At 31.9% G+C, this 115,343-nt stretch carries 95 protein-coding genes, 1 other RNA gene and 1 pseudogene (2 of these 97 running past the window's edge); 55 read left to right on the top strand and 42 right to left on the bottom strand.

The genetic code is table 11. The features are described 5' to 3' along the window. The 4 genes in view from ABGB03_RS03485 to ABGB03_RS03470 are tightly spaced (at most 38 nt apart) and all read left to right on the top strand, a layout consistent with a single transcriptional unit that may run on beyond the window. Positions 1-820 carry the 3' portion of an HD domain-containing protein gene (locus tag ABGB03_RS03485; protein ID WP_347924862.1) on the top strand. 617 nt of this gene lie to the left of the window's left edge, so only the last 820 of its 1,437 coding nucleotides appear in the window; its start codon lies beyond the left edge, outside the window; the stop codon is at positions 818-820. Positions 821-825: 5 nt separating this feature from the next. Next, positions 826-1,212 (top strand): four helix bundle protein, encoded by a 387-nt coding sequence (locus ABGB03_RS03480; protein ID WP_347924860.1) that lies wholly within the window; start codon positions 826-828, stop codon positions 1,210-1,212. A 13-nt stretch (positions 1,213-1,225) separates the two neighbouring features. Continuing rightward, positions 1,226-2,248 (top strand): COX15/CtaA family protein, encoded by a 1,023-nt coding sequence (locus ABGB03_RS03475; protein WP_347924858.1) that lies wholly within the window; start codon positions 1,226-1,228, stop codon positions 2,246-2,248. 38 nt (positions 2,249-2,286) lie between these two features. Then, positions 2,287-2,802 carry a hypothetical protein gene (locus ABGB03_RS03470; protein ID WP_347924857.1) on the top strand — a complete coding sequence of 172 codons (516 nt, stop codon included), beginning with the start codon at positions 2,287-2,289 and terminating at the stop codon, positions 2,800-2,802. Between the two features lie 4 nt (positions 2,803-2,806). Here the strand turns inward: ABGB03_RS03470 and ABGB03_RS03465 are convergent, their stop codons facing one another. Further along, on the bottom strand, positions 2,807-3,865 hold the full coding sequence (locus ABGB03_RS03465; RefSeq protein ID WP_347924855.1) for a hypothetical protein: 1,059 nt from the start codon (positions 3,863-3,865) through the stop codon (positions 2,807-2,809). A 115-nt stretch (positions 3,866-3,980) separates the two neighbouring features. Between ABGB03_RS03465 and ABGB03_RS03460 the strand changes: the two genes are divergently transcribed. The 5 genes from ABGB03_RS03460 to uvrB all read left to right on the top strand — a co-directional run bounded on the left by ABGB03_RS03460 (position 3,981) and on the right by uvrB (position 15,487). Next, complete coding sequence (locus ABGB03_RS03460) at positions 3,981-4,877, top strand: ABC transporter ATP-binding protein (protein ID WP_347924853.1); 897 nt, start codon at positions 3,981-3,983, stop codon at positions 4,875-4,877. Between the two features lie 16 nt (positions 4,878-4,893). Then, positions 4,894-5,718 carry an ABC transporter permease subunit gene (locus ABGB03_RS03455; protein WP_347924851.1) on the top strand — a complete coding sequence of 275 codons (825 nt, stop codon included), beginning with the start codon at positions 4,894-4,896 and terminating at the stop codon, positions 5,716-5,718. A gap of 26 nt (positions 5,719-5,744) precedes the next feature. Further along, a complete protein-coding gene (locus ABGB03_RS03450) occupies positions 5,745-8,444 on the top strand; it encodes a T9SS type B sorting domain-containing protein (RefSeq protein ID WP_347924849.1) in 2,700 nt (899 codons plus the stop codon). A 186-nt stretch (positions 8,445-8,630) separates the two neighbouring features. After that, entirely contained in the window at positions 8,631-13,460 is a 4,830-nt protein-coding gene (locus tag ABGB03_RS03445) for a choice-of-anchor L domain-containing protein (protein ID WP_347924847.1), read from the top strand. A gap of 23 nt (positions 13,461-13,483) precedes the next feature. Next, positions 13,484-15,487 carry an excinuclease ABC subunit UvrB gene (gene uvrB, locus ABGB03_RS03440; RefSeq protein WP_347924845.1) on the top strand — a complete coding sequence of 668 codons (2,004 nt, stop codon included), beginning with the start codon at positions 13,484-13,486 and terminating at the stop codon, positions 15,485-15,487. Between the two features lie 19 nt (positions 15,488-15,506). On the opposite strand, the gene ABGB03_RS03435 is transcribed toward uvrB, so the two are convergent. From ABGB03_RS03435 to sucC, 3 genes are all read right to left on the bottom strand, one after another. Beyond that, complete coding sequence (locus tag ABGB03_RS03435; RefSeq protein WP_347924843.1) at positions 15,507-15,908, bottom strand: TerB family tellurite resistance protein; 402 nt, start codon at positions 15,906-15,908, stop codon at positions 15,507-15,509. A 309-nt stretch (positions 15,909-16,217) separates the two neighbouring features. Further along, the gene (locus ABGB03_RS03430; RefSeq protein WP_347924841.1) at positions 16,218-16,562 is read right to left on the bottom strand and encodes a hypothetical protein; all 345 of its coding nucleotides are present in this window, start codon (positions 16,560-16,562) and stop codon (positions 16,218-16,220) included. Positions 16,563-16,775: 213 nt separating this feature from the next. Next, on the bottom strand, positions 16,776-17,966 hold the full coding sequence (sucC, locus tag ABGB03_RS03425; RefSeq protein ID WP_347924839.1) for an ADP-forming succinate--CoA ligase subunit beta: 1,191 nt from the start codon (positions 17,964-17,966) through the stop codon (positions 16,776-16,778). A gap of 208 nt (positions 17,967-18,174) precedes the next feature. On the opposite strand from sucC, the gene lysA reads away from it, so the two are divergent. Further along, positions 18,175-19,407 (top strand): diaminopimelate decarboxylase, encoded by a 1,233-nt coding sequence (gene lysA, locus ABGB03_RS03420; protein ID WP_347924838.1) that lies wholly within the window; start codon positions 18,175-18,177, stop codon positions 19,405-19,407. A 45-nt stretch (positions 19,408-19,452) separates the two neighbouring features. Here the strand turns inward: lysA and ABGB03_RS03415 are convergent, their stop codons facing one another. Then, positions 19,453-23,223 (bottom strand): carboxypeptidase-like regulatory domain-containing protein, encoded by a 3,771-nt coding sequence (locus ABGB03_RS03415; protein ID WP_347924836.1) that lies wholly within the window; start codon positions 23,221-23,223, stop codon positions 19,453-19,455. A 170-nt stretch (positions 23,224-23,393) separates the two neighbouring features. On the opposite strand from ABGB03_RS03415, the gene ABGB03_RS03410 reads away from it, so the two are divergent. The 7 genes from ABGB03_RS03410 (at position 23,394) to ABGB03_RS03380 (ending at position 31,585) form a co-directional block, all read left to right on the top strand. Continuing rightward, complete coding sequence (locus tag ABGB03_RS03410; protein ID WP_347924835.1) at positions 23,394-23,987, top strand: peptidylprolyl isomerase; 594 nt, start codon at positions 23,394-23,396, stop codon at positions 23,985-23,987. A gap of 11 nt (positions 23,988-23,998) precedes the next feature. Beyond that, positions 23,999-27,235 carry a PDZ domain-containing protein gene (locus tag ABGB03_RS03405; protein ID WP_347924833.1) on the top strand — a complete coding sequence of 1,079 codons (3,237 nt, stop codon included), beginning with the start codon at positions 23,999-24,001 and terminating at the stop codon, positions 27,233-27,235. Positions 27,236-27,248: 13 nt separating this feature from the next. Then, entirely contained in the window at positions 27,249-29,951 is a 2,703-nt protein-coding gene (locus ABGB03_RS03400) for a prolyl oligopeptidase family serine peptidase (RefSeq protein WP_347924831.1), read from the top strand. A gap of 4 nt (positions 29,952-29,955) precedes the next feature. Beyond that, positions 29,956-30,084, top strand: coding sequence for a hypothetical protein (locus ABGB03_RS03395; RefSeq protein WP_347924829.1), 129 nt, complete (start codon positions 29,956-29,958; stop codon positions 30,082-30,084). Between the two features lie 25 nt (positions 30,085-30,109). Further along, positions 30,110-30,802, top strand: a complete 693-nt coding sequence (locus ABGB03_RS03390) for a hypothetical protein (RefSeq protein WP_347924828.1) — start codon at positions 30,110-30,112, stop codon at positions 30,800-30,802. 151 nt (positions 30,803-30,953) lie between these two features. Beyond that, the gene (locus tag ABGB03_RS03385; protein ID WP_347924827.1) at positions 30,954-31,145 is read left to right on the top strand and encodes a cold shock domain-containing protein; all 192 of its coding nucleotides are present in this window, start codon (positions 30,954-30,956) and stop codon (positions 31,143-31,145) included. Between the two features lie 74 nt (positions 31,146-31,219). Next, positions 31,220-31,585: a VOC family protein gene (locus ABGB03_RS03380; protein WP_347924825.1), complete on the top strand. Its 366-nt coding sequence runs from the start codon at positions 31,220-31,222 to the stop codon at positions 31,583-31,585. Here the strand turns inward: ABGB03_RS03380 and ABGB03_RS03375 are convergent, their stop codons facing one another. Beyond that, positions 31,586-32,791: an NAD(P)-dependent oxidoreductase gene (locus ABGB03_RS03375; RefSeq protein ID WP_347924823.1), complete on the bottom strand. Its 1,206-nt coding sequence runs from the start codon at positions 32,789-32,791 to the stop codon at positions 31,586-31,588. A 111-nt stretch (positions 32,792-32,902) separates the two neighbouring features. Here ABGB03_RS03375 and ssrA point away from each other — a divergent pair. The 4 genes from ssrA to ABGB03_RS03355 all read left to right on the top strand — a co-directional run bounded on the left by ssrA (position 32,903) and on the right by ABGB03_RS03355 (position 36,759). Next, positions 32,903-33,296: a transfer-messenger RNA gene (gene ssrA / locus ABGB03_RS03370) on the top strand. A 458-nt stretch (positions 33,297-33,754) separates the two neighbouring features. Further along, positions 33,755-34,237, top strand: a complete 483-nt coding sequence (locus ABGB03_RS03365; RefSeq protein ID WP_347924822.1) for a T9SS type A sorting domain-containing protein — start codon at positions 33,755-33,757, stop codon at positions 34,235-34,237. 6 nt (positions 34,238-34,243) lie between these two features. Next, positions 34,244-35,740 carry a hypothetical protein gene (locus ABGB03_RS03360; RefSeq protein ID WP_347924821.1) on the top strand — a complete coding sequence of 499 codons (1,497 nt, stop codon included), beginning with the start codon at positions 34,244-34,246 and terminating at the stop codon, positions 35,738-35,740. A 149-nt stretch (positions 35,741-35,889) separates the two neighbouring features. Beyond that, positions 35,890-36,759, top strand: coding sequence for a helix-turn-helix transcriptional regulator (locus ABGB03_RS03355; RefSeq protein WP_347924820.1), 870 nt, complete (start codon positions 35,890-35,892; stop codon positions 36,757-36,759). Positions 36,760-37,433: 674 nt separating this feature from the next. Here the strand turns inward: ABGB03_RS03355 and ABGB03_RS03350 are convergent. From ABGB03_RS03350 to ABGB03_RS03330, 5 genes and pseudogenes are all read right to left on the bottom strand, one after another. Continuing rightward, entirely contained in the window at positions 37,434-38,012 is a 579-nt protein-coding gene (locus ABGB03_RS03350; RefSeq protein WP_347924818.1) for a hypothetical protein, read from the bottom strand. 5 nt (positions 38,013-38,017) lie between these two features. Next, positions 38,018-38,929: pseudogene (locus tag ABGB03_RS03345) on the bottom strand (RHS repeat-associated core domain-containing protein); the annotation flags it as partial. 594 nt (positions 38,930-39,523) lie between these two features. Beyond that, a complete protein-coding gene (locus ABGB03_RS03340) occupies positions 39,524-40,408 on the bottom strand; it encodes a tyrosine-type recombinase/integrase (RefSeq protein ID WP_347924816.1) in 885 nt (294 codons plus the stop codon). Continuing rightward, positions 40,395-41,330 (bottom strand): tyrosine-type recombinase/integrase, encoded by a 936-nt coding sequence (locus tag ABGB03_RS03335; RefSeq protein WP_347924814.1) that lies wholly within the window; start codon positions 41,328-41,330, stop codon positions 40,395-40,397. The genes ABGB03_RS03340 and ABGB03_RS03335 overlap by 14 nt, the downstream gene beginning before the upstream one ends. Before the next feature lie 41 nt (positions 41,331-41,371). After that, positions 41,372-42,946 carry a hypothetical protein gene (locus ABGB03_RS03330; RefSeq protein ID WP_347924812.1) on the bottom strand — a complete coding sequence of 525 codons (1,575 nt, stop codon included), beginning with the start codon at positions 42,944-42,946 and terminating at the stop codon, positions 41,372-41,374. Between the two features lie 142 nt (positions 42,947-43,088). Between ABGB03_RS03330 and ABGB03_RS03325 the strand changes: the two genes are divergently transcribed. After that, a complete protein-coding gene (locus ABGB03_RS03325; protein WP_347924811.1) occupies positions 43,089-43,418 on the top strand; it encodes a helix-turn-helix transcriptional regulator in 330 nt (109 codons plus the stop codon). A gap of 44 nt (positions 43,419-43,462) precedes the next feature. Here the strand turns inward: ABGB03_RS03325 and ABGB03_RS03320 are convergent, their stop codons facing one another. The 5 genes from ABGB03_RS03320 to ABGB03_RS03300 all read right to left on the bottom strand — a co-directional run bounded on the left by ABGB03_RS03320 (position 43,463) and on the right by ABGB03_RS03300 (position 48,936). Further along, positions 43,463-44,020 carry a hypothetical protein gene (locus tag ABGB03_RS03320; RefSeq protein WP_347924809.1) on the bottom strand — a complete coding sequence of 186 codons (558 nt, stop codon included), beginning with the start codon at positions 44,018-44,020 and terminating at the stop codon, positions 43,463-43,465. Between the two features lie 11 nt (positions 44,021-44,031). Beyond that, positions 44,032-44,931: an RHS repeat-associated core domain-containing protein gene (locus ABGB03_RS03315; protein WP_347926365.1), complete on the bottom strand. Its 900-nt coding sequence runs from the start codon at positions 44,929-44,931 to the stop codon at positions 44,032-44,034. 582 nt (positions 44,932-45,513) lie between these two features. Further along, positions 45,514-46,398: a tyrosine-type recombinase/integrase gene (locus ABGB03_RS03310; RefSeq protein ID WP_347924816.1), complete on the bottom strand. Its 885-nt coding sequence runs from the start codon at positions 46,396-46,398 to the stop codon at positions 45,514-45,516. After that, a complete protein-coding gene (locus ABGB03_RS03305; RefSeq protein WP_347924814.1) occupies positions 46,385-47,320 on the bottom strand; it encodes a tyrosine-type recombinase/integrase in 936 nt (311 codons plus the stop codon). The genes ABGB03_RS03310 and ABGB03_RS03305 overlap by 14 nt, the downstream gene beginning before the upstream one ends. Before the next feature lie 41 nt (positions 47,321-47,361). Continuing rightward, the gene (locus ABGB03_RS03300; protein ID WP_347924812.1) at positions 47,362-48,936 is read right to left on the bottom strand and encodes a hypothetical protein; all 1,575 of its coding nucleotides are present in this window, start codon (positions 48,934-48,936) and stop codon (positions 47,362-47,364) included. Positions 48,937-49,078: 142 nt separating this feature from the next. Between ABGB03_RS03300 and ABGB03_RS03295 the strand changes: the two genes are divergently transcribed. Further along, positions 49,079-49,408, top strand: a complete 330-nt coding sequence (locus tag ABGB03_RS03295) for a helix-turn-helix transcriptional regulator (RefSeq protein ID WP_347924811.1) — start codon at positions 49,079-49,081, stop codon at positions 49,406-49,408. A 44-nt stretch (positions 49,409-49,452) separates the two neighbouring features. Here the strand turns inward: ABGB03_RS03295 and ABGB03_RS03290 are convergent, their stop codons facing one another. From ABGB03_RS03290 to ABGB03_RS03245, 10 genes are all read right to left on the bottom strand, one after another. Continuing rightward, entirely contained in the window at positions 49,453-50,010 is a 558-nt protein-coding gene (locus ABGB03_RS03290; RefSeq protein ID WP_347924809.1) for a hypothetical protein, read from the bottom strand. A gap of 11 nt (positions 50,011-50,021) precedes the next feature. Further along, positions 50,022-53,570: an RHS repeat-associated core domain-containing protein gene (locus ABGB03_RS03285; RefSeq protein WP_347924807.1), complete on the bottom strand. Its 3,549-nt coding sequence runs from the start codon at positions 53,568-53,570 to the stop codon at positions 50,022-50,024. After that, a complete protein-coding gene (locus ABGB03_RS03280; protein ID WP_347924806.1) occupies positions 53,545-54,633 on the bottom strand; it encodes a DUF6443 domain-containing protein in 1,089 nt (362 codons plus the stop codon). The genes ABGB03_RS03285 and ABGB03_RS03280 overlap by 26 nt, the downstream gene beginning before the upstream one ends. A gap of 13 nt (positions 54,634-54,646) precedes the next feature. Then, positions 54,647-55,054, bottom strand: a complete 408-nt coding sequence (locus tag ABGB03_RS03275) for a lipocalin family protein (protein ID WP_347924804.1) — start codon at positions 55,052-55,054, stop codon at positions 54,647-54,649. Positions 55,055-55,134: 80 nt separating this feature from the next. Further along, the gene (locus ABGB03_RS03270; RefSeq protein ID WP_347924802.1) at positions 55,135-58,752 is read right to left on the bottom strand and encodes a hypothetical protein; all 3,618 of its coding nucleotides are present in this window, start codon (positions 58,750-58,752) and stop codon (positions 55,135-55,137) included. Positions 58,753-59,230: 478 nt separating this feature from the next. After that, positions 59,231-60,109, bottom strand: a complete 879-nt coding sequence (locus ABGB03_RS03265) for an MBL fold metallo-hydrolase (RefSeq protein WP_347924801.1) — start codon at positions 60,107-60,109, stop codon at positions 59,231-59,233. A gap of 99 nt (positions 60,110-60,208) precedes the next feature. Further along, positions 60,209-61,045, bottom strand: a complete 837-nt coding sequence (locus ABGB03_RS03260) for a DUF4249 family protein (protein WP_347924799.1) — start codon at positions 61,043-61,045, stop codon at positions 60,209-60,211. 4 nt (positions 61,046-61,049) lie between these two features. Then, on the bottom strand, positions 61,050-63,644 hold the full coding sequence (locus tag ABGB03_RS03255; protein WP_347924798.1) for a TonB-dependent receptor: 2,595 nt from the start codon (positions 63,642-63,644) through the stop codon (positions 61,050-61,052). Between the two features lie 199 nt (positions 63,645-63,843). Next, positions 63,844-64,815 (bottom strand): FecR domain-containing protein, encoded by a 972-nt coding sequence (locus ABGB03_RS03250; RefSeq protein ID WP_347924796.1) that lies wholly within the window; start codon positions 64,813-64,815, stop codon positions 63,844-63,846. 54 nt (positions 64,816-64,869) lie between these two features. Beyond that, positions 64,870-65,370, bottom strand: a complete 501-nt coding sequence (locus tag ABGB03_RS03245) for a sigma-70 family RNA polymerase sigma factor (protein WP_347924794.1) — start codon at positions 65,368-65,370, stop codon at positions 64,870-64,872. Positions 65,371-65,497: 127 nt separating this feature from the next. On the opposite strand from ABGB03_RS03245, the gene ABGB03_RS03240 reads away from it, so the two are divergent. The 4 genes from ABGB03_RS03240 (at position 65,498) to ABGB03_RS03225 (ending at position 69,148) form a co-directional block, all read left to right on the top strand. Beyond that, positions 65,498-66,226, top strand: coding sequence for a nitroreductase family protein (locus ABGB03_RS03240; protein WP_347924793.1), 729 nt, complete (start codon positions 65,498-65,500; stop codon positions 66,224-66,226). A 114-nt stretch (positions 66,227-66,340) separates the two neighbouring features. Continuing rightward, complete coding sequence (locus tag ABGB03_RS03235) at positions 66,341-67,099, top strand: T9SS type A sorting domain-containing protein (RefSeq protein ID WP_347924791.1); 759 nt, start codon at positions 66,341-66,343, stop codon at positions 67,097-67,099. 106 nt (positions 67,100-67,205) lie between these two features. Further along, positions 67,206-68,093: a sugar phosphate nucleotidyltransferase gene (locus ABGB03_RS03230; RefSeq protein ID WP_347924789.1), complete on the top strand. Its 888-nt coding sequence runs from the start codon at positions 67,206-67,208 to the stop codon at positions 68,091-68,093. An 8-nt stretch (positions 68,094-68,101) separates the two neighbouring features. Further along, positions 68,102-69,148 carry an aminoglycoside phosphotransferase family protein gene (locus ABGB03_RS03225; protein ID WP_347924787.1) on the top strand — a complete coding sequence of 349 codons (1,047 nt, stop codon included), beginning with the start codon at positions 68,102-68,104 and terminating at the stop codon, positions 69,146-69,148. A 49-nt stretch (positions 69,149-69,197) separates the two neighbouring features. Here the strand turns inward: ABGB03_RS03225 and ABGB03_RS03220 are convergent, their stop codons facing one another. The 4 genes from ABGB03_RS03220 to ABGB03_RS03205 all read right to left on the bottom strand — a co-directional run bounded on the left by ABGB03_RS03220 (position 69,198) and on the right by ABGB03_RS03205 (position 71,251). Next, positions 69,198-69,602, bottom strand: a complete 405-nt coding sequence (locus ABGB03_RS03220; protein ID WP_347924786.1) for a rhodanese-like domain-containing protein — start codon at positions 69,600-69,602, stop codon at positions 69,198-69,200. A 12-nt stretch (positions 69,603-69,614) separates the two neighbouring features. Further along, entirely contained in the window at positions 69,615-69,929 is a 315-nt protein-coding gene (locus tag ABGB03_RS03215) for a rhodanese-like domain-containing protein (RefSeq protein WP_347924785.1), read from the bottom strand. A gap of 81 nt (positions 69,930-70,010) precedes the next feature. After that, positions 70,011-70,637, bottom strand: a complete 627-nt coding sequence (locus ABGB03_RS03210; RefSeq protein WP_347924784.1) for a thioredoxin family protein — start codon at positions 70,635-70,637, stop codon at positions 70,011-70,013. A gap of 95 nt (positions 70,638-70,732) precedes the next feature. Beyond that, the gene (locus tag ABGB03_RS03205) at positions 70,733-71,251 is read right to left on the bottom strand and encodes a TlpA disulfide reductase family protein (protein ID WP_347924783.1); all 519 of its coding nucleotides are present in this window, start codon (positions 71,249-71,251) and stop codon (positions 70,733-70,735) included. Between the two features lie 118 nt (positions 71,252-71,369). Here ABGB03_RS03205 and ABGB03_RS03200 point away from each other — a divergent pair, with 118 nt between their 5' ends. From ABGB03_RS03200 to ABGB03_RS03125, 16 genes are all read left to right on the top strand, one after another. After that, a complete protein-coding gene (locus ABGB03_RS03200; protein WP_347924781.1) occupies positions 71,370-71,822 on the top strand; it encodes a MarR family transcriptional regulator in 453 nt (150 codons plus the stop codon). Between the two features lie 38 nt (positions 71,823-71,860). Next, complete coding sequence (locus ABGB03_RS03195; protein ID WP_347924780.1) at positions 71,861-72,433, top strand: YceI family protein; 573 nt, start codon at positions 71,861-71,863, stop codon at positions 72,431-72,433. Between the two features lie 258 nt (positions 72,434-72,691). Then, positions 72,692-74,089, top strand: coding sequence for an anthranilate synthase component I family protein (locus ABGB03_RS03190; RefSeq protein ID WP_347924778.1), 1,398 nt, complete (start codon positions 72,692-72,694; stop codon positions 74,087-74,089). A gap of 7 nt (positions 74,090-74,096) precedes the next feature. Then, the gene (locus ABGB03_RS03185; RefSeq protein WP_347924776.1) at positions 74,097-74,663 is read left to right on the top strand and encodes an aminodeoxychorismate/anthranilate synthase component II; all 567 of its coding nucleotides are present in this window, start codon (positions 74,097-74,099) and stop codon (positions 74,661-74,663) included. A 3-nt stretch (positions 74,664-74,666) separates the two neighbouring features. Continuing rightward, positions 74,667-75,659: an anthranilate phosphoribosyltransferase gene (gene trpD / locus ABGB03_RS03180; protein ID WP_347924774.1), complete on the top strand. Its 993-nt coding sequence runs from the start codon at positions 74,667-74,669 to the stop codon at positions 75,657-75,659. Between the two features lie 68 nt (positions 75,660-75,727). Next, positions 75,728-76,513 (top strand): indole-3-glycerol phosphate synthase TrpC, encoded by a 786-nt coding sequence (gene trpC, locus ABGB03_RS03175; RefSeq protein ID WP_347924772.1) that lies wholly within the window; start codon positions 75,728-75,730, stop codon positions 76,511-76,513. Positions 76,514-76,634: 121 nt separating this feature from the next. After that, positions 76,635-77,264: a phosphoribosylanthranilate isomerase gene (locus ABGB03_RS03170; RefSeq protein WP_347924771.1), complete on the top strand. Its 630-nt coding sequence runs from the start codon at positions 76,635-76,637 to the stop codon at positions 77,262-77,264. Positions 77,265-77,350: 86 nt separating this feature from the next. After that, positions 77,351-78,532 (top strand): tryptophan synthase subunit beta, encoded by a 1,182-nt coding sequence (gene trpB, locus ABGB03_RS03165; RefSeq protein ID WP_347924769.1) that lies wholly within the window; start codon positions 77,351-77,353, stop codon positions 78,530-78,532. After that, positions 78,533-79,621, top strand: coding sequence for a carbohydrate-binding family 9-like protein (locus ABGB03_RS03160; protein ID WP_347924768.1), 1,089 nt, complete (start codon positions 78,533-78,535; stop codon positions 79,619-79,621). It begins immediately after the preceding gene. Further along, positions 79,618-80,706: a family 10 glycosylhydrolase gene (locus tag ABGB03_RS03155; RefSeq protein ID WP_347924766.1), complete on the top strand. Its 1,089-nt coding sequence runs from the start codon at positions 79,618-79,620 to the stop codon at positions 80,704-80,706. Before ABGB03_RS03160 ends, ABGB03_RS03155 begins: the two co-directional genes overlap by 4 nt. Positions 80,707-80,743: 37 nt before the next feature. Further along, positions 80,744-81,022: a GIY-YIG nuclease family protein gene (locus tag ABGB03_RS03150; protein WP_347924765.1), complete on the top strand. Its 279-nt coding sequence runs from the start codon at positions 80,744-80,746 to the stop codon at positions 81,020-81,022. An 84-nt stretch (positions 81,023-81,106) separates the two neighbouring features. Continuing rightward, positions 81,107-81,871, top strand: a complete 765-nt coding sequence (gene trpA, locus ABGB03_RS03145; protein WP_347924764.1) for a tryptophan synthase subunit alpha — start codon at positions 81,107-81,109, stop codon at positions 81,869-81,871. Between the two features lie 23 nt (positions 81,872-81,894). Then, entirely contained in the window at positions 81,895-82,551 is a 657-nt protein-coding gene (locus tag ABGB03_RS03140; RefSeq protein ID WP_347924762.1) for a type II CAAX endopeptidase family protein, read from the top strand. A gap of 55 nt (positions 82,552-82,606) precedes the next feature. Next, positions 82,607-83,905 carry an aminotransferase class V-fold PLP-dependent enzyme gene (locus tag ABGB03_RS03135; protein WP_347924760.1) on the top strand — a complete coding sequence of 433 codons (1,299 nt, stop codon included), beginning with the start codon at positions 82,607-82,609 and terminating at the stop codon, positions 83,903-83,905. Positions 83,906-84,046: 141 nt separating this feature from the next. Continuing rightward, positions 84,047-84,262, top strand: a complete 216-nt coding sequence (locus ABGB03_RS03130) for a hypothetical protein (RefSeq protein WP_347924759.1) — start codon at positions 84,047-84,049, stop codon at positions 84,260-84,262. Next, the gene (locus tag ABGB03_RS03125; protein ID WP_347924757.1) at positions 84,262-84,720 is read left to right on the top strand and encodes a tRNA (cytidine(34)-2'-O)-methyltransferase; all 459 of its coding nucleotides are present in this window, start codon (positions 84,262-84,264) and stop codon (positions 84,718-84,720) included. The genes ABGB03_RS03130 and ABGB03_RS03125 overlap by 1 nt, the downstream gene beginning before the upstream one ends. A gap of 195 nt (positions 84,721-84,915) precedes the next feature. Here the strand turns inward: ABGB03_RS03125 and ABGB03_RS03120 are convergent, their stop codons facing one another. The 4 genes from ABGB03_RS03120 to ABGB03_RS03105 all read right to left on the bottom strand — a co-directional run bounded on the left by ABGB03_RS03120 (position 84,916) and on the right by ABGB03_RS03105 (position 91,174). Then, positions 84,916-86,268 (bottom strand): dihydrolipoamide acetyltransferase family protein, encoded by a 1,353-nt coding sequence (locus ABGB03_RS03120; protein ID WP_347924756.1) that lies wholly within the window; start codon positions 86,266-86,268, stop codon positions 84,916-84,918. Positions 86,269-86,358: 90 nt separating this feature from the next. Next, on the bottom strand, positions 86,359-87,453 hold the full coding sequence (locus ABGB03_RS03115) for a glycosyltransferase family 2 protein (RefSeq protein ID WP_347924754.1): 1,095 nt from the start codon (positions 87,451-87,453) through the stop codon (positions 86,359-86,361). Positions 87,454-87,459: 6 nt separating this feature from the next. After that, complete coding sequence (gene recR / locus ABGB03_RS03110; protein WP_347924752.1) at positions 87,460-88,077, bottom strand: recombination mediator RecR; 618 nt, start codon at positions 88,075-88,077, stop codon at positions 87,460-87,462. A gap of 97 nt (positions 88,078-88,174) precedes the next feature. Then, positions 88,175-91,174, bottom strand: coding sequence for a T9SS type A sorting domain-containing protein (locus ABGB03_RS03105; RefSeq protein ID WP_347924751.1), 3,000 nt, complete (start codon positions 91,172-91,174; stop codon positions 88,175-88,177). 70 nt (positions 91,175-91,244) lie between these two features. On the opposite strand from ABGB03_RS03105, the gene ABGB03_RS03100 reads away from it, so the two are divergent. Then, the gene (locus ABGB03_RS03100) at positions 91,245-92,708 is read left to right on the top strand and encodes a sodium:solute symporter (protein ID WP_347924749.1); all 1,464 of its coding nucleotides are present in this window, start codon (positions 91,245-91,247) and stop codon (positions 92,706-92,708) included. On the opposite strand, the gene ABGB03_RS03095 is transcribed toward ABGB03_RS03100, so the two are convergent. Then, complete coding sequence (locus ABGB03_RS03095; protein WP_347924748.1) at positions 92,679-93,038, bottom strand: CoA-binding protein; 360 nt, start codon at positions 93,036-93,038, stop codon at positions 92,679-92,681. The two genes, ABGB03_RS03100 and ABGB03_RS03095, sit on opposite strands and share 30 nt — an antisense overlap. A gap of 125 nt (positions 93,039-93,163) precedes the next feature. Between ABGB03_RS03095 and ABGB03_RS03090 the strand changes: the two genes are divergently transcribed. Next, positions 93,164-95,629 carry a TonB-dependent receptor gene (locus ABGB03_RS03090; protein ID WP_347924746.1) on the top strand — a complete coding sequence of 822 codons (2,466 nt, stop codon included), beginning with the start codon at positions 93,164-93,166 and terminating at the stop codon, positions 95,627-95,629. A 269-nt stretch (positions 95,630-95,898) separates the two neighbouring features. Here the strand turns inward: ABGB03_RS03090 and ABGB03_RS03085 are convergent, their stop codons facing one another. Next, entirely contained in the window at positions 95,899-96,909 is a 1,011-nt protein-coding gene (locus ABGB03_RS03085) for a beta-ketoacyl-ACP synthase III (protein WP_347924744.1), read from the bottom strand. 181 nt (positions 96,910-97,090) lie between these two features. Between ABGB03_RS03085 and ABGB03_RS03080 the strand changes: the two genes are divergently transcribed. The 9 genes from ABGB03_RS03080 to ABGB03_RS03040 all read left to right on the top strand — a co-directional run bounded on the left by ABGB03_RS03080 (position 97,091) and on the right by ABGB03_RS03040 (position 110,474). After that, complete coding sequence (locus ABGB03_RS03080) at positions 97,091-99,535, top strand: prolyl oligopeptidase family serine peptidase (RefSeq protein WP_347924743.1); 2,445 nt, start codon at positions 97,091-97,093, stop codon at positions 99,533-99,535. A gap of 142 nt (positions 99,536-99,677) precedes the next feature. After that, the gene (htpG, locus tag ABGB03_RS03075; protein ID WP_347924741.1) at positions 99,678-101,588 is read left to right on the top strand and encodes a molecular chaperone HtpG; all 1,911 of its coding nucleotides are present in this window, start codon (positions 99,678-99,680) and stop codon (positions 101,586-101,588) included. 207 nt (positions 101,589-101,795) lie between these two features. Next, positions 101,796-102,308: a hypothetical protein gene (locus ABGB03_RS03070; protein WP_347924739.1), complete on the top strand. Its 513-nt coding sequence runs from the start codon at positions 101,796-101,798 to the stop codon at positions 102,306-102,308. Between the two features lie 180 nt (positions 102,309-102,488). Next, positions 102,489-104,141: a serine hydrolase gene (locus tag ABGB03_RS03065; protein WP_347924738.1), complete on the top strand. Its 1,653-nt coding sequence runs from the start codon at positions 102,489-102,491 to the stop codon at positions 104,139-104,141. Positions 104,142-104,264: 123 nt separating this feature from the next. Then, positions 104,265-105,383 carry a serine hydrolase domain-containing protein gene (locus tag ABGB03_RS03060; protein WP_347924736.1) on the top strand — a complete coding sequence of 373 codons (1,119 nt, stop codon included), beginning with the start codon at positions 104,265-104,267 and terminating at the stop codon, positions 105,381-105,383. Between the two features lie 76 nt (positions 105,384-105,459). Continuing rightward, complete coding sequence (locus ABGB03_RS03055) at positions 105,460-106,701, top strand: DEAD/DEAH box helicase (protein WP_347924734.1); 1,242 nt, start codon at positions 105,460-105,462, stop codon at positions 106,699-106,701. 99 nt (positions 106,702-106,800) lie between these two features. Further along, a complete protein-coding gene (locus tag ABGB03_RS03050; protein ID WP_347924733.1) occupies positions 106,801-108,498 on the top strand; it encodes a hypothetical protein in 1,698 nt (565 codons plus the stop codon). Between the two features lie 133 nt (positions 108,499-108,631). Beyond that, entirely contained in the window at positions 108,632-109,267 is a 636-nt protein-coding gene (locus ABGB03_RS03045) for an MOSC domain-containing protein (protein ID WP_347924731.1), read from the top strand. 1 nt (position 109,268) lies between these two features. Then, positions 109,269-110,474: an MFS transporter gene (locus ABGB03_RS03040; RefSeq protein ID WP_347924729.1), complete on the top strand. Its 1,206-nt coding sequence runs from the start codon at positions 109,269-109,271 to the stop codon at positions 110,472-110,474. A gap of 12 nt (positions 110,475-110,486) precedes the next feature. On the opposite strand, the gene ABGB03_RS03035 is transcribed toward ABGB03_RS03040, so the two are convergent. From ABGB03_RS03035 to ABGB03_RS03020, 4 genes are read right to left on the bottom strand one after another with little or no spacing between them, the layout of a single operon-like run. Beyond that, positions 110,487-111,098, bottom strand: coding sequence for a hypothetical protein (locus ABGB03_RS03035; protein ID WP_347924727.1), 612 nt, complete (start codon positions 111,096-111,098; stop codon positions 110,487-110,489). A 10-nt stretch (positions 111,099-111,108) separates the two neighbouring features. Continuing rightward, complete coding sequence (locus ABGB03_RS03030; RefSeq protein ID WP_347924725.1) at positions 111,109-112,269, bottom strand: hypothetical protein; 1,161 nt, start codon at positions 112,267-112,269, stop codon at positions 111,109-111,111. Next, entirely contained in the window at positions 112,253-112,786 is a 534-nt protein-coding gene (locus ABGB03_RS03025) for a hypothetical protein (RefSeq protein ID WP_347924723.1), read from the bottom strand. Before ABGB03_RS03025 ends, ABGB03_RS03030 begins: the two co-directional genes overlap by 17 nt. After that, entirely contained in the window at positions 112,770-113,318 is a 549-nt protein-coding gene (locus tag ABGB03_RS03020; protein WP_347924721.1) for an RNA polymerase sigma factor, read from the bottom strand. Before ABGB03_RS03020 ends, ABGB03_RS03025 begins: the two co-directional genes overlap by 17 nt. Positions 113,319-113,449: 131 nt before the next feature. Between ABGB03_RS03020 and ABGB03_RS03015 the strand changes: the two genes are divergently transcribed. After that, entirely contained in the window at positions 113,450-114,775 is a 1,326-nt protein-coding gene (locus ABGB03_RS03015) for a hypothetical protein (RefSeq protein WP_347924719.1), read from the top strand. On the opposite strand, the gene ABGB03_RS03010 is transcribed toward ABGB03_RS03015, so the two are convergent. Both ABGB03_RS03010 and ABGB03_RS03005 read right to left on the bottom strand, forming a co-directional pair. After that, positions 114,772-115,182 (bottom strand): hypothetical protein, encoded by a 411-nt coding sequence (locus tag ABGB03_RS03010; RefSeq protein WP_347924717.1) that lies wholly within the window; start codon positions 115,180-115,182, stop codon positions 114,772-114,774. The two genes, ABGB03_RS03015 and ABGB03_RS03010, sit on opposite strands and share 4 nt — an antisense overlap. Beyond that, positions 115,151-115,343, bottom strand: partial view of an RNA polymerase sigma factor gene (locus tag ABGB03_RS03005; protein ID WP_347924715.1) — the 3' end only. 407 nt of this gene lie beyond the right edge of the window; only the last 193 of its 600 coding nucleotides appear in the window; the start codon falls outside the window, past its right edge; it ends in the stop codon at positions 115,151-115,153. Before ABGB03_RS03005 ends, ABGB03_RS03010 begins: the two co-directional genes overlap by 32 nt.

The raw sequence follows: 115,343 nt of genomic DNA, 5'->3' as shown, positions 1-115,343 counted from the left end.
ACGCATTGTTACCGAACTAAATAAAATATTAGAATGTGACAAGCCTTCTTTAGGGTTTATATTACTAGAAAAAACAGGATTATTAGAGTATATTCTACCCGAGCTAACAGCATTAAAAGGTATTGAAGAAGTCGAAGGTCAACGACATAAGGACAATTTTTACCATACATTAGAAGTTGTCGATAATATTTCAAAACACACAAATGATGTTTGGCTACGTTGGGCAGCTTTACTACATGATATTGGAAAAGCACCAACCAAAAAGTTTAGCAAAAAAGTAGGTTGGACGTTTCATGGACATGAATTTGAAGGTTCCAAAATGGTATATCACTTATTTAAAAGATTGAAATTGCCATTGAATGACAAAATGAAATTTGTTCAAAAAATGGTATTTATGAGCTCACGCCCTATAGTACTCGCTCAAGATGATATAACCGATTCAGCTGTTCGTCGCTTAGTATTTGACGCAGGTGATTATGTAGATGATTTAATGACCCTCTGTGAAGCAGATATTACTACAAAGAATCCTAAAAAATTTAAAAAGTATCATAATAACTTTAAAATTGTTAGGCAAAAAATTGTAGAAGTAGAAGAACGTGATCATATTAGAAATTTTCAACCACCTGTTTCTGGTGATGAAATTATGAAAACGTTTAATTTAAAACCTTCACGTGAAATTGGTATTATTAAAGAGGCTATTAAAGAGGCGATTTTAGAAGGCAATATTCCTAATGAATTCGAGTCGGCTTATAACTTAATGATAGAAGAAGGTAAAAAACTAGGATTATCTGTAAAGTTACAAAATAACAAAGATTCATAGTTAATATGGAAAATAATCACACATATAGAAAACTATTAGTATGGCAAAAATCTATGTTATTAGTTACAGAAATTTATAATGAAGTAAAAATATTTCCGTCGGATAAACTATATGCTTTAACTTCTCAAATAAAAAGATCTGCTACATCAATACCTAGTAATATTGCAGAAGGCTATGGAAGAGAAGGAACAAAAGATTACTTAAGGTTTTTAAATATTGCCTTAAGCTCATTATTTGAGTTACAAACGCAACTTGAAATCGCATATAACTTAAAGTTTTTTAAGGAAAATAATTTTGAAAATCTTTATAAAAACACAAGAGAAATTGAACGAATGTTAACTAGTTTTATAAGAAAACTCAAAGGTAAAAACTTTGAAACTTTGAAACTTTGAAACTTTAAAAACTTTGAAACAAAAAAAAGACAACAAAAAAGTATTTTACTGGCTACTAAGTGGATGTGTTTTAATTTTTATAATGGTAGTTGTTGGTGGTATTACTAGGCTAACTCATTCAGGTTTATCTATATCAAATTACAAGCTTATTTCTGGTACTATTCCTCCAATGAATGATGTAGAATGGCAAGAAGCTTTCGATTTATACAAACAATATCCTGAGTACCAAAAACTCAACAATCACTTTACACTTCAGGATTTTAAAGATATTTATTTCTGGGAATGGTTACATCGTGTAATAGGTCGCTTCATTGGATTAGTATTTATTATTCCATTTTTATATTTTTTAATAAGAAAACAACTTACAAAACCCACAATTAAAAAAGCTATTATTCTTCTATTGCTTGGTGGCTTTCAAGGATTTTTAGGATGGTATATGGTTAAAAGTGGTTTAGTCGATAGACCAGATGTAAGTCATTACAGGTTGGCTGCACATTTAATTACTGCCTTCATAACGTTTGCTTACACATTTTGGGTGGCGCTAGATATAATTTACCCTAACAGAAAAGGATTCGAAACAAGCTTACGAAATTTTATTAGAATAACTTTTGGCATTCTAATATTACAAATTATTTACGGTGCTTTTGTTGCTGGTTTAGACGCTGGATTTATACATAATCATTGGCCAATGATGAGTGAAGGTAAATTCATGCACGAAACCGTTTATATAGAGCAAACACCTATTATAAAAAACTTTTTCGAAGGCAAAAGTGGTGTACAATTTATTCATCGTATTCTTGCATATATTGTGGTTATCCTAATTTTAATAATTTGGAATAAAACCAGAAAAAGAGATATCACTAAAGATCAAAAAAATGGTGTAAATGCATTATTATTCTTGGTAGGACTGCAATTTTTGTTAGGAGTTTTAACCATATTAATGCAAGTTCCTGTATGGCTAGGAGTGGCACACCAAATAGGTGCATTTTTCTTGTTAACTGTAATGACATTTGTATTACACCGATTTAGCAAATAACAAATTTTTAGATAAATTTGCACTTAGAAACATAATTCATGATTTACAGATTTAGAATCATACTTGATAACGATACTGAAGACGATGTTTTTAGAGATATCGAAATTAGAAAAACTGATACTTTAGAAGATTTACATAATACTATTACACAATCTTTTGGATTCGATGGTACAGAAATGGCATCCTTTTATGTAAGTGACGATGAATGGAATCAAGGTGAAGAAATTTCGCTATTTGATATGAGTGAAGGCATAAATTTAGTAAAACTTATGGCAGAAACTCTTCTAGAAGATGTTGTAAATGAAGATAAAACTAAACTGATTTATGTTTACGATTTCTTTAGCATGTGGACCTTTTTAGTAGAATTAGCAGAAATTGTTGAAATAGCTGAAGGTGTAGACTACCCAAATCTTATGTATGTGCATGGACAAATACCAAATGAAGCTCCTGAAAAATCGTTTGAAGCTGATGCTTCTGATAATTTTGACGAATTTGGTGATGATTTAAATATTGACGACTATGAAGATTTAGATTTCAACGAAAATTGGAATTAATAATCTATGATTCATTTGCATTAACGTTTTCATAGTTTCGTTGTATAAAATTCAGAACGTTTTTTAAAATCTCTCCCATATTCTTGCTGCGTTTTAAAGACATATCTAATGTATAATCATAAATTGAAGCCTTTAATTGATCTATATGCTCTTTAAGAGATATAGAATCTTTAATCATACACTCTAACAGCTCTTCTACCCTATCGTGATAGCTTATTAATCGTTTGGCAATTATTGATCGTTCTTCCAACTTATATTGATCAATAGATTCATTTTGGAATTTTTCCGATACTAGCTCAACCATTATTAAATTTTCTTTAAAAAATTGAGGCCTATAAACATTAAACTTACCTTCAAAACTTTGCTGATCAAAATCAATAGCCCTTATTTTATAGACCACATGATCAAAATCATGAGTAGGTACAATCACATAATTATAAGAACGCATATCTCCTAAAAGTCTAATCATGCAGCGTTCATTAAACTTCACAAACTCTTTGGCTATCTGAGATTTTTCGGAACTATTACATTTAGGCAACATGTTCTTTATAAATTCATCTCCTGGAATTCCTACAATATGCTCTTCAATTAATGTATCCTTATAAACTAAAAAATTAAGATTGTATGGAGATAACATATGCTCCAACTCTAGTCCATAAACACGAGAAGCATCAGCTTTTTTCACATAAAAATAAGTGTAATTATCATTTAAAACATTTCTGATTTTCACTCTAAAAGGTTTAGAATTGCCAAACGTACAATAGTCTATAGCATCAACATTCAAAAATGGAATCGTTTTTTCGTTACCATCAGAATGCAAGTTCGCATACACTTTTTTAAGGCTTAAATCTATCTCTTCCCTTTCAAATTCACTATAATACACACGAATCCATAAAGTATCATTATCGTGCTTATCATAAACTACAACAGATCCTTGAAAACGCAATAAATCATCATAAAATACAGGTATTCTTATGTTTCGCTTATATTCAGAAAGATAGCTGTGTAGTTCAGCACTTATTGGAAACGAGGGTTTCTTTTTAGAAATTTTTAAATCTTTCATACAATAAACATACTATTTTTTCAAAAGTAACGTATTTTTATATGGATAATAAAAAGCTTTGTAACAACTTTTGGCTTTTATCGTCTTACATTTATAACTAATCAATCATTACATTTTGGAATCTATTTTAACAATTAATAACCTTACTAAGAAATTTGGTTACCTAACTGCGGTTAAAGACCTTTCTTTTACAATAAATAAAGGCAATGTTTATGGTATACTTGGACCTAACGGAAGTGGTAAATCCACAACACTAGGCGTTGTATTAAACGTTGTAAATAAAACTACCGGAGATTTTCATTGGTTTGATGGTAACACTACAACACATGATGCGCTTAAAAAAGTTGGCGCCATCATTGAAAACCCAAACTTTTACCCATATATGTCAGGCTATGACAACTTAAGGTTAGTTTGTAAAATAAAAGGCGTAGATCTAAGTAAAATAAATGAAAAACTAGAAATTGTTGGTTTAACCGATCGTAGAGACAGTAAGTTTAAAACCTATTCGTTAGGGATGAAACAACGTTTGGCTATAGCTTCAGCATTATTAAACGATCCTGAAATTTTAATTCTAGATGAACCAACAAATGGTTTAGACCCACAAGGAATACACCAAATTAGAAAGATTATTAAAGATATTGCCAATGATGGCACAACCATATTGTTAGCGTCTCACCTATTAGACGAAGTCGAAAAAGTATGTTCGCATGTAGTTGTTTTGCGTAAAGGTGAAAAATTGTATTCAGGTCGCGTTGATGAGATGATTTCTAGTCAAGGTTTCTTCGAATTAAAAACAAATAAACATGATGATTTAATAAAGTTACTTGAAAGTGATGATTCTTTTGGAAAAATTAAAGTAGAAGGTGAATTAATTACTGCTTTTTTAAACAACCCAATGGAAGCTTCAACTTTTAATAAACTAATGTTTGAAAAAGGAATAACATTGTCTCATTTAGTAAAACGTAAAGAGAGCTTAGAAGAACAATTCCTTCAATTAACAGACAATAACTAATCAATCAAAAAAAATCATGATACGACTTTTACAATTAGAATTACAAAAATTATTACTCAATAGAACGAGTAAGATTCTCATATTTATATCGTTCATTTTACCATTTACTATTATTTTACTATCGGCAATTAAAATTAATGTTTTTGGTTTCTTTACACTAGAACTAGGTGAATTAGGTATCTATAACTTCCCAATCATTTGGCATATTACTACTTTTTTCGCATCACAGTTTAAGTTCTTTTTTGCTATTGTTGTGGTGAGTATGATTGGTAATGAGTATAGCAATAAAACTATTAAGCAAAACCTTATTGACGGTTTAAGCAAAAAGGAATTTATCTTATCTAAATTTTACACGATTGTATTCTTTTCTTTGGTGGCAACTGTTCTATTAACTGTGATAGCATTATTGATTGGACTTTACTATTCTAGCTATAATGAAATTGGAATTATACTTTCTGAAACAGAATATTTATTAGGCTATTTTGTTAAGTTAATTGGGTTCTTCTCTTTCTGTTTATTCTTAGGTATGTTAGCAAAAAGATCTGCGTTTGCTTTGGCATTTTTGTTTGTTGATTTTATTCTAGAATGGATAATATTTGGGGTAATCGCTTGGAAAGCAAATGTTGATATTGCTGAGAAAATTCAAAATTTCTTTCCGCTTAAATCTATGTATAATCTTGTTAAGCAACCGTTTCAACGTATTGCTATGTCAAAATTCCCTGACAAAGCGAACTTAGCGTATGACTACGCTGTGCATTGGTATGAGTTAGTAATTGTACTAGGTTGGACGGCTTTATTTATATTTTTATCGTATAGATTATTAAAAAAGCGAGATTTATAATATCTTTATAAGCTACATTGCTTGTAATGAAAAAGATATTTTTAATCCTTTCCCTCACTATGTGTGCTCAATTTTGGGCTCAAAATCAAGCTGCCAATTGGTATTTTGGTGATGGAGCTGGCATTAATTTTAATGTGGATAACGGCACTGTTAGCTCAATAGACCAAGGAAGCTTAAACACTATAGAAGGTAACGCAAGTATTTCTGATGAGGACGGTAATTTACTTTTTTACACAGATGGTACTTTTGTTTTTAACAGAAACCATCAAATTATGCAAAATGGAAGTGGTTTGTTTGGAAATGAATCCAGTTCGCAATCTGCTATAATTGTACCTAAACCTGATGATGTTAATATTTATTACATATTTACTGTAGATCATATTCAAGGAGCTAATGGTTTAAACTATTCGATTGTTGATATGACTTTGGCTGGTGGCTTAGGTCGAGTTACCGATAAAAACATCAACCTACTAGCTATATCTACTGAGAAGATTTCGGCAGTAATAAAAGATTGTATAACAAAGTCTATTTGGGTAGTTACTTTAGCATCAGAAGATGGTAGTATAGGTCCTATAAATTCTTTTCATGCGTATGAGGTTAATGATAATGGTGTTAATACAACACCAATAACTTCAACCTTTAACAATTTAAGCATTTTTGACAGAAGAGGCTATTTAAAATTATCGCCAGATGGAAATCATCTTGTTACTGCTAATGCTGGAGATGGTTTATTTCTTTACGATTTTGATTCTAGTACTGGAATTGTAAGCAACCAACAACGTCTTTTTATAAGTTCTAATAATGGAATACCTTATGGTGTTGAGTTTTCTCCAAACAGCAATCTTTTATATGTTAACTCATCAAACGATTTTTTTAGTCGTGATAATCCAGATGATGTTAATAATCCTGCTAATCATCACTCTGTATTGACACAATTTAATTTAAATGCTGGAGATATTCAAAGTAGTGAGTTTAAAGTAGACGAAAGATCATTGTATAGAGGAGCTCTTCAATTAGGTCCTAATGGTAAAATTTATAGAGCACTATCTGCTACATATGATGTTGGAATACCATATTTAGGAGTTATTAATAATCCAAATGCACTTGGTGCTGCTTGTAACTATCAGCATAATGCAGTTAGTCTTTCTCCAAATAGATCAAGACAAGGATTACCACCTTTTATACAATCATTATTTAATACTCAAATTGATATTATTCGAAACCAAGTAAGTAATACCACACTTAATTTATGTGAAGGAGAAGATTATACACTTGTAGCTGATGACATTCTTGGTGCAACTTATACTTGGACTCGTGATGGCATAGTTTTGTCTGAAGCAGATTTTGACTTAAACATAACCCAAGGTGGATATTATCAGCTCTATATTGAGCCTAATAATGGTGATTGCGCTATAGAAGGTGAAGCTATAGTAACATATTCACCAAACCCTGAAGCGTTCCATGCTAGCTTATATCAATGTGATGAAGATGGCAACCCAGATGGATTTACTCTGTTTAATCTTACAGAAGCAAATGATGATTTAACTGGAGGCTTTGCTAACAGGTCAACTAAATTCTATTTATCATTATTAGATGCTGAAAATGAGGTTAACGAAATAGATGGTACATCATTCAATAACACAACAAATCCGCAAACGATATATGCAAAAGTTTTCAATAATCTTACTGGTTGTAATGATATAGCTGAACTCTATTTAGATGTTACAGCTACAGATGCTAATAATGCTAAGCTTACTCAATGTGACAATGATGGCAATGAAGATGGGTTTTATAATTTCGATTTAACCCAAGCTAACAATGCGATTCTAAATGGTTTACCAACTACGCTAACAGTAAAATATTATATATCCTATGAAGATTCTCTTTTAGAACGAAGTGAATTAGGAGACAACTTTACAAATACAGCTCCTTATAATCAAACCATTTATGCAAGAATTGAAAACGATAATGCTTGTTTTGGAATTTCTGAAATTGAATTAGTGATTTTAGAACTACCAAATATTGAGGATCAATACGAAGATATTTATTGTTTAAATTTTTATCCGCAGCTCATAACTTTAGATGCTGGTTTAATTAATAACTTACCAAGTGATTTCACATATTTATGGTCAACAGGTGAAACAACACAGGAAATTTCAGTAAATACTCCTGGCACTTACACCGTTACTGTAACAAATTCTAATAATTGCGATAAAGTTAGAACCATAAATGTATTACCTTCAAATATTGCAACCATCGAAAATATTGAAATTGCAGATGCTAGATCAAATAATACAATAACAGTTTTAGTTTCTGGTGAAGGTGATTATGAATTTGCAATTGATAATATGTACGGTCCTTACCAAGACAGTAACCTTTTTGAAAATGTAGCTCCAGGATTTCATACTGTCTACATTAGAGATAAAAATAATTGCGGAATTATTGACGATATGGTTTCTGTTATTGGATTTCCAAAATTCTTTACACCTAATGATGATGGCTACAACGACACTTGGCAAATTTATGGAATTACTGATCCATCCCAAGCCGAAAGTATAATTTATATTTTTGACCGTTATGGTAAATTATTAAAAGAACTGAGCCCTCAAGGAAAAGGTTGGGACGGTACTTATAATGGCCAAGATTTACCTACTAGTGATTATTGGTTTCATGTAAAACTTCAAGATGGGCGCATTTTTAAAAGTCACTTTACTTTAAAACGCTAACCATAAGTAGCTTTCAGCTTGTATTTGAAGCTTCATTTTTGTAATATTTTTCAACTACCCAAATGCATTTCATCGATTATTTTTGGTGTTTCGTCTATTTTTTACATATTTTCACCATATAAATCCAAATCGTAATCAATAGCTTTAAAAGCCCAAATCTTTTTAAGCTATGATATAACATTAGAAATGAGAATAACCTACTTATTTTCCCTCTTATGTGTACTATTGTGCACTTCGGTATACTCGCAAAGAATTTCGATTGATAATTCTCAATCAGTACAAACATTAATCGAGAATAATCTAGCTGAAGGTTGTGTAGAAATAACCAATATTTCATCTTCGGTAAATGGAACTGTTAATGGGTTTTCAAGTTTTGGATATTTTGAACGTGCCAATACAAACTTCCCATTTGAAAATGGCATAATGCTATCCACAGGAAATGCAAATTCGGCAGGAAATACAGTAAATACTAATATTCTTAATGAAGGTGAGTTAACTTGGGGAACAGATCCTGATTTAGAAAATGCTCTAGGCATCACAGATACACATAACGCTACATCTATAGAATTTGACTTTGTATCTATCTCTAATTTAATTCAATTCAATTACATATTAGCATCCGAAGAGTATTTTGGAAACTTCCCTTGTGAATATTCTGATGGATTTGCTTTTTTAATTAAAGAGGCTGGTACAGCCAATCCATACACAAATATTGCATTAATCCCAGGAACAAATACGCCTGTAAATACCAATACTGTGCATGATGAAATAGTTGGTTTTTGCCCTTCAGAAAATGAACAATATTTTGATGGCTATAGCATGGGAGACACTAACTATAATGGTAGAACTACTGTGTTAACAGCTACAGCAAACATAAACCCAAATGTACTTTATAGGATTAAATTAGTAATTGCAGATCAAAATGATGAAAACTACGATTCAGCAGTATTCATTCAAGGAAATAGTTTTAATCCAACAGTAGATTTAAGTCCAGACATTAACACATGCGCTCAAAGTTATACCATAAATGGAGACATACTAAATCCTTTAGCGACTTATGTGTGGTATAAAAATGGCATATTATTACCAACGGAAACTAATACAACACTTAATGTAAATAGTTCTGGAGATTATACAGTTGAAATTACAATCCCACTAAATTCAACTAACTGTGTTATTGAAGATACTGTAGAAATAGTTTTAAATTCTGAACAAACAGTCAACCCTATAACTGATTACGAATTGTGTGATGATGCTAGTGAAGATGGCATTGAATTTTTTGATCTTACAATAAAAGATAATGAAATTACTAATGCAGTAACGCCAGGAACCTATAATATATCCTACCATTTAAGCAATGTAGATGCACAAAATAATTTAAACCCTATTACAACTCCTATACAAAACACTACAAATCCGCAACCAATTTTTGTAAGAATTGAAGATATAAATACTGGTTGTATGGCATATACCAATTTTAATTTAATAGTAAATTCATTACCAAATATCGTTAATCCAACACCAATTGTATTATGTGATGATACTGTAGCTGATGGTTCAACACAAATAGATTTAACACAAGCCGATAATGAAATTACCCAAGGAAATCCAGATTTGAGGGTGACTTATCATTTATCTCAAGTAGATGCAGACAATGGCATTAACGCTATTCCATCACCTTATGTAAATACATTACAATCCGAACAACTTTTTGTGAGAGTAATAAATACAAATACAGGATGCGTTAACACAACAACCATTGATATTGTTGTCTTAGACAGACCTGTTGTAAATCCAAATTTACCTCCTCTAAACGCTTGTGATAATGATAATGACGGATTTGCTTTTTTCGACCTAACACAAATAATTCCAGATTTATTACAAGGCCTTACAGGTGTAACAGTAACTTTTCATACATCAAATGCTGATGCTACAAATAATACCAACCCAATAGCTGACGCTTCAAACTATGAGAATATAACTGCTAATACTCAAAATATTTATATTAGAATTGAAGATGATACAACTGGCTGCTTTACAATTGTGCCTATTATTATTCATACAAATCTATTAAATACAGGAACTGCAATACAGGATTTCGAAACTTGTGATGATAGTAGTGGTGATGGTATAGAATCGTTCGATTTATTAGATATAGCTTCAACTATTATAAATAATCTTGCAAATACAAACATTACATTTTATGAGACTGAAAACGATATGGACAATAACATTAATCCTATTGATCAAAATGTCCCTTATATAGTTAATGCAAGCCCACAAATCATTTTCATTAAAATTGAAAATGATAATTGCGATTATCAGTCACAAATAAATTTAGTAGTAAACCCTCCAATAACTTTAGCTCCTGTAGCAACCATTGACTATTGTGATACTGATGATGATGGATTTATATTACTTGATTTAAATTCTTTCGATAGCTTAGTTAATAATGGACTTTTTGGTGTTTCCGTTAGATACTTTACCTCTCAAACTGATGCCAATAATAATACCAATGTATTACCGCAATTTTATACAAATACATCAACTCCACAAACGTTTTATGCAAGAGTAAGCGATAACTTAACTGGATGCTTTAGTACCATACCTTTTGATATTAACGTTATTCCTGCACCAACTGTTAACAGTCCAATAAAAATAATTATTTGCGATGATGATCAAGACGCTTTTTCAGTTATCGATTTAGATGCCTTAATCCCTAGTATAGTATCAAGTACAACAGATTTAGCAATAAGTTTCCACACGACTTTAAACGATTTACATAATAATACTAATGCAATTATAGCATCTTCTGCATTTAGTGCAACAAATCAAACTATTTATACAAGAGTTGAGAGTACTATCACTGGATGTTACGCTATTGCCGAAATTCCTGTAACTGTAAATACACTTCCTGTGTTTCCAATAATTTCAACCTTTGAAAATTGTGAAACGGATGGCAATCAAACAACAGATTTTCTTTTCAACACTAAAGACTCAGAAATCCTAAATGGTCAAACTGGTAAACAAGTGTTGTATTTCGAAACAGAGCTTGATGCCATTAACAGAACAAATAGTATTGACAAAAACTCTAACTACACTAACACTTCAAGTCCACAAACTATTTATATAAGAGTTGAAAATATTACAGACCAAAGTTGCTATGGAACATCGTCATTTATAATTGAAGTTGGTTCGGTACCATTATTTAATCCTCCAACAAACTTTATTGTGTGTGATGATATTACTAACGATGGCTTAGAAGTCTTTGATCTAAATGAAAAAACATTAGAAATATCTCAAGGGAGCCCTGAAACTTTAAGCATTACTTATTATACATCACTTACTGATGCTGAAAATATGCAAAATGACATTGGTGATAATTATACAAATGTTTCTAATCCGCAACAAATTTATGCAAGAATAGAAAATGGTACATATTGCCATGCTATTGCAGAATTTGGATTAAACGTAATTCAAGTACCAACAGTTAATCTACCATCAGCTCTTAGCAATTGTGACACAGATTATGATGGTATTTCTACATTTGACCTTACTGTGGCTGAATTTGAAATTTTAGACCTTAGAAATAATGGAATTATCATTACTTATTTTGAATCATTAGAAACCTTAGAATCGAATACAAACACGATTTCTAATCCTGAAACTTATAACAACATAGCAAATCCTCAAACAGTATTCGTAAAAGTTGAAAACACACTATCTGGTTGTTACGTTTCTATTCCTTTAGAGCTGGAAGTTAACTTACCTCCAAATATTAACACAATACCTACCATTGATATTTGCGATAATGACACAGATATTTATGATTTAAATGAAGCCACACAAATCCTATTTTCTAATACAAGTAATACGCTAATAACGTATCATTTTAGTCTAGCTGATGCTCAAAATAATCAAAATGATATTGGAAGCACATATAATTATACATCTTCAAATGAAACACTTTATGTAAGAGCTGAAAACACTATTACTACCTGTGTTGCCATATCATCTTTCGAGTTGGTAGTATATCAAAATCCAATAGCAAATACTCCTCCTAATTTAGAGTCTTGTGATGATGATTACGATTTTACACTATTTTTTGATTTATCACAACAAACATCATCCGTTTTAGGAGTGCAAAACCCAGTAAATTTTACTGTAACATATCATGAAACTAGTAATAATGCTCAAAATGGAGAATACGCAATTTCAAATCTTAACTATGAAGCAGTTGATGGTCAAGAAATATTTATTCGATTAGAAAACAATACAACAGGTTGTTTTGACACAGCCTCATTTTTTACAAATGTTCAAAGAAAGCCTGTAGTCAATATTCCTCAGCAAACCATTTGTTTAGATAATTTCCCATTAACAGTTATGGCTGGAGAGCTTGTAGCAGGAGACACGTATTTATGGTCAACTGGAGAAACTACCTCAGAAATTGATATTCATCAAATTGGTCAATATTGGGTAACCGTAACAACACCAAATGGCTGTACAACATCTACAATATTTGACGTTATAGAATCTGAACAAGCAACCATTGAAGTGACTGAAACTGTAGATTTTAGTGATCCAAATAATATAACCATAACCATTAGTGGTATTGGAAATTATATGTATGTATTAGACGGTGGGGAACCACAAGAGTCTAATGTATTTGAAAACGTATCGCTTGGCAGCCATACTGTTACAATTATCGATTTAAATGGTTGTGCTTCCATTTCAAGAGAAGTAGTAGTAATTGATACGCCAAAATTTATGACGCCTAATGGTGATGGCTATTTTGATACATGGCATATTTCTGGTATAGAACACCTATCAGGAACTACCATTAGCATTTTTGATAGGTATGGTAAGCAAATGACGTTTTTAACCTCCGAAACCGAAGGTTGGGATGGCACTTATAATGGTTTAAATATGCCTGCAAGCGATTATTGGTTTGTGGCTAATGTCAAACAAAATGGTGCCGAATTTCAAGTAAAAGGACATTTTGCTTTACGTCGATAATATTTATTGCGTAATTTTGCTGAATGCACTTTAAAATTGAATCAGAATTTAGTCCAACTGGTGATCAGCCTCAGGCTATAGAACAACTTTCTAACGGTATTAATTCTAATGAAAAGTACCAAACATTACTTGGTGTAACTGGTTCTGGTAAAACGTTTACAGTTGCTAATGTAATAGAAAAAGTTCAACGCCCAACGCTTGTACTAGCTCATAATAAAACCTTAGCTGCTCAATTATATTCTGAATTCAAACAATTCTTCCCAGATAATGCTGTAGAATATTTTGTGTCGTATTACGATTATTATCAACCTGAAGCCTACATTCCTGTCTCAGGTGTATACATAGAAAAGGATCTTTCTATTAATGAAGAAATAGAAAAAATGCGTTTAAGTACTACCTCTTCATTGCTTTCAGGAAGACGAGATGTGTTAGTTGTTGCATCTGTATCTTGTTTGTATGGTATTGGGAATCCTGTAGAGTTTCAAAAAAATGTAATTACGATAGAACGTGATCAGGTTATTTCGCGAACCAAATTACTACATCAATTAGTTCAAAGTTTATATTCTAGAACTGAGGCAGATTTTAACCATGGGAATTTTAGAATTAAAGGAGATACTGTAGATATTTTTCCGAGTTATGCTGATGATGCTTTTCGAATTCACTTTTTTGGAGATGAGATAGAAGATATTGAAGCTTTTAATATCCAAACAAACGAAATCATAGAAAAATACGATAGACTTACTATCTATCCAGCAAATATGTTTGTAACCTCACCTGATGTATTGCAAAACGCGATAAAAGATATTCAAGACGATTTAGTAAAACAACACGACTACTTTAAAGAGATTGGAAAGCATCTAGAAGCCAAACGTTTAAAAGAACGAACCGAATTTGACCTAGAAATGATTCGTGAGTTGGGTTATTGTTCTGGTATCGAAAATTACTCACGCTATTTAGATGGTAGACAAGCAGGTTCAAGACCTTTCTGTTTATTGGATTATTTTCCTGATGATTTTTTAATGGTTATTGATGAAAGTCACGTAACTATTTCACAAGTTCATGCTATGTATGGAGGAGACAGAAGCCGAAAAGAGAACTTAGTAGAATATGGTTTTAGGTTACCAGCAGCTATGGATAATCGGCCTTTAAAGTTTGAAGAATTTGAAGCGCTACAAAATCAAGTAATTTACGTGAGTGCTACGCCTGCGGATTATGAATTGCAAAAAACAGATGGCATATATGTTGAGCAGGTCATACGACCAACTGGTTTATTAGATCCAATTATAGAAGTGAGACCAAGCTTAAATCAGATTGATGATTTAATAGAAGAGATACAGCAACGTGTTGAAAAAGATGAGCGTACTTTAGTCACAACACTTACCAAACGAATGGCCGAAGAATTAACTAAATATTTAGCTAGAATACAAATTCGAGTACGTTATATACATAGTGATGTAGACACTTTAGAACGTGTTGAGATTATGCAAGATTTACGTAAAGGGTTATTTGATGTACTTGTTGGAGTTAATTTATTACGTGAAGGACTAGATTTACCTGAAGTTTCTTTAGTTGCTATCTTAGATGCCGATAAAGAGGGATTCTTACGTTCGGCAAGATCCTTAACTCAAACAGTTGGTAGAGCTGCAAGACACCTTAATGGAAGAGCTATTATGTATGCTGATAAAGTCACCAAAAGTATGCAGAAAACTATGGACGAGACAAATTATCGTAGAGAAAAACAAATTGCCTACAATACTGCAAATGATATCACACCAAAAGCTTTAAACAAAAGCTTAAATAATGTATTAACTAAAAACTCTGTGAGTTCTTACTACTATGAACTGGAAGCCCAAAAAGCAGCAGAACCCGAAAGTGAATACTTAACAAAACCTGAACTAGAAAAAAAGATTCGTGAAAAACGCAAACTTATGGAGCAGGCAGCAAAAGAATTAGACTTTATGCTTGCTGCAAAAGTGAGGGATGAAATTAAGGCTTATCAAACCAAGCTGAATCAATTAAAAGTATAGTTTTTCTATAAAGTATTGTTTAATTATACTGTGTTTTAAAAATGTCTATTAAAAAATCTGGAGGAATAATTTTATGCGGAAAACTTTCCATTAAATCTAAAACCCTATTAATGGCTTCATGACCTAATCCCATTCTTAACCCAAAATTGTGAAGTCTTATGAGATCTTTCTCTGCAACTTCAGCATCTAAATTCATTAACAATACCAATCTATGAAACTGAACAATGCGTTCACTATGAGACTTTAAATGAATATGTGTGACAGGGTTATCTAATAGGTAATCAAAATCTTCTTGGGTAATCTCTAATTGTTTAGCAACTCCCAGTAAAAAATTATATTCTATTTCTTTTAAGCTATTATCAATTCTTGCGAATGCAATCATTTCTGAGAGCAAACTTAACTTTTCAACACGATTTATCATGGCTGAGTGAGAATTAATTATTGATTATATAAAATTAGGTATAATTACCCTTTTATAATCGTAGATATAATGTATCTCATCGAAAAAAAGACGTCTTTTCATCGTCTTTTTTATGACTTAGAATATATTTTAATTGTATCTTATTGATTTACAATAAATTAAAATAAATTAATTAATATACTAAATTAATCTATTGTTCGTTTTGCTTTTCATTTTTTAACCATAATACTAATCTTTCTAAACAGTATTAAACGTAAAAAAACTCCTAAGCAACACTTAGGAGTTTTCAAGACTAATCAATGAAGCTTCTTATTCTTCTGCAGTTAACCTAACTGGTACAATAAATTTATCTTTTAAAGTTTCATAAGACCCAGATACTTTTCTATAATTTAATCTACTCTTAATGTAATTTTTCATTTTCTCATCGTTAGAATCTACAGATAAAACAACTAGTTCGTTGTTTTTATTTATTGTAAGCGTAACGTTTGCTGTCATCTCATGATCTACATCAAAACTTGGATTTTTGAGAAATCTCTCAATTTTCAATGTAATTTTTGAAGTTTCAACCGAAGGTTTTTCTGGACTAGTACTTGCCATAAGTACACTGCTAAACGTTATCGTTACGGCTAACAGTAATGCTTTTAATTGTTTCATAATTGTTCGTTTTAAATTGATTAAATAAAATTGATTGATGTCTTATAGACTATACTTTAAACACAATTGTTACAGAGTTATTTACTAATTAACTTATGTTTAACGATAATTAATACTTAATTAACATATTGCGTTTTAATACAAAACAAAATTATGCAACAAAAAAGAGTAGTGTATTACACTACTCTTAATAAATATATATGTATATGTTAACTAAGCTAAAACCGCTTGAACTTTATCGGCAGCTTCTTGAAATTCAACAGCACTTTGCACATCTAAACCAGAACTATCAATAAGTTCTTTCGCAATATCAGCATTAGTACCTTGAAGCCTTACAATAATTGGCACCTCTATATTACCCATGTTTGTATAAGCATCAATAACACCTTGAGCAACACGATCACAACGCACAATTCCACCAAAAATATTAATGAGTATTGCTTTTACTGCTGGGTCTTTTAATATTATTCTAAACGCAGCCTCTACTCTAGCAGCGTCAGCAGTACCACCAACATCTAAGAAATTAGCTGGCTCACCACCTGCTTGTTTAATTAAATCCATTGTTGCCATTGCTAAACCTGCACCATTTACCATACAACCAACATTTCCATCTAAATCAACATAATTTAAGCCTAAAGCTCCAGCTTCAACTTCAATTGGATTTTCTTCACGTAAGTCACGCAATTCAGCCAAGTCTTTATGTCTAAATAATGCATTATCATCTAAAGATACTTTAGCATCAACTGCCATAATTTTGTCATCACTTGTTTTTAGAACTGGATTGATTTCAAATAATGAAGAATCAGATTCTACATACGCTTTATATAAAGACGTCACAAATTTTGTCATGTCTTTAAATGCTGCTCCAGATAAGCCTAAATTAAAAGCTACTTTACGTGCTTGAAATGGTAAAATACCAGTAGCAGGATCAATTTCTTCAGTAAAAATTAAATGTGGTGTTTCTTCAGCAACCGTTTCAATATCCATACCTCCTTCAGTAGAATACATAATCATATTACGCCCTGTACCTCTATTTAAAAGTACAGACATATAATACTCTTCTGGCTCAGAATCTCCAGGATAGTAAACATCTTCAGCTACTAAAACCTGATGAACACGCTTTCCTTCAGCAGAAGTTTGCGGTGTTATCAAATCCATTCCTATAATTTGACTAGCTATTGCTTTAACTTCATCAAGATTTTTGGCTAATTTCACACCTCCACCTTTTCCACGACCACCTGCGTGAACTTGTGCCTTTATAACATGCCATCCAGTTCCAGTATCTTCGGTTAATTTCTTAGCTGCTAAAACTGCTTCATCAGCATTTTGTGCAACAATACCACGTTGAATACGTACTCCAAAACTGCTTAATAATTCTTTTCCTTGATATTCGTGTAAATTCATAACTTGCTTAATGATTTAAGATGCGCAAATGTAAATAATAGCTATTAATTAGACTAATATTTTAATTAGTAATGGCAACTTTATTAATAACTCATTTTTAGAATTGTTATATAATTAACAAATAGTTTAATTGTTACTATTTTTTAATTGTTCTAGTAATAATTAGAAAGTAATAAAATATATTTGAAGCATAAATAAACACAATACCATGAAAAAAGAGCAACTACTTAACATAGCTAAGGAGTTTGGAAGTCCCATTTACGTGTATGATGCACATAAAATAGAATCGCAATATAAACGATTAATCTCAGCGTTTAGTAATGTTAAAAATTTGAAGATTAATTATGCTGCTAAAGCATTATCCAATATTTCGGTTTTAAAATTTCTAAAAAACTTAGGCTCTGGTTTAGATACTGTATCTATACAAGAAGTACAATTAGGGTTGGTTGCTGGTTTCAAAGCGCAAAACATCATTTTTACACCAAATGGTGTTTCATTAGAAGAAATTGAAGAAGTTGCTAAACTAGGTGTACAAATTAATATTGACAATCTCTCAATACTAGAACAATTTGGAAGTAAACATCCAGATATTCCAGTGTGCATTAGAATTAATCCGCATGTGATGGCTGGTGGAAACACAAACATTTCTGTTGGACATATTGACTCTAAATTTGGAATTTCTATTCATCAAATTCCGCATATTATAAGAATTGTAGAAAATACCAAAATGCATATTAATGGTATTCATATGCATACTGGAAGTGACATTTTAGATATTGATGTGTTTTTATATGCAAGTGAAATACTGTTTGAAACTGCGAAAAATTTTAAAAGTCTTGAATTTATTGATTTTGGCTCTGGATTTAAAGTCCCTTATAAAAAAGGTGACATAGAAACAAATATTGAAGAGTTTGGAAAAAAATTAACCTCTCGTTTTAATGAGTTTTGTAAAAGCTATGGTAAAGAATTAACACTTGCTTTTGAGCCTGGAAAATTCTTAGTAAGTGAAGCAGGTTTCTTTTTAGCAAAAGTGAATGTCGTTAAACAAACAACCTCTACTGTTTTTGCACAAGTAGATTCTGGATTTAATCATTTAATTAGACCAATGCTATATGGTTCTCAACATGAAATAACTAATATTTCTAATCCACAAGGTAGAGAACGTTTTTACTCTGTTGTTGGTTATATATGTGAGACAGATACATTTGCAAATAACAGACGTATAAACGAAATTAACGAAGGCGATATTTTAGCTTTTAAAAATGCTGGTGCCTATTGTTTTACTATGGCTAGTAATTATAACTCTAGGTTTAGACCAGCTGAAGTTTTATGGTACAATAATAAAGCACATTTAATAAGAAAACGTGAAACATTTGATGATTTATTAGCGAATCAAATTACGGTTGATTTGAGTGAAAAAAAATCAACAATCAAAAAATAAACAAATTGCCAATTTGTTTCAATAGCGTTAGATTAAAATCTAACACTATTGTTTTTTAAACGTATTTAAATAAACTCCTGGAATTCCATATTGTGACAATACTTGAATATCTACTTCAATAGCTTTAGCACTATCTGAATTATAGAAAATAATAGTAACATTACCATTTTTATCTGTTTTTACTGAAGGATTCCAATAAAGTGTTGTTCTATTATCTGGATTTTTATGCGATTCTAATTCTACATTGTATTTAGGCGAATAAAATTCTTTAAGTTTAGAATACCCTTGAATAGTATGTTTAGACGAAAATACTTTATCAACCTTAGGTCTTCCGGTTTTTGTATACACAATAATAACACCATATCTTCCAACTGGTCCATAAATAGCTGTTTGAGAGCCACGTTTTAAAATTTCAATTCTTTCTACATTTGAAAAATCAAGGTTTTGAACCATTAGTGGCACATTATTAGTCTTGGGTTTGTCATAATAAAGTCTTTTCGTTTTAGAGTCTTCTACTTCGTCTCTTTCTAGCCGACCAAATCTAGGGTCTATCTCACCATCTAACCTCATACCATCTACAATCCACAATGGTCCATATTGATTCCCTCTAAAATTAACCCAGTTGAAAGATAAATCGACAGAAACCCCCGGAATATTACCTAAGTGATATAGTATATTACCAGCCGTTTTATCTTCATTTATTATTGTATGATCTGGTTTCACCCCATATAATGACTCTGAATATTTAGTAAGCTCGCTAACTGATTTTTTTTTAGCAGTAACTAATACTTCATCTAGTTTCTCAACATCTTCATACATAAAAAAAGTAGACGCTTTTTTGTTGTAGTTATCTAAAACATCACCTTGCATATCTTTATATTTACTCTTAAAGTTTGGTTTTGGTAAATTATGATTATCATTATTATCTATTAAGACAACTTTAGTTTGTATAGGGTCACCGTCAGATTGGTAAGCGTTAAACGTCAATTCAACATCTCCAGCATTAGTAACATTTTGGATTTTAAAATTACCTTCTTCATCTGTTTTTGTAACATATAAATCCATTAACTGACTAGATTTAGATTTGGCAATCATTTTCAACTCTCTATTCATCAAAGGAACATCCTCCATATTGGTAGCATTGCCTGAAACTGAATAACCCTTCTTGAATAGAAACTCTTTAGGTGAGCTAAAAGTTATATTATCCATTTCGTGCCAGTTAAATTTGCGCCATCCATGAGTTGACATAACTAAATCGAGCTTAGCTCTCGTAGATCTCTTACTATCACTAAAAAAATACCCTGGGTTTTCAATATGTCCTTTCAAATTAGATTCTAATAAAAAGTATGTTAAAATATTTGTGTCAAATTTGTTTTTATATACTTTGTCTACATCAGTAATAGCAATTGAAAAATTTGTAGATAATGGTGTACCGTAAACATCTTTCACATTTACTTTTAATTCAATTTTCTCTCTTTTTTCAAAGCTAGAATTTTCTAGTTTTGTTTCTATTATTAGTTCTTCCTTATTATTAACAAAAACTGGACGCTCAGACCATGGTCGCATTTGTTCATCAAAAAGTGTAAGGGTCATCACACCACTTGGAAGCTTGTTTTTTGGAATTTCAAAATCAAGTAAAGACTGAGCATTAAAAACAAATTTGCCTTGATAATACTTCTCATTATTTATAGTTCCAATAATGTAGAATGGCTTTGATCTAAGTGTATTACTTGCTTGAACTTTTACCTTAATATTATTGGTATCTAGGTTATCAATTAACATTGAATATCCTTCATTTTGTGCTTCTGGAAGTTTATATATAGAACCATTATCTAATATGGCCGTATAGGTTTCATTAGGCTGAGGATTTAAAGTAAAAAATCCCATTCCTTGATATAAAGTATTTATAGGTACAACGGTTTCTCCTTTAGAATTTTTTATAATGCCTTTAACTTCCCTTGAATACCCATCACTGCCTATTGCCTTAAATGATATTTTTCCATTTAACCCATTCACTGCTTGGCCACCTTCTGGGAAAAATTGCAAATCAATTTTATCATCAGTATTTAATGGTCTTCTAGTAGTTTTTTTGGCATTTAAAAGTTGAATTGTTTTTGTAAAAAAGAACGCATTATCAAAATTTCGCATCCAATTGGTATAAGCTCTTAATTGGTAAGTTCCTTCAGGCAACTCAACAGGGATAATAATATTTCCTTCTCCTTGACCTTCAATTAACTTATGATTTTTTGATTCAACAATGACATTGTGTTCATCTATTAAATCTACTTGTATTTGCATACTTCCAGTTGAAAAATGATGATACGCACCTAATACAGCATAAGCATTGTACCAAATCATTTCTCCTGGAAAATAGACGTCTTTATCTGTATGAAGAAATACCTTCTCTACTGGATTATTATTATTATAATTTCTAAGTTGAGAATCCAAACTCTCAATAAATACATCACCTACCAAATTACTTTGCATAAATGCAATTTGCTCTTTAGTATTAAGAAATATAGATTCAAACGCATTATCTTTTTCAAAAGAGGCAATAACCTCATCTTCAACTGGAGTTCGCTTTACTATTGGGTTATCTTTCCAAAACTTCTCATTATAACCTATTTTATTTAGTGTTTCCCAATCACTTTTTGAATCCTTGAAACTTTTTCTAAACCGTCTTGGGCTATCAGTATCATAGTGTTCAAAATACGTCAAATTTGAAGTTGACGAAACATGAGTTACAAGGCTATCCCCCTTATAATAATCAAAAGAGTGATCTACTTTTATATAATCAATTAACAAATCATCTTTTGAGCTCTTTTTAAAAGCCATTTCGTAAGATAATGTGTAGTTTTTTGTATAAGTTCTTTTTTCTCTGAATTTTATAAAATCTAACCGATCATTCATTACAGTACCACTAATTTTTAATACTTCATATGTCTTGGTATTTATGTAAGCTTCCCCTTCAAAAGCTGGTGTTTTCACTTCTGGCAAGGGCTTAAATTCCAACACGGCTATATCTTCATCTCCGGAGGATAACATATCCACAATTTTTACATCATAATACTCTTTAACTTCATAACTTAATGGAAAAATGATATCATCAGTATCTGGCTGTATCGCCTTTAGAATACGAGAGAGAAGCGTAAAATTGCTATTATTAATTTTTTCTCGTTTTAAGGCATATCTACCTTCTAAAATTTCCCAATCGTTTATACCATCAACAGTATATTCTGTATCATAAATAATCTCTGAAAACTCTGTGTATTCGTCACCGTTTTTTGATTTTTGTCTATAAAACGCTTGACCATAATTGCTTTTATCTGTTAATTTTCTCGTCTTCGAAAATGCTTCTAAAGCTAATTCATAAGGGTAATTACTTTTTCTATTTGCTGAAAGAACAACTTCATTCAAGCTATTTACCAAAGGTGTTAATTGAATGGTTAGATTACTTGTGTTTGTGACTTCCACTACTTTCTCTTCATAGTTTAAATGAGAAAAAACGATGGTAACAGGTAACGAATCTACCTCTAAAACAAATTCTCCCAGTTCGTTACTTGAAGTTCCTATTTGGAAACCTTCCACTCCAATATTACAATATGCTATGGCTTTGTTGGTTTTTGCATCAGTAACACTACCTATAATTTGCTCTCTAATCTGAGCAATTAAATCATATTTATTAACAGTTTTAATTGGCACAGAACTTAAATCATTTTTACTCTCTTGAAACAAATTGTTTGCTCCAACACTATTTCCAAAGAAAAAAAATGCAAGAAAGAAAACGCTGGCTTTTAAATAAAAAAACGTTTGCAAATTTTTTTTAATCAAACTAAAAAAACTACTACTCATAATTACACTAATTGTTAACTCTTAAAAATAAGGAAAAATGCTAACAATTTGTGTTTCAATTTAAGCGACTTTACTTTGTATAAGAATTTCATAAAAAATCTCAAGCTTTTTTTATCTTTATAGAAATCAAAAACATGAAAAATAGCCAACCAAAACTCTTTAAAATAGTATTTATACTTTTTTTGGTTTCATTCTATGCCAACTCACAAAATAACATTCAATGTAAAATAGAAACATCTTTAGGTGATATAATAGTAGAACTCTATCCTGAAAAAGCTCCAATTACAGTCTCTAATTTCATGAAGTATGTTGACAATAATCTTTATGAAAATTCTACATTTTTCAGAGTCTGTACACCAGAAAATGAAGCAAAAAGAGATATTAAAATTCAAGTCATTCAAGGAGGTTTTATTGACAACTCTAAATCTTTCGATCCAATAGTTTTAGAAACTACTAACGACACAAAACTTCTTCACAAAAACGGAACCATATCTATGGCAAGATCTAGTGCAAATACAGCAACGAGTAGCTTTTTTATTTGCATCAACGATCAACCAGAATTAGATTTTGCTGGTAAACGCCATAGCGATGACTTAGGGTTTGCAGCTTTTGGCAAAGTAACAAAAGGTATGGATATCGTTTTAAAAATTCAATCTGGCGACAATAAGAATCAACAGCTACTAAACCCAATTGAAATCAAAAATATTTATAGAATCACAAAAAATTAAATAACAAAATCATGAAACACATAATCAAGGTCTTTATTCTTCTATTTAGCATATCAGCTTTTACTCAAAGCACTAGGCTTTTGCGTCAACCAGATATTAATGATTCGCAAATTACATTCTGTTACGGAAGCGATATTTGGATAGCAAATATCAATGGGACAAACGTAAAAAGATTAACTAGTACAGCTGCTGTAGAACAGAATCCATATTTTTCACCTGATGGAAAATGGGTAGCCTTTACTTCAAATCGTTTTGGGTCTAATGCTGTTTATGTTGTTTCCGTTGAAGGTGGAGATGCTACTCGACTCACTTGGCATCCAAGTGGTGCTCAAGTTCGTGGTTGGACAAATGATGGAAAACATATATTATATGCATCAAGTCGCGATACTGCACCTAGCGGTTTTGATAGATTATGGACAGTTTCTCTAAAAGGTGGCCCTTCAACATTAGTCACCTCTCAATGGAGTACAAGCGGAGCATATTCAGAAGATGGAAAACATATGATTATTGATAGAATGAGTCGCTGGGATGAAGAATGGAGAGCATACAGAGGTGGTCAAAACACGCCATTGGTTATTTTAAATCTTAATAACTCTCAAGAAACCTTACTTCCAAATAACAAAACAACAGATATAAAGCCTATTTGGATTGGGGACAATATTTACTTCCTTTCCGATAGAGATTATGTTGCAAATATTTGGTCTTTCAACACTAAGACTTCTAATTTAAATCAAGTCACAACATATAAAGGGTCAGATATTAAATCCTTATCTGGTCACAATAATACACTTGTATTTGAACGTGATGGATACTTACATACATTAGATCTTAGCTCAAATACAACTAAACAACTAAACATCAATGTTGTTGGCGATTTCCCTTGGGCAGCTACTAAATGGGAAAATGTAAGCAGATCTGCTCGTTCTGTGTCGTTATCCCCAACTGGAAAACGTGCTATTATGGAATCGAGAGGTGAAATTTTTACAGTCCCAATTGAAAATGGAGATTCTAGAAATATAACAGAAAGTTCTGGTGTCGCAGACAGAACACCTATTTGGTCTCCAAAAGGAAATGAGGTCGCTTGGTTTTCAGACAAGAGTGGTAAAGGATATGAATTGTTAATTGCTAATCAAGATGGTATGTCAACACCACGAAGTATCTCAATTGGTGAATCAAAATTAGGTTGGGAACCAACATGGTCTCCTGACGGTAAACACATTGCTTTTACAGATGATGATGTAAGAATTAGAATTGTTAACGTTCCTGATGGCACTATAAAAACCATTGATGTTGGTGGTAATAATTTGGAACGTGGTCGTTTAGGTTTAACTTGGTCACCAGACTCTCAATGGTTGGCTTACTCCAAAGCTGGTTCAAATAATTTTAGACAAATCATGCTTTGGTCTTTAAATTCAGGTAAAATTCAAACTATTACTAATCCTTTTGCCGATTCTTTTTCACCAGCTTGGGATGACGATAAAAAGCATCTTTACTTTTTAGCAAGTACTGACGTGGCATTAGGTTCTGGTTGGGCAAATACAAGTGCTATGACGGCCAATCCGGAATATGCTGCTTATGTAATTAACTTACAAAATGGTGATGCTTCACCATTCAAACCAAAAAGCGATGAAGAAGAAGCTGAAAAGAAAGATGATAAAAAAATCGATGACAAAACAAAAGCTGATGAAAAGAAAGAAGACGCTTCAATGAAAATTGATTTTGAAAATATTTCAAGACGAACTCTAGCACTAGACATACCTGTTCGTAACTATTCTAAAATAACAGCTGGTCCAAAAGGCTCTATTTTTATCATGGAGCGTGTGCCAAATGGCAGAGGATTAACGGTCCAAAAATACAAGCTCGACGATAATAAAGCGGAAGAGTTTATGACTGGTGTTGGACAATTTACTATGTCGTCTGATAGAAAAAAGATTTTAGCAAGTGCAATGGGAGGATGGCAAATTGTAGACGCATCTGCATCATCAGGTAAAGGGAAAAGCGTGAAAGTTGACCTTCAAATGAATCTAAACAAATCCTCTGAATGGAAGCAAATGTTTGAAGAAGCATGGCGTTATGAGCGTGATTATTTTTACGATCCAAATATGCATGGTCGTGATTGGAATGAAGTTTATAAACGTTATGCTCCTTTAGTACCTTACATAAAACATAGAGCAGATTTAACTTATATTCTAGATCAAGTAAATGGCGAGTTATCTGTTGGGCATAGCTTTGTGTTTGGTGGTGATTACCCAGATGTTGACAATTCAAAAGTTGGACTTTTAGGAGCAGATTTATATGCAAAAAATAACCGTTGGCAAATCACTCGCATTTATACGACTGAGAGTTGGAATCCTGGGTTAAGTAGTCCTTTAGACCAACCAGGATTAAACATAAAAGAAGGTCATTATATTGTAGGTATAAATGGAAAACCATTAACTGCAAATGACAATCCATTTCAATTATTAGATGGTACGTTAAATATGCAAACAACTTTGCATATTAATGATAAACCTGAATTTAATGGTGCATGGAAAGAAGTTGTTGAACCAATAAGAAGCGAAAATGGCCTACGACAACGTGCTTGGGTTGAAGATAATAGACGATTAGTTGACAAGCTTTCAAATGGTCGTTTAGCTTACGTTTGGGTACCTAATACAAGCGGCGCTGGTTTTGTATCATTTAACCGTTATTACTTTGCACAACAAGACAAAGAAGGTGCGATTATTGACGAACGATTTAATGGTGGTGGTTTACTTGATGACTATATGGTAGATTTAATGACAAGAACACTAAGAGCTGGATTAACTAATGAAGTTCCGAATGGTAAAGCTATGCGACTTCCAGCAGGAATTTTAGGTCCAAAAGTATTACTTATTAATGAGCTTTCTGGTTCAGGAGGCGATTTCTTTCCTTGGGTATTTAGACAACAAAACGTTGGTCCATTAATTGGTGCTACAACTTGGGGAGGATTAGTGAAATCATCAACACATTATCGTTTAATTGATGGAGGTGCATTAACAGCTCCTGACAATGCGGTTTTTGATCCAATAAATAATAAATGGGTCGCCGAAAATGAAGGGGTTGCTCCAGATATTGCTGTAAGGCAAGATGCCATAGCATTATCAAAAGGTAAAGACCCTCAATTAGAACGTGCTGTTAAAGAAGTTCTTGAAATGCTTAAAACTCAAGGTAGTAAAAAAGCAGTACCTCCTCCTTATTCTACACCAGCAAAATCAAATAAAAATTAGTAATTCAAAAAAGATGAAAAAACGATATACCACTTCAATTCTATTAATTTGTCTATTATGTTTTGTATCGAATGCACAAACAGATGCAAAGAAAGATCCAACCAGATGGACTCCTGAAGATATTATAAATACAGAATCTATGGGCTCTGTGTCATTTTCACCAAACAGTAACATGATCGTTTGGACGAAAAGAAAAGGCGTTAAAGAAAAAGACCGTTTTGTTTCAGATTTATATCTAACGCGATTAGATATAAAAAAAGATGGGAAGTTTCGAACTTTTCAACTTACCAATAACGTAGAGAATGATTATAGTCCAATCTTTTCAAAAGACGGTGAAACCATTTACTTCTTATCGTCTCGTGATAAAGGGAACAAACTTTGGAAAATGAGTATTTATGGAGGAGAACCTTCCAAGGTTAAAGAATTTGAAAACGGAATATCTGGATTGCAATGGATGGACAATAATACCTTGATTTTTCAATCTCATGATGGAAAAACGCTATACGAACAGGAACTTTCAGAAAAGAAAGATAATGTTATAGTCGTTGAAGATTCGATGCACTGGCGTCCTAATCATGTGTATTCATTCAATTTAAAAAACAAGTCTACAAAGCGTTTAACTAATAATAAAAAACCTTTGAGTGGCTATCAAATATCAAAAGATGGAAAATGGCTCTATTATGGTATGCAACTAAGTCGTAGTTACGCAAGTGATTCTGATCAAGATCCAGATTCATATATTAAAAACTTAGAAACTGGAAAAGTCACTCAAATTAAAACCAATTTAGGTTTTCCAATGGGTAGTATAGCATTTACTGATGATAATAAAGGGTTTTATTTTAGAGCTACTTACGCCTCCGATCCACAATGGAATGGCTCAGGTATAGGCTTACTATATTATTATAATTTAGCAAATCATACATTTAAAAAAGTAGATTTAAAATGGGAAATGGGTTTAGCAAGAGGCTATCAAGTCGTTGGAAACAATCTTATCGCTTCATTAGCCAATAAAACTACAATAAGATTAGCTTACTATAAAAACAATGGTAATACATGGAGTAAATCTAAGATTGATTTTGGTGACAAAAATGACCACGTGTCTATTATGGCTGTTTCAGAAGATGGATCTAAAATAGCTTACAATTACTCTACTGCATCAAAGTTACCAAGCTTCCATGTGGCAAATTTAAACGACAATAAAATATCAAATGAACAAACGCTAATAACGTTAAACAAAAATTTAAGCAAAAAAACCATTACAAAAAGTGAAGTAATGACTTGGAAAGGTTATAAAGGAGAAGAGACCACAGGTATACTTTACTATCCAGAAAATTATGAAGAGGGAAAAAGCTATCCTTTAATGCTTTCTATTCATGGTGGACCAGCAGCTGCAGACTTAGATTTATGGAGTGAACGTTGGAGTACGTACCCAAACTTACTATCTCAAAAAGGAATGTTCATTCTAAAACCTAATTATCATGGTTCTGGAAATCACGGCTTATCTTATGTAGAAAGTATAAAGGGTAATTACTACGAACCAGAAATGGAAGATATTACCAAAGCTATTGATATTTTAGTAAACAAAGGAATGGTAGATAGAAATCAACTCGGTACAATGGGTTGGTCCAATGGTGCAATTATTACAACTATGTTAACCGTTCGCTACCCTAATATGTTTAAAGTTGCAGCACCAGGAGCTGGTGATGTTAACTGGACATCGGACTTTGGGACTTGTAGTTTTGGAGTTAGTTTTGATAGACAATATTTTGGTGGTAATCCTTGGGACGATGTAAATGGTAAATTCTATAATGAAAACTACATTATTAAATCGCCATTATTCGAAATTGAAAAAATAAAAACACCAACTATTATTTTTCATGGTAGTGAAGATCGCGCTGTTCCAAGAGATCAAGGTTGGGAGTATTTTAGAGGCTTACAACAATCAGGAAATACACCAGTACGTTTTTTATGGTTTCCAGGACAACCTCATGGTTTAGGAAAAATTACACATCAATTACGTAAAATGAAAGAGGAAATACAATGGATTGATACATATCTTTTTAATAAACCTTCTACCGAAAATGAGGCCTTTAAAGCAAGTAGTCCTCTAGCTGAGTTACTTAAAATTCAAAAAGCTAAAAGTGTTGATGGCTTATTTGGCGAAATAAAAAATGGCATCTTAATTCCTGAAACCTTGCTCATTAAAAAAGATTCTACATCAATTGGTCGTTTTGAAGTAACCAATGCGCAGTTTAAAGCGTTTAAACCAAGTTTTAGTTATGAAGCTGGTATTGATAATTATCCAGCGGAAGTAAGCATGCAAGACGCAAAAGACTATGTTAAATGGTTATCTAGTAAAACAGGTGAAACGTATCGATTACCAAATGCAAACGAAGCTAAAAATTTGCATAAACAAGCACATAAAATTGGAGCAAAAGAACTCACTTTAAATTATTGGGCTGGTTACTCCATTACAAAGGCAGAAGTGCCTATGCTAAATGAAAAACTTAAAGAACTAAATACTATTTTATATAAAAAAGTAGGTAAAAAGAAATCTACCAAAATTGGTGAAGCCGAAGTGTATGATTTAGGTGGAAACATTGCTGAGTACTATGACGGAGGTGTATATGGCTATAGTGCGTATGATTTTTATGACGCAAATGATGATAGTATGATAAATAGCAAGCATGTTGGAATTCGTGTGATTAAAGATTAGTTTAATGAACGGATTTAATATTGTAATGGTTATCGCCATTATCCTTTTTGCTAGATTAGGTATACGCTTGGTAACTGGTTATATTAAAATAAAAAAGGAAACTAAAGACGAAAACGAAGAGTCTGATGCTTAAAATATTTCGAAAGATTAGACATAACATGATAAAAAACAATAAAATAACCTCCTATGTTTTATATGCAATTGGAGAGATTATACTTGTAATGATTGGTATACTTCTAGCTTTACAAGTAAACAACTGGAATGAAAACAGAAAACAGAAAGACAATCTAAATAACATTTTAAGAACCATATCTTATGATATGGAAACTGACACCTTAGTGGCTAGTCAAGTTGGGAGATTGTACGATTCGCTTCAAAAATATAGCAATCTTATAATCAACAAAGAACTTAACAGAGATAACTACCAAGAATGCATTCAATGTACTTCATTGACCACATTCTACTCACCTTTTAATATTCAAACTAAGGGTTTTGAACTATTAAAAAATGTTTCAAATGAAAGTACAAATCAAAAAGATAGCTTAGTTATAAATATCGTTCAATTGTATGCTCTTTATAAGCCAATAATTGAAAAAAATAATGAACGCTTAGAAAATGAAGTAATGAAAAATCTTAATCAACTTAAAGAATATCCTTGGTTTGTCGATTTAACATTAGGACAGTTTAATGAAGAAATGGTTATTTATTTTACAGAAAGTGAAGATTACAGAAAACGTGTTGCATTACACAATATGTTGGCTTCAAACAATCATTTAGCCATGATTAAAAATTATAAAGTACAAGCTACAGAAATATTAAAACGCATTAAAGCTAGGTTAGAAGAAGAATAGTACTGTAAAAGCATATAACTAACCTTTATTTTTAATAAATTAGAATACCAAAACCTTAATTATTAAAACTTTACATTAAATTAATATGAGAAAATTTTAAAAAACTAATTTATAAATATTAACTTCGTACAAATTACTTAATTATATAATAGTGAATACAGGAACAGTAAAATTCTTCAATAGTACCAAAGGTTTTGGTTTTATTACAGAAGAAGGTTCAGGCACAGAGTACTTTGTACACGTCTCAGGATTAATTGATGAAGTGAACGAAGGTGATAATGTGGAATTTGAACTAAAAGAAGGTAAAAAAGGAATGAACGCGGTAAACGTAAAAGTTATCTAATAAATTCTTACTTTTATTACAAAAGCCTATCAAAACCTGATAGGCTTTTTTGATTACTTTTATCACATTTAAACATGGATCAAAAGACTAATATTCAGACAATAATACCTGTTTTATCTACAGCAGATATTGAGCGTGATATTGCTTGGTATAAAAAGCATATAGGCTTTAATCTTACATACCAAGAAGAAGGTTACGCTGTATTAAACAGAGAAAATATTTGGATTCATTTACAATGGCATCATGATAACGATGAAGATCCTGTATATGGTTCGGTTATCAAAATTTTTGTAGATGATATCAATCCTATTTTTGAAGAAATGATACAAAGAGACACGGTCGTAAAAGATAAATTGCGTTTAAACACACCTTGGAACACTCATGAATTTGGTTTTTTTGACTTAAACAAAAATACTATATTCTTTGTACAAGATATTTAATTACTCCTTCCCATCAACATAATCTTGAAGGTAACTAAAACGCTCTGTAAGCTTTCCTCCTTCTGTAATTTTAGCACGTTTTAAAACACCTCTTTCATCCTCATTAAAAAATGCAGGAATCACGTGCTCTAAAAACATCTCGCCAAAACCTTCACTAGCATCTTTAGGTAATTCACAAGGCAAATTATCGACAGCCATTACCGTAATTGCTCCTTTAGCATCAAAAGCAACTTCGGTTTCGGTTTGAGGGTTATATCCATAAAATGGTTCCGCAATGGTAGATGCTCTTAATGTTGAAGCTACTGGACCATCCACATCACACGAAATATCTGCTACAAGATTAATATTAAAATCTTTATGTTTAGCGTCTTCTCGCGTAAATAAGTAAGGAGCATTATTTCCATAAAAATGTCCAGCTATAAAGACATCTGTTTCTTTAGCATAAGGCATAAAATTACTTTCATAACCAGATGGGTCTTTGTAAAATTCCCACTTATCTCCTACTTTACCATTTTTTCGCTTTGCATATTCCATAACATCTGCCATCACATAAACAGGCTCGGTAAACTTAGATGTTAAGTATAAAGCATCACTAATTTCTTTTATCTTTAAATGGTCTAAAATTTCTTTAGCCCCTAAAGCGACTTTTCCAGTTCCTGTAAGTAATATTTTAATATTTGGAAGTGTAATTTTATCTAGTTCTACTTTTACCTCATCTAAATCTGCAAGTGTTTCAACTTTTGGTAAATTGAATAAATTATCTCGCAAACCTAAAGCTCTAAAACCATTATATGCTCCAACTAATCCTGCATAACGACCAAATCCAATAAGGCGTGCACCACTCTTTTTAACGATTGTTTCATGGTCAAACATATCAATATTCTTTTCCAGCATTGCTTTTAACAACTTTCTATTATAAGGTTGCTTTTTAATGGTATGCGAAAAGAAAAAATATTTTTTATTAGAAATTAAGCTTTCTATTGGCAACTCTTTTACACCAATCATGACATCACAATCTGACACATCTTCAGTTACCTTAAAACCTAACGCTTTGTATGCAGCATCTGGAAATATACGTATGTCGCTTGATTCTACAACAAACTCAGCATGAGGAAACTGCTCTCTAGCTTCTGCAAGTTTTTCTGGAGAAAAAACCACACGTCTATCTGGTGGGTTTTTACGTTCTTTTATGATTGCAAACTTCATATAAACGAATTGGTATAAATTTTGCACGAAAATAAGAGGATTTACGCTGTTGCACAACTTTTTTTGTAACTTCGCAATCCTTTTCCACCTATTGGAAATAGAATTAATTTGGGGGTCGACTGGTTTTGACAGCGAGATTAATTAAACAGTAAGCACGTCGTGTAATGGCATTGAAACACGTAAAAGGCTAGACCAACTTTTAAACGGCGAGAATAACTACGCTTTAGCTGCTTAATCTGAATTATAGTAAGATTAGCCTTGTCCTACTAGGTAGGAAAGCTTTATGTCTCCGGAAAGCCTTGGTTAATGGCGTTCCATTTTGAGACATCGTAAAAATTAACTAAGATGGTGTAGCGCTTTGATGCACTTTCGAGATTAAAAAGCTAAGTTGTAAGTAGATTGTCTTTTGTCAGCTTACAATCGAAAAAACAAGAATAGAATAAGCGTGTAGAAAGCTCTTTGGTTACTTGTTTGGACCCGAGTTCGATTCTCGGCGACTCCACTAAAAAAAACCCTTATAAATGTAATGATTTATGAGGGTTTTATTTTTTACATTAAGTATTCAAAAACATCCTATTTTATACATTTAAACTGGATTTAAATACACTTAATCTATAATTTTACAACAAATTTGTTTTAGGATAAGAGAATATTATATATATTTGACCTGCGAAAATTATTATCAGTCATATAACCATAATGGTAAATATGACATCCCAAATCTTAAATAAAACTAAAAAAATAACTTGTTTTTTAGTTTCTAAACTTCGTTTCTCTTACAATCTTATTTATATGTTATTATCTGTAATTCTATCGAATTTCAGAAAAATCACCCTATACAATAATTACTTAAAAACAGACATTAAAGAATTTTCACATTCACATGGTAATTATTGTCTATCGTACAACTACTTAATAAAGTAAACACATACTCTTAAAATATTACAAACTAAATCTTTATATATGAAACAAAAATCCCTTAAATCAGTTTTAACGCTTTTATTATGCTCAATTTTTAGTATAACAAATGCACAAGAAGCAATAACAGCATCTGGAGGAAACGCCTATGGAGATGACGCCATTGTTAGCTATTCTGTGGGTCAACTCGTTCAAAAAACAACTAGTGGTACTGGAGGTACAGTATTAGAAGGCGTTCAGTTTTTTTTCCCGTCGTCTACATTGTCAATCATAGATCCAAAGAGCAATATCAATATTGCAACGTACCCAAACCCTACAACTTCAATTTTAAATTTAAAAATTGATGGTAAGCATGAAAATATCTTGTCATATAGTCTCATTAATCTGCAAGGTAAATTAATTAATACAGGAGCTATTAAAAACACTATTACAGAAATTAATATTAGCCATTTACCATCGGCTACTTACCTCCTAAAAATAAACAATGGTAACAATACGTCAAAAACTTATAAAATCATTAAAAACTAAATTATTATGAAAAAAATATACTTATTACTTACTTTCTTTTTGTGTACAATAAGCCTATTTGCACAAACACCTCAAAAAATGAATTATCAAGCAGTGATTAGAAACTCAAGCGATATGGTAGTTGCTAATCAAGCTATTGGTATTCAAATTAGTATTTTACAAACAAGCCCTACAGGTTCTGCAGTATATGTAGAAACCCAAAACCCTACAACCAATGCTAATGGGTTAATCTCTATCGAGATTGGATCTGGCTCTGTTGTGAGTGGTAATTTTGCAACTATAGGTTGGTCTAGTGACACTTATTATATTAAAACGGAAGTTGATACTGCTGGAGGAACAAGTTATACCATTACAGGCACGAGTCAATTAATGAGTGTGCCTTATGCGTTGCATGCAAAAACTGCTGAAACTGTAGCTTCTATTACGGAAAGCGATCCTATTTTTGGAGCATCTCCAGCAAACGGAATTACAAATACAGATATTACCAATTGGAATAGCAAGCTAGCAAATACTTTAGCCGATACTAACATACTAGTAGGTAATGGTAGCAACGAAGCAACAGCTGTAGCCGTAAGTGGCGATGCCACTTTAGCAAACGATGGCACACTTACCATTGCAGACAATGCCATAGATGGCACCGATATTTCTTTAACTGGTGAAGCCGCTGGAGATATGGCCTATTTTAATGGGACTGACTGGATACGCTTACCAAAAGGAACAGCCAACCAATCTTTAGTAATGAACAGTGGAGCAACAGCTCCAGAATGGCAAAGTGGCGGAGCTACAGAAGACGTAGAGGTAATTCTTGGAAGTGCCACTGGTGGCAGTGGAACAAGTATTGCCATTCCAGCCAATGTAATTGATTATGAATACATTAGACTTGAAACAGATAATTGGGATATAGCTTCTAATTTACACGCTGTTCATGGTACGGTATTAGTATCAGACATGGCAAGTAAAAGGATTTTAATTTATGCGGACACGGTATATTATCTTCATGCAGATATAAATGCATCCGGTACAAGTCTAACAATAAATTGTAGTGGTACAGCTACATGGAGAATTGTTGGTATCAAAGCCCAAAAAACAGTATTAGACCCTTCTTTAACAACCGTAATAGACGACGATACTTTTGCTACGGCTTCTAGTAGTAACGTACCAAGCGCAGAGAGTGTAAAGGCTTATGTTGATTCTCATACAAGTACTGCCTATTCAACAGCAGAACAACTTACAGGGCGTACTTGGATAGATGGGAAACCAATTTACGAAAGATCTTTTGCTGGTAATTACAATGCTTCGATCAATATTTTAACAGGTGTAGATAAAATTATAACTTCTAACATTAGTGTTAGATATAATGGTTCTTCTGATTGGTACTCGGGTACTACAAGTACTGATGACGTAGCATTAATAAAACGTGCAACTGGTAATGTAAATATTGCTGGTTCTGGAGGCTTCAATACAAACGATTATATTATTGTTGTTACGTATACCAAACTTTAAAAATTTCACTTATAGCTGATTTAATAGCAATGAAACCTATAAAAAGCTGAATAACAACCACAAAAAGTTATTCAGCTTTTTTTGCTTAAATATTTAGAAAACTCTTATCAACTTTCATATCTTAGTTTCATAAAACTATCCCTCTACATATGGAATTTAAACATCTAGCAAAAGGCTATAAACTTATTGAATGCGAAAACTTAGAAATAGCGGCTTCTTGTGAAGCGCATTTTGATGAAGGCGAATGTACCGAATCAGAATTTTACCATCCCTCTAACGTTTTAGTTTATGTAGAACAAGGCTCCCTAGAAATAGAGCTTGATAATAAGCGTTATCTATTTACTAAAGGACAAATTTGTTTGGTTAGAAAATACACGCATGTTAAATTGTCTAAACGATTTGCTAAAGAAGAAAAACAGGCAAAAACCTATGCATTTATGATGCGTGATAAATTTTTAAGAAACGTTATTACAAATTTTAAATTTAAAAAAGACCTACAACCTATAGGTGAACGTATTTTAGAATTAGCACCTACTAAAAATTTGCTTGACATTATTGCTAGTATTAAATACGCTGTAGATAATAAACAGTATTTAAATACTGTAGAATTAGAAACAAATCTTGTTAAATCTTTAAAGGCAATTATTAACTCAAACCCTAAACTAGCTATACTATTTAAAGAATTTACATTGGCTAAAAGAGTGGACCTTAAATTATTTATGGATCTTAGTTTTATGCCTAAAAAGACTTTAAAGGAATTAGCCGAATTGTCTGGAAGAAGTTTGTCTACTTTTGAAAGAGAGTTTAAACTCATTTTTGATACCACACCACATCAATGGATATTAAAAAAGCGCTTACAATTAGCTCATGATTTATTGCTTAGTACAAACAAATATGTTAGTGATATATGTATAGAATGTGGGTTTGAAGATTTAGGGCATTTTAGCAAAGTTTTTAAAAATGAATTTGGTTTAAATCCTTCAGAAATTAAAAACAATTCTAGCATTGAAATAATATAGTAATTTCACACTTTCATTATTTTCTTACACGCTTAACTTTGACGTTTTTTGACAAATCTGTCTCTCTTTTTTGCTTTTAATTTACTTAGATAAAATCTAAGTAAAATTATTAAAATCCCTTAGAAATTTAGCAAAAAGGAGAACCAGTATTATTAATAAATAGAACAGTAAAACAACGACTGATACAATTTTCGCAAATTGAATACTGGTTTTCTCCATTTGTGATGATAAATAATTACCTGCTGTACTATAACTACGCATTATGAAACTTAGCTTTGGTATTGTTTCTGCCATATAAAGATATATGTTTGTATTTCTTAATTAACTCTATAAACATGAGTATTTACAGCTTAAATAATCACTCCTAAGGCACTCTTTTAATCATTTAAATCTTTTTAACTAGATAAAGTAAAAGACAGGCTAAATAGACTTATATTAATATCTTTAAAATCAGTTAAATAAGTGTAGAAAAAGTCTTTTTCTCCCAACTAATTAATAGACAAAACAAAGCAGATATACCTAAATATACCTGCTTTTATTGATTATATATGTTTAATCTATGACCTTGTTTACTACATTACCGATTTCGATTACGAAGTCTATTCTTGTTTTATATCATTGATTTTCAGTAATTATAATTTAATAATTGACTTAAGTGCCAATTTGGAACATTACTAATTTGAGTGATTATCAAACGAATATTCCTTCAAATTTTCTAATTCTACTGCAATTTCTTCTATCCATATTTGCTGTTTTTCATTATTAAAATAAACTTCGTTATCATATCTATCATTTAAATTAATGGATTCATTTACTAATTTATAATAGATTTCATCATACATCTTTGTGTCTCTAACCTTCTTCTTATTTAATTTATCAAATTCTTTTCTAATTTTTCTCGTAAATAATTCATAAATATCAAAATGTACTTGCTCATGCTTCAATGTTAATGAATCGTTAACTTTTGTCCAAGATTTTGATTTAATAAAATAGGAAGCAATAATATATTTAGGAATACCTCCACTTCGGTAAGTACCTATTATTTTTATTTCACATTGAGTTTCAGCTAATAAATTCTCTTTATAATTATTGGGTTCACCTAAAAAATCATTCCAAGTCAATTTCTTATTTGAAGACCATAATATTTCATCTTTTAAATCTTGTCTCTCAAATAAGTCAAGAGAATGGTCAATTATAATAGGACTTATATCTGTGAAAATTAAAATAGTTATAATAAAAAACTTCTTCAACATTTTATTTAATTATCTGGATTATTTATTATAAAGGTTGAATTCATACTGCCATTCTTAATAACACCATTCCCAACTCTTAATCTCCTCCAATTTATACCTTTACTAATCAAAAACTGTTCCACAGCTTTTGCTCTCTCCAATTGAAGAGCCCCAACAGTTCCTCGTTTACCATTAACCTTAGTTGGAGAGTTTTGATTTGCATTTGGATTAGGGTTTGAAAAATTTCCTAAAATCAAAACTTCTAGTTGTGGATATTCTCTTAGCGTTTTTATTAAATTTAAAAGAGTTCTTTCAACATGTTCAGTATCCTTAAAAGTAGAACTATTTTTATTAAATATAACATCTTTGTTGAAGCTAATTCTACCACCAGGTGGTACTGGAGAATCAGGTGGGGTTATATGATTAATCGGCTCTATCTTACCGTTTACTGGTCCTCCATCAAAAGGGACAATTCCCATAGGATTTATATTTAAAGATGATAATTGTTGTCTTTCCGATCCTTCAGTCTCTTCAACCTCATTACCATCGTCACCTTTTTTAACTTTACGTTTTTTTATTTTTTTCTTCTTTTTCCCAAATATATTATCTGGCCTTCTCCATGCTTGACTTAAAGACTCTCCACTACTACTACAATCACAATTTCTCCCATTAAAAAGTTTTTTAATACCCTTTTTTACTTTTCTACCTAGAGCTCCAAACCAATTAATAATTCCTAAACCATATTCATCAACATGCAGTACAGGATTATTATCCGCTACCGCATATGGTGATTGATAATTAACAAAATCTGCCATTGGGTCTATAGTCATAAATCTTCCTAGTGCTGGATCCATATGTCTTGCTCCTAAATCAAATGTGTTTAGATTAAGACTTTCATCAAATTCCTTGCCATTATATGTGAAGTCAAGGGCAACATTAGTACTATTTACATTCCCATTATACCCTTTATGTTTTAAGCCAAAGGGTTAAAACTTTATGCAAAAAATCCAGCTTTGGCGCACTTTCATTCGGTATCATTCCAAAAAAACTGCTCAAAAAATTTAAAAGAACGTATCGTAAAGATAGGTTTTTCTGACTATTTCCACGCCAATAAAACCCAGTTTTTTGTCTGCAAAAATCCTCTGTCTTTTATCGGCTTCCTTTGCCACGATATGTTTACATAATGTGCTCTTATGTCAGCATTCATTCGGTTTCTGTAACATAAGCACACTATGTAAAATACTTCCGTTTCACGCCTGACTTCCGACGCTTTTTTGAGCAAGTTTGCGGATAGCTAACGCACTTCGTTTGTTTCATTTTAAAAGCTGATGCAACTCCACCGCATTTCCAACCTCTGTTACATCAACTTTTAAAACGTTTTCAGAGGAAGCAAACGTTTTAAAAAGATGAAGATTTAGGCGGTTGATTTCCGAGCGTTGGCGAGGAAGCAAAGTAAATACAGAGGCTTTTGAGTGGTTGCTGAGCTTGTCGAAGTAGAACGAGAATACTGGATTTACTTTGCGTGGATTTATTCAGTTTATTGGATGGAAGTTGTTTACGATTTCGTGCAGGTTTTCTAAATCGTCTTGTACATATTTTTCGGTGGAACTTATATAACGATGTCCAGCTAAATATTGAACTTTCCGCAAGTTATATTGCCCTAACCAATTTGTGATTACACTTGCTCTAATCTGTTTCAAGTCTTTTACTTTATGGTTATATGTCTTCAATCGTTTGTTGATGTGATACGTGATTGTACTAAATCTTGTATTGAGAGGAAAAAGCTGTTCTGTATAATTGTTGGTTCGCTTTTGTATTGCTGTTCTAACTTCGTTGGTATATTCTATAAATTCCATTATTTGCCAAGGTTTTAGCTCCAGTTCTCTTGCGTTGCTTTTCCTGGTACTTGGAACATAGATTTTACCTTTTGAGAGTTGTAAATGTTCTAACTTTAAGTTGCCTAAATCTGTGGTTCGTAAACCTTGATAGACGATTAAGCCAACAATAACTTTATTTCGTTTTGCTGTTAGTTTGTGATACTTGTCTTTAATGTTTTCGGTTTCAAAAGAGTAATATAAATCCTCTAATTCGTCAGCTTCTAAAAGATTGTAATTGATTGTTCTTTTTACGCCTTTTATGTTTACATCTTCGATTGGATTGTCTATTCTGTAATTCTCTGATAGTAGATATTTAAAGTAACTTTTGGTAATTCCTATTTGATGTTTTACGGTTCTTTTGCTTCTGTTCTTCCGCTGTAAATACTTGATATATTTTAGGATAGTTTTATAATCAACTAATTCAGCTTTGGTATGATTTCGTTTGCACCATTTTAAAAAGGTTTCGATTGATTTTGTGTAGCTTTCTATGGTTGTTTTGCTATAGTTCTGTTGTTCTAAATAATTGCTATATGTTATCATTTTCTATCGTTTTAAGTAAGTGCGTATAGATTTGTGTAGATTCCAAAGAACTATGGCCTAAAAAGGTTTTTATGCTTTCTAAATCGACGTTGTATTGCAACAAGTGTGTTGCTATCGAGTGTCTTAATGTATGAAGTGTAATCTGCTTATTTTGTATCGATTTATTATTGGTTGCTTTTACGATTGTCTTTAATCTGTTGGCATAACTCATTCCTTGTAATCGTGTTCCGTTTTTATTGATAAACAAGGCTTCACTTAAATTACTTTGGTAAAATTCTGGTCGAGATTCGTAAATGTAATCTTCTAATATTTCTGCGTTTTTTCGATTGATTGGCACAAATCGTTCTTTGTAGTTTTTTCCTTTTCTCACGTACACTCGTTCTTTATCAAAAAGGATATCGCTCGTATCTAAATGTACTGCTTCGTTTCTGCGTAATCCACAACTATATAAAATCGTTAAAATGGCTTTGTCTCTTAACTTAAATCTACTTTCTGTATGGCTAAATTCAGTAGCTTCAAAGAGTTCTTTAACTTCTGATATGGTTAATATATTTACTCGTTCTTCGGTTGGATTGGTCTCGGATTTTAGATGTATTTGTATGCCTTTGTGATTATGGTTCTGTAAATATTCCTTAAACTTTTTTAGAGCTTGTTGGTGTTTGTTTAAGTAGCTTTTGCTTAATGCTCCGCTTGTTTTGGTATTGCTACGCTGTTGCAGTTGTTTGTAATAGGTCTTTACGGTTTCTGCTGTGATAAAATTGATATTATTAATGTTCTTGTTTTCTAAATAATGGAAGAACTCTTTTAGGTGGTTTGGCAAGTAATAGACTGTTGTTTCTGCATATCCAAGTATGTCTAACCACTCTTTAAAATTGGCAACAAAGAGTTTGTAGCTGTGGTTTTGTAGCTTTAATTTTTTCATCTCTTGATGTTTTTTAAGATTGTGTGGCGAGTTGGATTTAATTAACTGACTTTCTTTGTTTTAACTTCGCCATTTTGTTGGTGGCGACTTTGTGGCGATATGGCGAGTTCTATTTTTGCAATACAGCTTTTCAATGCTTTGTTTATCTGCTCTTTAAGTGTGTCATATTCTTGAACATCAACTATTTCAAAACAGTAACTTTTAGTCTTTACTTTCTTAACTCTTTGTATATAATTTTCGGCTAACAATTGTGAGTTGTAACGCCTTAAAGTGGTTTCTTTTATACGTAAGTTTCTTCTAATTTCTGCGTTGGTAAAAGTCGTTTGGTTATTGGTTTTTAAGTAGTCTTTCAGCTTCTCTAAATGATTTCTTGTTGCTCCGTTTATGGTATCAGATTTTCGTAATAATACTTCTGTAATCAGTTCGTTAGCTTCTTGTATATCTTCGATTGTGGTTTCTATAAATTCTTCGCCTGTTTGTTCGTCATATTTCTTTTCTCTTTGGTATTGCTTATAAAATGTAATCGCTTCAATAAACTGTAAATAGTGTGAGTTTGTACGTCTTGGTTTAAATACAGATTGTGGCAGTTCCAAGTATTCTGCATAAGGATTGATTACTCTAATCGGTTTTAATACACGTTGCACATTGCATAATAAATCACGTGATGCGTGTTGTTCTTGTATGTTGATTTTTCCAGCACTCATAAAACGTTGGTGGTTCATAATTCTTTGGTCTTGTTCTGCACTTTCATCAATGTAGAGTAGGAACGAACGGTTTGAGTTATCTTCGTAAATACTTTCCTGTGTGGTGCAACCAGCAACACTTACAGGACCTTCAACCGTTAAATGGATTGTTTTGGTATTGCCTTTGGTGTCTTTATGGACGACTGTTTTTGTAATGCGCTTTTTGGATTGCAGTTCTCGCAGTGGATAGAGTACAGATTCTGCGCCGTCCAAGTCCTCAATCAATATTAATTTATGCTGTAGTTCTGTTCTGTTAAAGTAATAAAAAGCATTTGCAGATAATACTGTAATTTCTATTTTATCTTCTTCTGGTATGAGTTCTGCTACTTTAGATTGTAAATGTGTCTTACCAACTCCAGAACTTCCCAAGCTGATACAATGTAAAGGACTGTTGGTTTTTCTGCTCGTAAATATCAAGTACATTAATAGTCTATTATTCTGTTCTCCAATAACTCCAGACTTTCCAATAAGTTCATTAGTTTTAATTAGTAAATCTTTCTTCTTTAAAAAGGTTTCTGCTGATTTGATTTCAGTTGCATTAAGTTCTTTTGAGTATGGTTGGTTATTTTGTGTATGCTTTTCTATTAATAAAAATCTGTAATTCTCTAATTCTTTGGTTAACTCTTGTAATGTTTTACGTGCTACACTTGTTCCTATTTCTAATCGTTCTGCTACTGTTCTTGTAAATTTTTCTGCTTGATTATCATTGTATAAATCTAAGCTGTGCCGTAAGATGTTATGTGATTTCGGCTTTTGTATAGATAATGTAATTCGTAAACTCTCCAGTTTATTGGTCTTTAGTCCGCCCAAGATGTGGATTTCAAGATGTTTTGTGATGTATGCGTAGTTGTTTGCGTTGGTAGTATCTAACATTGTTGAAAAATATTTTTTAGAACATATATTGTTCAAAAGTATAAAATATGTTCTTATTTATCAAACAATTTAATATTCAGATAGATACTTTATGTTTTATATATTTACGTATTACTTTATTTAACTGATATATTTAGAACTTATGTTGTTTGGTGAACGCTTATTAATCACTCGTAAAAAAAGGAAGATGTCGCAAGATGAACTTGCCAAACAGATTGGTGTGCACGCTCCTGTAATTGGACGTTACGAACGTGATGAAGTAAAACCGTCTATTGAGACGGCATTTAAGATTGCTAAAGCGCTCGAAGTATCTTTGGATTATTTAACTGGCTTATCTGATTTGGAACTTGATAAAACTATTGTTGATGTTGTTACGAGTTTACAAAAACTGAACAATGAAGATAGAGAGCATATTTTCACTACGATTAATGCATTAATTCGAGACGCTAAAGCTCGTAATACTTACGCATAAAAAAACCACAACTTTCGCTGTGGCTTTTAATGCTTTATGATTTCTTATTGATTTATTACTTTCTTTATATTCGTAATTGTTTTTAACTCTGTCTCAAAAAGACTAATTCTTTCAATCTCCAAAATTCTGAAAAAAGAAAAACCATCATTTTCATTATACTCATCTACGTTATTTATAATTACATTTTCCCCGTCAAAATCCTCTATATATCCTATAAAGTTTCTATTGTAAACTGAATTTATAGATACTAAAAATCGTTTTTTAGAGCAAAGTTTTAATAAATCATCAAATCTAAAATTAGACAATAATAAATCTTGTATGTCATCACTAATGTTAATGATATCTTCTTTAATAGAAAGTTGCATCTTTTTTAAATATTTATCTCCATATTCTATGGAATATATATCTTCTATCAATAATATTGAAAAGCCATCAAAATTACCTTCAGGGCTTACTTTCTTAATTAAAACAAAGTCATCATCAAAATTGCAAATTATTCCTATTGAAAACACGTCAGTATCTTCTTCGTTAGAATATATACTTATAAATGTTTTCTGTTTCTTTGAATCAGAAAATATTTTTTTTAATAAATTGTTTTCCATTTTTATCTTTTTTATTTGCGAGGTTTCCATTTTTTGCCTCTTTTTCTTGGTTTTTTCTTTTTTTCATCCCCTCCTGGTCGTCTTTTTGTGTGCTTGTCATTTGTCTTCTTCTTACTGCCTCTCCTTTTTCTATGCTCCGCTGCCATTTGATTAATATAAGCAGAGACTGTCAATAACTCTTCCGCTGTCAATGGTTGATAAGCTGGAGGAGTTAAATTTGGAGGAGCTGTGATACTTGAAGGTTGAGATGGATAATTTTTTGGATCTTGTGTTGTTATTGGAAAAAATGGATCAGCCCTTAATTGATCGTAAGTTGGTCCAGTAATTCCATTAGGATACATATACGACATATATAAAAGTGGCCCAACAGTAACTCCTAAAAACCCAGTAACAACACCTCCTGTTGCAGCAGCACCTCCTACGGCTGTAGCAGATGGAAGTGTTACAGATGTCGACACTTCACTTAAAATAATTCCAGTAGCAACAACTGCACTAACTGTTCCTGCATTTGCTTCACTTGTGGTGTTAGAAGAATCTTCTTCTGAACTCCCAGAAGGTGCAACTACTACCACTTCATCTAATTCTTCAACAGTATGCCTTTCCCATTCTGTACCGTTAAATATATATTCACTGCCATTATCAATAGTGTAAATTTGACCCTCTGTCGCATTAGCTGGGTCTGGACAATCTGGACATAAACCATCAGGGTCATTAAAAGCAATAGGATTGTTCCAAGCAAAATTATAGGGTGTTTTATCTATTTGATTAATTAACTCTCCCAAAGGGTCTATTTGTAAAAATCTCCCAATAGCAGGGTCATAACCTCTTGCATAAGTTTCATAAATATTAAGCCCTAAATTCTCATTTAACTCAACACCATTATACTTATAAGGATGTTCTGTGCCATTTATTACGTTATTGTAACCTTTGTGTTTGAGCCCAAAGGGTTAAAACTTTATGCAAAAAATCCAGCTTTGGCGCACTTTCATTCGGTATCATTCCAAAAAAACTGCTCAAAAAATTTAAAAGAACGTATCGTAAAGATAGGTTTTTCTGACTATTTCCACGCCAATAAAACCCAGTTTTTTGTCTGCAAAAATCCTCTGTCTTTTATCGGCTTCCTTTGCCACGATATGTTTACATAATGTGCTCTTATGTCAGCATTCATTCGGTTTCTGTAACATAAGCACACTATGTAAAATACTTCCGTTTCACGCCTGACTTCCGACGCTTTTTTGAGCAAGTTTGCGGATAGCTAACGCACTTCGTTTGTTTCATTTTAAAAGCTGATGCAACTCCACCGCATTTCCAACCTCTGTTACATCAACTTTTAAAACGTTTTCAGAGGAAGCAAACGTTTTAAAAAGATGAAGATTTAGGCGGTTGATTTCCGAGCGTTGGCGAGGAAGCAAAGTAAATACAGAGGCTTTTGAGTGGTTGCTGAGCTTGTCGAAGTAGAACGAGAATACTGGATTTACTTTGCGTGGATTTATTCAGTTTATTGGATGGAAGTTGTTTACGATTTCGTGCAGGTTTTCTAAATCGTCTTGTACATATTTTTCGGTGGAACTTATATAACGATGTCCAGCTAAATATTGAACTTTCCGCAAGTTATATTGCCCTAACCAATTTGTGATTACACTTGCTCTAATCTGTTTCAAGTCTTTTACTTTATGGTTATATGTCTTCAATCGTTTGTTGATGTGATACGTGATTGTACTAAATCTTGTATTGAGAGGAAAAAGCTGTTCTGTATAATTGTTGGTTCGCTTTTGTATTGCTGTTCTAACTTCGTTGGTATATTCTATAAATTCCATTATTTGCCAAGGTTTTAGCTCCAGTTCTCTTGCGTTGCTTTTCCTGGTACTTGGAACATAGATTTTACCTTTTGAGAGTTGTAAATGTTCTAACTTTAAGTTGCCTAAATCTGTGGTTCGTAAACCTTGATAGACGATTAAGCCAACAATAACTTTATTTCGTTTTGCTGTTAGTTTGTGATACTTGTCTTTAATGTTTTCGGTTTCAAAAGAGTAATATAAATCCTCTAATTCGTCAGCTTCTAAAAGATTGTAATTGATTGTTCTTTTTACGCCTTTTATGTTTACATCTTCGATTGGATTGTCTATTCTGTAATTCTCTGATAGTAGATATTTAAAGTAACTTTTGGTAATTCCTATTTGATGTTTTACGGTTCTTTTGCTTCTGTTCTTCCGCTGTAAATACTTGATATATTTTAGGATAGTTTTATAATCAACTAATTCAGCTTTGGTATGATTTCGTTTGCACCATTTTAAAAAGGTTTCGATTGATTTTGTGTAGCTTTCTATGGTTGTTTTGCTATAGTTCTGTTGTTCTAAATAATTGCTATATGTTATCATTTTCTATCGTTTTAAGTAAGTGCGTATAGATTTGTGTAGATTCCAAAGAACTATGGCCTAAAAAGGTTTTTATGCTTTCTAAATCGACGTTGTATTGCAACAAGTGTGTTGCTATCGAGTGTCTTAATGTATGAAGTGTAATCTGCTTATTTTGTATCGATTTATTATTGGTTGCTTTTACGATTGTCTTTAATCTGTTGGCATAACTCATTCCTTGTAATCGTGTTCCGTTTTTATTGATAAACAAGGCTTCACTTAAATTACTTTGGTAAAATTCTGGTCGAGATTCGTAAATGTAATCTTCTAATATTTCTGCGTTTTTTCGATTGATTGGCACAAATCGTTCTTTGTAGTTTTTTCCTTTTCTCACGTACACTCGTTCTTTATCAAAAAGGATATCGCTCGTATCTAAATGTACTGCTTCGTTTCTGCGTAATCCACAACTATATAAAATCGTTAAAATGGCTTTGTCTCTTAACTTAAATCTACTTTCTGTATGGCTAAATTCAGTAGCTTCAAAGAGTTCTTTAACTTCTGATATGGTTAATATATTTACTCGTTCTTCGGTTGGATTGGTCTCGGATTTTAGATGTATTTGTATGCCTTTGTGATTATGGTTCTGTAAATATTCCTTAAACTTTTTTAGAGCTTGTTGGTGTTTGTTTAAGTAGCTTTTGCTTAATGCTCCGCTTGTTTTGGTATTGCTACGCTGTTGCAGTTGTTTGTAATAGGTCTTTACGGTTTCTGCTGTGATAAAATTGATATTATTAATGTTCTTGTTTTCTAAATAATGGAAGAACTCTTTTAGGTGGTTTGGCAAGTAATAGACTGTTGTTTCTGCATATCCAAGTATGTCTAACCACTCTTTAAAATTGGCAACAAAGAGTTTGTAGCTGTGGTTTTGTAGCTTTAATTTTTTCATCTCTTGATGTTTTTTAAGATTGTGTGGCGAGTTGGATTTAATTAACTGACTTTCTTTGTTTTAACTTCGCCATTTTGTTGGTGGCGACTTTGTGGCGATATGGCGAGTTCTATTTTTGCAATACAGCTTTTCAATGCTTTGTTTATCTGCTCTTTAAGTGTGTCATATTCTTGAACATCAACTATTTCAAAACAGTAACTTTTAGTCTTTACTTTCTTAACTCTTTGTATATAATTTTCGGCTAACAATTGTGAGTTGTAACGCCTTAAAGTGGTTTCTTTTATACGTAAGTTTCTTCTAATTTCTGCGTTGGTAAAAGTCGTTTGGTTATTGGTTTTTAAGTAGTCTTTCAGCTTCTCTAAATGATTTCTTGTTGCTCCGTTTATGGTATCAGATTTTCGTAATAATACTTCTGTAATCAGTTCGTTAGCTTCTTGTATATCTTCGATTGTGGTTTCTATAAATTCTTCGCCTGTTTGTTCGTCATATTTCTTTTCTCTTTGGTATTGCTTATAAAATGTAATCGCTTCAATAAACTGTAAATAGTGTGAGTTTGTACGTCTTGGTTTAAATACAGATTGTGGCAGTTCCAAGTATTCTGCATAAGGATTGATTACTCTAATCGGTTTTAATACACGTTGCACATTGCATAATAAATCACGTGATGCGTGTTGTTCTTGTATGTTGATTTTTCCAGCACTCATAAAACGTTGGTGGTTCATAATTCTTTGGTCTTGTTCTGCACTTTCATCAATGTAGAGTAGGAACGAACGGTTTGAGTTATCTTCGTAAATACTTTCCTGTGTGGTGCAACCAGCAACACTTACAGGACCTTCAACCGTTAAATGGATTGTTTTGGTATTGCCTTTGGTGTCTTTATGGACGACTGTTTTTGTAATGCGCTTTTTGGATTGCAGTTCTCGCAGTGGATAGAGTACAGATTCTGCGCCGTCCAAGTCCTCAATCAATATTAATTTATGCTGTAGTTCTGTTCTGTTAAAGTAATAAAAAGCATTTGCAGATAATACTGTAATTTCTATTTTATCTTCTTCTGGTATGAGTTCTGCTACTTTAGATTGTAAATGTGTCTTACCAACTCCAGAACTTCCCAAGCTGATACAATGTAAAGGACTGTTGGTTTTTCTGCTCGTAAATATCAAGTACATTAATAGTCTATTATTCTGTTCTCCAATAACTCCAGACTTTCCAATAAGTTCATTAGTTTTAATTAGTAAATCTTTCTTCTTTAAAAAGGTTTCTGCTGATTTGATTTCAGTTGCATTAAGTTCTTTTGAGTATGGTTGGTTATTTTGTGTATGCTTTTCTATTAATAAAAATCTGTAATTCTCTAATTCTTTGGTTAACTCTTGTAATGTTTTACGTGCTACACTTGTTCCTATTTCTAATCGTTCTGCTACTGTTCTTGTAAATTTTTCTGCTTGATTATCATTGTATAAATCTAAGCTGTGCCGTAAGATGTTATGTGATTTCGGCTTTTGTATAGATAATGTAATTCGTAAACTCTCCAGTTTATTGGTCTTTAGTCCGCCCAAGATGTGGATTTCAAGATGTTTTGTGATGTATGCGTAGTTGTTTGCGTTGGTAGTATCTAACATTGTTGAAAAATATTTTTTAGAACATATATTGTTCAAAAGTATAAAATATGTTCTTATTTATCAAACAATTTAATATTCAGATAGATACTTTATGTTTTATATATTTACGTATTACTTTATTTAACTGATATATTTAGAACTTATGTTGTTTGGTGAACGCTTATTAATCACTCGTAAAAAAAGGAAGATGTCGCAAGATGAACTTGCCAAACAGATTGGTGTGCACGCTCCTGTAATTGGACGTTACGAACGTGATGAAGTAAAACCGTCTATTGAGACGGCATTTAAGATTGCTAAAGCGCTCGAAGTATCTTTGGATTATTTAACTGGCTTATCTGATTTGGAACTTGATAAAACTATTGTTGATGTTGTTACGAGTTTACAAAAACTGAACAATGAAGATAGAGAGCATATTTTCACTACGATTAATGCATTAATTCGAGACGCTAAAGCTCGTAATACTTACGCATAAAAAAACCACAACTTTCGCTGTGGCTTTTAATGCTTTATGATTTCTTATTGATTTATTACTTTCTTTATATTCGTAATTGTTTTTAACTCTGTCTCAAAAAGACTAATTCTTTCAATCTCCAAAATTCTGAAAAAAGAAAAACCATCATTTTCATTATACTCATCTACGTTATTTATAATTACATTTTCCCCGTCAAAATCCTCTATATATCCTATAAAGTTTCTATTGTAAACTGAATTTATAGATACTAAAAATCGTTTTTTAGAGCAAAGTTTTAATAAATCATCAAATCTAAAATTAGACAATAATAAATCTTGTATGTCATCACTAATGTTAATGATATCTTCTTTAATAGAAAGTTGCATCTTTTTTAAATATTTATCTCCATATTCTATGGAATATATATCTTCTATCAATAATATTGAAAAGCCATCAAAATTACCTTCAGGGCTTACTTTCTTAATTAAAACAAAGTCATCATCAAAATTGCAAATTATTCCTATTGAAAACACGTCAGTATCTTCTTCGTTAGAATATATACTTATAAATGTTTTCTGTTTCTTTGAATCAGAAAATATTTTTTTTAATAAATTGTTTTCCATTTTTATCTTTTTTATTTGCGAGGTTTCCATTTTTTGCCTCTTTTTCTTGGTTTTTTCTTTTTTTCATCCCCTCCTGGTCGTCTTTTTGTGTGCTTGTCATTTGTCTTCTTCTTACTGCCTCTCCTTTTTCTATGCTCCGCTGCCATTTGATTAATATAAGCAGAGACTGTCAATAACTCTTCCGCTGTCAATGGTTGATAAGCTGGAGGAGTTAAATTTGGAGGAGCTGTGATACTTGAAGGTTGAGATGGATAATTTTTTGGATCTTGTGTTGTTATTGGAAAAAATGGATCAGCCCTTAATTGATCGTAAGTTGGTCCAGTAATTCCATTAGGATACATATACGACATATATAAAAGTGGCCCAACAGTAACTCCTAAAAACCCAGTAACAACACCTCCTGTTGCAGCAGCACCTCCTACGGCTGTAGCAGATGGAAGTGTTACAGATGTCGACACTTCACTTAAAATAATTCCAGTAGCAACAACTGCACTAACTGTTCCTGCATTTGCTTCACTTGTGGTGTTAGAAGAATCTTCTTCTGAACTCCCAGAAGGTGCAACTACTACCACTTCATCTAATTCTTCAACAGTATGCCTTTCCCATTCTGTACCGTTAAATATATATTCACTGCCATTATCAATAGTGTAAATTTGACCCTCTGTCGCATTAGCTGGGTCTGGACAATCTGGACATAAACCATCAGGGTCATTAAAAGCAATAGGATTGTTCCAAGCAAAATTATAGGGTGTTTTATCTATTTGATTAATTAACTCTCCCAAAGGGTCTATTTGTAAAAATCTCCCAATAGCAGGGTCATAACCTCTTGCATAAGTTTCATAAATATTAAGCCCTAAATTCTCATTTAACTCAACACCATTATACTTATAAGGATGTTCTGTGCCATTTATTACGTTATTGTAACCTTTGTGTTTGAGCCCAAAAGGATAGTAGTTGTTTTCTTCTTGTATTTCAAGACCATTTTGAGTAACCTTAAAGTTATCTATATAACAGGAGGTAGCAGTTCCATTGTCATTCCCAGTACCTTTCTCAAAATACAATCTAATAAAATCTCCTGTGAGCGTTAAGTCTAATACGTGATGTCCATCTTGGACATCCCATATTATATCTCTGTCTCCACCAGGTTCCCAAACCCCATTAATCTGTTCTCTCACAAGAAATACAGGTTTGTCCATTGTACCATTTTTAAAATCAAATTCTATATGAATAGGAACATTAGGGGTAATAGTCAAATATTTACTAGTACTAGTCCATCTATTTACTAAAGTAAGGTTTAGCTCTTCATTAGTATTGTTTATACCAGCTCCACTTGAAGTAGGAGTTGACCAACCACTAGTACTTGAAGCAAAATCCTCATTCACAGACACTTCAGTAACCGAAGTATCTTCCTTATAACTCAATCTAATATTCCCTAAATGGTCTTTATATTGGTATACATAGTTATACCCACCAGAGCCATCAGGTTCTACATAGCCTTCTGAGTGGTTAAAGAATTTTAACACATCACCGCTACCACTATCCTCATAGATATAGTTTCCAGCATATTTAGTTGTAGCACCAGTACTCACCGTTTTCTTTAATTTTACGCCAGTGGCATCATAAATGTAAGAAATATTCCCTGAAGATAAGGTCACAAGTGTTGGTAAATTTAAGTGGTTATAGGAAATATTCGATGAAATACCCTTATTAGCATCAGTTAGCATGTTGCCATTGGCGTCATACGTGTACTCTGTGGTAGTATCACTACCATCTTTAAACCCATATGTATCATTTCCATTATCAAGTACTTTTTTAAGCTGGTTGCTATTGGTATTATAAGTATACACCAGATCATCCATAGTATTAAAATGGGAACTATTTGTAGCTACTGGGTTAGCAACAATATGCCCTTGTCTTTTTAATTTGGTAATATTTCCATTAAGATCATAGACTACTTTGTCTAAATGATAATTGCTTGAAATACTAGTGGCGCTAGTAAGTCTATTAAGCGCATCATAATCATACTTATACCATTTTAAATTACTATCGGTATTCGCCGTTTTCCATTCCGTTTCAGAGATATTTCCATTATAGAGTACTGTCCCTCCATGATCTTGAGTATTGTAATTAATTTTAAACCCAAACAAGTCTGTACCCAAAGAAGCGGGATTATTAATTTGCTTTAACCAGCCTCTAACATTATAGGTATAATTAACTGTTTGAAGTGGATTGCTCACTGTATTCCCAACTTCTTTGGTTGTTAATTGTCCCAATTCGTCATAGATGTTTTCTGCAATAACTTCTTCCGCACCAGAATTAATTTTATGGGTTTGTTTAGTTACACGACCAGCATGGTCATACGTAAAGGTTTCCATAGTCACTAAATCTGTTTCTCCAGTTTTTTTATGGGTGGTTTTCACCTCTAATGCTTTTCCAACAAAATCTAAATCACTCTGTACAATATCAGTTGTATTTAAATACGCATTTTTAGAATATGTGTACACTGGACGTGCCTTATCATCATAATACATTACTGAGGAAATCCATTTATCTGGTGAGACATCCAATACCTTTACTTTAGATCCAGTAGCCAAACTTTTAACATTAGTAGTTAGTGATACACTGTAGGCATGTGTGATACTTTCAGGTTGAGCAGATCCAGCTAAATCAAAACTATAGTCATCATAATAATTAATGGTTAACAATTCTAAACCTGAGCTAGGAAAGTTATTATTTGAGTAATAACTATCATCATAATCTACCGTACTTCCTTTTCTTTCTTCATAAAGTTCTGTGTCTAAATTATTCTGCGTATTAAAATGTGATTGCATGGTATGTTGCGCTGATACTGTAGAACTATGTGTATACAGCCCAGTATATGCAACTCTTCCCAACTTATCATATTTGGTTACCAGCCATTCTTTGTTTGGTTGTTGAACAGCATCCTGTGTCATAACTGGTCTATCTAATTCATCATACACAATATACTCCCAACCTTTGCCTGGGATCTTTTTTTCTATAAGCCTGTTTCTATGGTCGTATTTGTATTGGTAACATAGATCATTTAACTCGGTAGAGGTTGGTTTATTGGTATTAGCATCTGATAATGGTGGCAACACATAGGTTAGATTTCCAAAATTATCATAGACGTAATACGTATCGTGTTGCGCTGAACTTTCACCAGCATCCAACACATCACCATCCCTGTTTAAATCTGATTCCCCATAAGTACGTTTTAAAATGACTCTGCCTTGTTTATCTTTAAACTCTTCAGTGGTGTCTAGTTTTGATGTTGTCCCATCATGATTTTCATCTTTAGTCACTGTTTTAAACAGTTTTCCAGCAGCATAATAACTTGTACCTCCATTTAAGGTAGGCGTGTAGGTATTATTAGCAAAACTTGTACTAACAGAATACTTACGTACTTCTGTTGATGTATTTGAACCATAATCAAACTCTATTTCATGACCATTTCCTAGTTTCCAATCTTTTCCTGGAGCAGCTTGCTTTAACACCCTATTAAGTGGTGAGGCTTCAAATTCCTTCTTCTGAAAAGGCATTGATGTTACTCTGGGTTATACTTGGAAAATCACTCTCATATTTAGCCAAGTCATAATACTCCTGAGTATCGGTTGAAGCATTAGGGTTTATTCGTCCTGCAAAATTATCTGAAGCATAAGGCAGAAACTCCTTTTTTTGTCTTCCTATAGCATCATAACCGATATGGGTGACAATATCTTTTTGGTCATTTCCTGCTTGAATAGCTATACTTTGTTTTGCTCTTCCTAATCCATCAAAATATTGGATATTTCTAATGGCATTGTCGTCATTTGTAATGCTACTTATGCTTGTCACCTCAATTTGAGGCACTATTGTATATATATAGTTTTCATCAGGGGAAGCATTTACAAGTGGACATCCATTATTGGCCGCTGGTCCAGCGTTCTCTGGACATGAATCACTACTATTTGTAACATAGCCAGCAGGAGTTCCTGTACAACTAATGGTAGTAACATTTGGATCTCCAAAGGTATCACCATCTGCATCTTCATAATAAATAGTTCCTTGCGTGATACTATAAGTAATTGTCCTTGCTGAACTCCAAACACTTCCTTTCTTGGAACGTAAATAGTATACAGTTCCAGTGGTTCTTGTCACTGAGACGGATGAATTACCTATACTGGTACCTGAACTACTACTTTGCCAATAATAGGTCTCTCCACTTGGCGGTGTGGTTCTTGTAAGTACTGTGTTCCCACAGTTATTGGTTATTGTAGGCATGGGCGGGGTGGCTGGAGGACTACTTACTGTTACCGTCTTTGAACCATAATAGGCATCCCAATCTCCCTCTGCATCATACTCAACAGAGTTACTACCTGAAGATGTCCAAGTCACAGTTACTGATTGTTCCTGTATGCTTGATTTGGTTCCTCCATACACTGTCCAAGTATAATGGAAAATATCATCATTAATATTCACACTATAATAATCCACATCATTGACATTAGCTGTAGAAGGACCATAAATTGTTGTTTGCGCTTGTAGGTCTATCGTTCCACTCATCCAGCTAAGTATGCACACTAGAATAAGTGATTTTATTTGTTTATTTAGTATATGTTTCATCTTATGCTAGTTTTTAGTTGGACACCTTATCTAAATACCATGTGCCCAATAGTTGCTTGGCCTCTGTACTTTTCTCCAAGTGGAGCTCCAGATTCTGATTACTGAGATTCCCAATACTATGAGTAATCGTTCTACCTCCTGCTACTAATTCAAGGGTGATGTCATCCTGCTTTAAATCCCACGTTCCAGTGACCTGACGTTCTGAGTTGATAACCAAAGTATAGTTTCCATCAGCTTCAAAGATCATCTTGCGCTGATTAAAGGAATTCTGTAGACTCTGTTTTCTGTCAATTGTCATACCGTCGTAGTATTGTTTAGCCTCTTGTTTTATATTGTTGAGGGTCTTGTTATAATCCAAGACCCATGTCCCAATAAGCTTGTCATCATTATTATTGTTTTGTGCATTTCCTGTTAGACCCATGCATAGTACTAGTATGGAAAGTGTTCTTAGTATTAGTATTGGGTACTTTATGTATTTAAGTGATGTAAGTATCATGATTGTTATTGTTTATAGTTGTATTGTGTTTGACTTAGTATTTTTCCATTCTTATCCTTTATGTACTCAAGTCTATTGTACTGGTCATATTCATAATAGACTGTATCGCCTCTTGGGTCTGTAACACTGGTTACTCCAACCATTGGATCATAGGTAAAGGAGGTCATAAGTGCATTGTTCAGTGCCGAATTATTTCTGATGCTATTCAGTGCTGTTCTTAATGCTCCGTCACTTCCTGTTCCTCCACTATCACTATTGGAAGCATTAACAGCAGCAGTAATCAAACTTGAAATAGAGCTTGCCTGGGAAGCCGTGAAGTTTTCAATCTTTGCTATGGGTTTTGTATCGTTATACCCCCATATGTAATAGATCTCTGTCCCTTGGGTTTTGGAAATGTTTAGTGGTTTGCCATAATCATCATAGTCATGATATTGTACTCGATTCTCTAAACTGTTTGTGCCTTTCAAGGTTTGGACATATTCTGGTAAAATAAGATTCCAAGAACTACTAGCATTTGCACCCCAATCTTTATAGTTGGTCCGCTGTGCGGATAGCAATACATTGTCTTTATAAGATTCCACTTGAAGCGGTGCTCCAATCTTGTATTGCGCCTTTAACGAATCGATCGCTGTTAACTCAGGAGTAGATAAATTATCAAACTCTAAAGATGTGGCTCCAGAAACATCATCAGGATAATAGGTTTTTGTTTTAAGTACCTCGCCACTACTATTGGTGGTTTCAGTACTGGTAAGCATCAAATGATCAAAGTTGTCATAATTATATGTCGTAACGGTCTCTATTGGGTTTTGTCCATTCAAATCGTAAGTCACATCCTTGTTTTGTGATTTATAATACCAATGTGATAGGGATTTGTACTTCATCACGTTTAGATTGGCTATGAGCTCTGGGTAGCTAACTATATCGTCAGCGTTTAGTCCATAACAGGCATGATCCCTGGTCATTGCTTTTTGATTATTTGCGTTGCTATGTCTGCATCTATAGTTGCCAACCATCAAAGGGCCATAAGATCCTGAACCATAAAAACTAGTATAACCTAAAAAGCTTCCGTCATTAATTCTATGTTTATGATTAGTGCTTTGGCATTGCCAAAAGTCTATTTGCTTTGTGGTATCTGCTGAAGTACATTTATAAGTTGGTTGATCCGGTAATGTGCCCACTAAATTGTAGTAAGGAGCTACATAATAATTATTGACCTCTCCTACTATAGAATCTAAAGTGTAGGTGTTTATAACCTCCTTTAAAGTGGTCTTGACACTACCATTGTCTTTAAAATAAGTCACTTTCTTTTCCAAACCGTTATCCCATCCAAAATTGGTAAAATTGGGAATAATTAGATCTGCTTGGCCCGTGAGTATTTCACCATGGTAATCCCTATGGATGGTAAACTCATGTTCCTCTCCACCATTTTCAAAGCTATCGCCTCCTTCACTGATGGTGACATATTTGTAATACACATTGGAACTCCCTGAGTTTACGATTGGGAAATTACTGGAAGATCTAAGGACATTGTACTTTTTTTGGTAAAAATTGTAAGTCGGTGATGGACCTATTTCCTGTTTGATGTTTTGGGACACAAAGCCAACCCCTTCTTTCTTTGCATCTCCAGAGGATGTGCTGACACTTTCCTTCTTTCCATAATAATATCTCTTATGACCAGCAAGGTTTCCTGTGGATGTATAGTTTTTCATGGATTTCACCCTATTTCCACCTGTAAGGATATTAGTAAAATTATTCGTGTCCACACTATACTTTAATTGAGCATTGGCATCCACACACCAATCCCCATAAGTATTCCCTTGGATATCGTTTAACAGTTCAAGCTTATACTGATGACTGGCTAAAAGGTCCACCTTGACGCTGAAATTTGTAGAACCATTGCCTTCGGTATAAGTATTCTCATAGACTACGGTACTGGAAGTCAGATCTGTGAGTTTTATTTTTGCGGCTACTTTATGGGATGGATAGTCCTCACAGCCATTGGGCACGTCCACATATTTTTCCACATCAAAGTTAAGCCCTGCTTCAACCGATGGTTGACCACCCAAACTTGGCATTGTAAAGGTATCGTCATCGGTATGGTTCGTAGATATATTCAATGTCACTGTGGTTGTGGAACTTGACGTAGAAGGGCCGTAGTAAGAATTGGACTCATATTCAATTTCAGTGAAGCCCTTGGTTGGATAGGTGACTTTAGTCAACAACCCATACTTGGATTTTGTGGCATCCAAAGTCCTATCGGCAATACTGGAAGAAATATACGGTTCGAAAATATCTGTTGTTCCATCTATCTCTGGTAATAAAGATAGATTATTGTTTCCATTGTAATATCCCCAATAATCTTGTCCATAATTTAATCTTTCTGGTAAACTACTAGGGTTATCATATGTAAACGTATACTTGTTTGTAGCTTCACTTAATTCAACACTTGTCAAGAATATTCGGTCGTTATTGGTCGTCAAATAATTAAAATCGAATTCTTCAATAGTTGTATTTGAAGGATCCTTGATTGTTACTTTATTTACCAACTTATAATTGGAAATGGTTGGATGTCCTGTTGAATTATCAAATACTATTTTTCCATTATTAAAATTACTGTTGATCTCTGTCAATCTTTTGGGATAAATCCTGACATCATTCCTAGTTTTTATAATGCCACTTGCCCCAGGTAAGTTTCCAGGAGGGGATACAGGATGCCCCTCTGGAATTTCATAAGAGTGTGATTCCCCTGTACTATATAGATAATGGTATCCGGAAGCTAAATTTTCGTAAACAAAATTAACAATATCCCCTGCTGGATGTTCGATCTTTGATAGATACCATGCCGTGACATGCTCTACATCGGGACCTGTTGGGGATCCAGATACATAAGAACGACCGATGGAAGTTTCAGTATCCAAAAAGCTATAGACTACACCTTCTGGCGTTGTAATAATAAATCCTGTTCCTAAACTAACTGCACTTGAACTAAACTCTTGATAAGCTTCAACTTTTAAATTAGAATGTGGCAGTGTATAAACTTTTCCTTCTGCATTAATTACTATTTTTCCTGAATAGCCAGGAAAACTATAAGAAAACAAATCACTCTGACCATCTACATCTTCATCATTTCCTAAATCGTATAAATATTGTGCGATATATGGATCTAAGTCTTGTGGAAATGTGGTTGGTGTTCCACTTGTTGAGTCATCCTGTAAATATCCAAAGGAACCTAAATCTGCTTTCATTATTTCATCTATGGGTTCTTCTAAAACATAATTCTCATCCTCTTTTCCTCTTACTATTCTAGAAATTACGCCACCAGAACTTAAGCTCCAACCTAATCCAACATTAGATGTTAATTGGTCTACTTTAATACCGCTTGAACTATAGTTTAAAGAAATTGGTACCGTAATATTTGGTGTGCTAAACGTATAAATAGGAACATTAACATTTGGTGTTCCTGTTAGCAATCCTACAGGGATAAAACCCTGTTTTGTCATCTCATATGCCGTTGGGGATGGCGGGATGATCTTTGGTAGCTCTTGGGCACTTACCTTAAAGCTTAATAAAAAAATAGTTCCATAGAGAAAAATTCTCTGGAGTTTAAATGCTCGTGTTTTCATAGAGTGCTCTATTTAAATAGTTTATAAAAATGTTTGAAGAAGAATGGTACTATTAATCCTATCTTTCAATATCAATTTGAGGAGCTATAAAGTTTAGAAGAAATCTTGAGATTTGAGTGAGGTTTTAACTTAGAAATACTAAGCTATTTTGCTTCTTTTTATAAGGTAGATAATGCTATTTTCAACTAATTAAATAGCTTTTACATTACTTTAAGTAAGGTTATTAGCTTATAAAATGTAAGGCAAATGCTTTTATTCGTAAACTATTAAGCTAACTAAATAATTTAAAAATCATACTTAATAGACGAAAAAACCTTTATTTACAGATATTTACAGACTATTTCGCTTTAATTAATTATATTCCTATATAGAGAAATAAGAAAATATATAATATTTAATACTCGTAACTACAATTATAGCAGAAAGCCTATAATTATAATTATAGGCTTTCTGCTATTTCTATTAATTTTAATTTTTATTATTGAAAAACTACCATATTCAAATTTTCGAATTCGTACAATAAAACATCATAACCCCAAACTGTAGTCGCTGTTGGTTCGCAGTTTTCGTTTTGAATGCATATTAAAAAGTTTTTTAGTGTATTTAGTTTGCTAAAAGCTATTTCTGGCAAACCATGGGCGCCAAATAACCTATAATCATTTCCTAAAATAGAAATAAGGTAGTCAATTGAAGTTTTATACTTATCTACATCCTCATTATCAAATAAAAACAATGAGCCGTTATAGAGATAATCTCCTAAAAATGCTAACTTATTAGTTTTATCTATAATTGCTATAGACTCTTTTGTATGCCCTGGTATATTAACTAATTGTATAATTCTGTTTCCTAAATCAATATCGGTGTTAACAGGTAGCCACTCATCAACTTGTACTTGGGACGGATAATCTCCTGAGAACAACTCTTCGCTAGTAAATGTATATATATCATTTTCGTCAACTCCTTCTCTTAAAAAAGGTATATCTGGAAAACCAACATTGTCAAACTCTGAAATATTCTGGTTATGGTCAAAATGAAAATGTGATAATAAAAGTGTCGTCGGCAGTTGGGTTATTTGATCTATAACTGTCTTAATTTTATAACCATTTACAGGTTGATTTTCTCCTGAACCTGTATCAAACATCAATGCCTTACTGGTTCCAACAAGCAAATAACTAACGTTTCCTTGAGAGCTATTTGGTTCTTCAAAACTATATGTTTCTGCATTTATGTTTTTAACATTATACCAGCTAGAATCTATCGTGATTTTTTTATCTACTTCAGCTTGTTTGTCATCACTAGAGCAAGATATTACTAATAGAATTACAGCACTTATAAACTTAATCATTTTTATTTTCATGTGTTTATATTTATTGTTTTTCTACTGTCACATGCGACATCCATTTAATCATTTCCTTAGGTATCAAAATTATAGTTATGGATGTTTCATATTGCTAATTTAAAAAATTGCTTCGGCATAATCGGAGCTAAATACTCCAAAAAAGCCTAATGCTGTTCTATTTGTTGTTTTGTTTTTAATATTTCCTATTAAATTTACAGGTGGTTTACTAAATATTAAAAAAGCATCAACGGTTTCTGTACTACCAAAATCAACTTGATTGTCATATTGATCAAAAGAGGTTACATAGAATTGATAGGTTAAATAGTTAAGGTTATTTAAACTAATACCAATACCATTGCCTTCTATATATTCGGTTTCAATAAAAGCATTTCCATTGCCATCAAATAGATTATCATTAGATAATTCAAAACGTCTTGCTATACGATTACTACCTTCGTAAAAATTATAATCTACTATATAGAAATTAGATTCTCCTGGAGGGTCACTAAATACTACCTGCGAAAAATTACCTTCTTTTCTAATGTCTATTATTTCAACTGGAGGCTTTAATGTTTCGTGTTCAGATTCATAAGTAGTACCATCTGTTAAAACCACTTCTATCCAATATTTATTCCCTACTATACCTGTAACGGTGTCGTTACTATAATAATCACCTTCGTTTGCGTAAACAAAATCATCTGTAACTAAAGTAATGTTACTATTTACATCTTCAGTATATAAAGATATTGTAGCATCTTCTATAGCATCTACTGTGGTTACATTTACAGGAACTGTACGTTGTACAGTTACTTTTATATAATCTGTGTTATCAATTAAATACCCATAAATAAACACTTGTGGTTCAAACTCTGCTTCTATATCAGCTTCTTTTAAACATCCAGAAAAAAAGAAAAGACAAACTAGAGTAACTATTATATTATATGATTGTTTCATGTGATTAAAATTTAAAGTTGTAGGTTATAAAAGGAACTGGCGCTCCAATTAAATAAAAATTATAATTCTTTAATTTGTTATTCCTAAAGATTGAAAAAGAAGTAAATGCATTTTTTCGTGCATACACATTATACACTCCAAAAGACCAGCTTCCTCGCCATTTTTTATCTAATTTAGGTGTAGGAGTATAAGTAAACGAAACGTCCATTCTATGTGTATCTGGCAATCTATAAGCATTTCTATCGGAATATGTTAAGTAAGGACTACCATCAAATATTAAACGTCCTGTAGCCTCGGTAGTCGGTCTACCAGTTTGGTAAGTAAAAAATACATCCATATTCCATTTTTTATTTAAACTATAGTTTGTTGTTACATTTAAAACATGTGGTCTATCATAATTTGAAGGATAATAATTTCCATCATTTATATTTTCTGTAAGAAATTCACTATTGGTTTTTCGCCTAGTTACAGAATAGGTGTAATTTGCATTTCCTTTTAGTTTTCCAATATTTTTGTAAACGCTAAATTCAGCCCCGTAAGAATACCCTTCAGCAGGTAACAATTGTGTCTCGACATACTTATTTATAAATAAATCTGCGCCATTTTTATACTCTATAATATTTTTAAAAGTTTTATAGTAACCTTCCACATTAAAATTATAGTCGTTGTTTGGAGTATCATAAGCATATCCAGCAGATATTTGATGTACTTCTAAGGGCTTTATATGTTCCCCAGATATTTTCCACACATCAAAAGGAAAAGAAGCTGTGGTATTTGATAAATAATGTATGTATTGAAACATTTTATTATAACCCAGTTTTATTGCAGCATTATCTTTTAGGTTATATTTTAAAGAAATACGAGGTTCAAATCCTTCGTAGCTTTTAATAAGTTCTCCTTTGTCATACATTTTAGTATTAATAACAGAATTAGGATTTTTAGGAAAGTTAGGATTATAGCTATACACACTATTTGCTCCAAAATTACCAAACCAAGAATATCTCAAGCCTGCATTTAATGAAAACCTATTTTTCTTCATTTCATATTCTATATATGGAGCCAGCTCTAATCCTCTTTCTGCCTCAATATTTACTGTATTGATTCCTTCATCTTCACTTGTAATTTTAGCAGGTATAAATTTGTATAAAGTAGTGTTCGCTCCAAACCTCATTTTTACATTAGGATTTATATAATATGTGAAATCTGGTTTTAATAGAATGTTATCTATAGAAGATCTCCATTTTATACTATAGAAAGAGTCCAACGGTCCTCCATCACTACTTTCTAAATTGTAATTATATCTACCATAAACTGCTGAAAGATTCATAAACAACTTATTAGAAAATATATGATTCCATCGTAAAGTAGCTGTGGCGTTATTCCATTTCACATCAGTTGTTTCGGTAGATTTTTCACCTGTTTCGCTATCATCCTCATCAATTCCAAATTTTAAAACATCCTTACCAAAATAACCAGAGAGGTATACTTTATTTTTATCGTTGATATTCCATGATAATTTAGTTGACAAATCATAAAAAGATAATTTTTGACCTTTTAATTCACCTCCAATTATTGGAAAAAAAATATCAAAATAAGAACGTCTACCAGACACTAAAAAACTTAGTTTATCTTTCTTTATTGGGCCTTCTAAAGTTAATCGGGAAAACAACAACCCTATACCTCCTTCTCCTTTAAGTTCTTTACTATTCCCTTCACGCTGCTTTATATCTATAACTGATGATGCTCTACCTCCATATCTAGCAGGAATACCTCCTTTGTAAATTTTAAGTTCACTTAACGCATCGGCATTTAAACTCGAAAACAATCCAAATACATGTGTTGGATTATATATAGGCGCTTCATCTAAAAGCATAAGGTTTTGGTCTATATTACCACCTCTAACATTAATACCTGAAGCTCCTTCACCAACAGTACTAATGCCAGGTAGCGTTAAAAGGGCTCTTACAATATCTGGTTCACCTAAAAATGCAGGAATTCGTTTTATTTCTGATACTTTTAAATCTGAAACACCACTAATAACAGTACTAACTTTACTATTACTATTATTTGTAATCACTATTTCATCGAGTTGACTAGAAGTAGGTTCTAACTCAATATTAAGAGTAATATTATTAGACAAACTAATATCAATTTCTTTATAAGTATATCCTAAATAGGAAATTTGTAATATATAATCTCCTTCTTCTAATGTTAAAGAATAAAACCCATAAGAATTAGTATTTACACCTCTTGATTGATTTTTAACAATAATATTGGCATTAATTAAACTTTCTCCTGTGACTGCATCTGTGACATTTCCACTAATAGTAAATTTTTTTCTTATGTCTTTTCTTGAAAGCACTATAAACTTGTCTTTTATTACATATGTAATATTTGTGGTTTGTAATAGCCTATTTAAGACACTTACAACTTTTTCTTTGGAGCTACGAATGCTAAACTTCTGCTGTATATTAATTTCGTCATTATTAAAAATGAACTTAAATTTAGTTTGCGATTCTACTTGATTTATTATTTCTTCTAATGAAACACTATCGTAATTTAGCGATACTGTATTTTGAGAAGCTGCATCTAGTGCCATTAGCTGAAGGCAACAAAAAAGATAAATTACACTGGTAAGCTTCATTAATAAAATACTTTTATTACTCAACGTTATTGTGGGAACAAGCGTTGCATATGGTTTTATTTTCATAAATTTGAATGTTGTTAATTAGTACTAATTTTAAGCGATTGGAATCTATTGACACATAGTGGGAAAATTGCCGTTTTCCCACTTTTTTTTATTTAATTATCCACTCATTTGTTTCTTGATTTAGTTTATATTCGAACTCTTTTGAAATTTTTAAAATGTCTAAAATTTCTCTTATTGGTGTTGAGTTTTTAAAGGAGCCTGTAAATTTTGAAAGTGCTATGTCATCATTTTCAAAACGTAATTGTATGTTGTATTGATTTGATAAATCGCTAGCTATATCAACAAATGGTTTGTTATTAAACTCAATTTGACCATTCTTCCATGCTAAAGTGGTTTTCAAATTATCCGTTTTAGAATTACTTATATCACCATTTTCTTTCATTATTTTAACTTGATCATTTGGTAACAATATTATTTTTTTGTCAAAATAATTTTCTGCACTTACCTCAACTTTACCAGTAAATAAAGTAGTTTCTGTATAAGAATTGGATTGATAAGCATTAACATTAAAACTTGTGCCCAAAGCCTTTACAATAACATTATCTAGTGTTTCAACTGTAAACGGATAATCTTTATTCTTTGCTACTTCAAAAAAGGCTTCTCCTATAAGCTTAATAGTTCTTGGTGATTTTTCATTATAACTAATTTCACTTGAAGAATTTAACCAAACAACCGATCCATCTGGAAGATCTATTTGTTTATGCTCACTATAAGCTGTCTGAATATTTACTAAATCATTATTAGAAAAACTTTGGTATGTAAAAGTAGCAGTAGTTATTATTAAGGCTATTACTGCTGCATATTTAAAAATGCTTTTCCAAGAAAAAGTGTTTTTTTCTTCATTACTTATAGTAGTAAAAAAGCGTTGCTTAGCAACATCGATGTCCACTTGGGAAGTTTTCGCTTCTGTAGATTCGTATATGGCAACTATTTTATTAAATAGCTGTTCATCATATTTACTAGATTTAATCCATTTTTCTACATTGTTAACTGTAGTTATATCTGCATTCCCTGAGATATAAGCCCAAATGTCTGATTCTTTTATTTGATACTGCTCCATAATAAGGCATTTAACTATAAGACGTTCCTCAAATAGTTTTACCCTATTTTAAATTTACAGGTAATCTTTTAGTCCATTTCTAAATGCTAGTAAAGCCTTAGAAATATGAGCTTCAACAGTTTTAATAGAGATGTTTTTTGCTTTAGAAATTTCTGGGTAGGTAAGTCCTTTTTCTCGGGATAGCTTGAATATTTCAGCTGTTTTTTCTTGTAACGAAGAATATACAAAGTCTATTTTTTTCTGCAATTCCCACTCATTATCAATTACAGTTTCAAAAGATTTATTAAGGGTATATAAGTTTATATGCTTTTCTTTTGTTGCATTTTTCCTATAAAAATCTATTATTTTATTCTTAAGCGTTGTAATTAGATAGGATTCTATAGAGCGATCATCATTACTAATACTATCCATTTTTTTCCAAAGAACAATAAATGTTTCTTGAACTATTTCTTCTGCGAGGTCTCTTTGTTTGGTAAGTTTAAAAGAATAATTAAATAATCTTTTATAGTATTTATCGAATAAAGCTGAAAAAAAATCTTCTTTAGTAAGTTTCATTAATATGCTTCTTATTCTAATTTTTGGTAAGACTCTATTATTTTATGATTGCGTTACAAAAGCTAAAGTAACTAAAATTATTTATGAGTTTTTCATCTAATCCTTATCTTTATCACAAATCAATCCAATGGAAAAAACCGTTTCAGAAGCTATTGCATATAGACGTTCATGTAGAGTTTATAAAAATGAGCCAATAGACACAAATAAAATAAAGCAATGTATTAAAAATGCAGTATTGGCTCCTACAAGTAGCAACTTGCAGCTTTGGGAATTTTATCATATAACTAATAAGGTTATTATTGAAAAATTAGCTACTGCTTGTTTTAATCAAAATGCTGCAAAAACATCGCAGCAATTGGTGGTGGTTGTGGCAAGAAAAGATTTATGGCGTAAACGATGCAAAGCAAATATTGACTTTCTAAATAAAGCGTTTGATAAACCCGATTTAGATAAGCGTCTAGTTAATAGAAAAAAGATGGCGCTAAATTATTACCAAAAAGTAATGCCAATAACCTATTTTGATTTTTTGGGGGTTTTTGGCTTATTAAAATATTTAGTCTTTCAGGTTATTGGTCTGTTTCGTCCTATTTACAGGCAAGCCAGATTAAGTGACATGCGTATTGTAGCACATAAAAGTGCTGGATTGGCTGCACAAAATTTTATGATAAGTATGGCTGCTATTGGTTATGATACATGTCCAATGGAAGGAAGTGACACACTTAGAGTAAAACGTATATTAGGAATACCTTGGAGCGCTGAAATAAATATGGTAATAGGTTGTGGTTTACGTGATGACAAAGGCATATATGGCTCAAGATTTAGAGTCCCTTTTGAGGAAGTTTATAAAGTTATTTAATACAAAAAAATATTTTATTTCACTCATAATGAACTTTTTATCGAAATTATTTGTATTTAATCTGCTTTTTTTGTTGTAGCTTTATTCATACTAATAATTAAAAATCCCAAAATTATGAAACAAATTTACATCATTACGATAGTGAGTTTATTGAATTTTAACTTTCTAAATTCACAAACAGTTACCGTTAATGACAATACACCTAATGCTACCAGTACAATTTACACTTTTACTTACACAACAACTGGAGAAATAGGAACCCCTAGTACTACACCAAATATATTTCTTATGAACCTTCCTTCTGGTTTTCCTTCAATAACTAATACTATCCCCGACTCTAATCTTTTGGGTTCGAATGTAGTGCTAAAAGTAAACGGAACACCAATTACCATTGACGCTACTACTTTTGGAACAATTGGAGGAGCATGGTCAGGTGGAATACAAATGTCTGTTGCTGGAGCTTCCGTAGGGCTTACTATTCCTGCTGGAGCTACTATTGAAGTTATTATTACTAACTTAATAATAAACCCTGCAACAACAGGTCCTTTTACATTTGATTGGAAAACAGCAAATGGTGGAGGAGCGTCTACAGAGGATTTTTCTGCAACTTTGACTACTTTATCAATAGATGATTTTATTAATAACACAGATGTTAAAATATATCCAAACCCATTTAATGATTTTGTAAATATCCACACAGAAAGTAATTCTCAAATTGAAGTTTACAACTTATTAGGCAAACGAATTTTAATACAAAATATTAATAAAGGTAATTCAAAAATAAATGTATCTGAATACGAAACTGGTATCTATCTCTTTAAAATTACGAACGAGAACCTCCAGATTAAAACAATGAAAGTTATTAAGAGATAATAATTAAAAAAGCAAATAGCCAAAGTAAAATTATACTTTGGCTATTTTATAATAAGTTTATATACTTCTTCCGTAGAAAACTATATTTTTACAAAAAATTTAATTTATGACCTTATTACTTATGGCTGCAGGAAGTGGTAGTCGCTATGGAAAGCTTAAACAATTTGACGACCTTGGGCCTGCTGAAGAATTCCTATTAGAATTTAGTATTTATGATGCCATCAACTGTGGTTTTACTCACATTGTTTTAGTAACTAAAGCTGAGAATAAAGAATTTCTTGAAAACTACCTGTCTCCAAAATTGCCAAACACTATTAAATTAGATGTTGTTGTACAAGATATAAACGACTTGCCAGAAGGCGTTTCTATTGATACAACCGAAAGAGCTAAACCTTGGGGAACAGCTCATGCTGTTTGGTCTGCAAGAAAGGTCGTGAATTCTGATTTTGTAATCATTAATGCTGATGATTATTATGGAAAACAAGCTTTTGAAGGTGCTGCCCATTTTGTAAAAAATAATGATTCAAAGAATACCTATGCAATTGTTGGTTATAATTTAAAAGATACATTGTCTGAACATGGATCGGTTTCAAGAGGTGTTTGTAGTGTAGATAATGGCCATTTAGTATCGATTGAAGAGCATACTAAAATTGAAGCTATAGATAATGAAATTATTGATACAGATTCTGGTAATACTTTACATCCTGACACTATTGTATCTATGAATTTTTGGATTTGCAACACATCTATTTTCGACTATATCGAAACGTATTTTAGCAATTTCTTACAAGTATCGGAAAACCTCGAAAAAAGTGAAATATATCTCCCTTTTGTAGCTCAAGAGATGATGGCAAATGGCTTAATTGATATTAATGTAATAACAACAAATAGTGAATGGTTTGGTGTTACTTATTATGAAGATAAGGATGAAGCTGTTAAAACACTAAAAAGACTTACTGAAGACAATAAATACCCTTCACCTCTTTGGAAATAGTTAAATAAATGGACATAAAGCTTTTAAATGTTATTGTTAGTCAATTTAACATTGACGTTTCGAATGTTATGTTCAAGCCAATTACGCAAGGTTATATAAATGACACATTTCTTGTAGAAAGCAATTCTGAATCTAAATATATTTTACAACGCATTAATTGTAATGTTTTTAAAAATGTAATTGGACTCCATAAAAACATGAATAAAGCTTTAAAAAAACTTAAAGCCAATGACTATACTGAGTTAAACTTACTTAAAACCAGAGCAAATCAAGACTATTATTTACATGATGCAAATTTTTGGAGATTAATAACTTTTATTCCAAAAAGTGTTGCTTATAATTTTACATCAAACACAAAAACAGCTTTTGAAGCTGGAAGAATTATTGGTCGTTTTCATCAATTACTAAAAGATGAAGATGTAAATAGTTATGAAATTACGCTTCCAAATTTAAATAATCTTCCTTATAGAATTGCCGAATTTCAACAATCTTTAGACAACACATCTAGTGATATTAAAGCATCAGCCAACTTAGAAATTGTATTTGCAAAAAGGCATTTAAATGATTTTGAAAGCTTTTACAATGCTAATTTACCTGAAAGAATTTGTCATAACGATACTAAACTTAACAACCTACTATTTAACCAAAACAATATAGGGTTATGCTTGATAGATCTTGACACTATAATGAAAGGCTATTTTCATTATGATTTTGGAGATACTGTAAGAACTGTTGTTAGTGAAAGTAATGAAGATGAAAAAGAGCTTTCAAAAATTAAATTCAACATCCACCTTTTTGAAGCTTTTATAAATGGCATAAGTAGTAATGGTTCTTTTTTAAACAAAATGGAAATAGAGTACTTACCAATAAGTTGTGCTTTAATGCCTTTTATGCATGGTTTAAGAGCATTAACCGATTATTTAAATGGAAATGTTTACTATAAAGTGAGTTATCCTGAGCAAAACTTAGATAGATGTAAAAGTTTATTTCAATTTGCCAAATTAGCTTTAGATAAACAAGCAGATATTAAAACTATTATTGATAATAATTTATAGCATAAAAAAAGCGACTATCATGTCACTTTTTTATATAGTAATTCTTTTTTTATGGCAAACTTTTTGTTTTCACCTCAAAACCTTCAAATTGCCATTTTGCAATACCCCCTTCTAAATCATAGATCTTTATAAAACCTTTTTCTTTAAGTTGTTTCGCACAATTAGCACTTCTTCTACCTGATCTACAGTACACAATTACTGGTTTAGATTTATCTAATTGCTCTATTTCTTGAGAAAAAGTATCTGAGAAAAAGTCGATATTTTGGAATCCTTCAATATATTCTTCTTCATATTCTTGAGGTGTTCTAACATCTATTAGTTGTACCCCTTCAATCTGAGAAATCTGTTGCATTTCTTCAGGAGAAATTATTTCTATTTGACTTGTAGTTGTTTCTTCCTTACAGCTAAAATTAAATGCCATAAATGCTATTAATACAAAAAGGATTCGTCTCATAATAAAATATCTTTAGTTGCTTACAAGGTCTTCATTCCACTCAAGAATGCCTCCAGCAAGATTATATGCGTTTTTAAAACCTAATTGATTCATAATAGAACATGCTTGTCCACTTCTAGCACCAGAGCGACAATACACATAATAATTCTTCGTTTTGTCTAACTCTTCAAGTTTATAAATAAACCCTTGGCCTTTATAAATATCCATTTGAATTGCATTAGGTATCATTCCTTCAGAAACTTCAGCATCAGTGCGTACATCTAGTATAACAGCGTTAGTATCACTTGCTAATTGTTGTTTCCACTCTTCTTGAGTTAAATTTGCCATAAATTATTTTTTCAACAAAATTAACACTTCTTTAGGATTTATTATAAAGACAATAAAAAAAATAAAATGTTACACTTTACTTTAGTTACTCTTTTTAACTTTTATAGAACAGCCTATAGCACGAGTCTTAGTTTCTGTGACTTCATTTCCAGCTAATAAAGCATCTACAGCATTTTCAACATATTTCGTGTTTACAGCAGAAGCATCTTTATAATTATCATCAATAGCACCAATATACTTTACAACATTACCTTTATTGGTTTTTTCTAAAACGTAAACATGCGGTGTTTTAGTAGCTCCATATTGAGGATATATTTTTTGACCATCATCCATTAGGTATGGAAATGTAAATCCTTTTGAAGCAGCTCTCGCTTTCATTGCTTCCATGCTGTCTCCTGGTTGCACATCAGGATCGTTTGGCATAATAGCAATAACTGGATAGTCTTTAGATGCGTATTTCTTATCTAATGCGATAATTCTATCTTCATAAGCTACTGCATAAGGACAAGTATTACATGTAAAAATGACAATGAAGCCTTTAGCATCTGTATAATCTGCCAATGACACCATATTACCATCTATATTTTTAAGATTGAAGTCAGTTACAATGTCTCCAACTTCATAACCACTAGAAGTTGTGGTATTTAGCGAAAAAGCACTTACAACTAATACAATTGCAAATACTGATACTGTTTTAATAAATTTCATTTGTATAATTTTTATTGTTTTTATCGGTCAAATGTAATTCGCCAAATATCATTTCGTTTGTTATCAACGACTTGAACTGGCTCATTTCATAGTGTTTACTTTAAAAAATGTTTTAACTCGTTTTCTAATGTTTCGTATGTAAAAGTTTGGTCATAAAACTCACGTTTATCTTTGTTGTAAATAATAGTTACAGGAATAGCACCATCCCAATTTTCATTAACTTTTGGAATCCATGTATTCATATCGACATCATCAAGCACTACTATTTTCGATTTTAAATTATGCTCTTTAATATATGGTTTCAATTTGCTATCGTATTGATGAGGGAAATCTAAACTCACAAGTATCACTTCAACATTTTTATCCTTATAATTCTCATTTAATTCCTCAAAATGAGGCAACTCTTTGACGCAAGGTGCACACCAAGTTGCCCAAAAGTTAACTACGTAAACTTTGTCATCATTCCTTTGCAAGTAAGGTTCCAATCCATCAAAATTTAAAATATCAAGTTCAATACCTATAAAATCAACCGTTTTATTGGAATTTCCTTTTGATTTAATTTTTTCATTACATGACAAAAAAATAAAAAAACAAAACATTATTAAATACCTCATGCTATAAAATTAAACATCAATATTAATCAATCTCAATTTTTAACATAAAATTATAGTCTCATTTTATAAGAGTTTTAAGAACTTGAATATATTTGCTCGTTAACTGTTGTATATACAAATGTCAATAGAAAAAGATATTAAGAGTTCTAAAAAAATGCCTTTAAGCCGTAAGTCGATAGTAAATGTACTATATACAAGTAATTGGTTTAAAGAAGGTTTGCAACAGGTCCTCAAAAATTTTGACCTTACATTAGAACAATACAACGTGCTACGAATATTAAGGGGGCAAAATGGAAACCCAGCTAATTTAAGCACTATTCAAGAACGTATGCTCAATAAGATGAGTAACACCACTCGCTTAGTTGATAAGCTAAATAAAAAAGGGTTTGTAACCCGAGAAATTTGTAAAAAAAATCGTAGAAAAATTGAAATGTATATAACAGCAAAAGGCTTGGAATTTATAGCTCAAATTGATCCAATTATTAATAAAAAGGATTTAGATATGACTAATAAACTTAGCAACAACGAATTACAAGAATTAAATTATTTACTAGAAAAATTAAGAACTTAAATAACTCAAACAATTTTACAATTAAAAAAAACATTATTATGAAAAACAACATTTTAAAAAGTACTTTAATTTTAGTACTAGCAATCACTTTAGCTTCCTTTACTTCTCTTTCAGAAAAAAACGTAGATGTTACTAAAAGTAATATAACATGGAAAGCATATAAAGTAACTGGATCCCATTCAGGTATTGTATCCTTGAAATCTGGATCTTTAAATTTTGATAATGATAAGTTAACTGGAGGTACATTTATCGTGGATATGACTAGTATCAAAACTACAGATATGCAAGGTAAATCTGCTACAAATCTAGATAATCATTTAAAATCAGACGATTTTTTTAGTGTAGAATCTCATCCATTAGCAAATATTAATTTTAAAGCTGTAAAATCGAGTGGCAAAAACTCATATACTGTCAATGCTGATTTAACCATTAAAGGAAAAACTAACCCTGTTTCTTTTGAGATGTCTATTTATGGAAACAAAGCCACAGCTTCTTTAAAAGTAGATAGAACAAAATATGGCATAGAATATAAATCTAATAGCTTTTTTGATAACTTAAAAGACAAAGCTATTTATGATGAGTTTGATCTTATTGTAGATTTACAGTTTTAATATTAGGTGAAATTAATACTCAATAACAAAAGGATTTCTGTAAAAAAATAGGAATCCTTTTATTTTTATCGAAAATAGTTTGCAAACAAATTTTTCATTTCTATATTTGAACAAACAAAACAAATGAACTCAATTTTAAATAATACTTGGTGGTGGAATTTTCGAAACTAACATTCGTGAATTAACCCTATCGTATATTTAAATAATAATATCAAAAGGCTTGTCATTCACGACAAGCCTTTTTTAGTTTATAAAAATATGTATCAATTAAAAACACATTACACAAAAATTCTAGCAGATACTATTACGCCTGTTAGTATTTATTTAAAAATTAGAGACAAATACCCTAATAGTATTTTGCTTGAGAGTAGTGATTATCATGCTAATGATAATAGTTTTTCTTATATCTGTTGTAACCCTATTGCATCTATTAAAGTTGAAAATGAAGTAATCACTCAAAAATTTCCTGATGGAAGTTCAGAAACTTGTGAAGCAACTAAAGCTAATGTAACTGATGAAATCCACAAGTTTACAAAACGCTTTGAAGCAGACTCTAAAGAAAACTTCAAATTTATTAATAATGGTATTTTTGGATATACAGCTTACGACTCAGTTAAGTATTTTGAAGATATAAACATTTCTAAAAAAGAAGGTTCCTTAGATATTCCAGACATTTATTATGCAGTCTATCAAAATATTATTGCCATTAATCATTTTAAAAATGAAGCATATATTTTTGCACATTGCTTTAATTCAGAAAATAATGTAGAAGACATTCAACACCTTATAAAAGCAAAGAATTTTGCATCTTATAATTTTAAAGCTGAAGGCGATATTTCTTCAAATTTAACTGACGATGAATATAAGCAGCATGTTGAATTAGCAAAAAAGCATTGTGCTAGAGGGGATGTATTTCAATTAGTGCTTTCAAAAAAGTTTCAGCAAAATTTTAAGGGCGACGAATTTAATGTATATCGTGCATTAAGAAGTATTAATCCTTCACCTTACCTCTTCTATTTTGATTACGGAAACTTTAAGATTTTTGGAAGTTCACCTGAAGCACAACTTGTAGTTAGTGATGGTCAAGCCGAAATTCACCCTATTGCTGGAACGTTTAAACGTACTGGAAATGACTTAAAAGATGCAGAACTAGCAGAAAAATTAGTAAAGGATGCTAAAGAAAATTCCGAACACGTCATGCTTGTTGACTTGGCTAGAAATGATTTAAGCAGACATGGTAATAATGTGACTGTCGAAAAATATAGAGAAGTTCAGTTCTTTTCTCATGTAATTCATTTAGTTAGTAAAGTTACTGGAATAAAACATAAACATGTACCAACTATGCAAGTAGTTGCAGACACCTTTCCTGCTGGAACACTAAGTGGTGCGCCAAAACATCGTGCGATGCAACTAATTGAAGATTACGAAAAAACAAGTAGAGTTTTTTATGGAGGTGCTATTGGTTTTATGGATTTTGATGGTAATTACAACCATGCTATTATGATTAGAACCTTTTTAAGTAAAAACCATCAATTGCATTGGCAAGCTGGTGCAGGATTAGTCTCTAAGTCTAACCCAGAAGACGAATTACAAGAAGTTTATAATAAATTAGGAGCTTTAACAAAAGCTCTAGAAATTGCTGAAAGAATTAAATAAGTCATCAATGAAAAAAGTATTAGTAATAGATAACTACGACAGTTTTACTTATAATCTCGTTCATTATTTAGAGGATTTAAATTGTGATGTAACAGTAGTAAGAAATGATAAATTAAACTTAGAAGACGTAAAACCTTTTGACAAAATTGTGCTGTCACCTGGTCCTGGAATTCCAGATGAAGCTGGTCTTTTAAAAGCAATTATAAAAGAATATGCACCTACTAAAAGCATTTTAGGTGTGTGTCTTGGTCAACAAGCTATAGGAGAGGTTTTTGGTGGTTCGTTAGTTAATTTAGATGAAGTCTATCATGGCGTAGCGACCAACGTGACTATAAGTGTTGATGATGAATCTTTATTCACTGGGCTAGAGAAAAACATTGAAGTAGGTCGTTATCACTCATGGGTAGTAAATACACGTCTACCAGATTGTTTAGAAGCCACTTCTTTCGACCAAAATGGGCAAATTATGTCGTTAAGACACCGAGATTATGATGTTAAAGGCGTGCAATATCATCCAGAATCAGTATTAACTCCTGATGGAAAAAAAATACTAGAAAATTGGGTTAATTCTTAGATTATGAAACAATTACTGAATAGACTTATAAATCACGAAAATATTTCTAGCAAAGAAGCGAAACAGGTTTTAGTAAATATTTCCGAAGGGCAATACAACCAAAGCCAAATAGCATCATTCCTAACCGTATATATGATGCGAAGTATTACTCTTCAAGAATTAAAAGGGTTCCGAGATGCGCTTTTAGAACTATGTATTCCTATAGATTTAAAAGACTTCAATGCTGTTGATTTATGTGGAACAGGAGGTGATGGTAAAGACACCTTTAATATTTCTACGTTGTCATCATTTGTTACAGCTGGAGCTGGAGTGAATGTCTCTAAACATGGTAACTATGGTGTGTCTTCTGCTTGTGGTTCTTCAAACGTTATGGAATATTTAGGCATAAAATTCTCTAGTAATAAAGATTTCTTAAAACGATGTATTGACCAAACTGGAATTTGCGTGCTTCATGCTCCTCTATTTCATCCAGCCATGAAAAATGTAGCGCCAATTAGACGAGAATTAGGTGTGAAAACATTTTTTAATATGTTAGGACCAATGGTAAATCCATCATTCCCAAAAAACCAAATGGTTGGTGTTTTTAATTTAGAATTACAACGTTTGTATGGTTATCTATATCAACAAACCGATAAAAATTATAGCATAGTTCATGCGCTTGATGGCTATGATGAAATTTCTTTAACAGGAAAAACCAAGGTGATTTCTAATCATTCTGAAACCATGTTTACACCAGAAGATTTGGGTATAAAACAAATAACCCAAGAATCAATTTATGGTGGAAATTCAGTCGAGGATGCTGCCAAAATATTTATAAACGTGATTAGCGGAAATGGTACAGAAGCACAAAATAATGTGGTTTGTGCTAATGCAGGATTGGCAATTGCTACATCAAAAGAGATAGATCATGAGCAAGGTTTTGAGTTGGCAAAAGAATCTTTACTTAGCGGAAAAGCAAAAAAAAGTCTAAAAGCATTAATTGAATTGAGTAATTAACGTTATGTTGAACTCGTTTCAGCATCGCACAAATAATCAGAACCTAAAACAAATTCAGATTGACAAAAATGGATATATTAAGTAAAATAGTTTTAGACAAACAAAAAGAAGTTGCACTGAAAAAAGAATTCATTCCAATAACTACATTGGAAAAAATACCTTTTTTTGATAGAAAAACGATTTCGTTAGCTCAAAAATTAAGAAACAGTACTTCGGGTATTATAGCAGAATTTAAGCGACGCTCTCCTTCAAAATCCATAATTAATGACACCGCAAATGTTGATGATGTTGCCATAGGGTATGAACACGCTGGTGTTTGTGGCATGTCTGTATTAACGGACGAAATTTACTTTGGTGGCACTTTGGATGATCTATTAATAGCTAGGGAAAGCTGCAATTTGCCTATTTTACGTAAAGATTTTATTATAGATGCCTATCAAATTTTAGAAGCCAAGGCATTTGGAGCAGATATTATATTATTAATTGCAGCCATTTTAACTAGAGAAGAAATCAAACAATTTTCGGAGTTAGCTAAAAGTTTGCATTTAGATGTACTTTTAGAAGTACATAACGAAGATGAATTACACAAATCAACTATGCCATCATTAGATATGTTAGGTGTAAATAATAGAAATCTAAAAACATTTGAGGTAAGTTTAGAAACCAGCAAAACCTTAAGCAAAATGATTCCTGATGATTTTGTAAAAGTATCTGAGAGTGGCATTAGTTCAATTCAAGCTATAAAAGAATTACAACCTTACGGTTATCAAGGATTTTTAATTGGTGAAAACTTTATGAAAACTGATAATCCTGGGGTAAGTGCTAAATTGTTTATTGAAAATTTAAAAAAATAGTTTGTCATGTCGAACGCATGTGAGACATCTCATAATGAGATTTCTCAATCGCGTTGCTCATGTCGAAATGACAAATATATAGTTAAACTAAAAAAAGATCCTGCCTACGCAGGAAATAAATATGAAGCTTAAAGTCTGTGGCATGAAATATCAAGATAATATTGAAGCTATTGCAAGTTTGCAACCAGATTTTCTTGGATTTATTTTTCATGAGGAATCTCCTAGGCATTTTGAAGGAGTAATTCCAGAATTACCAAAATCAATTAACAAAGTTGGTGTTTTTGTAGATAAAACTGTAGAGTTTATAGCTAACCAAGTAGAAAAACATAAGCTGTCTGTTATCCAGTTACATGGTCACGAATCACCAGAAATGTGTAGAATTCTTAAATCAACAAACGCTAAAATTATTAAGGTGTTCTCAATAAAAAATGAATTTGATTTTTCAATTTTAGCACTTTATGAGGACGTTTGTGATTACTTTTTATTCGACACCAAAGGAAAACTCCCAGGAGGAAATGGTTATACATTTAATTGGGATGTATTAATAGACTATCCTTCAACCAAACCATTTTTTTTAAGTGGAGGTATTGGATTAGAGCAAGTTGAAGACCTAAAACGCTTTCAAAAAAGTGAAGCTTCAAAGTATTGTTATGCTATTGATGTGAATAGTAAATTTGAAATTGAAGCAGGACTGAAAAATATAGAAGAATTAAAAAAGTTTAAAAATAAGGTCGCTTCGAGTAATTTTTGAGAAGCAAAAATTGTATCGAGAAGCAAAAAGGTCTCGATACAAAATTCTTTAAGAATTTCACTCGACCTGACAAGAACAACATAATTATGAGTTACAACGTCAACGAAAAAGGCTATTATGGAGAATTTGGAGGTGCATTCATACCTGAAATGCTCTATCCAAATGTAGAAGAACTACGCCAAAACTACTTAAAGGTTATGGCAGAACCTGAGTTTCAAAAAGAGTTTAACCAACTCTTAAAAGATTATGTAGGTCGCCCTTCTCCACTCTATTTTGCCAAGCGTTTATCAGAAAAATACAATACAAAAATATATCTAAAACGCGAAGATCTCAATCATACGGGAGCACATAAAGTAAATAACACCATTGGTCAGATTTTAATGGCAAAACGTTTAGGCAAAAACCGAATCATTGCCGAAACTGGAGCTGGACAACATGGTGTAGCAACTGCTACCGTTTGCGCTTTAATGGGATTGGAATGCATCGTGTATATGGGAGAAATTGATATAGCTCGACAAGCACCAAATGTGGCTAGAATGAAAATGTTAGGAGCTACAGTTGTACCCGCAACCTCAGGAAGTAAAACGCTTAAGGATGCAACAAACGAAGCCATTCGCGATTGGATTAATAATCCTGTAGATACACATTACATTATTGGTAGTGTCGTAGGACCTCATCCTTATCCAGATATGGTGGCTCGTTTTCAAGCCATTGTTTCTGAAGAAATTCAATGGCAACTAAAAGAGCATGAAGGTACCGCAAAACCAGATTATGTAGTTGCTTGTGTCGGAGGTGGTAGTAATGCCGCTGGGGTGTATTATCATTATCTAGAAGATGAAGATGTAAAACTTATTGCTGTTGAAGCCGCTGGATTAGGTATCGATACTGGTGAAAGTGCTGCAACATCAGTCTTAGGAAGAGAAGGTATTATACATGGTAGCAAAACCTTATTAATGCAAACCAATGATGGACAAATTACTGAACCTTATTCAATTTCCGCTGGATTAGATTATCCAGGAGTTGGTCCTATGCATGCACATTTATACAAATCTGGTCGTGCCGAATTTATCTCTATTACAGATGATGATGCCATGACAGCAGGTTTAGAGTTATGCAAATTAGAAGGCATTATTCCAGCTATAGAAAGCTCACATGCCTTGGCTACGTTTGAGAAAAAACAGTTTAAGCCAAACGATATAGTGGTAGTAAGTCTATCTGGTCGTGGCGATAAAGATTTAGAAACCTACATCAATCATTTCAAGTTATAAATGAAACAATTACTTCTCATATTAATCAGTATAACACTAGTTTCTTGTAATCAGGTTAAAAGTCAAGCTCCTTTATCTGTAGACGTTTCTGAGGATATTGTAATTCCTAAACACTATATCATCACAAAAACTACTAATACCATTGTTATTGATGGTAAAGCAGATGAAGCAAGTTGGAATACCGCAAAATTCACAGATAAGTTTATTGATATTGAAGGTGTAAAAACACCAAAATTTGATACACAAGTAAAAATGCTTTGGGATGATAACTACATCTATTTTTATGCAGAATTAAAAGAACCACATATTTGGGGAAATCTAAAACAACGAGATACTATTATCTATTACAATAATGATTTTGAAATCTTTTTAGATCCTTCAAAAACAGGAATTGGTTATGGAGAAGTAGAAATTAATGCTTTAAATACAGTTTGGGATTTATACTTAAACAAACCCTATCGTATTGGTGGAAAAGCAAATTTCGAATGGAACTTAAACGACCTCAAATCTGCTGTACAAGTTTATGGAACATTAAACAATCATAAAGATATAGATTCTCATTGGACTGTTGAAATGGCAATACCTTTAAAACCATTGATTGGTTTAAAAAATGCTCCTAAATCCATTCCTAAAGAAGGGGAACAATGGCGTATTAATTTCTCAAGGGTACAATGGGATCATGACATTATTAATGGAACATATGATCGTAAAAAAGAAAATGACAAATACTTAAGAGAATACAATTGGGTTTGGAGTAATCAAAAAGTGATAAACATGCACGAGCCAGAAAAATGGGGTTTTCTTCAATTTACTGAACAGACAACTTCTGATAATATTAAATTCATTGAAGACGAAGATTTAGAAATTAAACAAACTGCTTTTGCGCTTTTTAGAAAAACCAGATATGGCAATTTAAAAACACTCCTAGAAAATGATTTAGGTTTTTCTCTAAACTTAGAAGTCACTTATTCAGAAGAAAGAACAGTGAATGCCATTTTTTACAAAACAAATTTTGGATTCGAATATAAATTGGAAAACGGGAATTCAATCTATATTATCAACCAAGAAGGAACACTAAGAAAATTATGAAACATTTAGCTTTAATTCTTATAACATTTGTTTTCTTGTCTTGTCAAGAAAAGCAAAACACTAAAAAAACAGTTAAAACAGAAAAAGAAAACTTCACTTTTGCCACTTGGACAAACCCTGGTGGTCCATTTGACAAAGAAAAGTGGGAGGCAAAACTAGCTTCTTTTGATTCGTTGGGTATTTCAGAAATTCTTGTTGGTGGTGATGTAGAGTTTTACAATCAACTAATCCCATTAGCTTCAGAAAAAGGCATTAAAATTCATGCATGGATGTGGACTTTAAATCGTCCAAATGATACTATTGCAAACAAACATCCTGAATGGTATGCTGTAAATCGTGCAGGAAAAAACTCCTTAGAATACAGAGCCTATGTGGATTATTACCAATGGTTAAGTCCATTTCATCCTGATGCTCGAGAGCATGTAAAAAACAATGTTAGAAAACTAACAAAAGTGAAAGGCTTAGCGTCTATTCATTTAGATTATGTACGTTATGTCGATGTAATTCTAGGAGCCGATTTACAGCCAAAATACAATTTAGTTCAAACCACAGAAATGCCAGAATACGATTATGGCTATCATCCAATTGCTCGCAAAGGATTTAAAGAAATCTTTGGTAAAGACCCTCAAGACCTTGAACATCCAGAATTAAATACTGAATGGCGACAATATCGCTTAAATGCTGTTTCATCGTTAGTGAATGAGCTTGTAGACATTTCTCACGAAAGTGGTCATAAAATGACTGCAGCTGTATTTCCATTTCCAGAAATGTCGCGTCAAATGGTGAGACAACCTTGGGACGATTTCAACTTAGATGCAGCATATCCAATGGTGTATAATAATTTTTATCGAGAAAATGTAAATTGGATTGGATTTGCGATTGAGCAAGGCGTAAACAAAGTAGATTTTCCAATTCATGCAGGCTTATACAGTCCAGCATTACAAGATCCAAAAGATTTAGAAAAAGCCATTAGATTATCAAAAGAAAAAGGCGCAAAAGGCTTTTCTATTTTTACAGCAGACAATTTAAGTGCTGAACAAAAAGCCGTATTTATAAAATTGAAAGAAGAATTTAACCATGAATAAAACGTCATGCTGAACTCGTTTCAGTATCACAAATATTATGAAACTTAGTTACATATACATATTAACTAATAAGTATAGAACAACGTTTTATGTAGGTGTAACTTCAAATTTAAACAAAAGAATTATTGAACATCAAAATAAAGAAGGGTCTAAATTTACCCGAAAGTATAATTTAACTGACTTAATTTATTTTGAAGAGTTTACAGATATAAACCAAGCTATTGCAAGAGAAAAACAACTAAAAAATTGGCACAAGGAATGGAAATTAAATCTTGTAAAAGAAAAAAATCCAACATTAAAAACATTACAATTATAATGTGACCCTGAAGCAAGTTCAGGGTGACGAAACAAAAATAAACGTCATGCTGAACTCGTTTCAGCATCTCATAAAAAATAAAATATGAATAGAATCAACCAAAAACTACAAGAAGACAAAAAATTACTATCTATATATTTCACAGCTGGATATCCTAATATCGGTGATACAGTAAGCATCATTCAAAATCTGGAGAAGAATGGTGTCGATATGATTGAAATTGGCTTACCTTTTAGCGACCCTTTAGCAGATGGACCTACCATTCAAGCTAGCTCAACTCAGGCTTTGAAAAATGGCATGACTACTGAGGTACTTTTTAACCAATTAAAAGATATTCGTAAATCCGTAAATATTCCTTTGATTATAATGGGTTATTTTAATCCAATGTTGCAACATGGAGTGGAAGTATTCTGCAAAAAATGTCAAGAGATTGGAATTGATGGCCTGATTATTCCTGATTTACCTGTTGATGTATATCACGATGAATACAAAGCTACGTTCGAAAAATACGGATTGATAAACGTGTTTCTAATCACACCACAAACAAGTGACGAGCGCATTAGATATATCGATTCTATTTCAAACGGTTTTATCTACATGGTAAGTTCGGCAAGTACTACAGGAGCTAAATCTGGTTTTGGTAACGAGCAAACAGCGTATTTCGAACGTATTGCCAATATGAATTTAAAGAATCCTCAAATTGTAGGTTTTGGTATTTCTAACAACAATACATTTACACAAGCTACCAAATACGCCAAAGGTGCTATTATTGGGAGTGCTTTTGTAAAATACGTAACCAATGAAGGTGTAAATACTATTGATGCTTTTGTAAATAGGATTCTTACTTAATTAAAAATTAAGTATCTAAATAAATGAAATATTCAAAAGCAATAACTTTAACACTCTTATACTTTATTTCTCTTGAAATATTAAGTCTTTGGATTATTATAATTCCTTTCGGAATAGGAAATTTAAATCTTTATAAAGCTTCACATTTAATTAACTCAATAGCTTTATTAATTTTTATAGTGTTATTTTTTAAAAAAATTGAGCACTCCAACTTATTAGTTTTAAATAAAACAAAATTAAAATTTTATCTTTTCGCAATATTATTGGGAATTGGCTTTGTATTCTTTCAATCCGTACTTAAAATAATTTACTATCAAGAAATTTCTCCAGATTTTTTTAGTTATAGGTTTACTCTTAATAGATTGAAAACTTATGATGCTGTAGCCTCAATTATGATTGTTCCCATAATAGAAGAGCTCTTTTTTCGAAATTATCTACAAGGTGCGTTAGCAAAAAACTATAAGCCTATAAAAACAATACTTTTCGCCTCATTGCTTTTTGCATTTATTCATATTCCCTTTGCTACTTTATTTTTTGATTCATTAGATTTCAGTTTAAGAAGCGCTTTTATTGCATTATTTGGAGGGTTTATAGCAGGAATACTATACTATAAATCAAAATCTATTGGCCCATCAATAATTTTTCATGTCTTTTGGAATTTAACTAGCTATATTGTTTAACTGTTCAAATTTGATATTGATATAAAAACAGCTAACTTTCGTCAAAAGTTCAAAAATGTCTAAAACATCAAGACGAAGTTTTATAAAAAAGAATATTCTTAGTGGTTTATTTCTAAGCTCAGCAGTTCCTTTATTACAAGCCGATAATGCACTAAAGTCAGAACGCTCTGTTCCAACTTTAAAACCGTATACAAGCGACTATAATAGTATTGATTGGGATAACATTCGTGAGCAATTTCTATTTGCAAAAGATTATCATTACCTAAACACTGGAAGCCTTGGTCCTTCTCCAAGAATTGTGCTTGACACAGTTTGTGAAGCCATGGAAAAATTAGAGACTTCAGTGAGTCATGGTCGACATCAAATTGATAAAACCCATGAAAAAGCTGCAAAGTTTTTAAATGTCACAGCAGATGAAATTGCTTTTACACGTAATGCAACCGAAGGCTTAAATATTGCAGCAAGAAGCTTACGATTAAAAAAAGGAGATGAAATCATTATCAGTACGCACGAACATGTTGGAGGCGCTTCTCCTTGGATGGCACTTGCTAAAGATTTTGGAGCTATTGTAAAATTGATTGACTTAGACATTCATGGAGAAAACAACCTTCAAATAATAAAAGATAACATTACAAATAAAACCAAAGTGGTTGCTTTTTCACATATCACCTGTACTACAGGAATGAAATTACCTGCAAAAGCTATTGTAGATTTATGCCGAAGTAAAAACATTTACTCGTGTATTGACGGTGCACAATCGCTTGGAATGTTTCTCATAGACTTAAGAGATATCAATCCAGATTTTTATGCAAGTAGTGGGCACAAATGGCTATTTGGACCAAAAGGAACTGGTATTTTATTTATTAATAAAAATATCATAGATACCATTTCGCCTGTATTTGCAGGAGCTTATACCGATAGTAAATTCGATTTGAATACGCTAACTATGGACTATAGACATAGCGCACAACGCGAAGAATATGGTACACGAAATACACCAATCACTTTAGGTATTGGAAGCGCTATAGATTTTATTAACGCTATAGGTATAGAAAACGTTGCAAGACGTGGTCGAGAACTCGTCGCTCGTTTTAGAAAAGGAATTACCAACACACCTGAGATTGAAGTTTTAACGCCTGAGAATGAGACTTATTCTGCCTCTATGATTACTATTAGAATCAAAGGCAAAGACAACCTTAAATTAAATCCAGTACTTAACAAAGAAAAAAAGTTACGCATGAGAGGTATATACGAAAACAACATTAATGGCATTCGTATCTCTTTCGCTATTTTTAATAGTTTTGAGGAAGTTGATTTATTGGTAAACAGTTTAAAAGACGTTGCTGCAAATTAGTGTATGTCAGTTCGAGTATTTTGCAAAGCAAAATGTATCGAGAACAAGCTTACTAATAATTAAAATTCTATTCTCGATACAATTTCAGTAAACTGAAATCACTCGAATTGACGAATTTATAATAAAACCTATATTTAAACGATGAAACTATTAAACGATTGGAGACTTATTATACTGCTTTGTCTCACCTTAGGCTTAGCTCCTTTTTTTCCAGAACCTCATATTGTTGGAAAACTTAGATGGATAACTGGTGGTGCTGTTGGAATGAAACCAATGGACTGGTTTGATGTATTACTACATGGTTTCCCATTTATACTTTTAATACGTTTACTCATCATAAAACTGACTAAAAAATAATGCCACTAAACATTGTACTTATTGAACCCGAAATACCAAACAACACAGGAAATATTGGTCGTTTGGCACTAGCCTCAGGATCAAACTTACACTTGGTAAAACCATTTGGATTTGAGATAGATGACACCAGACTAAAACGTGCTGGTCTAGATTATTGGCAACACCTTAATGTTACATATTACGACAGCATTAATGATTTTATTATTATTAATAAAAATGCAAAAATGGTGTTTTTATCTAGCCATGGTACACAAGACTATTATGATATTCCTTTTGAAGACAATCTATTTTTAGTTTTTGGAAAAGAATCGGTTGGTTTACCAAAACACATTTTAAAAGACTATCCAGAAGCCCTTTTTAAAATACCTATATATAGTAAGCATGTACGTAGTTTAAATATTGCTAATGCAGTGAGTATTGTTATTTACGAAGGCATTAAGCAATTGAAATACACGTAGTTATACATATAGATTTTCTAATCAAAAACAGCTATCTTCGTTTAACGTCGGATATAAAACATTAAAACGTTGCATATCCGTAAAAACATTAAACGAAAACCTAAAATTTTGTAACAAAAAAAGCACAGTTTTAAAACTGTGCTTTTGCTTTTATTAAGACATCTAGACTGCGCTCGATGTGACAGGCTATATGTATTATATTTCTCTATCTAAATCCCAAGCTTCTAAATAATCTTTTACCGCTTTTACAAACTGACCTCCTAGGGCACCATTCACCACACGGTGGTCATAAGAATGCGACATAAACATCTTATATCGAATACCTATATAATCACCTTCAGACGTTTCAATTACTGCTGGTACTTTTCTAATAGCTCCTAAAGCTAAAATACCTACTTGCGGTTGGTTAATAATTGGTGTCCCCATAATGCTACCAAAGGTTCCAACATTAGTTACTGTATAGGTTCCTCCTTGTATATCGTCTGGTTTAAGTTGGTTCATTCTAGCACGATTAGCTAAGTCGTTCACTTGTTTTGCCATACCAATTAAATTTAACTGATCTGCATTTTTAATAACAGGCACAATTAAATTGCCATCGCCTAATGCAGCTGCCATACCAAGATTAATATGTTTCTTCTTAATGATTTTATCTCCTTGCACCGAAATATTCATCATTGGGTAATCACGAAGTGCCTTTGCAACCGCTTCCATAAAAATTGGGGTAAACGTTAAGTTTTCACCTTCACGCTTTTTAAAGTCGTTTTTATGTTTGTTTCGCCAGTTCCATATATTAGTCACATCTGCTTCAATAAATGACTGCACATGCGCAGACGTTTGCACAGAATCGACCATGTGCTTCGCTACCAATTTGCCCATTCTTGTCATTTCGATAATCTCATCTCCTCCACTTACTTCAATAGGTGTTTCTTTAACTTCTGGCTTAGGCGTTACTGGTGCACTCTGTATTTTTACTGGTTCAGGTGTTGCTTCTTGCTGAGCAACTGGTTGTGGTGCTGGTTCGCTACCTCTATTTTCAAGATATGCTAAAATATCATTTTTAGTCACTCTACCTTCTTTACCAGTTCCTGGGATACTATCAAGCTCAGCTTGTGATAAGCCTTCCTTTTTAGCAATATTTTTAACCAATGGCGAATAGAATCTATCTTCGGTTGAACTCACAGGAGTTTCTACCGCAGCTTTTGCTGCTACAACAGTTTGAGCAACATCAGCAACTGCCTTTATTGGTGCTTCAACCTTTGGTTCTGTAACCTCTTGCTTTGGTGCTGAAGGTGCTTCACTAGCACTTCCCGCAATTTCAATAACCGCAATGGTTTGCCCAACTTGCACCACATCGTCAACATCAAATAGTTTTTCAACAAGCACACCATCAACTTCACTTGGAACTTCACTATCTACCTTATCTGTTGCTATTTCAAGCACCGCTTCATCAGCTTCAATAGTGTCTCCTACCTCTTTTAACCAAGATGTTATAGTTGCCTCAGCAACACTCTCTCCCATTTTAGGTAACTTAAGTTCAAATTTTGCCATATCGTTAATATAAAAGCTATTTTTAGGTTTAAGACTGCAAAATTAACGAAAAATCATTAAATCTGTTGCAGGTTTTTCAATAAATTCAATTTAAAATGTGACAACTTCTCCTCTACTATTTGAGTTGTCACTACCAATTATAAAGTTAGAATTATTAACAAAAATTCTGAATGATATATTGTTTTTTTTATTCAAACTAATCATATTAGAAATCATTTTTCTATAAGTTATTGATGACTCAAATAGTACAGTACTATTTTCTTCAACCTCATCTATACTAGTAATTAGTTTAACAGGTTTGTTCAGTTTTTTAGAAAGAAACTCTGCATTTTTATTCGAAAATGTGTAGAAGTTTTTTGGACTTTTTTCAACAGCTTTTGGTTCTTTGCGTGTTAAAAAAGCCAACTTAATTCCTAACCAAACAAACATATCAAACACAACGTTAGATTTGAAATGTCTCTTATAAAAAATTTGCATCGCCCCATAAAAACGTTTCGCGTAAGATTTGTCTTTTAATGTGCTTTCTCCTTTATAATGAATAGCTGCAGTTGTGCCTACATAATAATTATCTAACCCAGCTTTTATGGCTTTGTACGATAAGTCGATATCTTCTCCATACATAAAATAATCTTCATCAAATCCATTTAATTGGTTATAAACAGCTCGTTTTACAAGCATAAAAGCGCCAACAAGTATCTCTACTTTGGCTACCTCATTCTTCTTAATATGATTAGCATAATAATTTGCAGAATTTCCTCTTATTTTCTGTAAAGCCACCTTCACGATAGGAGTATTTCGCTTACTTTCTGGCAGAAACTTCCCAGAACCATCTACTAATTTACAACCAACAATGCCTAAATTTTCTTTAGTTTTAGAAAACTTCAGCAATTGAAAAAATACATCTTCAGGAACCACTGTATCAGGATTTAAAATACAAACATATTTACCTTTAGCAATAGTGACACCTTGATTGTTCCCTTTTGAAAACCCTAAATTTTCTTTATTCTCTATTAAAACAACATCAGGGAATAGTTCTCTTACCATGTCACAACTATCATCGGAAGAGTTATTATCAACTACAATAATTTCAGAATCGATATTTAAAGTAGCTGCTTTTACACTATGCAAACAAAGCTCTAAAAAATAGCGAACATTATAATTTAATATGACAACAGAAAGTTTCAAGCGCTATTACATTTTTAAAGACGCTTCAAAAGGTACGCGATTTACAATGCTTCTTCCTAAGGTCACCTCATCAGCATATTCCAGTTCGTCACCAACCGAAATACCTCTAGAAATTGTCGATGTAATTACTTCTAAATCTTGGATTTGCTTATAAATATAAAAGTTAGTCGTATCGCCTTCCATGGTAGAACTAAGAGCAAAAATTAATTCTTTTATCTCACCCTTTTTTACTTTTTCAACTAGAGAGTTGATATTTAAATCGTGAGGTCCAACGCCATCCATTGGCGATATTTTACCTCCTAACACATGGTACAAGCCTCTAAACGTACTAGTGTTTTCTATAGCCATCACATCTCGAATGTCCTCAACCACACAAATTATATCTGTTTTCCTATAAGGGTTAGCACATATTTCGCAAACATCAACATCGCTAATATTGTGGCAACTTTTGCAAAATTTAATCTCTTCGCGCATTTTCATTAATGCCTTAGTCAAATTGCTAGTTTGTTCTTTTGGTTGACGTAATAAATGTAATACCAAACGCAATGCTGTACGCTTACCAATCCCTGGTAATTGTGACATTTCGTTCACAGCATTTTCAAGTAATTTTGAGGAGAATTCCATAGTGGCGAAGTTAGTAATTTTCTATATGATAGTTAAAAAAATAAACCCAATACTAAGCTATAGTATTGAGCTTATACTTAATATAGTTTTACAAGCTTTAATTAACTAGAAGTTTTTTTGTAACTATACCATATCTAGTATTGATATTAATGAAATAGATACCTGACTCATAATTAGATATATTAATCGTTAGAGGCTCAATTAAACTTCTATCTTTAGCAAAATATATAAGCTTTCCAATAGAATTATACATTTTCACAGATACATTTTCTCTTTTATTCCAAGACAATGTAACTTCATTTGAACTTGGATTTGGATATAATGATATTGTGTTTAATTCAAACTCCTCAACATTTAAACTAGGGTTATATAGCCCCGATTTCCATAAACCTCTTCCATAAGTAGCAGCATAGATCTCATTAGTCACTGTATTAATTTCTAATTCACTAATATTCACATTAGGCAAATTATTACTAAAAGGTTGCCAACTGTTGGAAGTACTATCGTCTATATAATAAACACCATAATTCATACCTAAATACAAGCCATTTTCAGCATTGTTTTGCCATACTAAAGCTCTAGCACTAAAGTTTGGCAAATCAAATAAATAGGGTGTCCAACTGGCTCCACCATTAGTAGAAACAAACACTTTACTTGCATCTGTTGTAGCTATTGCAACTCTATTGGCGTCTGTTGGGTGAATAGCAATAGAATTTATGCTTCCTGAGAATCCACTTAAAGTTATCCAATTTGTAGCACCTCCATCTATTGTTTTATATAATACACCTCCATCAGCAGCATACATAATATTGCTATTAGAAGGCGCAATCTTTAAGTGATTTAGGTTTCCTCCTAAATCTTGAGAAATTTCGGCCCAAGTACCTCCTCCATTTGTAGACTTGTATACATAATCATAACCTACATATATAGTTCCAGGTAATAAAGGATCTTGTTCGAATGGTGTAATCCAATTTCCAGTTTTATAATCTCCTAATCCATCTTGTGGTCTATTAAGCCATGAATAAGTACTTCCTCCATTTGTAGATTTATATAACGTTCCATTTTGAGAAGTTCCATAAAGTATTGAACTATTATTTTTATCTACAAAACTTTCCATACCGTCTGCTCCTAACCAATCTGTCCAATTGCCAGATGTATCCATCACTGAGGTTCCATTATCTTGAGAACCACCAGTAACAATTACTGGGTTAGTTTGACTTATACCTATTCGATAAAATTGTCTAATTCCAAGTCCAGTTGTAATATCTGTATAATAAGATGTATTTACTGTTGATGGATCTTCGGCTATAAAAATACCTCCATCACTTCCTACATATAGTTTACCATCTATATACTCCAAAATATCTACATCTGCATGACAATACCCAATGTTTTCATTAGCTGCATTACTCAAGGTCCATTGCGAGGTAATATTAAAATTATCTCCACCATCTATTGATTTCCAAGTTAAAATCCCTGCAATATGCACTTCATCTACATTTGTCGGATTTACTGCAATATCCATATCTCTGGGAGCTTGCCCTCTATCATCATTTGCAGAAGAACTATATCCAAAATAATTATTCGTTCCATGATCCAGTTTGGTATATGTTTCACCGCTATCTGTAGACCTATAAAACCCGCCAAAAATACCATTAGAAGCTTCTAAAACATAAACAACTGATGGATCATCTATTGACACTCCCATCATTTTTGGACCACCTCCAAAGTCATTAGGTCCTAATTCAAATCCATCTTGAAAAACAGTACCTAAAGACACATCTTCTACAGATACATCATCTAATGTAGTTCCTCTTCCATAATTATTTGTTGCCTCAAATGCTATATAATATGTTGATGATGCATTTGGAAGACTTAACTCTATGTCGGACCAACTAGTTACATTATTAGTGTAGGTTGCTAGTATATTCCAAGATCCAACTAAAGATGTCTTATAATATACTCTTAACTCATTAAGAAAGGTTGGTGAACCCCATTGTGCATTAGTATATGAGAATTTAAGCTTAGGATCTGTCGCTCCTTGAAGATTTAACTCCTGCGACGTTAATTTTGTAACTGGATGACTGTAATCTGGAAAATAAAAAAGTGCTAAAGATGATCCTGTTTTTGGCGATAAAGTACCTGTGTTGTTTGAGTTACCTACTGTCCAATTTGTAGCTCCAACTACATTCTCTTGAGTCCATAATGGTAAGCTAGGTTGCGGTATTGTAAAAGTTGAACCTCCATCAATAGATTTAAAAAACTGCTTCCCAGTAGCATAAATAACATTTGTATTACCAGGTTTGAACTCGACATCATATCCAGTTGTGGCTTCAGAATGTATTTGGGTCCAATTCACTCCAGAATCTGTTGACTTAAAAATCCCACCATTCTCAGAACTACAATACATCTTGCTTGTATTTGTAGGGTCAATTAATATTTTATTTACTGATCCATTACCAACATCAGCTAAAATATTCCAAGTTGCACCACTATCTAGAGATTTAAAAATAACCCCTCCAGTCGATCCCCAAAAATAAGTTGATGCATTTGTTGGATGTATCGCTAAGGCAGATACATTTAAATTAGTTAAATTATCCGTTAAGACTGTCCAAGTATTTCCTCGATCTGTAGTTCTCCAAACACCGCCTGAGACAGCACCTATTATAATGTGGTTTGGATTTCCTGCTCCTACTTGATCAACTGCAATAGAAGTAATTCTACCAACACCTGGGTTCCAACCGCTAGTTTTATTCCAATAAGTTGGCCCTAAATCCTCCCATGTACCAACAGTTGTTCTATAAGCACTTGATTTTTGATTAATATATCTGTTATAGTCTTGAAGTTCTTTATAATAAAAATCAGGTGTTTTCAATATTCCATTTTCATCCATATTCTGTAATGCCTGATATTCCCATCTTTTATAGGGCTTATAACCTTTACCCCTTTCTGTCCCTACAATTTTAAAATAAGCCTCAGCTTCTTCTTGTATTTCCTGTACTGTATATGTTCCTGCAGCAATCATTTTTTTATAGTCTTGTGCCGAAACTGTAAATACAAATAATAATAAAATTAAAGAGATGTAATTTTTTTTCATTGAATTTTACTTAATATTGTTAAGGTTTCAAAAATAGCTTTAATTATTTTAAATATCGAAAAACTTAATTATGTCATCTATATCTATAATAATACTCATTGCCGTTTATTTTGGTGTACTAATATTGATTTCTTATTTCACTGGTAAAAACGATAGTAATGTCGACTTTTTTAAGGCAGGAAAAACATCTCCTTGGTATGTTGTAGCATTTGGAATGGTTGGCGCATCGCTATCAGGAGTCACCTTTATTTCGGTTCCTGGTTGGGTTGATGGCTCTCAATTTAGTTATTTTCAAGTGGTCTTAGGTTATATGGTTGGGTATTTTGTGGTTGCTTATGTGTTGATGCCTATTTATTACCGACTTAATGTTACTTCTATTTACGAATATTTATTGCAACGCTTTGGGTTTGTAAGTCATAAAACTGGTGCTTTTTTCTTCTTTGTTTCAAGGGTTCTAGGCGCAGCTTTCAGATTATATTTAGTTGCCATTGTATTACAACAATTTGTTTTTGACGAATGGAATGTGCCTTTCGAAATTACTGTAGTTATATCAATTTTACTGATATGGATTTATACTAATAAAGGAGGTATAAAAACAATTGTTTGGACTGATACACTACAAACATTATTCATGATTTTAGCTGTAATCTTATCTATCTATTTTATAAACGAAAGTTTAGGATGGAGTTTTAGTGAGTTTTTAGCATCTAATGAGTTAAAAGAATACAGTAAAATTCTAGTTACTGATAGCTTTTTGGAAAGAAGCCATTTCATTAAATCGTTTGTGGGAGGTATGTTTATTACTATTTGTATGACTGGTTTAGATCAAGATATGATGCAAAAAAACTTGACTTGTAAATCACTAAAAGATGCTCAAAAAAACATGGTATCATTTAGTATCGTATTGGTTGGTGTTACGTTTCTATTTATGCTTTTAGGTGCATTACTATTTATTTATGCTAAAAAGCATAATATTACAATGCCTTTAATGGATGGCAGTCCAAAAACAGATTTATTATTTCCAGAAATTGCTTTAAATAGTGGACTTGGAATTACACTTGCCATTACCTTTATGCTAGGTTTAATTGCTGCTGCTTATAGTAGTGCAGATAGTGCCTTAACATCGCTTACTACGTCATTTTGCGTGGATTTCTTAAACATAGAAAAAAAGCCTCAAGACCAACAAAAAAGCATTCGTAAAAAAACGCATATAGGTATGAGTATCATGCTTATTATTGTTATTATTATCTTCAAATATGTCCTTAGCAGCAATGTTATTGATAGCTTACTTACAGTTGCTGGTTATACGTATGGACCGTTATTAGGCCTTTTCGCTTTTGGAATTTTCACCAAAAAACAAATAAAAGACAAGTATGTTTGGATAGTAGCAATTGCATCTGTAATCCTAACGGCTGTTATTGGAAATATTTCAGCAGAAAGTCTTGGAGGTTATGTAGTTGGTTATGAATTATTACCAATTAATGGCTTGCTAACCTTTATTGGCTTAATACTGATTAGTAGAAAGCAAGACTAAAGTACAGGACATTTCAAAATTAATATTGTTTTCTTCTAATAGTTTAAAAAACTCTGGGTTTTCGGTTCCAGGGTTAAAAATGATGCGCTCAGGTTTTAACGACATAATATAATTGTAATATTCCTTTTGCCTTTTAGCATTCATATATAATGTCACTGTATCAATATCTTCATAAGGCTTAAGTTCTGTATCAATCATTACACCCTTAACCTCACCCTCTCTTAAACCAAAGGCAACTACCTCATGATTATGTGTAACTAAGCGTTGTATAGCATAATGCGAATATCTATTAGGGTTTAATGATGCTCCAAAAACTAAAGTTTTTTTCATGTAAATGTTAAAAAAATGTTAATGCCTGTTAAAAAAAGTAACAGGAATTAGATATAGTCGTCTGTTAGGTATAAATGTAGTAAAAGCATTTATAACAAGACTATATCAATCAATCAAAAAAACGAATGAAAAAACTGATCACATTGTGTTTGGCATTATTATTTATTACCCAAAACACTCAAGCAACAAACAACAATTCTAACGAATTAATCGATGGCTCTATATCTGGAAAGGTATTAGACGCAACGCTTAACGAACCCCTTCCTTATGTAAACATCATTATTAAAAATGATAAAGGCGAAACTGTTACTGGTGGTATTACACTTGATGACGGAACATTTAATATTACTAAAATTCCTGAAGGAAAAATTACAGTAACTGTACAATATATAGGTTACAAATCTGTAGTTAAAGATTTAACTATTAGCCGAAAAAATAGAAAATTTGATCTCGGAGAAATTAGATTAGAGGAAGAAGCTGCGGGTTTGGACGAAGTAACAGTGGTTGCTGAAGTCTCTACTATTCAGCAAAAAGTTGATAGAAAAGTTATTAATGTAGGTAAGGACTTGGCTGCTCAAGGAACAGCTTCAGATATTATGATAGCAGTCCCTTCTGTAAGTGTCGATGCTCAAACTGGAGACATTAGCATGCGTGGTAACTCGAATGTACGTGTAATGGTAGATGGTAAACTATCTAACATCCCAACAGCTCAATTACTAAAACAAATTCCATCTTCAGCTATTAAGTCTATAGAGTTAATCACCAACCCATCTGCTAAGTATGATCCAGAAGGAATGAGCGGAATTATTAATATCGTTCTTCACAAGAATACAATGGTTGGGTTTAATGGAAGTACTAGCGTTGGACTAAGTTATGAAAAGCGTCCAAAATTTAATAGTTCATTAAATATGAACTATAGAAATGGTAAATTCAATTTATATGGAAACGCAAGTAATAATATTTCAAAAAATGTTAATTACGGCTATATTGATAGAATTGACCAAAACACCTTGCAAGAAGTAGATATTTTAAATGACAATAAATCTCATGTCTTTAAGGTAGGTTTAGATTTTTACTTAAATGATAAAAACACACTATCTGTCTTCACAAATCAAAACTTATATAATGGAGGAGTAAGTGGAGGAACTGACATTTTCTATAGCAACTCAACGGTTCAAAATCAAGGATTTATTAATGACGACTCAAACAACTCACAACAATACAACTTTGATTATAAATTAGATTTTAATAAAGAAGGTAGAAATATTGAACTTGAAGTTGACCACAATATTTACAATGGAGAATCAGAAACAGATAATTTATTTTCAGGAAGTTTTATAAGCAGACCTAACTTTTTCGAAATAAATGATACTGATAGAAATCGAACAACTATTAATTTAGACTATGTTGACCCTTTATCTGAAACTGCAAAATTAGAATTAGGATTACAAGCAAGATTATTTAACAACACTATCAACTATGAATCTGACGGTCGTTCACAAAATATGGCAGGAGATTATATTCCATCTTTAACATATTTTGATTATAGTAGAGACATTTACTCTGCATATGTAAATTACAGTAAAAAAATAGACAAATGGAGTTTTCAAGTTGGATTACGAGCAGAAACAGTAAAAGTTGAAACACTTGCTAAAGAAACAGATTTAGAAACAGACTTAGTTACAAATACACCTTTTGATAATGATTATACTGAGGTATATCCATCAGCATTTATAACATATCAAGCTTCTGAAAAAAATTCTTTTCAATTAAGTTATAGTAGACGTGTAGATAGACCAGGAGTTGGACAAGTAAATCCATTACCAGAATTTAATACACCTTTAATCTCTAAATTTGGAAATCAACATTTAGTTCCTCAATTTACTAATTCATTTGAAACAAATTATACAAGGAATTTAGAAAAAGGTAGCATTACGGCTGGTGTATTTTATAGAAGAATAAATAGTGAAATATCTATGATGATTCAAGTTGACAGAGCAGACTTTAATAGATTAATTTTAACTGATGACAACTTCGATAATACATCATCATATGGTTTCGAGTTGTCTACAAACTATCGTCCAACAAAATGGTGGAGTATTAACGGAAGCTTCGATTTTTACTCACAAACACAAAAAAGTATAAGTGAACGTCTTACAGCATCTCCAGAAGTAGCTACAGAAAATGATATTGTTGTAGAAACTGTTGAAGTAGATAATGTGGCATACAACTTTAGAATATTTAATAACTTTAGAGTAAGTAAAAGTTTATCATTTACAGCATTCGGATTTTATAGAGGTGCAAACGAAAGTATTCAATTTGATGTAGATCCTATGCATTTTGTTAATCTAGGAATGCGTTATAGCTTCCTTAATAACAAGGCTACATTTAGCTTTAGTTACAATGACGTTTTCAATACAATGAAATTCTCTGCAGACACCAATAGACCTTTTAGACAAGATGTACAATTCAACTGGGAAAGTAATACTTGGAATGTTGGTTTAAACTATCGTTTTGGTGGTGGAAAATACCGCGCAAAATCTCGTAAACAAAGAGACGACGACGAAAAAGATGGAGGAGGAATCTTCTAGAAATAACAACTCATTAATAGCCTGCGTAATAGTTGATGGTTAGTGTTAATGTTAGGTTATTAATAAAAAACCCGAAGTGTCAATCCTTCGGGTTTTGTCTTAAATGTTAAAGTTGGTTAAATTTTCAATTATAATGAAATAAAAACCAAAAACTTACGTCTATATAAACAGAGCATTTAGTTTAAATGTTAATGTTGGTTAATAGCAAGAAAACCCAGAGCATCTTTGTTCTGGGTTTTTTTATGTATTCCTGCGAAGACAGGAAGTTATTACCACTTCATAATCACAGATCCCCAAGTAAAGCCACTACCAAAAGCCGCTAACACTACAACATCATTTTCTTTAATTTTACCTTCTTCCCAAGCTTCGGTTAATGCAATAGGTATAGAAGCTGCAGTTGTATTTCCATAACGCATAATGTTGTTATAGACTTGAGCATCACTCAGCCCAAATTTACGTTGTATAAATTGTGCGATACGCAAATTAGCCTGATGCGGAATAAGCATATCGATATCTTCCTTATTTAAATCATTGGCTTGTAAACCTTCATTTATCGCTTCACTAAAACGTACCACGGCATGTTTAAACACAAACTGTCCATTCATATATGGATAATACGATATATCATCCGGATCGTCCTCTTCCATAATAGCATCTACCCAACGTCCTGTACTTGGGCCTTCCAACGATAACTCTTTGGCATGTTTCCCTTCAGAATGTAAATGCGACGATAAAATACCTTTAGAATTATCCTCACATCTAGACACCACAGCTGCACCAGCACCATCGCCAAAAATAACCGTGACACCTCTTCCTCTAGTAGAACGTTCTAAGCCTCCTGAATGATTTTCACTACCAATAACCAAAACATTTTTATACATACCTGTTTTTACAAACTGGTCGGCAATAGACAAAGCATACACAAACCCTGAACATTGGTTTCTAACATCCAAAGCACCAACTGTTGGCATATCTAACAACTCTTGAACGCGCACACCTCCTCCAGGGAAATACATATCTGGACTTAAAGTAGCAAACACAATAAAATCTATATCATCCTTAGTAAGTCCAGCACGTTCTATGGCTACTTTAGCAGCCTTAGCTCCCATTATTGAGGTTGTATCTTCACTGGTTTTTGGATCTATCCATCTACGCTCTTTAATTCCAGTTCGTTCTTGAATCCACTCATCAGTAGTATCCATCCACTGCTTTAAATCGTTGTTGGTAACTATAGTTTCTGGTAAATATTTTCCAAGCCCTGTTATTCTCGAATTATACATAAGCAACTCTTTTCTTAAATTAAATTGAATTTTAAATGTAATGAATTATTACAATTTAGCTGTGAAAACATCTCATATTTAATGGTTCTGTTAAAAACTTTAACTCAAAGATTACATACGCAAAAGTGTAAATTATGTAACTTTAAGCTCATTTATTATGTCTTTAATAAACCATCCTAATATGAAAAAATCAATTGTATATGTTCTTATTTGTTTTGTAACTTTTTTGCAAGCTCAAGAAAATGTTAGTTATCAATTGCCCAACGATGATATTTTAGAACTCGCTGATGCTCCTGCTGCTCCAGCATTAAGAATGGATAGCAAAAGTGATAAAATGCTATTCCTATATCGAAGTAATTTTAAAAGTATTGCTGAATTATCTGAAACTGAGTTAAGACTTGGAGGACTTAGAATTAATCCAGTAACCAATATTGGAAGTCGTCAAAATTACTATACAAATGTTAAATTAAGAAATGGTAGAAACAGTGACGATGTCGCTGTAAAAGGCTTACCTAAAGACGGTCGCTTTGCCTATTTTAGCTTCTCTCCGGATGAAACCAAAGTAGCATTTACAAATACAACTGATACAGGCGTTGAACTTTGGGTACTGGACTTTAATACTGCAACTGCTTCAAAATTAACCGATGCAAGCATTAATGCCAATATGGGAAGTCCGTTTGATTGGTTTAAAGACAGTAACTCACTTTTGGTTAAAATGTTATCAAACAATAGAAAAGCGCTAATAGATACTAAAACTGCTGTGCCAACAGGACCAACAATATCTGTAAGTGAAGAAGGTGTGAAAGCGCAAAATAGAACCTATCAAGATTTATTAAAAAATAGAAATGATGAGCATAATTTTGAACAATTAGCCCTAGCGCAATTATACAAAGTGTCTCTAGATGGTTCAAAAACTAAATGGAAGGACGATGATATGTACACAGGAATATCGTTTTCTCCCGACGGGAAATATATCATGGTAAACACTCTTCAAAAACCATTCTCATATATTGTAACCTATGGTCGTTTTCCATCAAACACTAATATTTATGATACAAATGGGAATTTAGTTAGCGAGTTTTTAAAAACACCTCTTATCGAAGATTTACCAAAAGGGTTTATGGCAACTAATACTGGTAAACGAAGTGTGTCTTGGAGAGCAGACAAACCTTCAACATTATATTGGGCAGAAGCACTAGATGGTGGAGATCCAGCAATAGATGTAGCCTATCGTGATGAAGTGTTCGAGTTAAATGCACCTTTTAATGGTACACCTAAATCACTTATAAAACTAAAGCAACGCTATACAGGCATCATTTGGGGAAATGATAATACTGCTATTGCTATGGATAGATGGTGGAACACCAGAAATTCTAAAACGTACATTTTTAATCCTTCAAATAATAAGGAAACACCTAAGATTCTTTGGGATAGAAATTATCAAGATCGTTATAGCGACCCTGGAAGTTTTGCTACAAAAAGAAACGAGTATGGGAGATATTCATTAGAGTTGAGTGGTGATGATGCTTACCTTATTGGAGCTGGCTATAGCAAAGAAGGAAAGTTTCCTTTTATTGATGAAATCAATTTAAAAAGCAAAAAAACTAAGCGTTTATATCAATCGACTGCTACCAATAAACTAGAAAATATTAGCGACATTCTTGATGTGAAAAAAGGAGAAATATTGGTACGTGTAGAATCTAAAAACGAGTTTCCTAACTATTATGTTAAGAATATAAAACGCAAAAAAGGTGCAGTTCCATTAACACAATTTGAAAACCCTTTTAAAAGTATTCAAAATGTACACAAAGAAGTCATCAACTATAAACGTGATGATGGTTTAGACCTTTCAGGAGAATTGTATTTACCAACCAATTATGAAAAAGGTAAAAAGTACCCAATGATTGTTTGGGCTTATCCAAGAGAATACAAAGACAAAAGTAGCGCTTCACAAAGCACCTCTAACCCTAATCAGTTTACATATCCATCGTATGGATCACCAATTTTCTGGGTAACGCGTGGTTATGTGGTATTAAACAATGCATCTTTCCCAATTGTTGGTGAAGGTGATAAAGAACCTAACGACAGTTTTAGATCGCAATTAGTTGCAAATGGTAAAGCTGCAATTGCCGCTGTAGACAAACTAGGTTATATAGATAGAAACAGAGTTGCAGTTGGAGGACATTCGTATGGTGCTTTTATGGTTGCTAATTTATTATCTCATTCTAACCTCTTTGCTGCAGGAATTGCTAGAAGTGGTGCTTATAACCGAACGTTGACGCCTTTTGGTTTCCAAAGTGAAGAACGTAGTTATTGGGAAGCTCCAGATGTGTATTATACCATGTCGCCATTTATGCATGCCGATAAAATGAAAACACCAATGTTGCTAATTCATGGTGAAGCTGATAATAATTCTGGAACATATCCATTACAAAGTGAACGCTATTTTAACGCTTTAAAAGGCCTTGGAGCTCCTGTTAGATTAGTCATGTTACCAAAAGAAAGTCATGGTTATAGAGCAAGAGAATCTGTTATGCATTTACTTTGGGAACAAGACCAATGGATGGAAAAACATGTAAAAAACAAGCCAACCGTTAATGCACCAGAAAAAACACTGAAAGATTAAAGATCATCATATTTTATATAAGCCATTCTTCCAATACTTTGGAATGAATGGCTTTTTTTTATGTCAACTTGTCACAAATAAACAATTGGTATTTTTTTTGACTATAACCATACAAAACAAATAATTAAAAAATACATATATCATGACAAAAGGAAATATTAATGTTTCGGTTGAGAATATTTTTCCGTTAATTAAAAAGTTTCTATACAGTGATCACGAAATATTTTTACGTGAACTTATAAGTAATGCTACTGACGCTACAATGAAGTTAAAACATTTAACCAATATTGGTGAAGCAAAAGTAGAATACGGTAATCCACAAATTGAAGTTAAAATAGATAAAGACGCTAAAAAACTTCATATTATCGATCAAGGTCTTGGTATGACAGCTGATGAAGTTGAAAAGTACATTAACCAAGTTGCTTTTTCTGGTGCTGAAGAGTTTCTAGACAAGTACAAAGATAAAGTTGACGATGCAGGTATTATTGGTCATTTCGGTCTTGGGTTCTACTCTGCTTTTATGGTTGCTGAAAAAGTTGAAATCATTACAAAATCTTTTAAAGATGAACCTGCTGCACATTGGACGTGTGATGGAAGCCCAGAATTTACTTTAGAAGCTTCTGATAGAACTGAAAGAGGTACAGAAATCATCCTTCATATTGCAGATGATTCTACCGAATTTTTAGAAGAAAGTAGAATTAGAGAGTTATTATTGAAGTATAACAAGTTTATGCCTATTCCAATTAAGTTTGGAACTAAAGAAGTAAACGATCCTGACTTTACTCCAAAGACAACTAAAGATAAAGATGGAAAAGAAACTACTGAGCCTCACAAAAAAATTACTGTTGACAATATCATCAACAATCCAAATCCAGCTTGGACTAAACAACCAGCAGATTTAGAAGACCAGAACTATAAAGATTTTTATCGCGAATTGTATCCAATGCAATTTGAAGAGCCTTTATTCAATATACATTTAAATGTAGATTATCCTTTTAATCTTACTGGAATCTTGTATTTCCCTAAGATGACAAATGATTTGAATATTCAGAAGGATAAAATTCAGTTATATCAAAACCAAGTATTTGTTACTGATAATGTTGAAGGTATCGTACCAGAATTTTTAACCATGTTAAGAGGTGTTATTGATTCTCCAGATATTCCATTAAATGTATCTCGTAGTTACTTACAGGCCGATGGAGCTGTTAAAAAGATCTCTTCATATATTACACGTAAAGTAGCCGACAAATTAAAATCGTTATTCAATGGTAACAGAGAAGATTTTGAAGCTAAATGGAACGACATTAAAATCGTGATAGAATACGGAATGCTTTCGGAAGAAAAATTCTTTGAAAAAGCCGATGCATTTGCTTTATATCCTTCGGTTGATGGTACGTATTATACTTACGAAGAGCTTTACAACAAAATCAAAGCAAAACAAACGGATAAGGATGATAAATTAGTTATTCTATATGCTTCAGATAAAGATGCACAACATAGTTATATAGAAGCAGCTAAGGATAAAGATTATGAAGTCTTGTTATTAGACTCTCCAATTGTATCTCACTTAATTCAAAAATTAGAAACAACTAAAGAAAATATTTCTTTTGCTCGTGTAGATGGTGATCATATTGATAATTTAATTAAGAAGGATGACACTACTATTTCTAAATTAGACGAAGATCAAAAGAAAGTATTAGATGAGTTATTAAAAGAGGTCATTCCTTCAGAAAAATTCATGGTACAATTAGAAGCTATGGATAGTAAAGCTTCACCATTTATAATTACACAACCAGAATTTATGCGTCGTATGAAAGAAATGCAGCAAACTGGTGGTGGCGGAATGTTTGGAATGGGTAACATGCCAGAAATGTATAACCTTGTAGTGAACACAAATTCTCAATTGGTTAGCGACATACTAAATACCAAAACAAAGAAAAAGCAAGAACGTTTAATAAATCAAAGTTTAGATTTAGCACGCTTGTCCCAAGGCTTATTAAAAGGTGAAGAGCTAACAAACTTCATCAAACGCAGTTACGATATGATAAAGTAACTTGTCTTTTCTGCATGAGCAGGAAATCTATATATATCCAAAAAACCACTTCAAATGAAGTGGTTTTTTTTATTATTTTATTGCTATATTACCTTATAATCAATTTATTAACTCAAATCTTAAGTTATTAAAAAAATAATTAGTAGAGCCTTACAAACACCTAACAAATCATAACGAAATAGTTGTAACCAATTAAAAATCAAAAACATGAAAAAAGGAATCTTAATTTTAGCATTATCACTATTTTTAATAGAACAATCATTCTCACAGTCTTTTACTACTGACTCCATTTCAAAATCCGAAATATCCAAACTCGAATTTTTAGTTGGAAATTGGAAAGGAAAAGGTTGGATAATGGGACGTGATAGAACAAAATCTGAATTTGATCAAACAGAGAAAATTCAATTCAAATTGGATAGTACTGCAATATTGATTGAAGGATTAGGAAAATCCAATGGAATGATAACACATAATGCTATGGCTATCATTTCATACAATAAAAAAGATGAAAATTATATATTTCAATCTTATTTGCAAAATGGACAAAAAGGTGAATTTAAAGGCGAATTAATAGATGGCAAATTTTATTGGTATCCGAATGAAAATATGCGATATATAATTTGGATAAACGAAAACGGACAATGGTATGAAACGGGAGAATTCAATCGTGAAGGAAAATGGTATCAAGTTTTTGAAATGACTTTAGATTACGTAAAATAATTGGTTATAGCAAAGTAATTAATGCTTCTCAAGATTGCTAGCAATAATTTAAAGAAATAGGTTACTAGTGAAATTGAAAACCTAAGTTGAATAAAAACAATAGACTTCTGTAACTATAATTCTTTTTATTCGTCATATAGAATAGAATAAGTTCTAATATAACCGATCAAATAAAACATTATGCAATACAAGTTTTCTATTAAAGCAATTGCCCTATTATCTTTTTGCCTACTAATTTCTTTTTCTAACCAAGCACAAAATATAGAATCTCAAATAGACGATATTCTTAACGCAAGCTATAAAGCAAATGAACCTGGAGCAACAGCCTTAGTCTACAAAGATGGAAAAGTTATCTATCGTAAAGGCTTTGGTAGTGCTAATTTAGAATTAGGAGTAGCGATGCAACCAGAACATGTATTTGAAATTGGTTCAATTACTAAGCAATTTACTGCCATAGCTATTTTAATGTTAGAAGAGCAAGGTAAATTGAAAGTTGAAGATGATATAACCAAGTATATTCCAGATTATCCAACCAATGGCAAAACCATTACCATTCACAATTTATTAAATCATACGTCAGGTATAAAAAGCTATACAAGCATGGAAAGTTTTATAAAACATGCACGTACAGATATGACACCTTCTGAACTTATAGATAAATTTAAAAATGAGCCGATGGATTTTGATCCAGGAGAAAAGTTCCTATACAATAATTCAGGATATATACTACTAGGTCATATTATAGAAATAATAACTGGTGAGACTTATGCCGATTATATTCAGAAACATATTTTTGACAAAATCGGGATGAAAAATTCCTATTATGGTAGCATGAAAAAACTAATAAAAAACCGAGCTTATGGCTATAAAAAAGGTGAAAATGGTTATTTAAATGCAGACTATTTAAGTCTAACACTACCTTATGCTGCAGGGTCTTTAATGTCTAATGTAGATGATCTTTTAAAGTGGCAGAAAGCTTTAAATACTAACCAATTAATTACTCAAAAAAGCTACGAAAAAGCTATCAATGGTTCTTCACTAAATAATGGTGAACATATTAGCTATGGCTATGGTTTAGGAGCTGGTAAAATTCAAGGCTCCAAAAGCATCTCTCACGGTGGTGGTATTTTCGGATATGCTACAATGGGAATTTATATGCCACAAGAAGATGTATTCGTATCGGTACTAACAAATTGCGATTGCAGCTCTCCAACTGGTGTTGCTAATAAAATTGCTGCGTTAGCTATTGGCAAACCATTTTTAAATAAAGCTGATGCTATTACACTAAGTGAAGCGCAACTAAACAAATGGGCTGGAGCTTACGAATTCCCTGATAGTGTTATTAGATATATTACAGTAAAAAATGGTAAAATTTTCAGTCAAAGAGAGGGCAGTACAAAATTAGAAATTTACCCAATGTCTGAATCTAAATTCATTTTTGAAGAAGGCGACATCATCTATAATTTCAGTGTAAAAAATGGAAAAAAACAAGCAGAGTTTGTAACCGACGTAACAGTAATTGGAAACGAAATAAATAAAGCACCTCCTGCAGAACAGAAAGAGATTACTTTAGCTCCAGATGTTTTAAAGCAATATATTGGTAAATATGAGCTGCAACCTGGTTTTGTTATTGAAGTAACTGTTAATGGCAATCAAATTTTTGCGCAAGCTACAGGGCAACCTCAATTTGAAATATTTGCTGAAAGTGAAGATAATTTCTTTCTAAAAGTAGTACCAGCAAAATTAGTTTTTAGTAAAGACGAAAATGGAATAGTTAATATGACTACCTTGCATCAAGGTGGGCAACAAATGCCTGGAAAGAAAATAGATTAATCATTATATATTTATAAAAAACCCACTTCAATTTGAAGTGGGTTTTTCTATTATATAATATAAGTTAAGTAACAATTATAATTATCATTCGTCTATCAAAAACAACGTAGAAACAATCACTAAATGAAATTAAAAGCAATACTACTAATCTCCATTATTACATTTACAAGCTGTAAAAACTCTGAAAAACAAAAAGATATAATTATAGATCAAGTTCAACTTTCAATAGATAAGAATGCAGATTCTTTACTTTTAGATTCAAAAATCAATTCAGCTTCAATAGGCATCTATAAAGATGGTAAAAAATATACATCTCATTATGGTGAATTGGATAAAGGAAAAGAAAATAGACCTACCGATGAAACTATTTATGAAATTGCATCAGTAAGTAAAACGTTTACTGGAGTAATAGTAGCAAATGCAGTATTAGAAGGGAAAATAAAACTTGAAGATGATATTCGAAATTATCTAAAAGAAGACTTTAAAAATTTTGAATATAACGGTGAGCCTATAAGAATTAAACATCTATTGACACATACAAGTAGAATGTCAAAGTTTTTACCCGAAAGTATTAATGCTTTATTTAGTGATTTTAATGAAGACTTACCTTTTAAGGTATATGAAATTCAAAAGAATTATAGCAAAAAAGATTTCTTTCTGGACTTGCGCTCGATTAAATTAGATACTGTTCCTGGTGAAAAATATGAGTATTCTAATGTAGACACAGAGCTTATGGCAGAAATATTAGAATATGTATATAAAAAACCATTCAATGATATATTAAAAGAGTATTTTCAGAAAAATGCAAATATGCATAATACTCAAATCGACCTTCCAAAAAATAAAGAACACTATTTAGCAAATGGTTATGGCATGACTGGAAAACTTGTACCACACGAAGCTATTCTGTATGGAGCCGATGGTGGAGTAAAAACTACAATGCCAGATTTAGTTAACTATATGGAATTACAATTAGACAAAAACAATAAGACCATTTTTGAATCTCATAGAGTTCTTTACGAGAACGGAAATCGTAAAATAGCTTATTATTTACCTGTTAGAAATAATGAAGATTATGGAACTTATTATAGTATGCATGGTGGAGCTTTTGGTAGTCAAAATTGGTTATTTATTCTTCCAAAATATAATTTAGGTATTTCGGTAATTACTAATCAAAGTGATCTTGAAACAGCAAATAAATTAATTAAAACTGTTAAGGGACTAATTAATGATTTAAAATAAAACTGCTTTACAACTTTAGGGTTTAGTTCGTTGCTTCTTAATTTCATATCTTACCACCATTAAAAAACAACACTAAATGTCCTTTAAAGACCTAAATCTCAATAAACCTTTATTACGTGCCATTGCAGAATCTGGTTATGATAACCCTACGCTTGTTCAGGAAAAAACCATTCCTTTAGTACTAGATAAAAAAGATGTCATTACCTCGGCACAAACAGGTACTGGAAAAACAGCTGCTTTTGCTTTACCTATTTTACAATTATTGTTTGATTATCAAGACGCACCAAAAAAGGGCAAAAAAATAAAAGCATTAATAATAAGTCCTACACGAGAATTAGCAGTACAAATTGCTTCAAATTTCAAAACCTATGGTAAGCATACAAATTTGCGATCTGCAGTAGTTTTTGGTGGTACATCTATCGAACCTCAAAAGGATATTCTTAAAAAAGGAATTGATATATTAATTGCAACTCCAGGACGTTTATTAGACTTACATAAACAGGATTTGGTAAACCTTGACTATGTGCAAATATTAGTGTTAGATGAAGCTGACTTAATGCTAGACATGGGCTTTATTGACGACGTAAAAAAAATTGAGCGCCTATGTCCAGAGACTAAGCAAACTTTATTGTTTTCGGCAACCATCCCTTATAAAGTAGAGCAGTTAGCAAACACTATTTTAAAGAACCCTGAACGTATTGAAGTTACTCCTAATGCCTCAACGTCCAAAAACGTAAATCAAGCCTTGTATTATGTGCCAAAACGCAATAAAATAGAATTGTGTTTACATCTATTACGCAATACAATAAAAGGCAATATTATTATTTTTAGACGTACAAAGTTTGGTGTAGATAAACTTGAAAAAACATTACTCAAAAACGGCTATTTGGTAGATAGCATTCATGGTGATAAAACTCAAAGTGATAGACAAAAAGCCTTAGTAAATTTTAAAATGAACAAGGTTAATATATTAGTCGCAACAGACGTTGCTGCACGAGGTATTGATATTGACAACCTAGATGCTGTTATTAACTTTGATTTACCAAACGTACCAGAAACCTATGTGCATAGAATTGGTCGTACAGCGCGTGCAGGAAATAAAGGTATTGCACATTCTTTTTGTTCTGCAGATGAAAAATCGTATGTAAAAAGCATACAACAGCTTATTCAATTACAATTGGACGTTGTTGAAGACCATCCCTACCCTTTAGACCCAAAAGCAAAACCCATAATTCACACTTCTAAAACTCCAAAAAGTAAATATAAAAAAGGTCGTAAAAGTGAGGCTTCTAAAAAGAAAAAGAAGCGTTGGTATTAAGTATTGACTTTGCAAGAAAAAACAGCTACCTTCGTTTAACATCTGATATAAACAATGGAAAAAGTTCATATCAAGATATTGGGCAAAATATTCTGAAAAATGATTCTTAAGTCTTCACCTACATATTCAGATGTTTTCAATGAATCTGAACCAGATATTGATTTACTTCTCAAAGATTTACCTTCAAAAATGGTGATAACAATTTTAGGTTACATCAATTCGGAATTATATCTAAGTAGTGATAATAAAATACAAATTAAAATTTTTGAAAAATTAACCAGAAGATTTGATTCTAAAACAAAAATTCTAATATCAAATAACATAAGAAAATTAGTTAAAGAAGATCTAGAGATTAATTTCTTTTCAGTAAAAATTAACCTTGAATTTATGCACCACGTATTAATTCATTATGTTGATGGCAAGTATTCTGATTCAACTCCGATTAACGAATTGAATTTTTTCAAATCGTATTTGATTATCACAAAAAAAATTAATGAAAAATATAAACCAAAGGATTTAAGTGAAAGTCCAGATAAGCATAAATTTTTCAGAGAATATTTATGGCCAGTTATAGTTGATCAAATTGATATTAATCAGACAGAAAGTCCGGTAGTGGGTTTAGTAAAAGGTTTGAACTTATTAAACTATTTCAGTCAAAGTGAATACTCAAATAACCTAGAAATTTTTCTAACGGAAAATAAGGAGCCAGATATATGGAACTATATAGTAAAATTACTAAACTTACTACAAAACTCATGGAATAAACTAGACTCGGAAATACCTCCTTTCTTAATAGAAGAAGACAATTTATTTCATCCTTTATTTGACACCTTCATCCTTGACGAAAATGAATACAAGAAAATATATTCTTCTGATAGCAATCACTATTCTGGATTAAAAAACAAACCTCTAATAAAGAACAAGAAGAAACTGATAATTTCAAATTGGGGTTTTATATCCAATAAGCTTTATGAAGGTTTGATTTTTGACTTCTATAATAAATCTGCAATAAAGAATCATCCAAAATTTGAAAAATTTGTAGACTACAAAAACCTTATAGCTCAAGAAGTAACAGAAAAAAGACTTTTTAAAAAGTTGTTATCCAAATATCTGAAAAATAAAAATTCAGTATTAGAATTTGATGATAACAAGGAACAAGGATTTCCAGATGCATATTTTAGGAATGGTAAACATGTATTTCTGTTCGAAATTAAGGATGCATATTTTGCCAACACTGCCATCAAATCCTATTCATATAAAAAAATAAAGGAAGAAATAGATAAAAAATATAACTCCAAAAGAAAAGGAACTGGCCAAATTATTAAACATTTAAAAAAGTTAAGAGATAAGCCATTTGAAGATAAATCATATTCGGAAATAAGAATTAAACCAAAAAACTTAGTTATTTACCCAATAATAATCTTTACAAGTCATGTTTTTGAGTCTCCTGGCTTCAACAAATATTTAATTAAGGAGTTTGAGAATAAGCTAATGAACGAAAATTTACAAAACTCATTTGGACAAATTAAGAATTTGACTTTCATGAATATTTCTTTCCTTATTAATAATTTGAGTAATAGAGACAAGTTTACTTTTAAAGAGGTTATTGACTTCTACCATAATAGAATAAAAGCAATAGAAAAAAAAGACAAAAAATTAAATAGTCTAGATTTACTTCATGAATCAAATAATAATTTTGAATATTTCTCTAAAATATTCTTCACAAAGAAAAAACTAGATATTTCAAAACCCATTTTTAAGGAAATTGTAGAAACATTAGAACTAAAAAATACTTAGCCCAACAACGTGCACAGCTAATTGCTTCTGATTTTCCTCTCAGAAAATCCTCGCTGCTGAACAATGGTTTCTTTCCTTTTTGCTATCTTAGTCTCTCCGCAACTAAACCATACACGAACACAATAAACGAACCTTGAAAATAATCTCCACCAATATAGCTAAACCAGAATTTGTAACCATAAACGGCAAACAGCAACGTACTGGTATTTTTAAAAAGCCAACCTCTAATCCTATTTACCTTGATATAGAAGAAGTAAAAGGCGACGAAATATCAAATAGAAAAGTACATGGTGGCGAATATAAAGCGTGTTATTTGTTTTCGGCAGATAATTATGCCCATTGGAAAAACTTATATCCACAATTAGATTGGTATTACGGTATGCTAGGTGAAAACCTAACTGTAGAAGGTTTGGATGAAACACAACTGCATGTTGGCGATATTTACAAAGTAGGTAATGCCTTTATACAAGTAACGCAACCTAGAGAACCTTGTACAACCTTTGCAGCCAAAATGGGCGCATTAGATATTATGCAACAATTTGCAGACCATGGTAAACCTGGAACTTATGTTCGAATTATAAAACAAGGAAATGTAACTGTTGGCGACACTATAGAGTTGTTTGAAAAAGCTAAAAATAGTATCTCTATTGCCGATTTCTTTAAACTTATTTTTGATAGAGAAAAAAATCAAGAGCATTTGCAATTATTAGTCAATAATAACTATATCCCAGAAAAGAAGCGTAAAGAATTAAAACGCTTTTTAAAATAATATGGCAGATTCTATAAAACTGGGATTAAAAGAAAACTGGGAACAATTTACCATTCTAGTTATTGTTAATGCCTTTGTTGGTGGTATGGTTGGTTTGGAACGAAGTATATTTCCGCAGTTTGCAGAAATAGAATTTGGTGTAGCCACAACATCAGCTATTTTATCTTTTATAATCGCTTTCGGAATTACAAAAGCCATCGCGAATTATTTCACAGGACGTTTAGCAAACAAATTTGGACGCAAAAACTTATTGATTTTTGGTTGGATTATTGCTCTGCCTATTCCGTTTATTCTAATATATGCCAATCACTGGAATTGGGTGATTTTTGCTAATATTTTATTAGGTGTTAGCCAAGGTTTTACTTGGAGTAGTACTATCGTAATGAAAATAGATTTAGTTGGTGAAAAAAATCGTGGTTTAGCTATGGGACTTAACGAATTTTCTGGCTATTTTGCAGTTGGGGTCGTCGCTTTTTTTACTGGTTATATTGCCGATGTTTATGGTATTACACCTTATCCTTTTTATTTAGGAATTGGTATTGCAGTTCTTGGATTATTATCTTCTATTTTCTTGGTGAAAGACACCAGAGTATTTATGCAAAAAGAGCATACAACTAATAAGACAGAACAGCTAACGAATGTATTTATAGAAACCTCATTTAAGAATAAAACATTGAGTTCAATCACGCAAGCTGGATTGGTTAATAACTTAAATGATGGTATGATTTGGGGTTTATTACCAATGGTATTATTATCATTAAACTATTCTACAGAAAACATTGGCATTATTGCAGCTATTTACCCAACAGTTTGGGGATTGGGTCAATTATTCACAGGGAAAATGGCAGACCATTATTCTAAAAAAGCCATGTTGTTTTGGGGCATGTTATTGCAAGGTGCTGCCATTATTTTTATTCCATATAGTACTACATTTTTTGAATTAGCAACCATATCAGCGCTTTTAGGTTTGGGAACCGCTATTGTATATCCAACATTCTTAGCTGCTATTGCTGATGCAACTTCCCCAAACCAGCGAGCTGAAAGTATTGGTTCTTTTAGACTATGGCGTGACTTAGGCTATGCCATTGGTGCCATTATTTCTGGTATCACTGCTGATATTTTTGGTATGGACTATGCTATTTTACTTATTGGCTGCATCACTATTTTATCGTCATTAGTTATTAAAATTCGTATGCCTAGTGATTAAAGTTAGGCTCTTTTATTCAAATGTAATTTCAATAAGAAAGTAATTAGGGATGTTAAACATCGTTCCCCAATCATCAGGATTGTATTTGCTTCCTGAAACCTCACAATATCTTTTCCAACCCGTTTCTTTATCTAAATATGGTAAAAAATAGCCCATGATGTAAGTTGGTTTACCAATCTCAATTTTCATAGGCTCAGTACCATTTAAAAAATCGTGTAATGCATAACTGTCATCAGTTGCTTTAATATTATATGTTTTGTTTGTAGAAAAGCGATCAAAAATTGACGTCATTTTTATCGTATTGTCCAATTGTGTTTTTACAAAGAATTTAAAACCAAAATTGTCTTTTTCTATAGGCTGCAAGTAATCATCTTGTTTTGAACTAATTAATGTGTCCGTTTTAGATAAACTCCCATTGGTAAATTCCTTAATTAAAATGGTATACTCTTTTTCTTTTAATTGTTCCCCTGAAAAATTCAAGTCAATAATTTCAATACCTTCAAACCTGAGAAGTTCATGAACTTCTTTGTTTTTTGAGCCATATTCTGTTTGTAAATGTACAGTTTGTTGCGCTGTTAAACTTCCGAAGCACAAAAGTGCTACAGTTAAAACTAAATTTTTCATAAGCTATTTGTTATTGATTAATTTTAATAAACTCGTCGTCTACTCTTATTATACCGTGAATAATATCGAAATACATTTTCCCTGCAAATACACCTATCCCTTTAGGTTTACTTTGAAACATTTTGAACTTTTCTCCTTTTTTATTTGGTTGCATCGTAATTTTTGCCTCACCAGCATAAAAAATAGTGTTATATCCAAAAGCATCTATACTATAGTCGTCTTTCGGATAAAATAAATTAAGCTTTGTGTATTCTGCATCTATATCGAAACGCTCAAAATTATTTGAAAAATTATAAAACCAAAGCTCACTATTAAAGTCTGTAATCTTTACGTTTTTTCCAATCTCTCCAAACTCAATTTTAGAAAATTCTGAAGTCATATTAATGTTTTCAACTTTAGCTATAAGTCCATTCTTTACATTTTTAAATTTATAGGTTCCATTTGATAACATTTCAATTTTTATTGGCGCATCGTTAATTTCTATATTATTATTACTATTTGACAAATGTTTTGCTTTAAACGAACCAGCAACAGATGTTAGGCTTATCTCATTTAAAAAATCATCTTCTATATAAATGTTAGATTTTTCAGCCAAAATATTCAATTTAACATAAGGAGGAATTTTTATAATGAACACAGTACGTTTTACTTTCACATTTTTAGTTCTCAAATTCACTTTTTTACCATTTTTATCAAGTGTTTTAAAGTATTTGAAAAAGCTCTTCATTTCGTCAATAGGGCTTATATTTACTTGTCTTAGAATACTGTCTTTTGTTTTTCTTTTAAAGGTACTCACTATAGAATCGCTTTTTTTAAAAAAATCATCTTCCAAAACAACTCCTATATGAGGTTCCACATTAAAACTTGTATGAACAGAACTAATACTATTTGATTCTAAATGAATATTATTATCAAACTTTGTAACTTCTACTTCAATTTTATCAAGTTCTTCTTTTATTTCTTTTTTTGAATAGTTTTTAAAGTTTAATTCATAATCAAAGTGCATTTTTCCATCTATTGATGGTTGAATTTTCACATTAACACCTGTTAAATTAAAAACTGCTGTAGTATTTAAATCAGTTTCAAAAACCTTTTGTAAAACTTTATGTTTTTGGGCATGAATATGAGTTACTGTGATTAGCAGTAACAAGATGTTAAATAGTGTTTTCATACTGTTCGCTTTCTTGGTTGATTAATTTTATATGAGCTTGAATGTCTTTTAATAATTGTAAGCGTCTTTGCAGATTATTTACAAGATTCTCAACAATTAAAATGTTGCGACTATCTGTCTTAAATTGTGTGGAAATGATTTGATAATCAGCATTTAATTCATTGAGTTCTTTTTCATAGCGCTCTACTAATTTTTCATCATTTGTTAATGCCTTAAAATTCTGCCATTCTTTTTCAATATTTTCCAAATATTCCTTTTCAACTTCTTTTAATTGTAGTTCCAAAGCAGATTCTTTGATTATTGACTCTTCTGTTAATGTATTGAATGAAACATAGCCAAGTGTGACAAATATTAAAATTGCAGCAGCATATTTAAATACACTTTGAATATCGTTTTTTTGCTTTCGTTCTGGTTTTGATGCTTTTAGTTTTCTTTGAAACTCATCTCTATGTGAAGCTGGTAATTTTTTATCAATATCTACCTCGGTTTCAAATAGCTTTCTAATATCCTGTTCCATATCTCTTATCTTTTAAAAGTTCTTGTAGTTTTATGCGTCCTCGTCGTAAATGCGTTCGTGATGTCTTTATTGGTATCTCTAATATTTGAGAAATTTCTTCATGATCATAACCTTCAAATAAATACATCTTCACTACTATTTTATACTTCTCGCTTAATTGCTCAACACTTTTAATTATTTGGTCTTTTGTAATTCTTGCACTAAAATTCCAATCTTCTGTATCAATAATTTGTAATTCTTCAACTTCAGTATTAACTAATTCCAGTTTTCTTTTCTTCAAATAATCAATACTCTGATTTATAATAATACGCTTTAACCACGCACCAAAACTAAACTCTGTTTTATAACTCTTTATATTCAAAAATGCTTTTAAGAACCCTTCTTGCATTACATCTTTTGCATCTTCATTATTTTTAACATATCTACAAGCTATGTTATACATCGCATCACAATATGAATCATAGAGTTCCATTTTACATCTCTCATCATTTTTTATGCTTCCAGCAATAAGAATTTCTATGTTAGATTTCATTTATTATAGTTAGTGCTTACAAAATTAAAAACGAAAGAAAAGCCAAAAGGTTTCATTTTTTGATAAGATAAATTAAAAGTAACTTTTTACTTTCTTTACAAAGTCATTATCTTTAGAGAAATTAAAGGTAAATGAGTCAAGATTACAATAGACCAGAATTTAAAGAGTTATTAAAAAGACTTCAGGAGGAAAGTTGGCAGTTGGAATTACTTATCTCTGGTTTTGCCATTTTTGGTTTGTTTTCTGCACTTCCAAGTATTGAATTAAAGGTTTTTGATGCTCAATTTACACAACAAATTTATACGTTTGTCATCTATTCTATTCTCTGGGCTTCATGCAAGATTTTAATTTTCAATCTTCTACTTCATGTATTATTGCGTGGTTTATGGATAGGTGCTTTAGGATTACGTTACGTGTCTGGAGATATTGATTATGACAGCTTAAGGTATAGCCCAAAATTTACAAGGTATTTAAAGAAACGTGTTGGCTCTTTTGATAAGTATATTGCTACTTTAGAAAATTATTGTAGCGTAATTTTCGCCATTTCTTTTCTACTTATTTTTTATGTGTTAGCCATTACGTTTACTATTTTGGCAATTGCCTTAATTGCTAGTCAATTAATTGATAATGATAATTTACCAACATGGTTATCTCAAGGAGTTGGAATAAGTCTTATCTTATTTGTGGTTTTTGGAATGTTCTTTACACTTATAGATTTTCTAACCCTTGGCTATCTAAAAAAGAAAAGATGGATTTCAACAATATACTTCCCAATTTATTGGGTGTTTAGCTTTATCACCTTATCCTTTTTGTATAGACCATTAGTCTATAATTTTTTAGATAATAAATTTGGTAAACGCTTGAGTTTTGCTCTTGTGCCTTTTTATGTGCTAATTACGCTAACCCAAACCATTAGATACAAAACTTCTAATTATTTTGATGCTAACTCAACTTCTACCGAAATTATTGCAAACAGTAATAATTATGAAAATTTATTGACTGAAGGACAATTTATAGACGACGTTGCTATTCAGTCAAAAGTAATAACTGACCCTTATGTAAAAGTATTCATTCTTTTTAAGGATAATATTGAAAACCGAATGTACACATACAACAAAGGTTTAAAACCTAAAGAAGATGATCGTGGAATAGGAACTAATATGACTTTTAGTAATAATGGTAATTCTTTTATTGACAATGCTAAAAATGATAGCCTACGACGTGAATATATAAAGACATTCAATAGTATCTACTATGTAAAAATTGATACAACTGTCCATAATCCTGAGTTCATTATTTCTGAGAGTAATAAAAAACTTGGGTTTGAAAGTTATGTGCCAACCAAAAGCTTAACTGAAGGGAAGCACGTTTTAAGAGTAAGACGAAGAGCTATACAAAACCAAGACACAACTTATAGAACTGTTGCAACAATTCCGTTTTGGTACTTTAAAGATTAGTATTCTAACCGTTTATTCATATAATGCTTCATTAATGGTATTTGAATAAAAAATACCAATCCAAAGAAACCTATAGCATACATTACCGTTTTTGAAAAGGTAATTCCTGAAAGCACATTAGTCACTTTATTATTAGAAATAACACTATAATCTACCGTATTCAGCAATGTAGAACCTTCAACATTTCCAAATATCATATACAATGAAACACCTATTAAAACAGCAATAATACCAAGCCAACCATACTTTGTAATTAGTGGTTTGTATTGTATTGATTCGCCAACAGAAATATGCTCAATACTTCTCATAACATTAGCTGTAAAATCAATAGATGGTGATTTTAATGTTGACGCCTTTATCGTCTTTTTTGCTAAATTATCTAAATGCTGCTCTGTATGTTCCTTCATAACTTTCAATAATGTCGTTATCTAATTTCCTTTTTAATATGGTCGCTAATTTTTTGCGACTTCTAAAAAGTTTTACTTTAACATTGTTGGGTTTTAAATCAACAATTTTTCCAATTTCTTCTAACGATAGTTCTTCAAAGTAATATAAAGTTAATAAAAAA

Origin of the sequence: Pontimicrobium sp. SW4 (assembly GCF_039954625.1) — a bacterium.
GTDB lineage: Bacteria > Bacteroidota > Bacteroidia > Flavobacteriales > Flavobacteriaceae > Pontimicrobium.
This window is presented reverse-complemented; position numbering and strand designations above follow the sequence as displayed.

Coding starts and splice junctions, on each gene's coding strand:
- ABGB03_RS03300 (WP_347924812.1), bottom strand. CDS start 48,936: ATGTTAGATACTACCAACGCAAACAACTACGCATACATCACAAAACAT.
- ABGB03_RS03225 (WP_347924787.1), top strand. CDS start 68,102: ATGGACATAAAGCTTTTAAATGTTATTGTTAGTCAATTTAACATTGAC.
- trpB (WP_347924769.1), top strand. CDS start 77,351: ATGAGTTACAACGTCAACGAAAAAGGCTATTATGGAGAATTTGGAGGT.
- ABGB03_RS03335 (WP_347924814.1), bottom strand. CDS start 41,330: ATGAAAAAATTAAAGCTACAAAACCACAGCTACAAACTCTTTGTTGCC.
- ABGB03_RS03065 (WP_347924738.1), top strand. CDS start 102,489: ATGCAATACAAGTTTTCTATTAAAGCAATTGCCCTATTATCTTTTTGC.
- ABGB03_RS03275 (WP_347924804.1), bottom strand. CDS start 55,054: ATGGGTCTAACAGGAAATGCACAAAACAATAATAATGATGACAAGCTT.
- ABGB03_RS03330 (WP_347924812.1), bottom strand. CDS start 42,946: ATGTTAGATACTACCAACGCAAACAACTACGCATACATCACAAAACAT.
- ABGB03_RS03220 (WP_347924786.1), bottom strand. CDS start 69,602: ATGAGACGAATCCTTTTTGTATTAATAGCATTTATGGCATTTAATTTT.
- ABGB03_RS03240 (WP_347924793.1), top strand. CDS start 65,498: ATGGAAAAAACCGTTTCAGAAGCTATTGCATATAGACGTTCATGTAGA.
- ABGB03_RS03215 (WP_347924785.1), bottom strand. CDS start 69,929: ATGGCAAATTTAACTCAAGAAGAGTGGAAACAACAATTAGCAAGTGAT.
- ABGB03_RS03295 (WP_347924811.1), top strand. CDS start 49,079: ATGTTGTTTGGTGAACGCTTATTAATCACTCGTAAAAAAAGGAAGATG.
- ABGB03_RS03400 (WP_347924831.1), top strand. CDS start 27,249: ATGAAAAAACGATATACCACTTCAATTCTATTAATTTGTCTATTATGT.
- sucC (WP_347924839.1), bottom strand. CDS start 17,966: ATGAATTTACACGAATATCAAGGAAAAGAATTATTAAGCAGTTTTGGA.
- ABGB03_RS03020 (WP_347924721.1), bottom strand. CDS start 113,318: ATGAAATCTAACATAGAAATTCTTATTGCTGGAAGCATAAAAAATGAT.
- ABGB03_RS03450 (WP_347924849.1), top strand. CDS start 5,745: ATGAAAAAGATATTTTTAATCCTTTCCCTCACTATGTGTGCTCAATTT.
- ABGB03_RS03015 (WP_347924719.1), top strand. CDS start 113,450: ATGAGTCAAGATTACAATAGACCAGAATTTAAAGAGTTATTAAAAAGA.
- ABGB03_RS03390 (WP_347924828.1), top strand. CDS start 30,110: ATGATAAAAAACAATAAAATAACCTCCTATGTTTTATATGCAATTGGA.
- ABGB03_RS03380 (WP_347924825.1), top strand. CDS start 31,220: ATGGATCAAAAGACTAATATTCAGACAATAATACCTGTTTTATCTACA.
- ABGB03_RS03150 (WP_347924765.1), top strand. CDS start 80,744: ATGAAACTTAGTTACATATACATATTAACTAATAAGTATAGAACAACG.
- ABGB03_RS03435 (WP_347924843.1), bottom strand. CDS start 15,908: ATGATAAATCGTGTTGAAAAGTTAAGTTTGCTCTCAGAAATGATTGCA.
- ABGB03_RS03255 (WP_347924798.1), bottom strand. CDS start 63,644: ATGGCACTAGATGCAGCTTCTCAAAATACAGTATCGCTAAATTACGAT.
- ABGB03_RS03185 (WP_347924776.1), top strand. CDS start 74,097: ATGAAAAAAGTATTAGTAATAGATAACTACGACAGTTTTACTTATAAT.
- ABGB03_RS03025 (WP_347924723.1), bottom strand. CDS start 112,786: ATGGAACAGGATATTAGAAAGCTATTTGAAACCGAGGTAGATATTGAT.
- trpC (WP_347924772.1), top strand. CDS start 75,728: ATGGATATATTAAGTAAAATAGTTTTAGACAAACAAAAAGAAGTTGCA.
- ABGB03_RS03125 (WP_347924757.1), top strand. CDS start 84,262: ATGCCACTAAACATTGTACTTATTGAACCCGAAATACCAAACAACACA.
- ABGB03_RS03200 (WP_347924781.1), top strand. CDS start 71,370: ATGTCAATAGAAAAAGATATTAAGAGTTCTAAAAAAATGCCTTTAAGC.
- ABGB03_RS03210 (WP_347924784.1), bottom strand. CDS start 70,637: ATGAAATTTATTAAAACAGTATCAGTATTTGCAATTGTATTAGTTGTA.
- ABGB03_RS03080 (WP_347924743.1), top strand. CDS start 97,091: ATGAAAAAATCAATTGTATATGTTCTTATTTGTTTTGTAACTTTTTTG.
- ABGB03_RS03270 (WP_347924802.1), bottom strand. CDS start 58,752: ATGAAAACACGAGCATTTAAACTCCAGAGAATTTTTCTCTATGGAACT.
- ABGB03_RS03470 (WP_347924857.1), top strand. CDS start 2,287: ATGATTTACAGATTTAGAATCATACTTGATAACGATACTGAAGACGAT.
- ABGB03_RS03205 (WP_347924783.1), bottom strand. CDS start 71,251: ATGAGGTATTTAATAATGTTTTGTTTTTTTATTTTTTTGTCATGTAAT.
- ABGB03_RS03060 (WP_347924736.1), top strand. CDS start 104,265: ATGAAATTAAAAGCAATACTACTAATCTCCATTATTACATTTACAAGC.
- ABGB03_RS03320 (WP_347924809.1), bottom strand. CDS start 44,020: ATGGAAAACAATTTATTAAAAAAAATATTTTCTGATTCAAAGAAACAG.
- ABGB03_RS03095 (WP_347924748.1), bottom strand. CDS start 93,038: ATGAAAAAAACTTTAGTTTTTGGAGCATCATTAAACCCTAATAGATAT.
- ABGB03_RS03285 (WP_347924807.1), bottom strand. CDS start 53,570: ATGCCTTTTCAGAAGAAGGAATTTGAAGCCTCACCACTTAATAGGGTG.
- ABGB03_RS03250 (WP_347924796.1), bottom strand. CDS start 64,815: ATGGAGCAGTATCAAATAAAAGAATCAGACATTTGGGCTTATATCTCA.
- ABGB03_RS03155 (WP_347924766.1), top strand. CDS start 79,618: ATGAAACATTTAGCTTTAATTCTTATAACATTTGTTTTCTTGTCTTGT.
- ABGB03_RS03245 (WP_347924794.1), bottom strand. CDS start 65,370: ATGAAACTTACTAAAGAAGATTTTTTTTCAGCTTTATTCGATAAATAC.
- ABGB03_RS03405 (WP_347924833.1), top strand. CDS start 23,999: ATGAAACACATAATCAAGGTCTTTATTCTTCTATTTAGCATATCAGCT.
- ABGB03_RS03100 (WP_347924749.1), top strand. CDS start 91,245: ATGTCATCTATATCTATAATAATACTCATTGCCGTTTATTTTGGTGTA.
- ABGB03_RS03160 (WP_347924768.1), top strand. CDS start 78,533: ATGAAACAATTACTTCTCATATTAATCAGTATAACACTAGTTTCTTGT.
- ABGB03_RS03010 (WP_347924717.1), bottom strand. CDS start 115,182: ATGAAGGAACATACAGAGCAGCATTTAGATAATTTAGCAAAAAAGACG.
- ABGB03_RS03395 (WP_347924829.1), top strand. CDS start 29,956: ATGAACGGATTTAATATTGTAATGGTTATCGCCATTATCCTTTTTGCT.
- ABGB03_RS03455 (WP_347924851.1), top strand. CDS start 4,894: ATGATACGACTTTTACAATTAGAATTACAAAAATTATTACTCAATAGA.
- lysA (WP_347924838.1), top strand. CDS start 18,175: ATGAAAAAAGAGCAACTACTTAACATAGCTAAGGAGTTTGGAAGTCCC.
- ABGB03_RS03280 (WP_347924806.1), bottom strand. CDS start 54,633: ATGAAACATATACTAAATAAACAAATAAAATCACTTATTCTAGTGTGC.
- ABGB03_RS03035 (WP_347924727.1), bottom strand. CDS start 111,098: ATGAAAAATTTAGTTTTAACTGTAGCACTTTTGTGCTTCGGAAGTTTA.
- ABGB03_RS03235 (WP_347924791.1), top strand. CDS start 66,341: ATGAAACAAATTTACATCATTACGATAGTGAGTTTATTGAATTTTAAC.
- ABGB03_RS03105 (WP_347924751.1), bottom strand. CDS start 91,174: ATGAAAAAAAATTACATCTCTTTAATTTTATTATTATTTGTATTTACA.
- ABGB03_RS03030 (WP_347924725.1), bottom strand. CDS start 112,269: ATGAAAACACTATTTAACATCTTGTTACTGCTAATCACAGTAACTCAT.
- ABGB03_RS03195 (WP_347924780.1), top strand. CDS start 71,861: ATGAAAAACAACATTTTAAAAAGTACTTTAATTTTAGTACTAGCAATC.
- ABGB03_RS03040 (WP_347924729.1), top strand. CDS start 109,269: ATGGCAGATTCTATAAAACTGGGATTAAAAGAAAACTGGGAACAATTT.
- ABGB03_RS03230 (WP_347924789.1), top strand. CDS start 67,206: ATGACCTTATTACTTATGGCTGCAGGAAGTGGTAGTCGCTATGGAAAG.
- htpG (WP_347924741.1), top strand. CDS start 99,678: ATGACAAAAGGAAATATTAATGTTTCGGTTGAGAATATTTTTCCGTTA.
- uvrB (WP_347924845.1), top strand. CDS start 13,484: ATGCACTTTAAAATTGAATCAGAATTTAGTCCAACTGGTGATCAGCCT.
- ABGB03_RS03055 (WP_347924734.1), top strand. CDS start 105,460: ATGTCCTTTAAAGACCTAAATCTCAATAAACCTTTATTACGTGCCATT.
- ABGB03_RS03305 (WP_347924814.1), bottom strand. CDS start 47,320: ATGAAAAAATTAAAGCTACAAAACCACAGCTACAAACTCTTTGTTGCC.
- ABGB03_RS03310 (WP_347924816.1), bottom strand. CDS start 46,398: ATGATAACATATAGCAATTATTTAGAACAACAGAACTATAGCAAAACA.
- ABGB03_RS03135 (WP_347924760.1), top strand. CDS start 82,607: ATGTCTAAAACATCAAGACGAAGTTTTATAAAAAAGAATATTCTTAGT.
- ABGB03_RS03465 (WP_347924855.1), bottom strand. CDS start 3,865: ATGAAAGATTTAAAAATTTCTAAAAAGAAACCCTCGTTTCCAATAAGT.
- ABGB03_RS03365 (WP_347924822.1), top strand. CDS start 33,755: ATGAAACAAAAATCCCTTAAATCAGTTTTAACGCTTTTATTATGCTCA.
- ABGB03_RS03190 (WP_347924778.1), top strand. CDS start 72,692: ATGTATCAATTAAAAACACATTACACAAAAATTCTAGCAGATACTATT.
- ABGB03_RS03355 (WP_347924820.1), top strand. CDS start 35,890: ATGGAATTTAAACATCTAGCAAAAGGCTATAAACTTATTGAATGCGAA.
- ABGB03_RS03260 (WP_347924799.1), bottom strand. CDS start 61,045: ATGAAACAATCATATAATATAATAGTTACTCTAGTTTGTCTTTTCTTT.
- ABGB03_RS03170 (WP_347924771.1), top strand. CDS start 76,635: ATGAAGCTTAAAGTCTGTGGCATGAAATATCAAGATAATATTGAAGCT.
- ABGB03_RS03265 (WP_347924801.1), bottom strand. CDS start 60,109: ATGAAAATAAAAATGATTAAGTTTATAAGTGCTGTAATTCTATTAGTA.
- ABGB03_RS03070 (WP_347924739.1), top strand. CDS start 101,796: ATGAAAAAAGGAATCTTAATTTTAGCATTATCACTATTTTTAATAGAA.
- ABGB03_RS03090 (WP_347924746.1), top strand. CDS start 93,164: ATGAAAAAACTGATCACATTGTGTTTGGCATTATTATTTATTACCCAA.
- ABGB03_RS03375 (WP_347924823.1), bottom strand. CDS start 32,791: ATGAAGTTTGCAATCATAAAAGAACGTAAAAACCCACCAGATAGACGT.
- ABGB03_RS03350 (WP_347924818.1), bottom strand. CDS start 38,012: ATGTTGAAGAAGTTTTTTATTATAACTATTTTAATTTTCACAGATATA.
- ABGB03_RS03340 (WP_347924816.1), bottom strand. CDS start 40,408: ATGATAACATATAGCAATTATTTAGAACAACAGAACTATAGCAAAACA.
- ABGB03_RS03325 (WP_347924811.1), top strand. CDS start 43,089: ATGTTGTTTGGTGAACGCTTATTAATCACTCGTAAAAAAAGGAAGATG.
- ABGB03_RS03360 (WP_347924821.1), top strand. CDS start 34,244: ATGAAAAAAATATACTTATTACTTACTTTCTTTTTGTGTACAATAAGC.
- ABGB03_RS03480 (WP_347924860.1), top strand. CDS start 826: ATGGAAAATAATCACACATATAGAAAACTATTAGTATGGCAAAAATCT.
- trpD (WP_347924774.1), top strand. CDS start 74,667: ATGAAACAATTACTGAATAGACTTATAAATCACGAAAATATTTCTAGC.
- ABGB03_RS03290 (WP_347924809.1), bottom strand. CDS start 50,010: ATGGAAAACAATTTATTAAAAAAAATATTTTCTGATTCAAAGAAACAG.
- ABGB03_RS03430 (WP_347924841.1), bottom strand. CDS start 16,562: ATGAAACAATTAAAAGCATTACTGTTAGCCGTAACGATAACGTTTAGC.
- ABGB03_RS03140 (WP_347924762.1), top strand. CDS start 81,895: ATGAAATATTCAAAAGCAATAACTTTAACACTCTTATACTTTATTTCT.
- recR (WP_347924752.1), bottom strand. CDS start 88,077: ATGGAATTCTCCTCAAAATTACTTGAAAATGCTGTGAACGAAATGTCA.
- ABGB03_RS03130 (WP_347924759.1), top strand. CDS start 84,047: ATGAAACTATTAAACGATTGGAGACTTATTATACTGCTTTGTCTCACC.
- ABGB03_RS03050 (WP_347924733.1), top strand. CDS start 106,801: ATGATTCTTAAGTCTTCACCTACATATTCAGATGTTTTCAATGAATCT.
- ABGB03_RS03120 (WP_347924756.1), bottom strand. CDS start 86,268: ATGGCAAAATTTGAACTTAAGTTACCTAAAATGGGAGAGAGTGTTGCT.
- ABGB03_RS03410 (WP_347924835.1), top strand. CDS start 23,394: ATGAAAAATAGCCAACCAAAACTCTTTAAAATAGTATTTATACTTTTT.
- ABGB03_RS03085 (WP_347924744.1), bottom strand. CDS start 96,909: ATGTATAATTCGAGAATAACAGGGCTTGGAAAATATTTACCAGAAACT.
- ABGB03_RS03445 (WP_347924847.1), top strand. CDS start 8,631: ATGAGAATAACCTACTTATTTTCCCTCTTATGTGTACTATTGTGCACT.
- trpA (WP_347924764.1), top strand. CDS start 81,107: ATGAATAGAATCAACCAAAAACTACAAGAAGACAAAAAATTACTATCT.